Genomic DNA, 110,054 nt, shown 5'->3' on the forward strand with positions numbered 1-110,054 from the left:
GATTGCCGCGGCTGGCTCCGTCGAGGGTGAGCAGTCCGCCGTCGCCGGTGCGCTCGACGGCCCGGCGCTGCAGTTCGACGGCGGAGGCGGGCCGGTTGGAGACCATGACGTCGCCGCTCTCCTTCTCGTACCAGCGGAAGGCGGGCACGTCGAAGGTGGAGCCGTGCAGGATGCCGAGCTGGCTCGCACCGGTCTGGCTCGACCAGTCGGTGCGCCAGGGGGTGAGCCGGTGCGTGCCCTTCAGCCAGGTGGCGACGGTCGGCATCAGGCCCGCATCGACCGCGTCGCGCAGCACGTGTTCACCGACGCCGTCGAGCTGGAGGAAGACGATGCCGGGCGGCTGCGGCACCGGCCCTTCGCCGCGCCTGCGCCGGCGGCGGTCGGCGAGCCGGGAGAGCCGGCGCCGGTAGGCGTCGTCGTCGCGTACGGCGAGCGCGGTCGAGGTCGCCGACGCCACGGCGGACATCACGGCGGCGACGATCACCGCGGTCTCGGGCTCGGCGGCGCCCCGGCCGGCCGGGATGAGGCGCAGCGCGATCAGGAGCAGCGAGCCGTTCAGGAAGAACACGAGGAGACCGAGCACGAGCGCGGGCACCAGCAGGAACGCCCGCACCACCAGCGGCCACACCAGCGCGCTGAGCAGGCCGAACGCGCCGGCGCCCCAGGCCGCGGTGAGCGCGACCCGGGTGATGCTGTCGCCGTTGTCGGAGGTGAGCTTGAAGTCGGGCAGGATCCCCGCGAGCAGCATCATGGTGAGCGTCGAGACGACCCACACGACGATCACCCGCAGCAGGGCGCTGCCCGTCGTCCGCCATCGCCCCACGCCGCCCGCCTTTCGCCTTGCCCGTTCCTTCTCCACCCTGCCATAAGGGTGCAAAGGGGCCGTGACGTCGTGCGCGGGGGGGTGCCGTCAGCAGCCGTCGTATCCGGCGGTGGGCATCGACAGGCGGCGGTGGATGTGGGCCTTCTTGGTGGCGTCGTAGGCGGGCTCGTCGAGCCCGGCCGTCTCCAGGCGCACACCGCGCCGCTCGCACTCGGCGGAGAACTCCGGCACGGACGTCAACGCCCGTGCCAGAACACGCTCGTTGGGCGCGACGAACACGTCGACGAGGCCCGCGTCCACATCCGCCCAGAGGCCGACGTGGTCCGGACGCAGACCGTAGAAAAGCAACTGCCTGGTGACGACGTAGCCTCGGCCCGCGGCCCACTTCGCACACATCTCGTGCTGGCTGCGGGTGTCCACCAGGAAGGGATCGAGATCGAGTTCTTCGAGCGGGGTCAGGCTGGCGATCGCCGCCACACGTACGTCGTCCATACCGTCCCCCTGTACGAGCTGTCGGGGCCGACCCTACTCCCCCTTCACGGTGGCGAGGAGTAGCCGCAGGAGTGGCAGATCTTCCAGCCGTCCTGGCTCACCGCCAGGACCCCTCCGCAGCGCGGACACTGCTCGGAGTGCATGGTCACGGCGCGCCTCCCCTCTGTGCGGGATGCCTACCCCGACACCCGTGGTTTGCGCGCGCGGAGATTTAGGCTCGTCATCAACCATCGTCGAGCCGAGGAGAGGATTTCGTGCCGGTGGAGGTCACCTGGTGGGGTCATGCCACCTGCACGATCGAGGAGTCCGGGGTGCGGCTGCTGACCGATCCGCTGTTCGCGCGCCGCCTCGCGCATCTGCGCCGGCGTCGGGGCGCGGTGCCGCCGCCCGAGGCGGCCGTGGCGGACGCGGTGCTCGTCTCGCATCTGCACGCCGATCATCTGCACGTGCCCTCGCTCGCCCGGCTCGCGCCCGGCACCCGGCTGATCGCGCCGGCCGGGGCGGCTCGTGCGGTGCCGGGGCTCAGGAGGCTCGGCCTGCGCATCACCGAGGTGCGGGCCGGCGACACCGTCGAGGTCGGGGTCCTGCGGGTGCGGGCCGTGCCCGCCCGGCACGACGGGCGCAGGCTGCCGATGGGACCGCACCGCACCGCCGCGCTCGGCTACGTCGTCGAGGGCGGGGCCCGCACCTACTTCGCCGGGGACACCGGTCTGTTCGAGGGCATGGCGCAGGCCGTGGGGCCGGTGGATGTCGCGCTGCTCCCGGTCGGCGGCTGGGGCCCGCGCCTGGGCCTCGGCCATCTCGACGCGGGGCGCGCGGCCCAGGCGCTGGCCTCTTTGGGAGCGCTCTCGGCGGTGCCGGTGCACTACGGCACGTACTGGCCGATCGGCATGGACGGCGTGCGGCCGCACGAGTTCCACGCCCCGGGCGAGGAGTTCGTGCGCCAGGCGGCCCTGCTCGCCCCGAAGGCGGCGGTGCACCTGCTCGGGCACGGCGAGAGCGTACGTCTGGAGGCCGGGCGGTGATCGCGGGCCGGGTGCTTGAGCTGGCCTCGGCGGTGACGCCGGAGACGACCCAGCAGGCCGTCGGCTACCCGACGCTGTTCGTGCTCGTGATCCTCGGGGCGCTGGTGCCGGTGGTGCCCACGGGGGCGCTGGTGTCGACGGCCGCGGTGGTGGCCTTCCACCAGACCGCCTGGTTCTCACTGCTGCTCGTGTTCGGGGTGGGCGCGCTGGCCGCGTTCCTGGGCGATGTCGCGCTGTACTGGCTGGGGCAGCGCGGGGTGCGCTCGAAGAACGGCTCGCGCCGGCTGGCGGCGCTGCGGGGCCGGGCCGCGCCGGATCACCTGGAACAGGCCCGGCGCAAGCTGAACGATCACGGCGTGGTCGTCCTGGTCCTGTCCCGCCTGGTGCCGGCCGGGCGGATCCCGGTGATGCTGGCCTGCCTGCTCGGCGAGATGCCCCTGCGGACGTTCGTACGCGGCGACATCCCCGCGTGCCTGGCCTGGGCGGGTGCGTACGGCCTGATCGGCATCCTCGGCGGCTCGCTCTTCGACGAGCCGTGGAAGGGCGTCGTGGTGGCGGTCGCCCTGACGCTGTTGATCAGTGGCGCACCCGCGGGGTGGCGGCGGGTGCGACGGAGGCGGGTGGCGCCGGGCGGCGAGGGCGTGGAGGGCGGCGGCTGAGAGCGCTCTCGGTCGGCCACGGGCGCTTGGAGACGGGACACACACCGGGGCGTGAGAGCGCTCTCACGCCTTCCTGGTGCCGGGCGGCGCAACTCGCACCGAAGGGCCGAGAGCGCTCTCGGCCCTCCATGGCCTCGGACGGCGGGGGCCGGCCGGCTCGGCGGTCGCCCACGGGTCAGCGCAGTTCGGCGAGTACCGACGCGAAGCGGCTCAACGCCTCCCGCACGTGCGGGAGTTGGAGCGGGTCGGCCGCTTCGAGGGAGTCCAGACGCTGCTCCCCGGTCGAGCCGAGCAGCGGCCCGGTGGCGAGGCGGACGCGCAGGGCGCCGAGTTCGTCGCCGAAGCGGTGGCCGCCGGGGGCGGGGGCGGCGAGGCGGGCCGTCAGGTAGTCCTCCAGCTCCATGGAGTCGGTGACTCCGTGGGCGGCGAGGCGGGTGCGGAACGGGCCGAGGTCGGCGTACAGATGGCGGCCGGCCTGCGGGAGCCGGGCCATGGCGCCGGCGTCGAGCACGGCGTGGTGTGCGGCGGCCGCGACACGGGCGTGCAGGGCGGCGGCCCGGCGGGTGCGCTCGACGACGGGGGCCGGTTCTGTGAGAGCGAGGGCGGCGGCCGCGGCGATGGGCGCGGCGACGACGTCGCCGAGCGCGGCGAGGATGTCCAGGGTGCGTTCCCGGCGCGGGACGTCGGCCGCGGCGGCGGGGAAGCGGGCGACGGCGGCGGGCCAGCTGGGCGGGGTGAAAGCGCCACCGAGGTCGGCGAGGACGGTGACGTCGTCGGGGCACATCTCGGCGGGGCTGATCGGCACCGCCTCGTGCGGGCGGTGCACGGTGTCCCGCCAGGTCTCGTCGCTGATGATGTGCAGCCCCTCGCCGACGGCCGCCTCGCAGGCCTCCCGTACGGTCTCGGGCGGCGCCACGGTCGCGGTCGGATCGTCGGCGACGCAAAGCAGCAGCAGCCGGGGCCGACCGCCCTCGGCCCGCACCCGGCGAACGGTTTCGAGCAGGGCGTACGGGTCGGGTACGCCGCCGCACTCGGCCGGGGTGGGCACGTGGTAGGCGGGTCTGCCGAGCAGCCGGGCCTGCGGGGCCCACCACGCCGGGCAGGGCCTGGGCATGAGCACGTCACCGCCGTACGCGCCGAGCAGCGCGATCAGGAGCGCCTGCGCGCCGGGCGCCGCGACGACCCGGTCCGGCGCGGTGGGCAGCCCGCGCCGCAGCCAGTAGCCGCAGGCCGCCTCGCGCAGTGCGGGCCCGCCACCGGGCGGCTCGGGTTCGGTGCGCCCGGCGCCGGCCGCGAGCACCTCGGCGAGTTCCGGGAGCACGGGCAGCGCGGGCCCGGGCGCGGGCGGCCCGTACCGCACCGGCCCGCGCCCTTCGCCGACCGTCCCCTGCATCCCGTTCCCTCCTCGGGCCCTGTCCGGCACGAGCCATGCCTTTCAAGCCTTTATACGGAGGTTTGCGCCGGGGCGCCGCTTGTGCGGGCGGCCGAGAGGGACTGTGCAGGTCAGCTGTCCGAGCCCGCCAACGCCGAGAGTTCGGATTCCAGGCCGCGGCCCTTCGCTCGTACGACCGCCTCGGCGACGTCGGCGAGTTTGCGGTTGGTGCGTTGGGAGATGGTGCGCAGGATGTCGAAGGCCGCGTCGGGCTCGCAGGCCAGGACGTGCATCACGATGCCGCTCGCCTGGTCGATGACCGGGCGCGAGCGCAGGGCCGTCTCCAGTTGTTCCACCTCGGCGAGCGCCGCGCGGTAGCGGCGGTCGCGGACCAGACCGGTGGTGGTCTCCTTGGCCAGGATCCCCACCGGGCCGCGCACGACGTGCTCCAGGGAGCCGGGGCGGTAGCCGTACAGGCTGACCGTGACCTCGATCCCGGACCGGCGGAAGGGGAGGGTGACGCAGGAGCGTACGCCCGATTCGAGGGCCAGGGCGCGGTAGCCGGGCCAGCGTTCCTCCGTCAACAGGTCCTCGGTGTCCACGGGTTCGCCCGCGTCCAGCGCGCTCGGGATCGGCCCGTCGCCGCAGGCGAGCTGGACGGAGGCGAGTGGCGCGAGGTCGGGGTGGGTGGCGGTGACACGGCGTTCGGGCCCGCTGTCGGCGATCGTGGCGACCGCCCCGCAGCAGGCCGGTGCGCAGCGCGCGGACTGCTCGGCGAGCAGGGAGAGCCGCCGGGCGGTGCTGGTCGTCTCGGGTTCCTGTCGTTCCGGCTCGGGCAGCATCGGAAGAACCTCCTCATACCGCGCCTTCCCGGCCCGGGCCGCCCGAAACGGCAGGGCTCCCGGCACCGGCCCGACGGGCTAGCTTTTTCCCATGACGCAGACGGAGGACGAATTCGGCGAGGAACTGGCGGATTTCGTCAGACGGGTGGGCGAGCTGCGCGCCGCGCGCGCCCGCCCGGTCGGTGAGCAGTTGACGGTGCTGGACGCGGCACTCTTCGAACTCCAGCACGTGGCGGAGCAGTTGTGGCCGCGGTATGAGCAGATCCTGGCCGCCGCGGGGGCGCCCTCGCCCGTGGAACGGCAGGAACGGCAGCTCCTCAAGGCCCTGTTCCAGCGGCTTCCGCTGCCGGTGGCGCTGGTCGACCGGGAGACCGTCGTACGCAGGTTGAACTTCGCGGCGACCGGCCTCACCGGGGTTCGCGCCGGGTACGCCACCGGGCGGCCGCTCGCGGCGCTGCTCACGCCCGGCGACCGGGCGGCGTTCCGCTCGCAGGCTGCCGCGGTGGCCCGGGGCGAGGGCGACCGCGGGCTCACCGTCCACCTCCAACAGCGCCCCGAAGAGCCCTTGTTGGCGACTCTCACCGCGCTGCGACCGCCGGACGAGCCGCAGCCCGCGGTGCTCGTGGTGTTCCAGGCGGGCAGCGCCCGGGGCTCGGCCGCCGCTCCCCCGCCGCCGGAGATGCCCGATCTCGCCGAGTCGACCCGGCACGCCGAACTCATGGACACCGTCGACCTCATGGCGTCCACGCTGCTCCAACTGGCGCCCGGCGAGCGGGGGGCGGTGCTCGCCGGGGCCGCCCGGGTGCTCTGCGGGCGGTTCGCCGACTGGATCGTGGCCGACCTGGTCGACGGCGGGCTGCGGCGCGCGGTGGCCCTCGGCCCGCCGGACGCGGCCGCGGCCCCGCTCCTGCACGCCGTGGCCGGCCAGGACCCGGCGAGCTGCCCGTTGGTCCTGGAGGCGGCCCGGGCGGGGAACGGCGCGCTCCAGGTGCAGCCCGAGGACATCGAGGGTTTCGGCCACGACCCGTCGGGCGCCCCGGTGCTCGCCCGCGCCGAGGTGTCGTCGCTGATGTGCGTGCCGCTGGGCGCGCCGGGGCCGGTGACGGGGGTGCTCACGCTGTTCCGCACCGGCTCGGCGCGCCCGTTCTCGATGGCGGAGGGGCAGGCCATGGATGTGATGTCCCGTCACATCGCGCTCGCTATGCGGCGTCCGGCTCCTGGCCACGATTTTGACGATCCGACAGATTCCGCTCCGTGCAGGGCAGTTGATCCGCCCGAGGAGTCCTGCGCGTCCGCGGCGCCCTCGGTGCCGCCGCCCTCGGCTTCGGTTTCGTCCGCTCGTCCGGCTCCGCCGGAGAGCGCTCAGCGTTCATCGGATCCGCGTCCGCCACGGCCTCGTCCCGCACGGCCGCGGCTGCCGGCCTCGACGGCCGAGGGCGATCGTCGTGCGGATCCCGCAGGGCCTGGTCCCGCAGACGGCTGCAGCAGCGCGTGATCAGCCGGGACACGTGCATCTGCGAGATGCCGAGGTCCTCGGCGATCCGGCTCTGGGTCATGTCCCGGAAGAACCGCATGTAGAGGATCTTCCGTTCGCGCTCGGGCAGGCAGCTGAGGCCGGGCTTGACGGCCTCGCGGTCGACGACGGTGTCGAGGGCGGGATCCGCGCTGCCGAGCGAGTCGCTCAGGGTGTATCCGTCGTCGCCGCCCGGGAGTTCGGCGTCGAGGGAGAGCGCGCTGAAGCTGTCGATGGCTTCGAGCCCGGCCCTGACCTCTTCCTCGGTCATCCCGGTGTGCGCGGCGAGCTCCGCCACGGTGGGCCGGTGGGACCCGGCGCTCGCGGCGAGCTCCTGGGTCGCGGCCCGCACCCGGCTCCTCAAGTCCTGGACGCGGCGCGGCACATGGAGTGTCCACATGTGGTCGCGGAAGTGCCGCTTGATCTCGCCGGTGATGGTGGGCACGGCGTAGCTCTCGAACGCGGCGCCGCGGGCCGGGTCGTACCGGTCGACGGCCTTGACCAGGCCGAGGGCAGCGACCTGGCGGAGGTCCTCCAGGGCCTCGCCGCGGTTGCGGAAGCGGCCGGCGAGCCGCTCGGACATGGGCAGCCAGGCGCGGACGAGGTCCTGGCGCAGGGCGTCCCGTTCGGGCCCCTCGGGCAGTGCGGCGAGCCGCTCGAAGGCGGCGGCGGTCCTGGGTGCGTCGTCGTGCGGGTGCCTGTGCTTCGCCGTGGTGTTGGTTCGCATATGCGGTCCAGCTCCCTGAAACGGTGTCGGCGGATGGTGGTCACCGAGGGAGCCCGGCCGGGCAGCGTGGCACGCCCGGAGCGGACAGCCGCTCCCACGGACGTGCCTCCGGTCCGAAGCACGAGGTTCGCCTGCCCTGGCCCGCCGGGGCCAAACGTGCCCTCGCGCGAAACGGCGCGGAAAGCGTGTTTCCGCGCCCCGGACCCCGGTACCCGGTCCGGGGCGCGGAGGACGCGAAGGCCGACCGGCCCTACGGATCGACAGGAACGGGGCGCGCAGCCATGGCACGTTTCGTGCGGGAAGTGATGACGGCGGGCGTCACCGCCGTGCCGCCCGATGCCTCACTGGTGGAGGCGGCGCAGCTGATGCGGGCCCAGGACATCGAAGACGTGCTGGTCACCAGGGCCGGTCGGGTCATCGGGGTGCTCACCGACCGGGACATCACGCTGCGGGCGGTCGCCGAAGGGGCGGATCCGCTGACCGTCAGCGCCCAGGCGGTGTGCACGCGGCCGCCGGTGTGCGTGGGCCCGGACGACGAGGTGGCCACCGCGGTCACGCTGATGCGCCGGCACGCGGTACGGCGGCTGCCGGTGGTGGCGGAGGGCCGCCCGCTCGGCATGGTGAGCCTCGGCGATGTGACGGACCACGAGACGCGGGGCGGCGTCGCACCTCTTTAGAGGCACGCCATGATCCCCTTCCGGCGGGACGTGCCCCGAGCGGCCCCCGCCCGGGGCACGTCCCGAGGAGCGGCCGAGCCCCGGGCGGGGGCCGGTTGGGCAGGGAGCGGCCGGGTACTCGCGGGCCATGACGCACTCCACTTGGCACAAGCGAATCGGCGCCCGCGACCGGGCGCTGTTCCACTTCGCCGCCACCCGGCACTGGCCGGCGGCCGAGGCCGTACTGCCACGGCTGAGCCGGGCCGCCAACCACGGCGCGCTCTGGTTCGCGGCGGCCACCGCGATGGGCGCGACCCGTTCGCCCCGGGCCCGCCGGGCGGCGCTGCGCGGCGTCGCCTCGCTGGCGCTGGCCTCACTGACGGTGAACACGGTCGCCAAGCGCTCGGTGCGCAGGGCTCGCCCGCTGCTCGACGCGGTGCCGCTGGTGCGCCAGTTGAAGCGCCGCCCGATCACCACGTCGTTCCCTTCCGGCCACGCCGCGTCCGCCGCCGCCTTCGTGACCGGGGTCGCCCTGGAGTCGCGGTCGTGGGGCGCGGCCCTGGCCCCGGTGGGCTTCTCGGTGGCGGCGTCCCGCGTGTACACCGGGGTGCACTTTCCGGGCGACGTGGTGGCGGGCGCGGTGCTCGGGGTGGGCGCCGCCCTCGCCGTACGCGGGCTCGTGCCGACCCGCACCCAGCTCCCGCCGCCCGGCCGTCCGCACGCCGACGCGCCGGCGCTGCCCGCGGGCCAGGACCTGGTGGTCGTCGCCAATCGCGCTTCCGGCACCGCGCTCGCGAAGGCCGCGCTGGTGCGCGCCGCGCTCCCGCTCGCCGACGTCGTCGAGTGCGACCCCGACGATCTGGCGACCGCCTTGGAGAAGGCGGCGGGCCGCTGCCGGGCGCTCGGGGTGTGCGGCGGCGACGGCACCGTCAACCTGGCGGCGTCCGTCGCCGCCCGCCTCGGCGTACCGCTCGCCGTGTTCCCCGGCGGCACCCTCAACCACTTCGCCCTCGACCTCGGCATCGAGGAGGTCCAGGACACCTGCCGGGCGCTGGCCTCGGGCGACGCGGTGCGCGTGGACCTCGGCCGGTTCCGTCCCGGCCCGGACGGCGCGGACGCCGGACACTTCCTCAACACGTTCAGCCTGGGCGTCTATCCGGAGCTCGTGCGGGTGCGGGAACGCTGGTCGCCACGGATCGGCGGCTGGGCCGCGGGCATCCTCGGCTCGTACGAAGTGCTGTGCGGGGAACGGCCGTTGCGGGCGGACCCCGGGGGCAGTCGCCCCGCGCTGTGGCTGCTGTTCGCGGGCAACTGCGTCTACCAGCGCCTGGGCCCGGCCCCCGCCCGCCGCTTCGACCTCGCGGACGGCCTGCTCGACGTGCGCGCGGTACGCGGCGGCCGGCTGCCCGGCCTGCGCCTCCTCGCCGCCGCCCTGGCAGGGCCGCTGCACCACTCCCCCGTCCACACCTCACGCCGGATGGCCCGCCTCAGGATCCCGGGCCTGGCGCCGGGCACGTCGTTGGCGTACGACGGTGAAGTGGGCGCGGCACCAAGTGAGTTGACGCTCGACAAGCTTCCGGAGGCGCTGACGGTGTACCGGCCCCCGGTACACCCTTGAAGCCGTCCGCGGTTCGCATGGCAAAACAAAGGTGCGGTCCGCGAGGCTCAATTCCCGGCTTAGGAAGGGGATTCAGGGGAACTCGGAAGCAAGGAGGTACACATCATGGTCCCGATTCTGCTCGTCCTGCTCCTCGCACTTCTCCTGTTCGGTCTCGGATTCGCGGTCAAGATTCTCTGGTGGATCGCGATCATCGTGCTCGTCGTGTGGCTGCTCGGATTCCTGATGCGTTCCACGACGACGTCCGGCCGGTCACGCTGGTACAGGTGGTAGCGGAAATTCAGGAACTCTCCCTCGGAAGCAGGGGGCCGAGCGGGCCGAGGTCGATGTTGAGATCTTCCGGGCGCAGCCCGAATTTCGACCTCAGCTCGCTCATCCTGCTTTCCAGAAGCATCAGCGTGAGCCCGATCCGCTCCTCCTGGTCCTCGGTGAGTTCACCGGTCTCGACGCGGCGCAGGGCCTGACGCTCCATCAACTGCCGCAGAAGTTCCACGACCGTCAGGACCAGCCGCGCGAGATCGCGCTCCACGGTGTCGGGGTCGAGCTCCACCCGGCGCCGGGGCCCACCGCCCGCAGGCTCGTGCCCGCCACCATAGGCGCACCGGCCGTTCACCGCGTCCGCCACATCTGTCATGTCAACTCCTCAAAGGGCGACGGGACTTCGGACCCGACCGAGCTCACCAGCGCGTTCAGATCTATGCGCACGAGGTCCACGTCCGCGATCCGCAGCGTGAGGTCGCCCGTGATGACCACCCCGCCGGCGAGCAGCCGGTCGAGCAGGTCCACCAGAGCGACCTCGCGCTGCGCGAGGACATCGCCGTCGCCGCTCACTGGCCCTCCAAGTGCGCTCGGCCGGGCCCGTCGTCTCGTTCGTGTCCGCCTTGCGCGCGTCGGTCTTGTTGGCCGGGTCCGTCGTCCGGTCCGCCGGCGAAGGAGTACGGCGCCCAGGGCCCGGTCAGCTCCACGCGTACGCCCTCGATGTGCGGAATGAAGTCCCGTACCGCCGAGACGAACTCCTCGCTCCGCTCGTGCGGCACCAGGTAGGCGGCGTTGAGCACGTTCTCGCCGGGCTCGCCGGACAGGCGTGCGTTCTGTGGCGGATGCAGCCGACCGGCCTCGGCGCGCTCGCACAGTTCCGCGTACAGGGCGCGGGAGAGCGTGCCGGCGCGCCGCCAGGTCTCGTCGCGGGACTGTCGTTGGCCGAGCCGTTGGCGCAGGTAGTCCCGCCCAGTGGCCGCGTTCAACTCCCTTGCGGGTTGCGGTGGTTGAGGTTGGACGTACACCTTGACGCCCCATTCGACGCGCCCGTCGAGGCGTTCGACGGCCGACACGAAGCGGGCGCGGCCGGCGTCGAGCAGCCGCCGCACCCCGCTCTCGTCGCGGCACACGGTGGCGAGCCGGAGCGGCACGGGGCAGGTGACCGTGGCGAGCGCCGCGATCACCGCCTGGTGGGTGCGGGCGGTCCGGCCGAGCCAGTCCAGGTCCTCCAGGTGGGCCCGGAGCGGGATGGCGTCGAAGTCCTCGGCGGGGACACGGCTCACCGCGGCACACAGGCCGCGGTGCTCGATCAGGCCGGGCGGCTCACCGTCGAGCCCGGACACCCCGTCGGGGAGCGGGGCGGCAAAGGCACGCGTCACGGCATACACGTACAGCAGCTGCTCTTCATGAACGTGATTCATCGGTCACCGCACCTCGTTCCCTCTTCGTGCTCGCCGCCGTTTTCTCCCGCGTCGCGCCCTGTGTGGCCTCGGCGTTCCGTGCCGATTCGAGTGCGGCGATCCTTTCCTTCAACTCATCGTTTTCCGCGGCCAGTTCACGTCGGCGGGCGCCGGTGGAGAGTGCGGGGTCGTCCTCCCACCAGTCGATGCCCATTTCCTTCGCCTTGTCTATGGAGGCGACGATGAGCCGTAATTTGATGGTGAGGAGTTCGATGTCGAGGAGGTTGATGCGAATGTCCCCGGCTATGACGATTCCCTTGTCGAGGACGCGTTCGAGAATGTCGGCGAGGTTCGCGCCGCTGCCGTCGGGCGGGTAGGCGTCGGGAAATCGGGCCGGGGTCGCCATCAGTTCCTCCGGGGATCGGCGGCGGCGCGGGTGGGGTGTTCGAGGCGGTCGAGGAGCTCGTCCTCACGGCGGTCGAACTCGGCCTCGTCGATCTCGCCGTTCATCAACTGCCGCTCCAACAGCGCCAGTTGGCGTCGCACGGTCGCGGGGTCGTAGTACTGCCGCTCCGCCTCCGCGGCCACCTGGCCCAGCACCCAGAAGGTGCCGCGGACGGGCGCCGCGGGAAGCAGCAGCAGCTCCTTCAGGAGACCCACGCGCTCACCCCGTGAAGCTGTAGGGCGGCAGCGGGCCGTGGACCTGGAGGACCAGGTGCGGGGCGCGTTCGCGCAGGGTGTCCACGGCGGCGACGAACTCGGCCGCGTGCTCGCGCGGCACCAGGAAGGAGATGTTGGCCAGCCAGCCGGTGGACCGCGGTCCGGGGCTCCGCTCCTCGCAAGCACTCTCAAGGGTGCGCTCCACCAGGACGGCGTCGGTCGCCTCGCGCTGCTGGACGGCGACGGCGATGCGTTCGCCGAGCCGCAGCTTCTGTTCGTACGTGCCGCCGCCGGCCTTCCGGTTGGCGTCGCTCATGGCCCTCAACTCGGCGTTCTCCGCGAGGACTTGATGGAGCACGGCCTCTTCGTCGTGCGTCGCCTTCACGTTGTACTCGACTTTGCCGTCGAGCACTTCGAGCCGCTCCAGGTAGCGCTTCTCGTGTTCGGCGAGCACGGCCCGTACGGCGTCGTCGTCGGGCGAGACGCCGCCGAACCGCATGGGCAGCACGGGCCCGCCCGCGCCCGCCTCGGCGAGGACGTTCTGGTGGGCGAGCAGATCGCGGCGCTTGGGCCTGAGCTCCTGCGGGGCGTCGCTGACCAGCGCCACCAGATCACCCTGTTCGACGGTGCGGACCGGGCACGGCGGGTCGCCGATGCCGCCCATCCGCTCCGGCAGCCGACCGTGGTCACGGCGGGCGATGCCATAGACGTACGTGGTCATTCCTGCTCCTCCTTCCGGCGCGACGCGGTGCGCCGGGCTCGCGGCCTGGGCTCCTGCTCGCCCTCCTCACGGGCCTCCTTGAAGGCGTCGGAGATGGTCTGCGCGGCGCCCGAGAGCGCTCCCTTGGACTTGCCGCGGGCGCCGGACTCGGTGATCTCGCCGACCAGGTCGGGCAGTCCGGGGCTGCGGTGCGGGCCCGCCTCCAGGTCGAGGCGGTTGCACGCCTCGGCGAACCGCAGATAGGTGTCGACGCTGGCGACCACGACCCGTATGTCGATCTTCAGGATCTCGATGCCGACGAGGGAGACCCGCACGAACGCGTCGATCACGAGCCCTCGGTCGAGCACGAGCTCCAGCACGTCGTACAGGCCACTGGTGCCGCCGCTGCCGCCTTGCTGTGCCGGGACAACCGTCATGGTGTCCGGCCCTCCTTGTCTGTTGGCTTGTCGGTTCGTCGCCGTGTCGTCCCACGGCCTCTGCTTCTTCCGCTTCTGCCGCGCCCCGTGAGCGGGCGGATTCAGCCGTTCTTGTCGGCCCGGCCGCGTTCGTACCTGCGCAGTCGCCGGTAGCCGGTGAGTTCGCCCCGCGGGTCGAGTTCGACCTCGTACGAGGCGAGCAGGCTCATCGTGTCCGGGACCCGGGCGAGTTCGAGGACCTCGATCCTCAACTGCCAGCCGTGGTCGGCGCGTTCGAAGGACGAGACGGATTCGGCGGGCCTGCCGATGAGTTCGGACAGCTGGGCGCGGGCGCCCCGCAGGACGTCCACCGCGCTCGGGTTCTCGGGTTTGTCGGCCATGTCACCTCGCGTGGTAGGCCTTCCGGGTAGCCACGGCGGGGCGGATCAAACCCGTGCGGGCGGGCTCGGCGCGGCGGGTGCGAGGGGGTGGCACAGCGACGCCCGGCGGGCGGCACGGTCGATCCGAGTGCCACCCGCCGGGCGCGGGGGTGTTAGGGGTTCAGCGGTACGAACGCCTCCGGGTCAGAGCGTGAAGCGTCCGGCCGGCTTGAGCAGGTGCAGCCGCTCGGTGAGCCCGGCCGCCCCGAACGCCTCGACCAGGGTGTCCGGGCCCTGGCTGAAGTGGGCCCAGTGCTCGAAGTGCAGCGGTACGACGTGCCGGGCGCCCAGGATCTCGGCGGCCTCGGCGGCGTCCGCGCTGGACAGCGTGAGGTAGGCGTCGAGCAGCGGGGTGCGGGCGCCGCCCGCGAACAGCACGGCCACATCGACGGGCCCGAAGCGCTCGGCGATGCTCCGCACGTGGTCGAGGGAGGCATTGTCGCCGCTGACGTACACCGTGGGCAGGCCGTCCCCGTGCAGCACGAAGCCGGTGACCTCGCCGACCACGGGCTCGCAGCCTGCGGGGCCGTGGAGCGCCGGCACACCGGTGATGCTCAGCCGCCCGCTGCGGTACGTCTCCCAGTTGGGCAGCACCGTGACGCGGTCGCCGAGCCTGCTGTGCGCGGCGGCCGTGGAGAGCACGACGGGGGCCCGGTCGAGGTAGTCACGGCCGGTGCGGTCCAGGTTGTCGGGGTGCTGGTCGTGCGAGAGCAGCACCAGGTCGGCGGCGCCGACCTCCTCGGCACCGAGGCCGGGCCCCGCGCTCTTGACGAGTTTGCGGTCGCCCATCGGGTAGTCGCCCGGGGCGTCGAAGGTGGGGTCGGTCACCAGCCGCACCCCGCCGATCTCGATGACGGCGGTGGGGCCGCCCACGTACTGGATGGCGAGGTCGCTCATGATTCCCTCCCTGGTCGATCACAGCTTGGCGGGGAGACAACGAGCGCGGGCGGCGCCTTTGTTCCCTCCAGCCGGGCGGCCGTCCCGCCCGTCTCCCCGGGTTGCTAACGGCTCGTGTCGTGGGGTGCGCCGAGCGGGCCCCGGGGCGGTTCGGGGGCACCCGGCGGGACCATCGGCGGGATGACCGGGGCGCCGGGTGGCACGCCGGGTTCCAGCGGCTGGGACACCGGGTCGGCCGGTGTCGGCCGGCTGCTGCGGGCGCCCCGGCTCAGCAGTGCGGCGGCCCCGAGCAGCAGCACGGCGATGATCAGCGCGGCCGCCCAGTACGGCAACACCATCGCGAGGGCGAGCAGCAGGAACGCGGTGAGCGCGGCGCCTCCGTAGAGCCCGGCCGCACCGGCGCCCGCGTACATGCGCGCGGCGCGGCGCTGTTTGCTGGTCTGTTCGCGCAGCTCGTCCCTGATGGCGTCCCGGACGACCTGGGAGAGCTGCTCCGGCAGGTTCGTTTCCATGCGGGCCGAGTACCCGGACGGGCTGTCGCCAGTCCCTCCGAGCCCACTTCGCACGCATCCCACGGACGTCCATATCCCGAGACAGCAATCTCAGAATCTGACCGTTCGCTTTAAAGTGGGCTCACCACCAGGGCAGTTCACGGGTCGGTTCACCTCCGCCGTTCCGTGCGCCGTTCACCGTTCAGCTCTCGGAGAGGAAGCCGCTCATGTCGCAGGAGACGCCCCCGGCCACGCCGGGCGAGACCGCCGTCTACACCCACGGCCACCACGAGTCCGTGCTGCGCTCGCACACCTGGCGGACCGCCGCCAACTCGGCGGCGTACCTCATCGGTGAGCTGAAGCCGCACATGCGGATCCTGGACATCGGCTGCGGTCCCGGCACCATCTCCGCCGATCTGGCCGCGCTCGTACCGGACGGCGAGGTGACCGCGGTCGACCACGCGCCGGGCATCGTCGAGCAGGCCCGCGCGTACGCGGCCGAACGCGGCCTGGGCAACATGTCGTTCGCGGTCGCGGACGTCCACGCGCTGGACTTCCCGGACGACACGTTCTGCGTCGTGCACGCCCATCAGGTGCTGCAGCACGTGGGCGACCCGGTGCAGGCGCTGCGCGAGATGCGCCGGGTCACCAGGCCGGGCGGGATCGTCGCGGTGCGCGACAGCGACTACGGCGCGTTCACCTGGTTCCCCGAGGCGCCCGTACTGGACGGGTGGCTGGAGTTGTACCACCGGGTGGCTCGCGCCAACGGGGGCGAGCCGGATGCCGGGCGGCGGCTCAAGTCCTGGGCGCTGGAGGCCGGTTACACCGACATCAGGGCGTCCGCGAGCACGTGGTGCTTCGCCACCGAGGAGGAGCGCGCGTGGTGGAGCGGGCTGTGGGCCGACCGTACGGTCGCCTCCTCGTACGCCGGTCTGGCGGTCGAGGGCGGGCATGCCACGGCGGCCGAACTGACCGCGATCTCCGAGGCCTGGCGGGCATGGGGCGCCCACGACGACGCCTGGTTCATGGTGCCGCACGGCGAGATCCTCTGCCGCGTGTGAGCGGGACGGTGCCGCACGGCGAGATCTTCCGCCGTGCGTGACCGGGATGCGGCGATCACTCCGGCCCCTACGGCCGGCCGATCACTCGGGGCGGGATGACCGAGGGCCCGGTCGTGGGCGGTGGTTCGTTGATGCCCGGGGTGCGGGCGGGCGGGGCCGGGGCCGGGTCCAGCGGGTTGCCGGGCAGCACCAGCAGGCACACGGCCACCACGGCAGCGGCGACACCGAGCGCGGCGAAGGCGACCCTGCGCACCCGGCGGACTCCCCAGCTGCGGCCCTGCGGGGGCACGTCGCGGCGCAGGTCGGCGTGCGTGACGAGCGCGCCGCGGGCGAGCAGCGCGGCGCGGACCCGGTCGTCCGTCGCGAACCGGCGGTCTTCTGCGTTCGGCTTCATCGGGCCGCCCCCAGTCTCTTCTCCAGGACATCCAGCGCGCGGCTCGCGGTGGACTTCACCGTGCCTCGGGAAAGCCCGAGCGTCTGCGCGATCTGCGCCTCGGTCAGCTCCGACCAGTAGCGCAGTACGAGCACCTCGCGCTGACGCTGCGTCAATTGCCCCATGGCATCGAGCACTTGGCGGTGCTCCTCGGCGAGCAGCAGCCCCTCGTCCACCGGTGCGCCGGCACCCTGGTGGGGCGGGGTGTAGGCGCGCGAGGTGCGGCGTCTGCGCAGCACGGAGCGGGCCGCGTTGACCACGGCGGTGCGCAGATACGCCCCCGGGTCCTGGAGCCCGCGCAGCGAGGTGCCGTGGGTGCGGCACAGCGCGGCGAACGCGTCCTGGACGACGTCCTCGGCGGTGGGCAGATCGTCCACCAGGAAGAGCGCGAGACGCACCATGTCGAGCCGCCGGGCCCGGTACAGCTCGGTCAGCGTGGGCGGCGGCTCGTCGTCGTACGGCGTGGGGAGTGCCCGCAGATGACGGTCCCGTACGGGCGTGTCACCTGTCCGGGACGGACGACGGTCCCGTACCGACGCGTCCTCGGTCCGGGGCATGCGCGCGAGCAGCCGGGACCACCAGGTCGGCGCTGCGGTTATGGCGTACTGCATGGGCCTCGATCCGTGTCCGGGAGGGGCGGGCGGGCCGTGTTGAAGGGCCCGCCCGCCCCATGGTGCAACCGCTGCTGTTACTTGCCGGCTGCTCCGCTGCCCGGCTTGATCACCTTGGGCGCGGTGTCGGGGGCTGCGGCGGCCTTGTCCGCGGCGGCCTGCTTGCCCGCCCCGGCGACCTTCGCGGCGCCGTCGGAAGCCGCCGAGCCACCGGACTTGGACACGGCGGCCGCCGAACCACCGGACTTGGACACCGCCGCGGCCGAGTCGCCGCTCGTGGCGACCTTGGGGGCGGCGGGCTTCGGGCCGGAGTCGGCGACGGCCTGCGCGGCGAAGGCTCCGCCCAACAGCAGTGCGACCCCGGTGACGGCGGCGCCCAGGACCCGGGGGCGGCGGTGGATGCGCTTGGCGTGCGTAGACATGGACTCTCCGAGGAGTGAGGAAACACGGTCTGGAACAGCTGGTGAAGGGCGCCTTCAACCCACCAGACGTGCGGCGACCCCCGAGGTTGCGACCTCGTCCGAGAAACTTTTCGCCACCGGCCCGCGCTTCGAAGCATCGAGGGAGTGACCCGCTGTCCCGCGCACTCGGCCCGTCGTCCGGGCCGCCGGATCCCCTGCCGTGGGCGATCTCCCCCAACTAGGCTGCGGGGCATGGAGATTCTGGGCACCACGCTGCGCATCTGCGTCGACGACCTGGACAGCGCGATCGTCTTCTACGAGCGCGTCACCGGCAGTCAGGCGCTCCGCTTCGACCGCGGGGGCGTGTCCGTCGCCGCCGTCGGCGCCTTCCTGCTGATGAGCGGGCCCGAGGCGGAACTCGAAGTGCTGCGGAAGGTGGCGGCGACGGTGGCCGTCAAGGACGTCGACGACGCCCACACCACCCTCACCGAGGCCGGCGCCCGCATCATCGCGGGCCCGGTCGCGACGCCGGTGGGCCGCAATCTGATCGCGGTCCACCCCGACGGCTCGGTCTTCGAGTACGTCGACCGCAAACCGGCGTACTGAACCGCAGGCCCTGTGCGGACACCGCAGCCCGGGCGCGGTTCGGACGCGGGCTCTCAGCCCGCCAGGTCGCGGATGACCGCGCGGGCCACCGTCTCGCGGGCCGGGGCGAGTTCGGCGGCGATCGAGGCGGCCGCCCCCGGGTCGATGACGACGGCCGCCGCCGCGGGCTCCCCCGCCTCGATGAGGTGGCGGCGCAGATGGGTCGGCGGATGCGTGGCATCGACGCTGTGGCCGCGCAGGGCGGCGACGCGTCCCTTGGCGGCGTCCGGGTCGGCGAGCAGCTCGGCGTGCAGTTGCTCGCCGTAGCGGTGGGCGAGTCGGCGCTGCATCTCCTCGAACCGGCCCCGGGCCGGCTCCGCACCGCCCGGGTCGACGTTCCAGTCGCAGGCGGCGCACCACATGACGAAGCGCTCGTCGTACGGCGTGTCCGCCCCGCACTGCGGGCATGGCCGTGCCTTCGACTGCCTCGCGGCAGCCGTGAGTTGATCCCTCACTGAAGTGCGCCCCTCCCCTGCGGCCCCTCCCCAGGAGCCGTCCAAGCAAGGGCGCACCATATCGGGTTCTCCCTTACTCCCCCGGGCGCATCCGGTAGTCGTACTGGTCCGGGAGCGGGGCGTCGGTGAGGCGGGCCCACACCTCGTTCAGGGTTTCCGCACCCTCGCGCAGGTCGGCGACCTCGAAGCCCGCTTCGAAGAGCGCGCGGGCGACGTCCGGCTCGCCCTCCGCGAGGAGGAGCTGGGCCTCGACGAGCCGGAAGCGGCCGCGTTCGCGGACGGCGGGGCGCAGCCGGTCCCATATCGCCCGGGCCTGCGCCGGGCGGTCGGCGGTGAGCAGTGCCTCGATCGCCTCGCGGCCGAGCGCGGCGTCGGCCGCCGTCCACGGCTCTCCGTCCCTGCGCTCCTCGCAGAAGTCGTCGTAGGCCTCGGCGTAGCGGTCGGCGGCGCGGCTCGCGTGTCCGGACAGCTGGTCGGCGACGGCGAGGCAGCGCAGCAGCGGCCAGCGGGACGGGGCGAGCGGCAGGCCGCGCTCCCAACTGCGGACGGCCTGGGCATGGTCGCCCGCGTGCCACTGGGCGACGCCGAGGTGGTACTCGGTGAGCGGGTCGGCCGACGCCGTCTCCAGCATGTCCCGCCAGGGCGGGGCGACCAGCGTGGGGCCGGGCGGGGTCACCTTGCGCGGCTCCGGGAGCACCCCGTTGTGCAGCAACTCCAGCCAGGGGCGCTGTTCCTGAGTGAGCGTCAGCTCGGAGAACGGGGTGCCGGGCAGCTTCGCCCCCGTACGCAGGACTTCGAGGGCGCCCCAGCCCGACCCGGTGGCCAGGCGCTCGCCGGGCTCGGCGTCGGCGAACGGCCGCCAGGCGGCGTACGCCTCCTCCACGGTGGCGCGCGGCAGGGCCCGCTCCAGGCTGCCCTCGGTTTCAGCTCGGGCGGCCGCCCAGTCGGCGCCGTGCACCAGCGCCCGGTCGGCGGACAGCGGCCCGTACGCCTCCAGCCAGGCGAACTCGCCGCCCGGGTCGAGCGGCACGTGCTCCAACTGGGTGCGGGCGAGGCCCGCCTGTATCTCGGCGTACCCGACGGTCCCCGGCTCGGTCAGCCACTCCTGCCAGCGGCGGCCGCCGCGCCCCGAGCCCCACAGGAACAGCTTGCGGCCGCGCAGGGTGTCCGTGGACGTCTGCACGAGGCCGTGGCCGCTCTCGTCGAGGGAGGCGATCCAGCGGCGCGCGCCGTCGGGGACCTCGTAGAAGTAGTCGGCGGGGTACTCACTGCGCAGCGGGTACGTGCGGTCGGTGCCGTCCCACGCGGGCACGGGGACCCGGCGCAGGGTGTGTTCGTACCCGAAGTGCCAGGCCTCGTCGGCCGGGGCGAGCACACGGGTGCGCTCGCCCTCCTCCACGGCGATGTTGGACCACCAGTAGACGGGCGCCGGCTTCTCGTGCGGATTGCGGATGCGGACGCCCACGTACAGGAAGTCGGAGCCGTCGGGGAGCCAGAGGTCGACCTGGAAGGGGAGGTCGCGCAGCCGCTCCCACTCCCACAGGCGGACCATCTCGCCGCCGTCCGGGGCGGGGACGAGGGCCGCGTGGACGGGGGCGCAGGACAGGGTGGTGTGGCCGGTGGCCCCTATGTTCCACTCGATGCCGCCGGAGAACCAGGCGCCGTTGAGCGCGAAGTCGGCGGGCTGGAACACCGGGTTGGTGTAGAGCAGTTCGCGGCCGGTCGGCTTGTGGAACAGGGAGTGGACGCGGCCGCCGAGGCCCGGCAGCACGGTGGCGCGCAGCCGGTCGTTCTCGATCACGATCGTGTCCAGCTCGACCGGGCCCCGCTCCCGCCCGTAGCCGTCGAGGACCCGCACGGGCAGCAGGGTCTCCAGCGGTTCGTACCCGATCTGGCGGGCCATGTCCCGGGGCAGGCCTTCGCGGGCCCGCTCGTCGAGCCGGTGCGTCTCGTCGCGCGGCCGCAGCGCGGGCAGGGGGTTCGGCTCGCCCAACGGGGCGCCGGGCAGGGTCAGTACGGCACGTCGCACGGTCGTGGCCAAGGCAACCTCACTCCCTCGTACGGGGCTTCGGCAGCCCTTTCGGCCGATTCCCCCGATGACCATGGAACACCGCGCCACTGACAACGGCCAGGGGACCCCCGCTCAGGATTGCGCAAAGGCGCCCACGACGAGCTCGGCGAGCAGGGCGCCCGGTCCATCGTTGTGGACGGGGCTCGGGGCATCGAGGGCGCTTCAAGGGATGGCTGGGGCCACCCCGTATATCGGTCGACACGTTCCGGCCGGTGGGCGACCATCTACCCGCAGCGGGCACCCGATGCGACACGCAGTGCGGAAGGACAGCAGGACATGAGCGAGCAGCACACCTACCGGGTCATCGTGCGCGGTGTGTGGGACGGGCTGAGCGAGGATTCGCGCACGAAGCTGCTCGCGGAGGTCGACGGCCACGGCCTGACCGCGATGACCTTCACCGAGGAGGGCTCGCTCACCTACGACCGGGCCCTGAAGCACTTCTCGTGGCGCTACACCGTCGTCTCGGACGCCGCCGACGGCGAGGAGATGGCCGCGGCGATCGCCGAGGACAGGGCGGAGTCCGCGCTGGGGGCGTTGGGCCATGGGTACCGCGATCTGCGCTCGACGGTGACCGACCTCGACACGATGAAGATCAATTACAAGGGTGGGCGACGCTAGGCGGAGTCCGGCAGGCCCTGCCGGGGGTCAGGGGCGCGAAGAGGAGCGGTTAGGGTTCTCGGCCGTGCCCCACCTTGAGATATCCGACCTGATCACCGACACGGATCCGGCCGGCGGAGCGCGGCTGCCGGTCAGCCGGGCCGCCGTGGTGCGGCGGCTCGTCGAGAGTGGTGACCGGCGCGCGGCCCGTATCGTCGCCGCGCTGCCGGCCGGCCCGGACGGCGTTCTCGACCCGGTCGCCGTGGACCGGCTGATGGTCGGCGTGCACACCGAACTGCAACGGCTCAGCGAGGAGCTGCGCATCGGCGAGCGCCTGGCGCACGTGCTGAGCCCGCTGTTCACCGCGATCCGCGCGAGCGGTCACGCCGGGCCGTTGCGGCTGGTCGACGTCGGCTGCGGGCTCGGCTATCTGGTCCGCTGGCTCGCGGCCACCGTCGCGCTCGGCCCTGACGTCGAACTCGTCGGGGTCGACCTCGACGCCGCCCTGGTCAACGAAGCGGACCGGCTGGCCCGGGCCGAAGGGCTGGCCTGCCGCTTCGTCCACGGCAACGCCTTCGACCTGCCGGAAGCCGCCACCGTGTTCGTCTCCACCGGTGTGCTGCACCACTTCCGCGGCCCGGCCCTCGCGGAGTTCTTCCGGGCGCAGGCGGCCTCGCCGGCGCTCGCCTTCTGCCACTACGACATCGCCGCCACCCGGCTCGCGCCCATCGGCGCCTGGGTCTTCCACCGCGCCCGGATGCGTCACCCGCTGGGCCGCCACGACGGCGTCGCCTCGGCACTGCGCGCCCACGACGACGCGACGCTCCTGCGCGCCGCGTCCGTCCCCGGTATCCGCCCGTTGCTGTACGAACCGAGGGGCATGGCGAACCCCTTCTGCACGACGCTTCGCCCGGTTCTCGGTGTCCGCCCGCAGTTGGAAGCACCCCTGCGCCTCGCCCTCGGCCGCGCCTCGCGCAGGCTCGTGGGCCCCGAACAGCTCGCCGGGGCTGCGCGATGAACCCGGCTCCGCCGCTGGCCGCGCTCGGCCTGATCGACGCGGCGTTCAGCGGTTTCCGCGCCTTCGCCGGACGGGACGCCAGGATCCGCAAGGGCCGTGCCGTCGCCCGTGCGGCGGTGCGCGGCCTGGCCGTGGGCGCCGCCCTGCTGCTCGCGCCCGTGCTCACAGCCCTCGGCGTGCTGCTGAGCGCCGACGACCGGGCCCGCGCGTATGCCGCCCTCACCGACGGCGGCACCGGCTTCCTCGTCCCGCTCACGCTCTACGCCGCCATGGTCGCCCTCTCCCTCGCGGCGTACTTCGTCCTGCCGTTCCGAGCCAGCACGCTCGCCATGGTCATGGGCCTGGGACCACTGACTCTGGTACGCCCGCTCGTCGTGGGCCTCGCCTGCCTCAACGCCCTTGCCGACGGCGGCCGGCCCGCCCTCCTCGTGGGAACGCTCGCGGGCGCCGCCGTCCTGTGCGTGGAGCCGCTGGTACACCGCCGCTGGTACGCCGGGCTGCCGCTCTCCGAGCCCCTGGGCCAGGCCGCTCCAGCCGAGCCAATGGCTCAACTCGATTGATCGACCTGCTGGTTGATCGACTGATCGACCCGGGATGTGATCGATCCGCGTCGCCGTCACCGGTCTCGGGCCGGGCTCACCCGGGGCGCTGGTCGTCCTGCGCGTCGTGCAGGGAGGGGGCGTAGGAGATCCCGACGATCAAGCCGTCCGCCGTGAGGAGTCTGGCCACGGTCTGGCCCCACGGCTCGGTGCGGGCCTGGTGCAGCAGCTCGAAGCCCGCGCGCTGAAGCTCGGCACCGGCGGCTGTGACGGCTTCCGCGTTCGCCACCTCGAACTCGATCGATGCCTGCGGGACCACCCGGTCGGCGGGCCACTGGGCCGTGCCGAAGCATGCCTCGGCCGCCTGCGAGAGCGGCCACAGGCCGAAGTGCTTGCTGCCGGGGACGCTCCCGCTGGAGTAATAGCCGTTGCCCTCCCCCTCCAGAGGGAGGCCAAGAGCCTCGATGAACAGCTTGCGGCTGAGCGGCGGGTCGGCGACGACCGCCGCCACGCTCGTGATGAAGAGAACGTCCATACCGGTGGTGACACTCCCTGCTGCGACTGGATGGTGACGCGGTCGAACGAGTTCGCCGCGCGTCGGCGGCCGTTGGCCGTGGGCGACGGTGTTGCGTTGCCCCGGTCCGGGTCTCGGTTCGCGTGGGGGCAGGCTGCCGAGCCATTGGCAGCTCACCGCTTGGGGCATCGCTCCGTCTTCTTCACCACGCCGACGCTCACCCGGATGTGCTCGGCGAGGGGCGCGCCGGCCGCCGGGCTCTGGGTGCAGACCTTCCAGTTGAAGGGCCACAGCACCGTGCGGTGTCCGCCGCCGATGTCCCGCACGTCCAGCTTGGTTCTCATGTCCAGCTTGTTGACGACGTGGATCAGGCCTTTGCCCACGAACGCCGGCATCGGGGGCCGGGCCGCCGACCCTTCGGCCAGGGCGGTGCCCGTCGTGGCCGCCGTCGCCAGGAACAGGGCCGCCGTCACCGTCGCGGCGCGGGCCCGCACGCGCATCACCTGCCGCTCCGTCGCTTCATGAAGTAGCCACCGCAGCACAGCCCCACCACGAACACCGCGAGCAGTGCCAAGTACAGCGGCATCGAGACCTCGGGGATCAGCAGGCGGATCTTGACCTGGCGGGTGTTCTCGAAGATGAAGACGAGCGCCAGGACGGCGAGGGCGAGGATCGCGATCCTGGCCGGTGTGAAAGCGCCGCCCGCCCTGCCCTTCGCCCTGCTCGACGCGTCTTTGGGGCTCATCAGCCGGCCCTTTCCGCTGGTGCTGCCGTCGCTCCCTTCCGCCCAGGTTGACGGATGCGCGGCCACGGGGTGCGGTGGGGCGGGCCGTACGGGTGAGCCCATCCAGCCCTGGGCCTCCTTGTCAGACAAGTAACGGTCGGGTCATGCTGGGGTTCCGGCATACGGAGGGCAGGTCCATGGCCATGAGCGGGCAGCAGCGCAGGCCGGTCGTCGCGCTGTACGAGCGGATCGCGGACGCGATCCACGACGGCACCTATCCCCCGGGCTCCACCCTGCCCTCGGAGCCCAAGCTCGCGGGCGAGCTCGGGGTGAGCCGCCCCGCGCTGCGCGAGGCGCTGCTCCTGCTCCAGGAGGACGGGCTGCTCTCGGTACGGCGCGGGGTGGGCCGGACCGTGAACGACCGGCCGCCCCGGCGCGGCTTCGAACAGCTCCAGCCGCTCGACGAGCTCCTCGGCCCGGTCCGGGTGAAGGCCCTGCTGCGCAGCCGCGAGGAGCCCACCGACTTCACCACCCAGCACCTGCTCGCGCCCGCCGGGTCCGAGCTGCGGTTCTGGGAGTCCGTGCTGGTCGGGGAGTCGCTCTCAGTCGCCCTCAGCCATGAGTGGGCGGCGCCCGGTGACGTCCTGGAGAAGCTGCACCCCGCGTTCGGCGAAGCCCTGTCCGCCGAGCCCGCCGTCTCGATGCTCACCGTCCTCGCCGAGGCCTCGCGGGGCGTCCCGCTCACCGCGCACAGCGGGATCAGCGCGACGCTGCTCGGCCGCCGCAGGGGCGAGCAGCTGGACCGTCCGGCGGACACCCCGGCCGTGCTGATCACGCAGGTCGTACGGATCGACGGCACCCCGGTCATGGCCGCCAAGCACATGCTGCCGACGGGCGCGCCCGCGCTGGCGGTGCTCCAGTCCTGCTAGCACCCCGCAGGACACCGGCGCGACACGCTGTACACTCCCGCCTCATGCACTTGTCAGACAACCCTGCCGCCGCCGCTCCGGTCACCCCCGCGGAGTGGATCCGCCGGGCCCCCAAGGCCGTCCTCCACGACCACCTCGACGGTGGCCTGCGCCCCGCCACCATCGTCGAGCTGGCCCGCGCCTGCGGGTACGCCGGTCTGCCGACCGAGGATCCGGCCGAGCTCGCGGTGTGGTTCCGCGACGCCGCGGACTCCGGCTCCCTTGAGCGCTACCTGGAGACCTTCGCCCACACCTGCGCGGTGATGCAGACCCGCGAGGCGCTGCACCGCATCGCGGCCGAGTGCGCCGAGGACCTCGCGGCCGACGGGGTCGTCTACGCGGAGGTGCGCTACGCCCCCGAGCAGCACCTGGAAGCCGGCTTGACCCTCGACGAGGTCGTGGACGCCGTCAACGAGGGCCTGCGCGAGGGCGAGCGCCGCACCGGAGGGAAGATCACCGTCCGCGCGCTGCTCACCGGCATGCGGCACACCCGGCGCTCCCTGGAGATAGCCGAGCTCACCGTCGCCCACCGCGAGCGCGGGGTGGCGGGCTTCGACATCGCGGGCGGCGAGATCGGCAACCCGCCGGCCGAGCACCTGCCCGCCTTCCAGCACCTCAAGCACCACAACTGCCACATCACCATCCACGCCGGCGAGGCCGTGGGCGCCGAGTCCGTCCACGAGGCGGTCCAGGTGTGCGGCGCCGAGCGCATCGGACACGGCGTGCGCATCACCGACGACATCGCCGCGGACGGCACGCTCGGCCACCTGGCCGCGTACGTCCGTGACAACCGGATCGCCCTGGAGGTCTGCCCGACCTCCAACCTCCAGACCGGCGCCGCGATCTCATACGAGAAGCACCCGATCGACGAGCTGCGCCGGCTCGGCTTCACGGTCACGCTGAACACCGACAACCGTCTGGTGTCCGGCACGACCATGAGCGAGGAGTTCCAGCACATGGCGGACGCCTTCGGCTACGGCCCGGAGGTCTTCGAGGAGTTCACCGTCGCCGCGGTCGAGGCGGCGTTCCTGCCGCTGCCGGAACGCCGTCGCATCATCGACGAGCTCGTGCGCCCCGGCTACGCGGCGATCAGTTCAACTTCCCTCTGACGACGGGCAGTTGGAGCGTCCCCGGGTCGCCGGGGGCGCTCACGACCGTCACCGGCTTGATGCCCTTGTTGCCGAGGTAGGAGTCGTCGCTCGCGGCGACCACGAACTCGATGCGGTGCCCAGCCTCGTAGCGGTGCGCGATGCCGGGCAGGGCGACGGTGAACGGCTTCGTGACGTCCGGCACCCGCACCGGGGCGATCAGGCGGCGCACCAGGGTCTTGGTGCCGTCCGGGGCCACGTCGTACAGCTTGGCGAAGAGGACCAGCTTGTCGGCGGCGTTGCCCGAGTTCTGCACCCTCTCCGCCGCGGGCGAGGAGACCTTGAGGGTGGCCTTCGCCGAGCCGACCACGTCGACGGGCGCCTTCAGCCGGTCGGTGTCCCAGCCGAGGTAGGTGCCCGCGGTGTCGTACGGGGCCGGGTCGGGCAGGCCGATCGCGTCGGCCAGCGAGCTCTCCGAATGGCTCGTCGGGACCAGCCGGTTGGTGTACGTGCGGCTGCCGCGCACCACCTTCGCGCGGTCGTCGACGAGCCTGCCGTCGCCGGAGAGGTAGACCGTCCGGGTGAGCGGCGGGACCTTGGACGCCGCCCCGTAGCCGCTCTGCCAGTCGCGGTAGTAGGCGAGGGCGGGCCCGGTGTCGGTGTTCTTCTGCTTGCGAAGGTAGCGGTCGAACCAGGCCAGGATGCGCTTGCCGGTGTAGCTGGTCTCCAGGTTGCCCTGGGACATGTTGAGTTCACCGGGCACCTGGCCGCCGCTGTGGCCCCAGGACTGCCAGATCATCTTGGTCGTGGTGCCGCGGTCCTTCAGCGCGTCGTACGTCGCCGTCGCCTCGTTGAGGTTGAACAGGGTGTCGGTCTGCCCCTGGATGAGCAGGGTGGGCGCCTCGATGCGGTCGAGGTAGCCGACCGGCGAGACGCTGCGGGCGTAGCGCTGCATCGCGGCGGTGGCGGCGGCCGGGTAGCTGCCCGAGTTGAGCAGTCCGAAGGTGTCGCAGACACCGGGCACGAAGTGCGCACAGCCGAGCGAGCCCCAGCGGGACGGGTCGAGGTTGGGCAGCGTGATGGGCTGGCTCTCGCCGATGAGGTAGAACCCGTTGGTCCACTGCCATTTGAAGGCGCCGGGCACCTTGCGGTCGGCCGCGTTGTTGGGGTCGAGCGCGTACGTCAGGTCGTTCCAGGTGATCATCGGGACGAGGGCGTCGACGCGGTGGTCGACGGCGGCCGTGGCCATCTGGATGGCCCCGCCGTACGAGCCCCCGATCATGCCGACGCGCGGGTCGCCCGGGCGGTCCTTGGTGACGAAGTCGATGCGCGTGCCGTCGTCGGCGGCGCGGGTCCCGGCGAGGAAGTCGATGAGGCGGGACGCGGCGCGGCCGTCGATCCCCGGGTCGTCCAGCGAGATGAGGCAGCCCGACTTGCCGAAGCCGAGCCCCGAGTAGGCGAGGGCGACATAGCCACGGGTGGCGAACGCCTTGCCGGTGGCGTCGGTCGTGCCGTCCGACTTGCTGCCGCCGAAGCCGTTGGTGGTGAGCACGGCGGGCGCGGGGTGCGCCTTGTCGACTCCGGCCGGGCGGTAGAGGTCGGCGTCGACGGCGCAGGTCCGGCCGCCCACCGTGACCGTGAACCGCAGTGCGGTGACGGTGACTTGGCCCTGGGCGCCACCTTGCGCCGCGGCGGCCGGTGCGGCCGCGAGCAGCGGTACGGCGAGTGCCGTGCCGAGGGCGGTCGCCAGCGGTCTGCGGACTCTGGGCATGGTACGGCGACGGGTCACGGCGTCCTCCACGGCGAGCGAGCCTACCGATTGGCAGGGCGGGCTCATGCTGTGACACGTGCAAGTTCTGCGTCAACGGCTTCGACACGAGCCGTCCGGCGGTTCGGCAGATTGGTTGTCGTTCTGCTGCGGGCCGGCTGTGGCTGGTCGCGCAGTTCCCCGCGCCCCTTAAGGCCCGTCGCACTCAGGCCAGCGCGGGCCTCTCCAGCGTGATCGTCCCGCCGTCCGCGTCCAGCACCGCCGGCACCCCCAGCGGCATCGTCAGGGCCGCGTCGCAGTGTCCGAAACCCAGGTTTTCCACCGCCGGTACGCCCAGTCGGCCCAGGCGTTCACGCAGCACCGGGCGCACCCTCTCCTCGTACGGGCCGCACTCCAGCCAGGAGCCGAGGGCGACGCCGGTCACGCCTTCCAGCCAGCCCGCGCGCAGGAGTTGGGTCAGGATGCGGTCCAGGCGGTAGTCCTCCTCGCCGATGTCTTCGAGCAGGAGCAGTCCGCCCTCGGCGGACGGGCGGGCGTGCGGGGTGGCGAGGTCCGCGGCGAGCAGGGACGCGCAGCCGCCGACGGTGATGCCGCGGGCGCGGCCGGGGATCAGCGCGCGGGCGCCCGGCAGGCCGAGGGTCATCGCGGCCTCCGGCTCGAACAGGGTGGTGCGCAGGGATTCCTGAGTGGCGGCGTTCTTGAGGAAGGCGAGCGTGGAGGCCATCGGCCCGTACAGGGTGGCCAGGCCCAGGCGGACGGCGAACGCCTCGTGCAGGGCGGTCACGTCGCTGTAGCCGATGAGCACCTTGGGTCCGACCGCCCGCAGCGCGTTCCAGTCGAGGAGGTCGACCATGCGCTGGGCGCCGTAGCCGCCGCGGGCGCACATCACCGCGTCGACACTCGGGTCGCACCAGGCCCGCTCGAAGTCGCGCGCCCGCGTCTCGTCCTCGCCCGCCAGGTATCCGAACTCCCGGTGTCTGTCGGTGACTTGGGGCGTGGCGACCGGGTCGAGGTTCCAGCCGCGCAGGATGTCGAGCCCGGCCTGGAGCCGCTCCTCGCCGACGGGCCCGCTCGGGGCGACCACGGCGATTCTGGCGCCGGGCCGCAGCCGGGTCGGGCGGGTGAGTTCGACGGCGGTCACTTGGTGAGCTCCAGGAGGGGGATGTCGGTGCGGTCGATCGCGAACACCTGGGCGTACAGCGAGAATTCGGCCTCCAGGGCGCGGATCATCGTGTCGGCGCGGCGGAAGCCGTGGCCCTCGCCCTCGAAGGTGAGGTAGGCGTGCGGGATGCCGCGCCCGGCCATCTTCTCCAGGAAGTGTTCGCACTGCGCGGGCGGGCAGATCGCGTCGTCCAGGCCCTGGAGCAGCAGGAAGGGCGCGGTGATGCGGTCGGCGTGCTGGGCGGGCGAGCGTTCGCGGTAGCGGCCGGGCAGTTCGGCGTACGGGCCGACGAGGCTCTCCAGGTACTGCGATTCGAAGTCGTGGGTGACGTCGAGCCAGCCCGCGAGGTCGAGGACGGGGTAGCTGACGGTGCCGCAGGCGTACACGTCGGTGGCGGCGAGGGATGCGGCCGTGGTCCAGCCGCCCGCGCTGCCGCCCCGGATCGCGAGGCGGCGGGGGTCGGCGGTGCCCTCGTCGGCCAGGGCGCGGGCGACGGCGGCGCAGTCCTCGACGTCGACGACGCCCCACTGTTCGCGCAGCCGGTTGCGGTAGGCGCGGCCGTAGCCCGTGGAGCCCCCGTAGTCGACCTTGACGACGCCGATGCCGCGCGAGGTGAAGTAGGCGGTCTCCAGGTCGAGCACGAGGGAGACGTTGCTGGTGGGGCCGCCGTGCGCCCAGATCACATAGGGCGGCAGTTCGTCGGCGGGGGCGATCCGGTCGGGGCTGTGCGGCGGGTAGACGTGGGCGTGGATGTCCCGGCCGCCGGGGCCGGTGTAGGTGCGGATCAGCGGTTCGGGGTAGTACGCCGGGTCGACCGCGTCGGCATGGCCGCAGCCGATCACGCGGGCGCGGCCGGTGGCGGTGTCGAGTTCGACGAGTTCGTACGCGGTGCGCGGGCTCGCGGCCACGCCCACAATGCGGCTGCCGTGGGCGGCGAGCGTCGGGCTCCACTGGGTCCAGGGGCCCGCGGCGTCGACGAGTTCGCCGCTCTCGGGGTCGAGTATGCCGAGCGTGGTGGCGCCCCGGCCGTGCACGACGGCGACGAGGCCGCTCTCCAGGGGCTGGAACCAGCTCCGCCCGACCTGCCACAGCGGTCCCGCGAACTCCTCCTCGCGGGGGCACAGCGCGACCGGCTTCCCTCCCCCGGGGTCCGCGCGGTACAGGTTCCACCAGCCGCTGCGGTCGGAGGCGAACAGGAGCTGTCCGTCGGCGGCCCAGTCGGCCTGCGCGATGGATTCCTCAGGGCCGCCCGCGAAAGTCCGGGCCCGGTGCAAGGCGCCGTCCTCGCCGACGTCCGCGAGGATCAGCTCGGTGCCGTCCCACGGCATCCGGGGGTGGTCCCAGCCGATCCAGGCGGCCTGCCGCCCGTCGGGCGAGAGCCGCGGGCCGGTGACGAAGCGGTGCCGCCCGTCGCTCAACTCCCTTACCGCGCCCCGGTGTTCGGCCGCCGATCCGTCCAGCGGCACGGCCGCGATCACGCGGCGTACGTCGGTGGGGCCCTCGCCGGTGAACTCCTCCAGGACGCACCACACTTCGCCCCGGTCGAGGTCGATCCGGGGATCGACCCAGCGCAGGCCTTGGCCGACCGGCGACAGCGGGGTGAGTGGCCTGGGCGCGGCCGTCGCGTTCGGCTCGTACGCGTAGAGGCGCTGGTCGTCGAAGTGGACGAAGACGACGAGCGGGCCCTTTGCCGCGTGGTCGGCGCCGTGCCAGGGGTGGCCGCCGTACTCCATGACCCGGCTGCGCACGTTCCACGGTGCGGGCAGCACCGGCTGCGCCTCGCCGTCGGGGCGGCGGCGCACCAGGACCCGCCTGCCGCCCTCGGCGGGGCGCGCCTCCGTCCACCACAGGTCGTCGCCGACCACCCCGACGTGGTCGGGGTGACCGTCGTGCGCGGCGGCCAGGGCCGCGTCGATCGGCGACGGCCAGCTTCCGTAAGGCGCGGTGGGCACCATCGTGGCAACTCTCCCTCGGGGCTATGCGGACCGCAGGTAGTGGTCGAGGACCCGGACGCCGAAGTGCAGCGCATCCACGGGCACCCGTTCGTCGACGCCGTGGAACAGCGCCTGGTAGTCGAGCCCGGCCGGCATCCGCAGCGGCGCGAAGCCGTAGCCGGTGATGCCGAGCCGCGAGAACTGCTTGGCGTCGGTGCCGCCCGACATGCAGTACGGCACCACCTGGCCCTCGGGTGCGAACCGCTCGATGGCGGCCTGCAGCTTGAGGTACGTCGGTGAGTCGACCGGCGCCTGGAGCGCGACCTCGCCGTGGTGGAAGTCCCAGTCGACGTCGGGCCCGGTCAGCCGGTCCATCGTCGTACGGAACTCGGCCTCGCCGCCCGGCACGATCCGCCCGTCGACGTACGCGATCGCGTGCCCCGGGATCACGTTGACCTTGTAACCGGCTTCCAGCATCGTCGGGTTGGCGCTGTTGCGGATCACCGGCTCGACCAGGGCTGCGGCCGGGCCGAGCTTGCCGAGCAGTTCGGCGACGTCGAAGCCCTCGGCGTCCGGGTCGGCGTCGATGCCGTGCAGGTCGGCGAGTGCGACGAGGCTCGCGCGGACCGTCGGGGTGATCCTGACCGGCCACTCGTGCTCGCCGATGCGGGCGATGGCCGAGGCGAGCCGGCTGACCGCGTTGGCGTGGTTCACCTTGGAGCCGTGGCCCGCGCGGCCGTGTGCGGTGAGCCGCAGCCAGGCGGTGCCGCGCTCGCCCGCGCCGATCGGGTAGATCTCCATGCCCCGCCCGGCGTGGAAGGTGACACCGCCCGACTCGCTGATGCCCTCTGTGCACCCCTCGAAAAGTTCGGGGTGGTGGTCGGCGAGGAAGCCGGAGCCGTCGCCGGCGCTGGCCTCCTCGTCGGCGGTGTAGGCGATGACGATGTCCCGCCGGGGCCGCACCCCGTGCCGGGCCCAGGCCCGTACGACGGCGAGGACCATCGCGTCCATGTTCTTCATGTCGACGGCGCCCCGGCCCCAGACCACGCCGTCGGTGACCTCGCCCGAGAAGGGGTGCACGCTCCAGTCGGCGGCCTCGGCGGGCACCACGTCGAGGTGCCCGTGCACGAGGAGGGCGTCGGCGGACGGGTCGGTGCCCGCGATCCGGGCGACCACATTGGTACGCCCCTGGGTGCGCTCCAGCATGCGGGGTTCGAGGCCCGCTCCGGCGAGGCGCTCGGCGACGTACTCGGCGGCCGGGCGCTCCCGGCAGTCGCCGCCGCCCCGGTTGCTGGTGTCGATCCGGATCAGCTCGGAGGTGAAGGCCACCACCTCGTCGAGCGCCACCTGATCGGCTGTCTCCACCTCAGCCATATTGCTCCTCCACCGCGGACGAGACGATCGTCGTGACCGCCTTGAAGGTGCGAATGCCCTCATACATCGTCAAACTGGTGTAAGAGACGCGCCGTTCACCCGTACGCGCCACGCCGGGCACCACAGTGGCCGCGTCGGCGAGGTGCTCGGCGTCGAACTCGATCTCCACGGTGAACGGCCCGCCGTCCACGGGCGCGACCCTGCGGGCCAGCGCCGCGGCCTCCTTCGCGGCCGCCCTGATGTCGCCCGCGGTACGCGCGGGGGTGCGGCACACCGCCGCGTACCGCGAGACGTGGTCCTTGACGGCCACCTTGCGGGCGTCCGGCGCGTAGCCCTCGGCGTCGGCGCAGGTGAGGTCGTCGCCGGTGACCAGGACCACGGGCACCCCGTACTCGGCGACGACGTGCGCGTTGAGCAGACCCTCGCTGGCGCGCGCGCCGTTGAGCCACACCCCGGTGATGGAGTTGGCGAGGTAGGTGTGGGCGAGCACGCCCTGCGTGCCGGCGCCCGTGTGGTAGCCGACGAAGGCGATGCCGTCGACGTCGCCGTGCTGGATGCCCTCCACCATGGACAGCGACTTGTGCTTGCCGGTGAGCATCTGGGCCCGTTCGTCGAGCCGTTCCAACAGCAGGTTGCGCATGGACCAGTGCGCCTCATTGATGAGCACCTCGTCGGCGCCCCCGTCGAAGAAACCGAGCACGGCCGCGTTCACGTCGGAGGTGAACATCGCCCGGCAGCGCTCCCACTGCGGCGTTCCCGGCAGCACGTCGGCCGGCCAGGTGACTCCGGTGGCGCCTTCCATGTCCGCACTGATGAGGATCTTCATGGCGCCCCACGGTACCCGTCGCCCCATACCCGGGCCAGGGACCGGGCGGACACCAGAGGTCCATACCTGTGACGCCCCGCGCACGGCCGCCGCCGCCCTCGTGGCGGCTTCTCCCCGGGGCTGCGGACAGGGGCCAATGGATACTGGCCGCATGCGTATTGACTTCGATCCCGCCGCCATGTCCCGCGTCGAGTTCTACCGTTTGCTCACCGCGACCGTGGTGCCGCGGCCCATCGCCTGGGTGTCGACCGTGGACGGCGAAGGCACCCCCAACCTCGCGCCGCACTCGTTCTTCACCATCTCCTCCGTCGCGCCGCCCGTCGTCCAGTTCACCTCGGTGGGGCGCAAGGACTCGCTCCGCAATGTGGAGGCGACCGGCCAGTTCGTGGTCAACTTCGCGCCCGAGCCGCTCCACGCGCAGATCAACGACACGGCGACCAACTTCCCGCCCGGCGTCAGCGAGTTCGATCAGGCGGGCCTCGCCACCGAGCCGAGCCTGCGGGTGAAGCCTCCGCGGGTGGCCCTGTCGCCGGTGGCGCTGGAGTGCGAGCTGCACAGCACGCTCGGGATAGGTGACTCGACGGTCGTGTTCGGGCGCGTCGTGCACGCGGTGGTCTCGGACGAGGTGATGGTCGACGGCCACCCCGAGATCACCCGGCTGCGTCCGCTGTCCCGGCTCGGCAGGGACGAGTGGGGCACCCTCGCCGAGCCGCGCGAGCTCAGCCGCGTGCCGTACACCGGGCCCGGTCGCGAAGGCGCCTGAACCCCGGCCTCGGGGGCCGCACCGCGCGCTCGGCATGCGGCGGCCGGGCGGGCGGGTCACCCTGGGTTCATGGGCAGACCAGGGGCAGCGAGCACCCGCCCACCCGTGCGGCGCGGCGCGGCGCGCGCCCGGGCCCGGCAGGCGGGCTGGGCGGCCCGCCTGGCAGGCCGCATCTGGGCGGCCGGCCGGCTGGCGGGCCGCTGGGAGGAGCGGCTGCGCCGCTCGCGGCGTCGCCTCGGACGGCTCCGGGCCAACCGCCCGACCCGCCACTGATCCTGGGGTGTGCCGGCCCGACCCGCGCGGCCGTCTCCAGGTCTGCCTACCCACCGGCCAAGAGCGCTCGCAGGTCGGCCCGCTTAGGGTCGAAGGCATGACGACATCCCTTGCCGGCAGCGCCTTCGACTCGCTCCGCCTCGACGCCGTGCCCGACCAGGACACGCTGCGCCGGACCTACGAACTCCCCGGCGCCGCTGCCGTACGCAAGCAGATGACCGAACTCACCGACCAGACCCGGCAGTTGATCGGCTGCTCGTCGCTGGTCCTGATCGCCAGCGCGGACGCCGAGGGCAACTGCGACGTATCGCCGCGCGGCGGACCCGCCGGGTTCGTCGCCGTCCTGGACTCACGGACGGTGGCGATACCGGACGCGACCGGCAACAAGCGTCTGGACACCCTGCAGAACGTCGTCGCCACCGGACGGGCCGGGCTGCTGTTCGTCATCCCGGGGCGCACCACGACGCTCAGGGTGAACGGCCGGGCCTGTGTCTCCACCCGGCCGGAGCTGCTGTCGCAGCTGACCGCCGTGGGCAAGCCGCCGGCCAGTGCGTTGGTCCTGGGGATCGAGGAGGTCTACCCGCACTGCCCCAAGTCGCTGCTGCGCAGCGCGGCCTGGAAGCCGCAGGAGTGGCTGCCTGCGGACGCCCAGCCGGCCTCGGCCGAGGTGACGCTGGCCCAGCTGCGGATGCCGGAGCTGACGATCGCCGACATCGAGCAGGCGGAGGCGGACTCGCTGAAGTACCGGTACGAGTAAGAGCCTGTGGCTGCTGGGCCACCGGCCGGCGGCGGACTTCACCCGACCCCGCTCAGCGCCCGGCGGCCGGCACCGCGTGCAGCTGCTCCAGACGGCGCTGTACGGCCTCCAGCGCACCACGCTGGCGGCCCGGCACCTGTCGGCGCAGGGCGACCAGGGGCGGGGCCAGCGGCCGGGCGCGTTCCGGGTCGCGGAGCTGCTCCCACTGGTGGTGCGCGCGGTCGACCGCGCCTTGGACGTCGGCGTCGTCGGTGGTCTGCCCGCGAGCGAGCCGGGCCTGCGCGGAGGCCATCCACAACTCGCAGGACCGGGCCGGTTCCCCGGCGAGCCGGGCGAGGTCGGCACGGACCTCCAGCCAGTGGATCGCCTCCAGCGAGCCGGGCCCGTACGCACGCAGGGCCTCGCTCTCCCACATCGCCGCCATGGAGGCCGCCTCGCCGTGGCGCCCCGCGCCCGCGGCGGCGAGGATCGCCGGATGCGGGTCGGCCGCGGCCGGCGGTGCGGGCTGCTGCCCGACCGGGGCCCGGCCCGGGTCGGCGAGCACACCGTCGATGGCCAGGTGGAGGGCGTCGCCGGGGCCCGCCCGGTCCGCCGCGTACGCGTGGAGTTCGGCGAGCGACGGCTGGGCGCCGCCGCGCCACACCTCGGCGTACACCTTCAGATAGTCGGGGGTGGCGATCGTCCGGCGCGGTGCGGGCGCGGTGATCCGTCCGTACAGGCGGACACCGTGGCCGAGGGCGAGGCCCTCCTGCCGCAGCCGCTGCCAGGCCGCCGGGTCGGCGACCAGGTCGACGACCACCGTGGTGGTGCCTGGCCGGCGCACCTGGAACTCGTGCGCCAGCCAGGCCCAGGGAAGGCCGGTGTAGCGCACGGTCGCCTGGGTCGTGCGGGCGAGTGCGACATGGATCCGCTGTTGTTTGGCGTCCACGTGCAACTGGCCCGCCAGGTACACGAACAGCGGGCCGGGCGTGGCCGCCACGGCGCGGATCCGGGTCAGCACGGTCTGCGGGTCGACCGGATCGGCGAGCTCCACGACGGTGGCCGCGCCGGTACCGGTCAGCACGCCCGGGGCGACCGCGGCCAGGCCAGGCAGGACCGACGCCGCGTCGATGAGACGGCCCTTGTTCGCCGGAGCGGCCGCCAGTAGCAGCGCCGTCCCCGGGTCCTCCCCCTTGATCAGCACAGCAGCACCGTATCCGGTCGGCCCGTACGGCGCCCCGTCGATCGCCAGGATGGGGTTGCGCGAGTGCGGGCCGCTACGTGCGTCGCTGTCCGGGAGGACGCCGTCCCGCAGGCGGCGGCGACGAGTTCGAGCCATTCGCGAAGAGCGCCGCGCGGGCCCGTCGGGCGCCGGGCGCCCCGGACTGCGGGGCCTGCGGCTGTCTGGTGGATCACACTTTCCTGACGGATCATCACCCCTTGCTCCGTGTAGGCATCACATAGTTCGTGGAGACACCGCACACCACACCCCCCACACGCCTCAACACCCCGGAGAAGTCCGCATGTTCTTCCGCCTCGACGAGTTATCCGTTCCGATCGTCCAGTCGCCCATGGCGGGCGGCGCCTCCACCCCCGAGCTGGTCGCAGCCGTCAACAGTGCCGGGGGCCTCGGGTTCCTGGCCGCCGGATACCGCAGCGCACAGGGCATGCGGGAGCAGTTCGTCCGCACCCGTGGGCTGACCTCGGGGCCGTTCGGCGTCAATCTCTTCGTGCCGGGTTCCTCGGAGCCGAGCGCCGTCGGGGCCGTCGGCACGTACCGCGAGCAACTGCGCCCCGAGGCGGACCGGTTCGGGCTCACCCTGCCCGTGCCCGGCTCCGGGGCCGACGACGACGGATGGACGGAGAAGATCGAGGTGCTCCTGAGCGAGCCCGCGCCCCTCGTCTCCTTCACGTTCGGGCTGCCCTCGTCCGGGATCGTGGAGGCCCTGCAGCGGGCGGGCAGCCACCTCGTGGCCACCGTCACCACGCCCGCCGAGGCCGTGGCGGCGGAGGCCGTGGGCGTGGACTCGCTGTGTGTGCAGGGGCCGTTGGCGGGCGGCCACCGCGCCACGCACGACATCGCGGCGCGGCCGGAGGAGGTGCCACTGCTCGACCTGCTGGCCTCGGTACGCGCCCGTGTACGGCTCCCGCTCATTGCCGCCGGCGGGCTCGGCACGGGCGAGGACGTCGCCGCCGTGCTGCGGGCCGGGGCGTGCGCCGCCCAGCTCGGCACGCTCTATCTGTGCGCGGAGGAATCGGGCGCCTCGCGGACGCACAAGGACGCCCTTGTCGATGCGCGCTTCACGACGACGGCCGTCACCCGGGCCTTCTCCGGGCGCCCGGCCCGCGGCCTGCGCAACCACTTCATCGACACCTACGACGCCGCGGCCCCCAGCGCGTACCCACAGGTGCACCACCTGACCCACGCGCTGCGCTCGGCCGCCGCCGAGGCCGGGGACGCCGAGCGGCTGCACCTGTGGGCCGGGGCGCGCCACCGCCTCGCCCGCAGCGCGCCGGCCGCCGAGATCACCCGCACCCTCTGGGAGGAGACCCGCGCCGCGCGGCACTGAGGCCGTCGATGAGCGGGTTCCCGGCCCACCCCGGGAGCCCGCTCGCCCTGCGAACGGCGTTACGGTGAAGGTCGTTTCAGCACTGTTCACCCCAAGGACCTCCATGCCGATCAGCACAGTCCCGTACACCACGGTGGACGGATCAGCGCCCCGACTCCTCGACGTGTACCGCCCCGAGGGTGCCCCGGCGACCACCCCGGCCGTGCTGCTGTGGCACGGCATGGGCCCGGACTCCCGGTTCGAGGTCGGCACCCTCGCCGAGGAGACGGCCTCGCACGGGCTGACCGTGTTCGTGCCGGACTGGCGCTCGGACGCCCCCGACGGCGGCCGCGCCCACCTCGTGGCTTCGCTGCGGTACGTGCGCGAGAACGCGGCCGGCTTCGGCGCCGACCCGGAGCGGCTCGTGGTGGCGGGCTGGTCGGCGGGGGCGGGCGCCGCCATCGGCACGGCGCTGCGCCCGGACCTCACGGACGGCCGACTCCCGAAGGCGGTCGTCGGCATCGCCGGTCTGTACTGGCGCCCCGCCCGCAGCACGGGCACCGTCCCCCTGGAGGACCTGGCCGAGGCGACGACGTCCGAGGTGCCCGTCGTGCTGATCCACGGCACGGCGGACACGGCGGTCGAGAGCCACCACTCCCGCGACTTCCTCACCGCGCTGGAGAAGCGGCACTGGCCCGCGAGCCTGCACGAGGCGGAGACCGATCACGCGGGGATCATCATGACCGCGTACGACCCCGAGCTCGGCCACTGCGTGCCCGCCACCGGCGCCGGCGCCCTGCGGGCCGGGCGTGAGACGGCCCGGATCCTCGCGGAGGCGGCGCTCGGCTGACGCCCCGGGAACTCGCGCGGCTCGCGGTGGCGGCCCCTGGGATCCATCCGGCCCCCGGAGCCCCGCGTGGCTCGTACCGGCCGGTGCGGCCATGCTGGAAGCGTGATGACCGTCCTGCTGGTAGCCACCGACGAGGAAGCGGCCGTGCTGCGCGAGCGCATTCACCAGAACCGCCACTTCCGCGTCATCGCGCACACCCCGAGCCCCCGGCTCGCCCTGGCGCAGGCGCATGTCCTGCTGCCCGACGTCACCGTCCTCGACCCCAGCATGGACGGGGACAGCGATCCGGCGGCCCTGTTCACGGGGCTGCGCTCGCTGGCCCCGCCGAGCGGCGTGATCCTGCGGACGACGCCCGCCACCGCCGGGCTGCCGGAGCTGCACGCCGTCCTTGAGGAGGGCGCCGTCCACGAGGCGGCCCGGGACGATCACGACGCACTCATGGCGGCCCTGATCACGATCGGGCGGCGCAGGGAGAGCTGCGACCCCGACCAGTGACCTGGGGCGGACGGCTCCGACATGCGGGCGCGGGCCGGCGGCGAGACAATGGCGGGGTCTATGTGCCGGTATGCCGAATTCCTGAGAGCGAGGGTTTTCGTGACGCCGTCACCGAGCAGTGCCGATACCACCGCGGATCAGCGCCCGCCCGCCGATTCGAGCGCCGCCGCGTGCGGGGCTCCGTGCTGGGTGAGCCTGATGGCCCGCGACCTGGGTGCCGCGCTCGACTTCTACGGCGCGACGATGGGCTGGACGTTCCGGACCGGGTCGCTCGGTGAGGAGTTCCGGGTGGCGCTGGCGGACGGGGTGCCGGTGGCCGGGATCGGGGCGCTGGCGCCGTCCCTCCAGGTCGCGGTCGCCTGGACGCCGTACTTCGCGGTCGAGGACGCCGATGTCACCGCGGCCCGCATCCGCGAGCGGGGCGCCACCGTCGCGGTCGGCCCGGTCGCCCTGCACACCGGGCGCGGCGCACTGGCCGCCGACCGGGACGGGGCCGTCTTCGGGATCTGGCAGGGACGGCTCCTGTCGAACTGGGAGGCGTGGCGCGACACCGCGCCCGCCTGGACGCGGCTGCACACCCGCAACGCGTTCGACGCCGCGATCTTCTACGGGGAGGTCCTCGACTGGGCGTGCGACCGGCCCGGCTGCTGCGACGTCCAGTACGAACACGAGGAAGTCGTCCTGCGGCACGCCGGACACATCGTCGCCCGCCTCACCTCCGGCGCCGTCGAAGCCGCCCCCGACCCCAGCCTGCGCCCGCACTGGCACACCCACTTCGCCGTCGAGGACCCCCACGGCCACGCGGAGAAGGCCCGCGCCAACGGCGCCACCCTCCTCGCCGACGGCATCTCCGCCACCGGCACCTGGGTCCGCCTCAAAGACCCCGACGGCGCCACCTTCACCCTCAGCGACACCGCACGCTGAGGCATTGGGGACCGCGTACGGGACTATCCGCGCCGGTGGCGCAGGCGGTGGCGCAGGACGAGTGCGAGGAGCCCGGTCAGCGCCAGCGCGACGCCTCCCGCGATCAGCCAACTGCCATGCCGCGCAAGGGATTTGTCGCCCACCCTGAGGTGCGCGGTGCTCGTGTGGTGGCCCCCGTGGCTGACGACGGTGAGCGGGTACGTCCCCGCCGGGAGGTCGCCGCGCACGGCGGTGTGGCCCGAGTAGACCGTGGCGCCGTCGTCGCACTTGCAGCCGGGGTCGTCCTCTTCGTCCTCGGTGGTGATGGTCATCGGCGCCTCGAACGCCCTGGACCTGACGGTGAGGGTGTCCTCGTCGGGGTCCGGGCTGCGGTCGGCGAGCAGCACCACGATCTGGCTGCCGGGCCGCACGGTCACGCGGGGTGTGGAGTCGGCCCTGCCCAGGTTGCCGCTCCTGGGCCCGGCCACGAACCGGGTGATGGCCGCGGGGGCCCGCGGTGTGGCCGTCGGCCGGGCGCTCGCCAGGGTGTGGCCGTCGCGGGTCGGGTGCGGCCCGGCCGGGCTCGCGCCGGGCGTGGGCGGGCCCGGGTCCGCGCCGGCCGCGCCGGGCCCGGCCCCCAGGAGCGCGAGGGCCAGGCCGGCGACTGCCACGGCGCGGGCTGCGGTGCGGAACACGGTGCTCCTTCTGGCGGGAGCCGGCCGGTCTCCCGGGGGCTCTCGGAGGTTGCTCGTCCGAGAAGAGGGAGGCCGGGCGTGTTGCGTTGCTCCGCGTCCAGGTGAATTCGCGGGAGATCAGGGCGCCTTCGGGCCCTCGCTCCCCGCCCGGCCGACAACCAGCCATCTGGACGGCAGCTCGATGCGCCGGCCGTCGGCGGTGTACTCGGTGGTGGTGAGCGGCAGTTCGCCCTCGGCGAGCACGGTCAGGCCCGCCGCGGTGAGCAGGTCCACGAGCGCGGCGTCGGAGACCTCGCCGGGCGCGATGCCGTGGGCGAAGACCGGACGGAGCTTGGGCGGCGGTCCCGCCGGGCTCTGGGCGAGCCCCATCAGGACCGGTTTCGCGGCCTCGGCGAGCTCGACCACGAAGGCCCTGCCCTGTGCGCCGAGCAGGGTGGCGATGGCGTCGGCGACGGGCCGGCGGTCGGCCGGTTCGCACTGGTGCAGGACGCCGCGTACGTACACGTTGGCGTCGCCGAGGCGGCTGTGGAGCTCGTCGACGGCCTTGGTGTCGGCGGCGTCGAGTTGCTCGAACTCGGCCTCACTGTCCGGGTCTTGACTCCGGGCGTGCTCGACGGCGGCGTGCGAGAGGTCGACGCCGGTCACCTTCGGGTAGCGGGCCGCGAGGTAGCGGGTCTGGGTGCCGTTGCCGCAGCCGAGGTCCACCAGGGGCAGGTCGGGCCGGTCGATGCGGGCGGCGAAGTGGGCCAGGTGGCGGGCGGCGGTGAGGGCCGGTTCCGCGTCCCAGAAGACCGCGCCCTGCTCGTCCGGCGCCTCGCGCCAGAATCCTTCCCAGGCGTCCTTGTACCGACTCGTCACGCTCATGACCGACTCCCCAGGCTGCACGCACAGTGTCAAGATCGGTCTACCGCGCGGAGTATGGGCCGGACAAGAACCCGGCACATACCTTCACCTGTCGTTCGACGGGCGGGAGTCGGGGTGGCGCGGCCCGGTCAGCGCGCCCGGCGGCCCGTGCGCGGCAGCGCCACGTCGAACCAGACGGTCTTGCCGTTGCCGGTGCGGCTGGTGCCCCACTCGCGGGCGAGCGCGCTGACCACGCGCAGGCCCCGGCCCACCTCGTCGCGCGGGCCCGCGCTGAGCAGCGTCGGCAGGGTGTGGTCGTCGTCGACCACCTCGCACAGGAGCGCCTCGGCCCGCACCAGGCGCAGCTCGACCTGGTGGCCGTGCGCGTGCCGGACGCCGTTCGTGACGACCTCGCTGACCAGCAGCTCGACCGTGTCCGCGACGTCCGACAGGCCCCAGAGCGCGAGCTGTTCGCGGACCAGGCGGCGGGCCCGGCCGACCTCGCGCGGGTCGGCGTCGAGCCGCCACTCGGCGACGTGCTCGCGGGTGATGCCGTTGAGCCGCGCCATGAGCAGGGCCACGTCGTCCTTGCGGCCGCCGCGGGTGTTGAGGGCGCGGATGATCGTGTCGCAGGCGTCGTCCATGGAGGCCGCGGGGTGCGCCGCGAACTCGCAGAGCGTGGCGAGGCCCACGCCTATGTCCTCGCCGCGCACCTCGACGAGTCCGTCGGTGCACATGACGAGCCGGTCGCCGGGCTCGACCCGGATGCGGGCCGTCTCGAACGGCACTCCGCCAACGCCGATCGGGGCCCCGGTGGGCAGTTCGAGGAGCTCGCTGCGGCCGTCCGCCGACCGTACGATCACCGGCGGCACATGGCCCGCGTTGGCCATGAGGAGCTCGCCCCTGATGGGGTCGTACACGGCGTACAGGCAGGTCGCGAGGTAGTGCTCGCCCAGGCGCTGCGCCAGGTCGTCGAGACTGCGCAGAAGTTGGTCGGGCGGCAGGTCGAGCGCGGCCATGGTCTGCACCGCGGTGCGCAACTGGCCCATCATCGCGGCCGAGTTGAGGCCGTGGCCCATGACGTCGCCGACCACCAGGGCGGTCCGTGAGCCGGGCAGTTTGATCGAGTCGAACCAGTCGCCGCCGACCCGGCCGAGCAGCGTGCCGGGCAGATAGCGGGTGGCCGTGTCACAGCCCGCCATGCGCGGGGTGACCTGCGGCAGCATCGAGTCCTGGAGGGTGTCGGCGACGCTCTCCTGGTAGGTGTACATACGGGCGTTGTCGAGCACGAGCCCGGCGCGCGCCGCCAGTTCGGCGCCGGTGACGCGGTCCATGTCGTTGAACTCGGCCCGCTCGGCGTGCCGCAGCAGGATCATGAACCCGAGCACCACGTTGCGCGCCTTGAGCGGGACCACCAGCATCGAGCGGCCGTTGATGAGCGGCCGGATGTCGCGCTTCTCGAACTGCGAGGCGATGGCGGTGCCCATCTGCTCGCTGATCCTCGGCACCAGGACGGGGTCGCCGGACGTCATGCACTGGAAGAACGGGGTGTGCGCGGGGAACGGCATGGACTCGCCGACCGGCACCACGTCGTCCCAGCGGCCCGGTTCGTCCACGTGCTCCAGGGCGACCCGGTGCCACAGGGTCCGCTCGTCGGGCGGGCCGTCGGGGAAGCCCTCGCCCGCGATGACCTGCTCGCGCAGATAGGTGCCCGCGACATCGGTGAAGCGCGGCACGACGGCGGCGCTGACTTCCTGGATGGTGCGGGACAGGTCGAGCGAGGAGCCGATGCGGCCGCTGACGTCGTTGAGGAATTCGAGCCGCTCGCGCACCGCCGCGTATTCGAGGTCGGCCGCGAACTCGGGCGAGGGCGGCTGGGTGCGCGACACGGGCTCCATGGGGTGGCGGCGCCGGGCGGGCCGGTGTTCGGCGCGCCGGGGCACTCCCCAGTCGGGGGTGACGGGCACCCGGTCGTGCTGGCTGAACTCCAGGACGGGATAGCCGAGTTCGAGTACCTGGGCGACGATCCGGGTGCTCTCGCCGACGCTCATGCTGGGCAGGATCTCGGGCAGCCGGCGGGCCAGTTCGTCGGCTCCGGGGAAGTCGGTGTGCAGGGCGAAGCCGGGCGCTATCCGCTCGACGGAGCCGCTGTCGTCATCGGCTTCCCGGTGCAGCTGGGCCGCGTCCGCGGCGAGCACCAGGAGCCGCTCGGGCCCGGGGCCGACGAGCGGGTAGGCCCACCACAGCACGTCGGTACGGTCCCGGCCGGGCTCGCTGAGCGCGGCCCGGCCCGCCGTGGGGTAGGAGGTGCGTCCGGTCAGCGGGCCGTCGAGCCCGGGGCCGAACTCGTCGAACACGTCGTAGTCGTCGTACCTCTGCTCCAGCGCGCCGGAGACCGGGAGCAGATCGGCGGCGGGCCTGCCGACCGCGTCCTCCTTGCCGGGACCGAACAGCCTGCGCGCACCGGAGGACCAGTGCGACACGAGGCCGTCGCCGTCCACGACGATCACGGCAAGCGGGATCCGGCCGGCCACGGCGAACTGCTGCGGCAGCTTCGGCGGAGTACCACTGTCCATGGGTGGGAGGCTCCTTCCCCGCCGCGAGAATCGGCGGCTGTAGCACCACCGTACGGCCATCGCGGGGCCGCGCGGGAGGCAACCCGTGAATAGGCGCACGCCCGCGCGAAACCGGCCCCCTCATTGAAGAAAGGTCAGTCCTCGTGGCCGAGTTGGAGATCCCTTTCGGTCCGTCCGCCGCCCGCGACCTGCAGCACCGTGGCCACCGGCGGATAGCCCGCGGCGATCACCGTGTACTCCCCGGAGGACAGGTCGACGAACCGGAAGGTGCCGTCGGGGCCCGTGGTGAGGGTGTCCACGACGTTGCCCGCGGCGTCGAGCAGCGTCACCCGCGCGTCCTCCACGGGCCGCCCGCCGCCGGCCCGCACGGTGCCGCGCAGCACGGCCCCGCCGGCCAGCTCGATGTCCTGGCGGGTCTCGCGGGAGGCCTGCACGCTGACCGGCAGGGCGGCGGGCCGGAAGGCGGGTGCGCTGGCGGCCAGGGTGTACTCCCCCGCCACCAACTCCGTGATCACATAGCCGCCTTCGCGCCCGCTGCGGGTGGCGGCCACGACCTCGCCGCGTACGTCGGTGAGGGTGACGGCGGCGTCCCGCACGGGGCTGCCGTCGGCGGTGACGACGGTGCCCGCGAGGCGTCCGGCGCCGCCGAGCACCACGTCGAGGTCGACGGGGCGTTCGCCGACGGTCACGGCGACGGCCTGCGGCTGGTGCCCGCCGGCCGCCGCGATCAGGACGTACGATCCGGCGCCCGGCACGCTCAGCGCGTACCGCCCGTCGGCGCCGCTGGCCCCGCGGCCGACCTGCTGGCCCCGTACGTCGACGAGGGTGAGGGCGGCGCGCGGCACGGTGGTCCCGTCGTGGTGCTGGACGGTGCCGGTGACCGGAACGCCGCTCACGTAGCCGGAGTTGGCGGTGCGGGCGTGGGGCAGGGGCGCGGTCTCGGCTGCGGGGGCGTTCTGGGACACCAGCGGTTTCTCCTTGAGGAAGAAGGCGAGGACGAAGCCGAGCACGAGCACCGGCACGAGGTACAGGAAGATCCGCGGCATGGCGTCGGCGTACGCCCGGATGTAGCCGTCGCGCAGCGCGGGCGGCATGGCGTGCACCAGTTGCGGGGTGATCGACTCGGGGTCGGGCAGGTGGGCTCCGGCCGGGAGCCGCTCGGTGAGCGCGTGGGCGAGGCGGTTGGTGAACAGGGTGCCGAAGACGGCGGCGCCGACGCTGCCGCCGATCTGCCGGAAGTAGTTGTTGGCGCTGGTGGCGGTGCCGAGGTCGGCGGGGTCGACGGCGTTCTGCACGGCGAGGACGAGGACGGGCATGACCAGGCCGATGCCGGCGCCGAGCACGGCCATCCAGATGCTGTAGTCGAGCCGCGGGGTGTCGGTGCCGAGCTTGGAGAGCAGCCACATGCCGAGGGCGGAGACCGCGCCGCCGAGGATCGGGTAGATCTTGTAGTGCCCGGTGCGGCTGATGAGCTGGCCGGAGATGATCGAGGCGCCGACGATGCCGCCCATCATGGGCAGCACGAGGAGTCCGGACTCGGTGGCGCTGGCCCCGTCGACCATCTGCAGGAACGTCGGCAGATAGCTGGCGGCGCCGAAGAGGGCGACGCCGATGACCGCGCCGACGAGCCCGGAGACGTTGAAGATCGAGTCGCGGAACAGCCGCAGGGGGATGACGGGTTCGGCCGCGAAGTTCTCGACCACGAGGAACAGCAGAGTCGTTCCGGCCGCGCCGGCGGCGAGCCCGAGGATCTGCCGCGAATCCCAGGCGTACTGCGTTCCGCCCCAACTGGTCAGCAGGACCAGGCAGGTTGAGGCGGTGGCGAGCAGCAGCATGCCGAGAACGTCGAGCCGGGGCCGGACGCGGGGCCTGGGCAGTTTCAGTACGGCGGTGATGACGGCCAGGGTGACCAGGCCGAACGGCACGTTGATGTAGAAGCACCAGCGCCAGGAGGCGTGGTCGGTGAAGAAGCCGCCGAGCAGGGGCCCGGCCACCGAGGCGAGTCCGAAGACGGCGCCGATCAGGCCCATGAACCGGCCGCGCTGCCGGGGCGGCACGATGTCCGCGATGATCGCCTGCACGCCGATCATGAGCCCGCCGCCACCGATGCCCTGGACCGCGCGGAAGGCGATGAGCTCGTCCATCGTGCGCGACCAGCCGGCAAGGGCCGAGCCGACGACGAACACGACGATCGCGAACTGGAAGACGGGTTTGCGGCCGAACTGGTCGCCGAGCTTGCCGTAGATCGGCAGCCCGATGGTGGAGGCGAGGAGGTAGGCGGTGACGGCCCAGGAGACCTTGTCGAGGCCGTGCAGATCGCCGACGATCTTCGGCAGCGCGGTCGCGACGATCATCTGGTCGAGCGCCGCGAGCAGCAGGGTGAGCATCAGCCCGAGGAAGACCATCCGCACTCGGCGGGGGCTCAACGGCGCCTGCCGCACCGGGAGTTGGCCGGCCGACCGGGCCGCCGGGGCCGGAGCGGGCTCGGCGGCCCGCTCGTCCTTCACCAGAGTGATCCCGCCCACGAAACTGCTCCCCTCGTCGCGCTTGCGCCGACCATTTCTCGCATTACGCGACAACCGGGGCAACCGAGACGAGCGGAGCGGGAGGCGCACGCCGGGGGCTTAAGCGCTGGCGGGAGCCCCTACGGCGCACTACGGGCCGGAACGGAAATCCACCCGAACCGGTGACCGCAAGGGAGGGCCCGCGCGAGCTACTTCTCCACTTCTTCGGCCAGCTTGGCGAGCATCGCGTCGTAGATGCGGCCAAGTCCCTTGGGCGCAAAGGTCCTTTCGAAGAATCCGCCGATGCCTCCGGCGCCGTTCCACACGGTGCTGACGACGACCTTGGAGCGGCCCTCGCCCGCGGGCGTGACCGTCCAGGTGGTGACCATGGAGGAGTTGCGGTCCTTCTCGACCAGCTGTCCGTTGGTCGGCTCGGTGACCTCCAGGAGGCAGTCGCGGACGCGCTTGCTGGTGGCCTGGAGCTTCCAGTGGACGAGGGTGCCCTCGCCGTCGCCGCCCTCGCGGACCTGGTACTCGCTGAAGTGCTCCGGCAGGAGCTTGGGACGGCCGTCCTTGTAGTCGGCCAGCGTGTCGAACACGGTCTCCGGATCCGCCGCGACGATCCGCTCCGTCGTGGCCTCGACCTGCGCCATGGCACTTCCTCCAGCACTTGTGTTTCCGGGGTTTCGGGGGTGGGCCAAGCCAACCACCTCGGGGTCGGCCGTCACAATCCGGGTTGCGATCAAGAAGGGAACATGTGTTCTATTCAGGGGTGGGAGTGACCGAACAAGGCCCACGGGAGCAAAGGAGGCGTTCATGCGCTGGGAGAATCTCGCCGATGACGACGCCCCGTCCGGCCCGGTCCGCACGGCCGCGCTCTTCGCCGCGGACGCGGTGACGACCCGGACGTTCGACACCCCCGAGTTCCGCGGGATCACCTTCCACGAGATCCGGGCGCGCTCGATAGTCAATCGGGTGCCGGGCGCCTCCCGGATGCCGTTCGAGTGGACCGTCAACCCGTATCGCGGCTGCTCGCACGCATGCGTGTACTGCTTCGCCCGCAAGACGCACAGCTATCTGGATCTGGACACCGGACTGGGTTTCGACTCGCAGATCGTGGTGAAGGTCAACGCGCCGGAGCTGCTCCGGGTCCACCTCGCCTCGCGCCGCTGGCAGGGCGCGCACATCGCGATGGGCACCAACGTCGACTGCTATCAGCGCGCGGAAGGCCGCTACCGCCTGATGCCGGGCATCATCGAGGCCCTGCGCGACCACGCGAACCCGTTCTCCATCCTCACCAAGGGCACGCTCATCCTGCGTGACCTGGAGCTGCTCAAGGAGGCGGCCCAGGTGACCGAGGTGGGCATCTCGGTCTCGGTCGGCTTCCTGGACCAGGAGCTGTGGCGCACGGTCGAGCCGGGCACGCCCGCGCCGGACCGCCGCCTCGACGCCGTCCGCACGCTCACCGAGCACGGCATCGGCTGCGGGGTTCTGATGGCCCCGGTGATCCCGTTCCTCGGCGACCACCCCGACCAGCTGCGCGCCACCGTCCGCGCGATCGCCGCCTCGGGCGCCACCTCGGTGACCCCTCTCGTGCTGCACCTGCGGCCGGGTGCGCGCGAGTGGTTCATGGCGTGGCTGGGGCAGCACCATCCCCAGCTGGTGCGGCGGTACGAGCGGCTGTACGCGGAGGGTGCGTACGCGCCGAAGTGGTACCAGCGCCGGATCACCGGCCAGGTGCACGAGCTGGCCACCGAGTTCGGCATCGGCCCGGCGCACCGCGGCGCGGCCCGCCGCATCCCGGCCGCCCCGGAGCCGACCCGCCCGGAGCCGACCCAGCTGACCCTGCTCTGACCGGGTTCCGACGGCGTACGCGGCCCGACGCTCAGCGCCGGCCCGCCTGAATGCGGCGCAGCGCCCAGGCCGCCGAGCGGGCGAGGCGGGGGTGGGCCAGGGCCTCGTTCAGGACGTCGAGGGCCTGCTTGTCGCCGAGCTCGCCCAGGCCCTCGATGCAGGCCTGGGCCACCCTCCAGTACGGGCTGTGCGGGGACAGCAGCGGCCGCAGGGTCTTGATCAGGGCCGGTACGGATTCGGGGGCGCGCAGGGCGGTGAGCAGGCGGACCGGGTGCAGGGCGTAGGCGGTGCGCAGTTCGTTGGTGGCCAGGGCCGCCGCCGCGCGCGCGGTGCGCGGGTCGCCGAGCCTGGCGAGCGCGTAGGCGGCGCTCACGCAGCGTTCCGGGTCGCGGTGGTTGAGCAGCAGGATCAGCGCTTCGAAGGCCCGGCGGTCGCCCGCGACGCCGAGCCGGAACGCCGCGATCTCCCGTGCCCAGAGCGGGCGTTCGGGCTCGGTGAGCGCCGCCGCGAGCTCGTCGCGGTCGACGCAGGCGATCAGCCGCTCGTACGCCGCCGACCCCCCGGTCTCGGCCCGCACCCGGTCCGTGAGCGACCTGAACTCCTCGTCCATGCCCGAAAGGGTAGTGGCCGCAGGGCCGTTGGCACCCCAAGGATGATCGGATCCCGGCGGCCGCGGGGAGTTTGCCCCCGGCGCGGAGCAGCCCCTTGGCGCGGACCGGCACACCCGGTGACCACACCCCGCCCCGCGGAACCGGCGCGAGCCAGATCACACCGGTTCGACGCGACGGAGGTCTGGCGCGCTCGTTACTCGCCGGTTAACCTCAGGTGAGCGGGTAACCCCCGCCGACTCCGGTGGCCTGGTGACGCAGCCACCGCGAGTGCTTGTCGGTTCGGCAGTTCTGTACGACGCGCCCCGGGACAGGGCCGTCGGCCCTTGGCACCACGACACAACTCCCGCACGCCGTGCGCCCGTTGGCGTATTCGAGCGCCCCCTGATGCCGGTCGCGTGCGCCCTCTCTCAGTCGTCACTCATCCCTGGAGTCCCGTGATGGACATCCCCCTGAACACTGTCGCCGTGGTCGGCCTCGGCACGATGGGCACCGGCATCGCCGAGGTCCTGGCCCGCGCCGGCCGCGAGGTCATCGGCATCGACATCAGCGAGCGCGCCGGCCGCCAGGCCGTGGCCTCGCTCGAAGCGTCCACGGCCCGCGCGGTGTCCCGCGAGCGGATCACCCCGCAGGAGCGGAGCGACGTCCTCGCCCGGTTCCGCACCTTCACCGACCTCCAGGCCGCGGCCGAGGCCGAGCTCGTCATCGAGGTCGTGCCCGAGTCGTACGAGCTCAAGAACCAGGTCTTCCGCGCGCTCGACTCCATCGTCGCGCCCACCGCGATCCTGGCGACCGGCACCAACGCGCTCTCGGTGACCCGCCTCGCCGCCGACTCCGCGCACCCCGAGCGCGTGCTCGGCCTGCACTTCTTCAACCCGGCGCCCGCGATGAAGCTCGTCGAGATCGTCTCGTCCGTGCTCACCGCTCCCCCGGCCGTCGACGCGGTCACCGCGCTCGCCCTCGACCTCGGCAAGGAGCCCGTCGCGGTCGGCGACCGGCCCGGCTTCGTCGCCGACGGCCTGCTCTTCGGCTACCTCAACCAGGCCGCCGCGATGTACGAGTCGAAGTACGCCTCGCGCGAGGACATCGACGCCGCGATGAAGCTGGGCTGCGGCCTGCCGATGGGCCCGCTCGAACTGCTCGACCTGATCGGCATCGACACCGCCCGCACCGTCCTGGAGGCGATGTACGCCTCATCCCAGGACCGCCTCCACGCGCCCGCCCCCATCCTCGGCCAGCTCGCCGAGGCCGGCCTGACCGGCCGCAAGAAGGGCCGCGGCTTCTACACGTACGAGGGCGAGGGCAGCTCGGTCGTGGTGGCCGACGCCCAGACCCCGGACTCCATCGCGGGCTCCGGCGGCGGCCGCGAGATCCGCTCGGTCGGCGTGGCCGGCTCGGGCACCATGGCGTCCGGCATCGCGGAGGTCTTCGCCAAGGCCGGGTACCACGTCGTGCTCGCGGCCCGCAGCCTGGAGAAGGCGGAGACCGCCAAGTCCCGTATCGGCAAGTCGCTTTCGCGCTCCGTCGACAAGGGCCGGCTCACCGCCGAGGCCCGCGAGGAGACCCTGAACCGCATCACGGCCGCCGGGGCCCTGGAAGCCTTCGCCGAGGTCGACCTCGCGGTCGAGGCGGTCGCCGAGGACCTGGAGGTCAAGCAGCAGCTCTTCGCGACCCTGGACAAGATCTGCAAGCCGGGTGCGGTGCTCGCCACCACGACATCCTCGCTGCCCGTCGTGGCCTGCGCCCGCGCCACCTCGCGCCCGCAGGACGTCATCGGCATGCACTTCTTCAACCCGGCGCCCGCGATGAAGCTGGTCGAGGTGGTCCGCACGGTGCTCACCTCCGACGAGGTGCACGCCACCGTCCGCGAGGTCACCGCGAAGATCCGCAAGCACCCGGTCGACTGCGGCGACCGCGCCGGGTTCATCGTCAACGCGCTGCTCTTCCCGTACCTCAACAACGCGATCAAGATGGTCCAGGAGCACTACGCGACCCTGGACGACATCGACGCCGCGATGAAGCTCGGCGGCGGCTACCCGATGGGCCCGTTCGAACTGCTCGACGTGGTGGGCCTGGACGTCTCGCTCGCCATCGAGAAGGTGCTGCACGCCGAGTTCCGCGACCCGGGCCTGGCCCCGGCGCCGCTGCTCGAACACCTCGTCGCGGCCGGCTGCCTGGGCCGCAAGACGGGCCGCGGATTCCGCGAGTATGCCCGGCGCTGATCCACGGGCAGGGTGGGGCGGGCTGCTGCAACCTCCGGGCAGCCCGCCGCCGCGGGCGCGACTTCCTGCAAATATGCAGTACGTTCGGTCCATGCCCCAGCCAGCCAGGTCCTCCCGTACGAACGCCGTGCCCGACGCCCCGGAGAGCGCCGCGGGCAGCCGGGCGGCCGCCCAGCGGCTCAAGATGCGCCGGGAGCTGGCGGCCGCGGCGATGGACCTGTTCTCCGCGAAGGGGTACGAGGCCACCACCGTCGACGAGATCGCGGCCCGGGCCGGGGTGGCCCGGCGCACCTTCTTCCGCCACTTCCGCTCCAAGGAAGAGGCGATCTTCCCCGACCACGACGACACCCTGGTGCGGGCCGAGGCGGTCCTCAACGCCGCACCCCCGCACGAGCACCCGCTCGACACGGTGTGCCGGGGCATCAAAGAGGTCATGAAGATGTACGCGGGCTCCCCCACGGTGTCCGTGGCCCGCTACAAGCTGACCCGCGAGGTGCCGACGCTGCGCGAGGCCGAGATCGCCTCGGTCGCCCGCTACGAGCGCCTCTTCACCCGCTATCTGCTCGGCCACTTCGACGAGCACGACCACCAGCCGGGGAACGACGACCCGCTGCTCGCCGAGGTCGCGGCGTCGGCGGTCGTCACCGCGCACAACCACGTACTGCGCCGCTGGCTGCGGGCAGGCGGCCAGGGCGACGTGGAGACCCAGCTCGACCACGCCTTCGCGATCGTGCGGGAGACCTTCGGCTCCGGCATAGGAGCGGGCCGCACGGCCAAGCCGAAGCCGGCCGCGGCCTCCGTGTCGACCAGCGACGAGGTCCTGGTCGCGGTGGCCCGCACGGACGCGCCGCTCGACGAGATCATGCAGACCATCAAGCAGGCCCTCAAGAGCAAGTAGTCGTCACCCGTACCGCCCCGGTGGCCGCATCCCTCACTCAGGGATGCGGCCACCGGCGTATGCGCTGACCTGCAACGATCGATCATCGCTCATCTGCGCAGGTCAATCCGCAATTGAGAGAAACTCTTGGCACGCAGTGTCTTGTCACTTGGCACCGGGTGCCATACGTTGATGTTGTCCGGGCGGCCGGCGTGCAGAGCAACCTCGTACGCCGGCTGTCCCCACAAGCCGCCACTGGCGAGTGCGCCCGGACGCCTGCGTCACAGGCAACCCTCCCGCGCCCACCAGGCGCTGCCGCACTTGAACCACACCGCCGAACCGACGGCACACCTCCACAGCACCACCCCCGAAGACCCTCAACGCCCCCTGTCGGGCGCTTCGCCGGAGGCAACACCGTGAAGGAAATCCTGGACGCGATCCAGTCGTCGGAGTCCACCTCCGCCGACTTCGCCGCTCTGCCGCTCCCCGAGTCGTACCGCGCGATCACCGTGCACAAGGACGAGACGGAGATGTTCGCCGGGCTCAGCTCCCGCGACAAGGACCCCCGCAAGTCCCTGCACCTCGACGAGGTGCCGATCCCCGAACTCGGCCCGGGCGAGGCCCTGGTGGCCGTCATGGCCTCCTCGGTCAACTACAACTCCGTGTGGACCTCGATCTTCGAGCCGGTGTCCACCTTCGGGTTCCTGGAGCGCTACGGCCGTCTCAGCGAGCTCACCAAGCGCCATGACCTGCCGCACCACATCATCGGCTCCGACCTCGCGGGCGTCGTGCTGCGCACCGGGCCCGGCGTGAACGCCTGGCACCCCGGCGACGAGGTCGTGGCGCACTGTCTCTCCGTCGAGCTGGAGAGCTCCGACGGCCACAACGACACGATGCTCGACCCCGAGCAGCGCATCTGGGGCTTCGAGACGAACTTCGGCGGCCTCGCCGAGATCGCGCTCGTCAAGTCCAACCAACTCATGCCCAAGCCACGGCACTTGAGCTGGGAGGAGGCCGCCGCTCCCGGTCTGGTCAACTCGACCGCGTACCGCCAGCTGGTCTCCCGCAACGGCGCCGGCATGAAGCAGGGCGACAACGTCCTGATCTGGGGCGCCAGCGGCGGACTCGGCTCCTACGCCACGCAGTTCGCGCTCGCGGGCGGCGCCAACCCGATCTGCGTGGTGTCCTCGCCGCAGAAGGCGGACATCTGCCGCTCGATGGGCGCCGAGGCGATCATCGACCGCAACGCCGAGGGCTACAAGTTCTGGAAGGACGAGCGGACCCAGGACCCCAAGGAATGGAAGCGCTTCGGCAAGCGCATCCGCGAGTTCACCGGCGGCGAGGACATCGACATCGTCTTCGAGCACCCCGGCCGCGAGACCTTCGGCGCGAGCGTCTACGTCACCCGCAAGGGCGGCACCATCACCACCTGCGCCTCCACCTCGGGCTACATGCACGAGTACGACAACCGCTACCTGTGGATGTCCCTGAAGCGCATCATCGGCTCGCACTTCGCCAACTACCGCGAGGCGTGGGAGGCCAACCGCCTGGTGGCCAAGGGCAAGATCCACCCGACGCTCTCCAAGGTGTACTCCCTGGAGGACACCGGGCAGGCTGCCTACGACGTGCACCGCAATCTCCACCAGGGCAAGGTCGGCGTGCTCGCGCTCGCCCCCCGCGAGGGCCTCGGCGTCAGCGACCCCGAGCTGCGCGAGAAGCACATCGACGCCATCAACCGCTTCCGCAATATCTGAGGCCGGGAAGTTTCATGACAGAGCGTCAGAAGGATCGGCCGTGGCTCATGCGGACGTACGCCGGTCACTCGACCGCCGAGGCGTCCAACGAGCTCTACCGCAACAACCTGGCCAAGGGTCAGACGGGTCTGTCGGTCGCGTTCGACCTTCCGACGCAGACCGGATACGACCCCGACCACATCCTCGCCCGCGGCGAGGTCGGCCGGGTCGGGGTCCCGGTGTCCCATCTCGGTGACATGCGGCGGCTGTTCCAGGACATCCCGCTTGAGCAGATGAACACCTCGATGACGATCAACGCCACGGCGATGTGGCTGCTCGCCATGTACCAGGTGGTCGCCGAGGAGCAGGGCGCCGACATCACCAAGCTCCAGGGCACCACCCAGAACGACATCGTGAAGGAGTACCTCTCGCGCGGGACGCACGTCTTCCCGCCGGGCCCTTCGCTGCGGCTGACGACAGACATGATCTGTTACACCGTGAACAACATCCCCAAGTGGAACCCGATCAATATCTGCAGCTACCACCTGCAGGAGGCGGGAGCCACCCCGGTCCAGGAGATCGCGTACGCGATGTCCACCGCGATCGCCGTGCTCGACTCGGTGTTCGCGTCGGGGCAGATCCCCGAGGACCGCAGGGGCGATGTCGTGGCCCGCATCTCCTTCTTCGTGAACGCGGGCGTCCGCTTCGTCGAGGAGATGTGCAAGATGCGCGCCTTCGGCCGCATCTGGGACAAGATCACGCGGGAGCGGTACGGGATCGAGGACGCCAAGCAGCGCCGCTTCCGCTACGGCGTCCAGGTCAACTCGCTCGGCCTGACCGAGGCGCAGCCGGAGAACAACGTCCAGCGCATCGTGCTCGAAATGCTGGCCGTGACGCTGTCGAAGGACGCCCGCGCCCGCGCGGTCCAACTCCCGGCCTGGAACGAGGCGTTGGGGCTCCCGCGCCCCTGGGACCAGCAGTGGTCGCTGCGCATCCAGCAGGTCCTGGCGCACGAGAGCGACCTGTTGGAGTACGAGGACATCTTCGCCGGGTCGCACGTCATCGAGGCCAAGGTGGACGCCCTGGTCGAGGAGTGCCTCGCCGAGATCGACCGCATCCAGGAGATGGGCGGGGCGCTGGCCGCCGTCGAGTCGGGCTATCTCAAGTCGCAGCTCGTCTCCTCGCATGCCGAGCGCCGGGCCCGTATCGAGGCTGGCGACGAGAAGATCGTCGGCGTCAACTGCTACCAGTCGACCGAGCCGAGCCCGCTCACCGCGGACCTGGACGGCGCGATCATGACGGTCGACCCGGCCGTCGAGGCCCGCGTCGTCGCCTCGCTCAAGAACTGGCGCGACACCCGCTACCAGCCGCCCTTCAACCACCCGCGACCCTGCAAGGCCCTGGAGAAGCTGAAGGCGGCCGCCCAGGGCACCGGGAACCTCATGGAGGCGACCCTGGAGTGCGTGCGCTCCGGGGTCACCACCGGGGAGTGGTCCGAGGCGCTGCGCGAGGTGTTCGGCGAGTTCCGGGCGCCGACGGGCGTCTCCTCCGCCCCGGTCGCGGTCACCGCCGAGGAGGGCACGCCGCTCGCCCTGGTCCGCGAGAAGGTGGCGCGGACGGCCTCGGACCTGGGCTCCGGGCGACTGCGCCTGCTGGTCGGCAAGCCGGGCCTGGACGGGCACTCCAACGGCGCCGAGCAGATCGCGGTGCGGGCGCGCGACGCCGGGTTCGAGGTGGTCTACCAGGGCATCCGGCTGACCCCCGAGCAGATCGTGAGCGCGGCCCTCGCCGAGGACGTGCACTGCGTCGGCCTGTCCATCCTGTCCGGCTCGCACGCCGAACTCGTCCCGGACGTCCTGGTGCGTCTGCGCGAGGCCGGCGCGGCCGACATTCCGGTGATCGCCGGCGGGATCATTCCCCCGGCGGACGCCGAGGAGTTGCGCAAGGCGGGCGTCGCCGCCGTTTTCACCCCCAAGGACTTCGGTATCACGGAGATCATCGGCCGTATCGTCGACGAGATCCGGAAAGCGAACAAGCTCGACCCGTTGGAGGTCCCCGCATGAGCACCACCCCCGTCAACAGGCTCCGTCCCCGCCGCTCCTGCCTCGCGGTCCCCGGGTCGAACCCCCGCTTCCTGGAGAAGGCCCAGGGCCTCCCGGCCGACCAGGTCTTCCTCGACCTGGAGGACGCCTGCGCGCCGCTCGCCAAGCCCGAGGCGCGGCACACCGTCGTCAAGTTCCTCAACGAGGGCGACTGGACGGGCAAGACGCGGGTCGTGCGCGTGAACGACTGGACGACCGAGTGGACGTACCGCGACGTCGTGACCGTCGTCGAGGGCGCCGGCCAGAACCTCGACTGCATCATGCTGCCGAAGGTGCAGACCGCGGACCAGGTCGTGGCCCTGGACCTGCTGCTCACCCAGATCGAGAAGACGATGGGTTTCGAGGTCGGCAAGATCGGCATCGAGGCGCAGATCGAGAACGCGCGCGGCCTGAACAACGTCAACGCGATCGCGGAGGCCTCGCCCCGTACCGAGACGATCATCTTCGGCCCGGCCGACTTCATGGCCTCCATCAACATGAAGTCGCTGGTCGTGGGCGAGCAGCCGCCCGGCTACGGCGCGGACGCGTACCACTACATCCTCATGAAGATCCTGATGGCCGCGCGCGCCAACGACCTCCAGGCGATCGACGGCCCCTACCTCCAGATCCGCAACGTGGACGGCTACCGCGAGGTCGCGCAGCGTGCCGCCGCCCTCGGTTTCGACGGCAAGTGGGTGCTGCACCCGGGCCAGGTCGAGGCGTCGAACGAGATCTTCTCGCCGTCGCAGGAGGACTTCGACCACGCCGAGATGATCCTCGACGCCTATGAGTGGTGCACCTCGGAGGCGGGCGGCAAGAAGGGCTCGGCGATGCTCGGCGACGAGATGATCGACGAGGCCAGCCGCAAGATGGCGCTCGTCATCTCCGGCAAGGGCCGGGCCGCCGGCATGAAGCGCACGACGACGTTCGAAGCCCCGGAGGCGTAAGACATCATGCAGTTCGGCCGCACCTACGAAGAGTTCGAGATCGGCGCCGTCTACAAGCACTGGCCCGGAAAGACGGTCACCGAGTACGACGACCACCTCTTCTGTCTGCTCACCATGAACCACCACCCGCTCCACATGGACGCCAACTACGCTGAGAACACGACCGACTTCGGCAAGAACGTCGTCGTGGGCAACTACATCTACTCGCTGCTGCTCGGCATGAGCGTGCCGGACGTCTCGGGCAAGGCGATCGCCAACCTGGAGATCGAGTCGCTGCGGCACGTGGCGCCGACCTTCCACGGCGACACGATCTACGGCGAGACGACGGTCCTCGACAAGACCCCGTCGAAGTCGAAGAACGACCGCGGGATCGTCTACGTCGAGACCAGGGGCTACAAGCAGGACGGCACTCTGGTCTGCGTCTTCCGCCGCAAGGTGATGGTGCCGACCGAGACGTACATCAAGGAGCGCGGCGGGGAGCAGCCCGGCCGCCCGGAGCTCGTCGAGCCCGCCAAGAAGACGGAGAAGTAGCCATGGCCCGTCTCGCGCAGACCGCCGGTCTGACCGACGTCCAGCAGGAAATCCTGGCCACCGTGCGGGACTTCGTCGACAAGGAGATCATTCCGGTCGCGACCCAGCTGGAGCACAAGGACGAGTACCCGACGCAGATCGTCGAGGGGCTCAAGGAGTTGGGCCTGTTCGGCCTGATGATTCCCGAGGAGTACGGCGGTCTCGGGGAGTCGCTGCTCACCTACGCGCTGTGCGTGGAGGAGATAGCGCGTGGCTGGATGTCGGTGTCCGGCATCATCAACACGCACTTCATCGTCGCGTACATGCTCAAGCAGCACGGCACCCAGGAGCAGAAGGACACCTTCCTGCCGCGGATGGCGCTGGGCGAGGTGCGCGGCGCGTTCTCGATGTCGGAGCCGGCGCTCGGTTCGGATGTGTCGGCGATCACGTCGAAGGGCGTCAAGGACGGCGACGAGTACGTCCTGAACGGTCAGAAGATGTGGCTGACCAATGGCGGAACGTCATCACTGGTGGCCGTTCTGTGCCGGAGTGACGAAGGACACCCCGAGGGCACGGCCCCCCACAAGTCGATGACGACCTTCCTGGTGGAGAAGGAGCCGGGCTTCGGCGAGGTCCGCCCCGGCCTGACCATCCCCGGCAAGATCGACAAGATGGGCTACAAGGGCGTCGACACGACCGAACTGGTCATGGACGGACTGCGCATTCCGGCCAATCGCGTGCTCGGCGGGGTCACCGGCCGAGGGTTTTACCAAATGATGGACGGCGTGGAGGTCGGCCGCGTCAATGTCGCGGCCCGTGGCTGCGGGGTCGCGCAGCGTGCATTTGAGCTGGGTGTCTCGTATGCCCAGCAAAGGCACACTTTCGGCAAGCCGATCGCCCAGCACCAGGCGATTCAGTTCAAGCTCGCCGAGATGGCTACCAAGGTCGAAGCCGCCCATGCGATGATGGTGAACGCAGCACGCAAAAAGGACTCCGGGGAACGAAACGACCTCGAAGCAGGGATGGCGAAGTACCTCGCCTCCGAGTACTGCAAGGAGGTGGTGGAAGACGCCTTCCGCATCCACGGCGGCTACGGCTTCTCCAAGGAGTACGAGATCGAGCGCCTGTACCGCGAGGCGCCGATGCTGCTCATCGGTGAAGGTACCGCCGAGATCCAGAAAATGATCATCGGCCGCCGACTTCTTGAGGAGTACCGGTTCCAGGGTTGATTGTCGCTTTTGAGTCGGTTTGGCCGCGAAGAACATCACACCCTGTCATCGTCTTCCGGCCTCCGACTCGGCTTCTGGCTTGCCCAGTTGCGGCTCGCAACCGATACCATCGCCGGTAAACCTGCCGCCGTCCCCCGTTGCCAGCGCGGCATCATCCGCTACGAAGGTCATCCATGCCCCACAGCCAAACCTCTGCACCACGCGACGGCTTCCTCAAGGGACGCCTTGCTCGCGGAGCATCGCCGTGGCTTCTGCCGACCGTCGCCACCGCAGCTATCAGCCTGGCCCGCTCGCGCCGCTCCAAGGGCGCAGCGATCGTGGCCGTGCCCACCACCGCCCTCGCGGCGGGCATGCTGTGGTTCTTCCGCGACCCCGAGCGTGAGATCACGCAGGGGCGGGTCATCTCCCCCGCCGACGGTGTGGTGCAGAGCATCATGCCGTGGAAGGACGGACGTACTCGCGTCGCGATCTTCATGAGCCCGTTGAACGTCCACGTCAACCGCGCGCCCCTCGCGGGCACGGTGACTTCGGTGGAGCACATCCCCGGTGGCTTCGTCCCGGCGTTCAACAAGGAGAGCGAGAACAACGAGCGCGTCGTCTGGCACTTCGACACCGAGCTCGGCGACATCGAGATGGTGCAGATCGCCGGCGCGGTCGCGCGGCGCATCGTGCCGTACGTCCCCCAGGGCACCAAGGTGGAGCAGGGCGAGCGCATCGGCCTGATCCGCTTCGGCTCGCGGGTCGACATCTACCTCCCCGAGGGTGTCGAGGTCGCGGTCGAGGTCGGGCAGGCGACCACGGCGGGGGTGACTCGAATTGACCGTGATTGATCCCGAGACGCAGGCCGGCTGGGTCCCCGAGGCGGAGTCCGAGGACGACGTCGAGGAGATGCCGCTGTCGCTGCGACTGTCGATAGCGGACACCCTCACGCTCGGCAACGCAACGTGCGGGTTCATGGCGGTGTACTTCACCACCACGGGCATCCTCATCCCGCACCTCTCCGGCAGCCAGGAGACGGGCATGGCGCGGCACTCCGCCGCGACCGCCGTGATCCTGATGCTGCTCGCGGCGATCTTCGACCTCTGTGACGGTCTGGTCGCCCGCAAGCTGCGCAGCTCCCCGATGGGCGCCGAGCTGGACAACCTGTCGGACCTGATCAGCTTCGGGCTCGCCCCGGCCTACTTCGTGCTCGTGTACGGAATGGTCGCGGACGACGCCCACCAGCGGGTCGCCGCGGTGGCCGCGATCACGGTGCTGCTCGCCGTGGTGCTGAGACTCGCGCGCTTCTCGTGCGTGACGATGAAGGACGGCATGTTCCAGGGCATGCCGAGCCCCTTCGGCGCCCTCACGGTCGTCTCGATCGTCCTGCTTGAACTGCCGTTCATCCCGACGCTGCTCGCCGTCATCGGAGTCGCCTGGCTGATGGTGAGCCGGGTCGAGTACCCGAAGCCGCGGGGCATCCTCGCGGTGGCGATGCTCAGCTGGATCATCGGTGCGATGGGGCTGCTCGCGGCCTGGGCGTTCGACGCTCCGGGCGGTCAGCTGCTGCTCCAGACCGGCTGCGCGCTGCAGATCGTCCTGGCCGCCACGATCCCCCTCTTCGCGACGGCCCGCCGGGTGAACACCTTCCGCGACAACCGCCGCGAGGCGCGTGCGGCCCAGCTGCCGTAGTTCCTCACGGTGCCGTAGTTCCGCACGGTGCTGGAAAGGGGCCCCGGGTTCTTGAACCCGGGGCCCCTTTTCGTATGCCCGTTCCGCCCGGACCGCGAGGCGGGCACCCAGTGGTGGCTCGCACCCCCGACCCCCTCGGCTGCGGACCGTGGTCGCTTCTCGCGCAGTTCCCCGCGCCCCTGAACCCTCGGTCGTCCGCGGACCGTGCAGGGCTGGTCCGCAGTTCCCCACGCCCCTGACAGCACCGGGGCTCAACCGGCGTTCGAGGGGCGGAGCCCCTCGGGCGCGGGGGTCAGTGCGCGTTCTCCGTCGGGCGGAGGTCGCCCGGGATCTTCGCCCAGGCGAGCACCGCGGCGGCCAGCGGCAGGGCCGCGGCGAGGAGGAACGTCGGGGTCATGCCGGAGGTGAAGGCGGCGGACGCCTTCTCCAGGAGCAGCGCCCCGGCCGGGCCGCCGATCTCCGCGGCCACATGGGCCGCCTCGCCTACCGAGTCGCGCACGGACGCGGTGGCGGCCCCGTCCAGGGCGAGCTCCGGCAGATGCGTCCGGTACAGGGCCGCCGCGACGCTGCCGAGGATGGCGACGCCCATGGCCGCGCCCAGCTCGTAGCAGGTCTCCTCGACGGCGGCCGCCCCGCTGACGTGCTCCTTCGGGGTGGAGGCCATCAACGTCACCGACGCGGCCGTGGTGGCGATGCCGACGCCGCAGCCGAGCACGCCGAGCGCCACGGCGACCCCGGGGTAGGCCAGCGGCCCGGACTGCTGGAACAGCCACGGCAGCGCGAGGCCCGCGGTCATCAGGAGCAGCCCGCCGCCGATGACGTGCCGGATCGGCAGCCGGTGCATCAGGACCGGGGTCACCAGCGAGGTGACGACCAGGCCGAGCGGCGCCGGAAGCAGCCGGATGCCGGCCTCCAGCGGGCTGTAGCCCTGTCCGTACTGGAACCACTGGGTGACCAGGAACAGCGCCGAGCCGAGTGCGATCATCCCGAGGAAGATCGCGGCGGCGGCGATGCTGAACGAGCGGTTGGTGAACAGCCTCACGTGGAGCAGCGGGTGGGGCAGTCGCAGCTGGCGGCGGACGAAGACCGTCAGCGCGACGGCGGCGACCACGAGCAGCGTCCACGCGACCGGGTCGGTGGGACCGCCCTTGCCGAGCTGCTTGATGCCGCCGGCCAGGGCGAGCATGCCGACGATGGACTGGCCCACGCCCCACCAGTCCCAGCGACCCTCGCGCGGCTGCCGGGACTCGGGCAGCATCCAGGCGCCGAAGGCGATGATCACCAGGGCGACCGGGATGTTGATCAGGAACGCGGACTGCCAGCCGTTCTGCTCGACGAGCAGCCCGCCGACCACCGGGCCGAGCGCCATGCCGCCACCGAAGACGGCGGCCCACACGGCGTAGGCGAGGGCGCGTTCGCGGGCGTCGGTGAAGACGTCGCGCAGGATCGACAGGGTCGACGGCATGATCGCCGCGCCACCCACGCCGAGCAGCGCCCGGGCGGCGATGACCTGCCAGGCCTCGGTCGCGAAGACCGCCATCAGCGAGGCGAGCGCGAAGATCGCGAAGCCGGCGAGCAGCAGCCGCTTGCGCCCCCAGCGGTCGCCGAGCGCTCCGGCCGTCACGAGCAGTCCGGAGAGCGCGAGCGCGTAGACGTCGATGATCCACAGCTGCTGTACGGAGCTGGGCTGCAGGTCGCTGACCAGCGAGGGGAAGGCGACGTTGAGGATGGTGGTGTCCATCGCGATCAGCAGCAGGCTGCCGGAAAGGATCGCGAGGACGACCCAGCGCCGTGGGTCGAGGGGCGGCGTCATGAAACACTCCAGTATCGAATGAGACATCAGTGTCTCACATGGGATGGAGGCGTGCACGCGCATGGGCGTCTGGGTTCAGGGAACGACAGAGCGGCCCCCCTCGCGAGTCGCGAGGGGGGCCGCTCCGGTGACGGGCTCCTACAGCAGGAAGTCGCCCGCGATGTTCTGGGCGACGCGCTCCAGGAGCGGGCCCGCGTTGGCGATGCACTGGGCCGGGTCCGGCTCCAGCTCGGTCAGCGGGTAGGCGCGGCGAATGCCCGCCTCGCCGAGCTGTCCCGGCTGGAGCAGCAGGCGGCCGCACACCGCGACGACCTCGATGCCGGCCGCGCGGGCCGCCGCGGCGACGCCCGCCGGGGCCTTGCCGTGCAGGGTCTGCTCGTCGAGCGAGCCCTCGCCGGTGATCACCAGCGTGGCCCGGGCCAGGGCGGGCGCGAAGCCGAGCACGTCGAGCATGACCTCGATGCCTGGACGGAACGCGGCGTCAAGGGCGACCAGCGCGCCGTAGCCGATGCCGCCGGCCGCACCGGCGCCCGGGGCGCGCGCGGCCTCGGCGGCCTTCGCGCCGAGCACGCCTTCGAGGACCTTGGCGTAGTGGGCCAGGGCCGCATCCAGGGTCGCCACGTCCTCGGGCGAGGCGCCCTTCTGCGGGCCGTAGACCGCGGGGGCGCCCTTCGGGCCGGTCAGCGGGTTGTCGACATCGCTGGCGAGGACGAGTTCCACGTCCTTGAAGCGGGGGTCGAGGCCCGAGAAGTCGGCCGTCGCGAGGCCGGCGAGGGCGCCGCCGCCGGGGCCGACGGGCTCGCCTGCGGCGTCCAGCAAGCGGGCGCCGAGCGCGGCCAGCATGCCCGCGCCGCCGTCGGTCGTCGCGCTGCCGCCGACCCCGAACACGATGGTCCGCGCGCCCGCGTCGAGGGCCGCGAGCAGCAGCTCGCCGGAGCCGTACGTGGTGGCGGTGAGCGCCGCGAAGACGCCCTCGGGAAGGTGCTGGAGCCCGGAGGCCTCCGCCATCTCGACCACGGCCACCCCGTCGCGCACCGCGTACGCGGCGGTCACCGGGGCGCCGACGGGGCCGGTGACCCGTGCCTCGCGGCGCTCGAATCCGGCCGCCACCGCGGCGGCCACCGTGCCGTCGCCGCCGTCGGCGACCGGCAGGGTCTCCACCCGCAGATCCGGGACGACCCGCCGCAGCCCGGCCGTCACCCGCTCCGCGACCTGTACGGCCGTGAGCGAGCCCTTGAACTTGTCCGCCGCCACGAGTACGCGGGCGGTCTCCAAAACTGCGCCGTCCGTCACTTGCCATCCCTTGCTTTCGAACAGGCAGTCGCGCCGTTTCCGACCCTATCCGCCCGGCGCGCGCCTGCCCATAGCTGCCAGGGTCCACGGACGGCGCGCCACCCCACAAAATGCGTACATTCCCCACCATAGTGGGCCGACATGAGGATGGATTCGATCGATCATTCCGGCTCCGGCGCCCCGCCGGGCGGCTCTCCCGGGGCCCCCGACCCCTCGCCCGACCAATCCTTGATCACCATCGGCGTGCTCGCGGTGGTGGCCGTGGTCGGCTGGGCGGCGCTCGGCAAGAGCTCGTTCGACAGCGCCTCCTCGACGGCGCTCGCGTGGGTCCTGAACAACTTCGCGTGGCTCTTCGTGGTCGCCGCCGACGTCTTCCTGGTGCTGTGCGTGGTCCTCGCGATCAGCCGGTACGGGCGGATCAGACTGGGCGCCGACGACTCCGAGCCGGAGTTCACCAACCTTGCCTGGATCGCGATGATGTTCAGTGCCGGGATGGGCATCGGCCTCATGTTCTACGGGGTCGGCGAACCGCTCACCCATTTCCTGAGCCCGCCCCCGGCGACCGGCGCCCAGCCCGGCACGGGCGATGCCGCGCGCACCGCCCTGGAGTACTCCTTCTTCCACTGGACGCTCACCCCCTGGGCGATCTACGGCATCGCTGGGCTCGCGCTGGCCTACGCGGGGTTCCGCAAGGAGCGGGGCAACCGGCTGTCCTCCGCGTTCGTGCCGCTCATCGGCGAACGCCGGGCGGCCGGCCGGCCCGGCAGATGCATCGATCTGCTGGCCGTCTTCGCGACCGTCTTCGGCACCGCGACGAGCCTCGGCCTGGGCGCGCTCCAGGTCGCCGAAGGCCTCGACATCACGTCGGACGTGAACAACTCCCGAACCACCCAACTCGTCATCATCGCCTCCCTGTCGGCGGCCTTCGTGCTCTCCGCCTTCTCGGGCCTGCACAAGGGCGTGAAGTGGCTGTCCACCATCAACATCGTGCTCGCCGCGGTGCTGATGGTCTTCGTCTTCCTGCTCGGCCCGACCGTCTACATCCTGGACACCATCCCGGCCTCGATCGGCGGCTATCTGCACGACCTGCTCCCGATGGCCAGCCGCACCGGCGCCTTCACGGACCGGGCGTGGCTGGGTGCGTGGACGGTCTTCTACTGGGCCTGGTGGCTGTCCTGGGCGCCGTTCGTCGGCACCTTCATCGCCCGGATCTCGCGCGGCCGGACGATCCGCGAATTCCTCATCGGGGTGCTGCTCGTGCCCAGCGGGGCGACGGTCATCTGGTTCTGCGTCATGGGCGGCACGGCGATCCGGCTCGCGTCCACCGGCACGGCCGACCTCGCCGCGGCGGTGAAGGACGGCGCCGAGGCCTCGCTCTTCGCGATGCTGGACGCGCTGCCGATCGGCACGGTCACCTCGTACATCGCAATGGCCCTGGTGATGACCTACTTCATCACCAGCGCCGACTCGGCCTCGCTCGTGATGGGGTCGCTCACCAGCCGGGGCTCGCTGCACCCGCCGACGTGGCTCGTGGTGATGTGGGGCGTCCTGATGGCGGCGGTCGCGGCGGTCCTGCTCGTCGCGGGCGGCCTCAAGTCCCTCCAGACCGCGACGATCCTCGTCGCGCTCCCCTTCGTCCTGGTGATGCTGGGCCTGTGCTGGTCCCTGGTGAAGGAGCTGCGCGAGGACCCGGGCGCGGGGCCCTCCCGCCACGGCGCCCTGCACGGCCTGGGCGACGCGGTCCGGGCGATGGTCGGCGACGCGATCACCGAGCAGGGCGCCGCCCGTCACCACCGACTGCGCCGGGCCGCCAAGTCCCGTACGGGTGAAGACGGTTCGAGCCCGCCGCAGGCCTAACGGGGATGGGGCCCGATACGGCGAGGAACCCCCTGACCAGGCCCCCTACCCTTCTCACCATGACGACCGACAACGCCACAGCGCCCGACAACGACTACGCCGCCTACATCGCCGGCCTCCCCCGCGTACTCTCCGGCGCCGCCACGCTGTTCCTGGACGCCGGGAACCGGGTGCTGCTCGTCGAGCCCAACTACCGCGAGGGCTGGGCGCTGCCCGGCGGGACCGTGGAGTCCGACACCGACGAGACCCCGCGCGGGGCGGCCCGCCGCGAGACCCTCGAAGAGATCGGCCTCGACGTGGAGCTGGGCCGCCTGCTCGCGGTGGACTGGGTCCACGGCAAGGCGCGCCCGCCGATCGTCGCGTACGTCTACGACGGCGGAGTCCTCGACGAGGACCGCCTCAAGTCGATCCGGCTCCAGGAGGAGGAGCTCCTCTCCTGGCGCCTGGTCCCCCGCGAAGACCTCCCCACCCACCTGCCGGGCCCCCTGGGCCACCGCGTACTGGCCGCGCTGGACGTCCTGTTGGAGGGGCGGGGGACGGTGGAGCTGGAGAACGGACTTCGGGTGGGGTGAGCGGTGGGCGCACCCCGGGTGCGGAGCCCGGCTCCCCGCCGCGCCGGGAAGGGGCGGGCCGAAATCCGTTCGCCCGCCTCCCCCGCGCCCCCTACGCTCCCCGCATGAGCAAGCCACTCGTCGCGATTCTTTCCGGGGCCGGTATCTCCACCGATTCGGGGATCCCCGACTACCGCGGGCCGAACGGCCTGTGGCGGCGCGATCCCGAGGCCGAGAAGCTGGTGACGTACGACTTCTACATGGCCGATCCCGAGATCCGGCGCCGGTCCTGGCTGATGCGCCGCGACAGCCCCGCCCTGAAGGCCGAGCCGAACGCCGCGCACCGGGCGGTCGCCGAGTTCGAGAAGTCCGGTGTGCCGGTGCGCGTGATCACCCAGAACGTCGACGGGCTGCAGCAGCGCGCGGGCTTCCCGGAGCGCAAGATCCTCGAACTCCACGGCACCGCACGGGCGGTGACCTGCACCCGCTGCCACGCACGGTCCTCGATGGACGAGGCGCTGGCGCGGGTGACGGCGGGCGAGGCGGATCCGCCGTGCACGGCGTGCGGGGGCATCCTGAAGTCGGCGACGGTCATGTTCGGCGAACGGCTCGACCCCGAGGTGCTCGCCCAGGCGATGGCGATCGCCAAGGCCTGCCAGATCTTCATCGCGGTCGGTACGACGCTCCAGGTCCAGCCCGCGGCCTCGCTCGCGGGGATCGCGGCGGACGGGGGCGCCCGGCTGATCATCGTGAACGCCGATCCGACCCCGTACGACGCGCTCGCCGACGAGGTCGTACGGGAGCCCATCGGCACGGCCCTGCCGCGGCTCCTCGGCACGCTGGGGCGGCCGGGCCCGGACGGCCCGTAGTCGAAGGGCCGACCGGCGGAGCGCTCAGTCGGCGGAAGTGGCGTTCCGGTCGTAGGTGTCGAAGTCGGCGTTCTCGAAGTCGGTGCGTTGGCCGTCCTGGAACGCCCAGATGTTCGTCTGGGTCTCGATCACCCAGCGCAGGAAGGTGTTCAGTGCCCTCATGGAGACGAGCAGCTGGAAATAGAGGGCCGCGTAGTGCCCCTTGGTGGCGGTGAGCCAGGTGTTGAAGGCGGGCCGCTGCCCCGGTCCGAGGCGGTTCTGTTCAATCTTCCTCACCGCGTCCGGGTCGAACATCTTCGCTTCGAGAAGCGTGCCCCACTCCGGCGTGGCCACATTCAGTTCGCCACCTATGGCCCATCCTGCGGCCCCGCACTCCTGGGCCTTTCTGGTCAGTGCACGGGAGAAGTTGCCGAACGTTTCCGCGTTGGCGTCCGGGCCCGCCACCGAGTCTTCCGCCAACGTCGCGACGAACGGGCTGTGAGGTACGTCTCCGGACGGATGTCCAGCGTTCCCGGCGGTCACGGCACGCTCCTGCAGAAGGGCACAACTGCCGTTCAGATCAGCGAGATTACCGGTGAACTTCGCCCAGAGCTGCGGGGTCTTCCTGATTACCTTCTTGACGTCGTCGTCGATTTCCGCACCGCCCCAGAAGTCCTTCGCCCGCCGCTTGAGCGCAGTACCGATCGTCGCCGCAGTGTTGTCAAGGGCGTTGAACACATGGTCGCCCTGCGCGTGACCGCCGCCGCTCACGCGCTGAATGGCGGTGGCACCGCCATGGGCGCGCTTCGGGGTCTCGGCCCTCTGCACCTGGGGGGCGGCCCCGGACATGGCGCGCGTCGCGTTGACCTCGGCTTCCCTCTCGAAGCGGTCCGCGGGGTCGGAGACCTTCAGCCCACTGCCGTTGTCGGTGCCCGCGACGGGGCCTTGCCGTTGCTGGATCACATGAGTGAGCTCGTGGGCGAGGGTGTGTCTGTCCGCGCCGCCGTCACCGATGACGACATGGCTGCCGGACGTGTAGGCGCGGGCGCCGACCTCCGCCGCCGAGGCCTTGGCCGCGGCATCGGTGTGGATGCGTACATCGGAGAAGTCGGCGCCGAGCCGCGACTCCATGTCGCTGCGGGTCGCCTCGTCCAGGGCCCTGCCCGGCGTGCCGAGGATGTCCTGCACCGCGGAACGCTGCACTGCGGCCCCACTCGTGTGACCACAGCCCGCGCCGTGCCGATGCCGCTCCTCGGCACCGGCGTGCCCGGACCGGCGGAGCAACTGCACGACCGCCCCGTTCCCGACGGTGCCTTGCAGAGCGAGGAGAAGGCGGGACGGCGCCGGTTCACCCCGGCGGGGTGAGGCGCCGGGCGGCGTGCGGAGCTCCGCCGCGTTGCGTGCGGTGCCGCTGTCTTGGACGTGCATGAGGTCTCACTCTCGGGCGGAGACGGACGTTCCCCTGTGTAGCCCGTCCGAGGAGGCGGGGCAAGGTACGCAAGGGCAAGCTACGCGCGCCTATTGGAAGTTCGTCAGGTCCGTGAATCCCTTGGACAGGCCCAGTTTGCGGATGACCTCCGTGAGGAACTCGTGGCTCTTCGGGTACATGGACTTCATGCAACTCGCCAGGAGAGACGCATGGTTCAACTCTCCTACGGGCGTGCTCTTCGGCACCGTGACGGTGAATACACCGGCGCCGTCCCGCTCCCAGGTGATGCCGCTCTCGCCGGTCACGTCTATCGTCGCCGGCACGGCGAGGGAGCCCATGACGGGAGAGATGAATCCGGCGATTTTTCCGAGCTTCTTGACGCCTTCCCGGGCGTCCGCCTCTTCCTTCAGCCCAATATCCTTGCGAACTGCGTTGACGTAGCCAAGAGTTGGCACGGTGATTCCCTTGTAGCGGGCCGAATCCTGACCCTCCTTTCCACCTTGCTCCGCCTGCTCCAGCAATCGGTGGGCATCGGCCACCACTTGCAGAGCGATACCGAGGGACTGGCGGATCGCCCCCTGCTGCTCCTGCGTGAGCCCTTCGCCGAAGCGGTCCTGGATCTGATGCCCTGCGCCCGCCGTCGTCTGGCCCTCGACCACGCCCAGGGCGTACCACACATAACTGTCCGGGTTCTGCAGGGCGCCCTTCGTGGAGAGGCCGTCGATCAGGCGGGACGTCTTGTAGGCGATGTCGGGAGTTCCCAGTGAGGCGTGCACCGCCTCGTGGACCAGGGTGTCGCGGCGCGTCGTCTCGTCCACCTCGTGGAAGTGCGTCGTCGCGGTGATGGTCGGCCCCACGGCGTGCGCGATGATGCTCGTCTTCTCCCCGGCCACGTAGAGGTCCTTCACCGCCAACGGGTCGTTTTCATCGGCGGTGTTCGCCTCGTCGAGCCGGGCGAGGACCCGCTGGAAGTTCTCCTTCACCTGCCCGGCCTCGGCATCCGGGCCGAACACCGACTTCAGGAAGTCGCCGTCCGTGATCTTCGGCAGTGCCGCTGACACCAGGGCGCGGCCACCGTCCACGGCCTTCTGGATGGCCGCACGGCGCATCCGGCGCTCCTGGGCCGTGGCGCCCTCCGAGTCCTTCGCTTCCTTGCGCGCGCCTTCGGGCTCCGGGCTGCTGCTCCGTTCCCGCTTCTCCGCGGTGCGCTGGACGACCGGGCCGCCGAGCCCCTCGTTCCCCGCAGAACGCTGCACTTCCTCGCCACTGGTGTGACCACAGCCCGCGCCGCGCTGATGGCGCTCCTCGGCACCGGCGTGCCCGGTATGGTGGCGGAGCATCTGCACGACGGCGGCGTTGCCCGCGACGCTCTGGAGGGCTAGCAGGCCCGCCCCAACTCCTGTGCCCGGAGCCCGGTTTACGCCGGGAGCGCGCTCGGGCTCCTTGCCGTGGGGATGCTGGGCCTGCTGGTGGGAGCGCATGGGGGCCTTTCACGGGCGGTGGAATCCGGAACCCTGCGAACAGAGCCCGGCCCGTCGCCCGGGCAGCGGGCCCGGTCCGCGCAGGGACACCCGATGCTTCCGGGTCCCGCCAACGCTTCACTAACTTCCTTCCGGCCGGGCGTTAGTGGCGCCCCGAAGGGGCGCGGGGAACCTGCGCGACAGGTGACCACAAACCCTTGGCCGACGGACACCGATGTCCGCGGGGCGCTCAGAACAGCGCATCCTCCGCCTCCCCCCGCTCGAACGCCAGCAGCCGCTGCTTGCGGTCGAGGCCGCCGCCGTAGCCGGTCAGGCTGCCGTTCGCGCCGATCACTCGGTGGCACGGCACGATGATGCCGACCGGGTTCTTGCCGTTGGCGAGGCCCACCGCGCGGGATGCGTTCGGGTTGCCGAGGGCTTCGGCCAGCTCGCCGTAGGAGCGGGTCTCGCCGTACGGGATCTGCTGGAGCTGGTGCCACACGCGCTGCTGGAACGGTGTGCCCTGAAGGTTCAAGTCCAGCTTGAATTCGGTCAGTTCGGATGCGAAGTACGCGTCGAGTTGGCGGATGGCTTCCGGGAACGGGCCGTCTTCGTCCCGCTCGCCGAAGGTTTCCTGCGGGGGCCTGTGGCGCTGGCCCTCCATGTAGAGGTGGCTCAGGACTCCGTCGGTGGCCACCAGGGTGAGCGGGCCGTAGGGGCTGTCGATGACCGTGTGGGTGATGTGCACGACTGAACTCCCTTATGCGGGAAGGTGGTTGATGGCGTGGTCCTCCGTCGCCCAGAGGTACTGGACGGCGTAGGACCGCCAGGGTCGCCAGGCCGCGGCGCGCGCGGTGAGCGCGGCGGGGGTGGCGGGCAGGCCGAGGTTCTGGGCGGCGCGGCGCATGCCGAGGTCGGTGGGCAGGAAGGCGTCCGGGTCGCCAAGCGCCCGCATCGCGATCGCCTCGACGGTCCAGGGGCCGAAGCCGGGCAGCTCCATGAGCTGGGCCCTGGCCCGGTCCCAGTCGCTGTCGATGCCGAGTTCGAGGGTGCCGTCGGCGAGCGCGGCGACCAGCGTGGTGAGGGTCGTGCGGCGGCTGCGCGGCAGGGCCAGCGTCTCCGGGTCGAGCTCCGCGAGCTGGGCGGGGGTCGGGAAGAGGTGGGTCAGGCCGCCCGTCGGGTCGTCGACGGGCCGGCCGTGTGCGACGACGAGCCGAGCGGCATGGGTGCGGGCGGCGGCCGTCGAGACCTGCTGGCCGAGGACCGCCCGGACCGCGAATTCCGGCGCGTCGACCGTACGCGGCACCCGGCGCCCCGGCGCCTTGTCGACCAGCGGCGCGAGCAGCGGATCGGCGCGCAGGCGGTCGTCCACGGCGACCGGATCGGCGTCCAGGTCGAGCATCCAGCGGCAGCGGCTGATCGCGATGGTGAGGTCGCGCAGATCGGTGAGGTGCAGCACGCATCCGATGTGCTCGGGCTGCGGGGTGAGCTCCGCGATGCCGTGCCCGTACGGGAGGGACAGTGTGCGGCGGAACGAACCGTCGCGCCACTCCTCGACGCCGGGCACACCCGTCGCGGCGAGGTGGCCGAAGAGGTTGTCCGGGGTGAGCGGCGCGCGGAAGGGCAGCCGCAGGGTGATCGCGCCCGGCGTCTGGCGGGCGATGCCGCGCGCGGCGCGGGCCCGCAGCTCGGTCGGGGCCAGCGCGAACACCTCACGGACGGTGTCGTTGAAGGTGCGGATCGAGGAGAACCCGGCGGCGAAGGCGACCTCCGCCATGGGCAGCGGTGTCGTCTCGATGAGCAGGCGCGCGGTCTGGGCGCGCTGGGCGCGGGCCAGGGCGAGGGGGCCCGCGCCCAGCTCGGCGAGGAGTTGGCGCTCGATCTGCCGGGCGCTGTAGCCGAGCCGGGCCGCAAGGCCGGGGACTCCCTCGCGGTCGACGACTCCGTCCCTGATGAGGCGCATGGCGCGGGCCACGGTGTCGGCGCGGGCGTTCCACTGGGGCGAGCCGGGCGTGGTGTCGGGGCGGCACCGCTTGCAGGCCCGGAACCCGGCCTGCTGGCAGGCGGCCGCGCTCGGGTAGAAGGTCATGTTCTCGACCTTCGGCGGCACGACCGGGCAGCTGGGCCGGCAGTAGATGCGGGTGGTCAAGACGGCCGTGAAGAACCAGCCGTCGAAGCGCGCGTCCTTGGACTGGACGGCGCGTACGCAGCGCTCGGTGTCGGTGTGCATCGGGGCGGGGGCGACGGGAGGCATGCGTCAAGCATCGGGCACGACCCCCCGCCCCGGCTGGCGAAAATCCGACATCGGCCTTGCGGGGCCAGGGGCGGGTCAGATGCGGTCGGCGGCGATCAGCAGATAGTGGAAGCTGCCTTCGCGGTACGCGGTCAGGAACGGGTCCTCGACGCCGGTGGCCAGGGAGGACTGGGCCCGCAGCTCCCAGTACGGGATCGCGTCGGCCGTGAGGTCGACGACGTTGATCGGGACGAGACCGTTGGCGGCGAGCGCCTTGAAGTAGGCGCTGCGGGGGTGGATGTTGCAGGTGTAGTGCTCGTCGATACGGCTGACCGCCTTGGAACGGCCGCCGGTGACGTCGTTGTAGCAGCCGGTGACGACGACGTAGCGGCCGCCGAAGGCCAGCTGGCGGGCGTGCTCGGAGAACAGCTCGAAGAGGTCCACGTACATGGTGGACTCGTTGTTCCAGATCCCCTGGAAGGCACCGGTCGGGAAGCCCGTGTCGAGCATGTTGCCGAAGTGGTAGCGCACCTTGTCGTCCACGCCGCGCTTGCGGGCCTGGCCGTTGGCGAAGTCGACCTGGGACTGGGAGATGGACACGCCGTCGACCTGGCAGCCGAAGCGCGCGTTGGCCATGATGCTGGTGCCGCCCCGGCCGCATCCGGCGTCCAGGAGGCGCTGGCCGGGGGCTATCGGGCCGAGGTGGTCGAGGAGGACGTCGGCCTGGGCCGACTCCAGCCGGTGCAGCTCCTCGACGATGCGCGCGTCCCGGGTCTCCTGCGGGCCCTCCAGAACGGAGGGGTCGTAGTCGCCGAGCCCGTAGTGGTGGTGGTAGAGGCCGTCGACATCGCCCAGGCGCAGGTTGACCGGGTCCTGCTCGTTGTTCCAGTACTCCGCGACGGCCTTCTGGTAGGCGGTGCGCAGTACGCCGGCGGGGGCAGGGGTGGTGGTCATGGGGGCTCCTTACTTGGGTGCGGGCATACCGCAGGGGTGGTGACGAGGCGGGAGGGCGGGCTCAGGCGTCGTTGTAGCGGAGGCTGCCGCTGTGCCATGCGCGGTTGCCGCCGAGCCAGGCCCACACCCCCGCGAGGAAGTGGCGCAACTGGGGCGATCCGGTGACGGCGAGGGCCGCGGCCTCTCTTTCGTAGGTGCGCACCAGCTCGTCGTGGATCTCCACGCTCCGCTCCACCGCCTCACTCGGCGAGCACCGCTCCTCCTCGGCGATCACGGCGGGCAGGTTGAACTCCACGCCCGAGGACTGGTGTTCCTTGGTCATCGAATACAGGTCGTTGACGAGCGTGCCGGCCGTGCCGGCCATCGTCACGACGCGGCGGACCCGGGGATCGGCGTACTCGCGGGCCGCCAGCGGATGGCCGCTCAGCACGTCGACCAGGGCGATGCAGGGCAGGAAGCTGTTGATCTGACGGTGTGCCAGATATTCGCGGACGGTGGGCATGTGGCCCCGGGACCGCCAGGAGCCCTCCTGTCCGTAGCCGACGAAGAGGACGGCGACCTCGTGGCGGAGCCGGGCCAGTTGAGCGGGGTCCGCATACCTGGCCAGGCCCTGGAGCGCCGAGCGCAGGGCGACCCGTACGGGGTCGGCGCCCATGTCCGCTTCCCACGCGGACGCGTAACGGGCCGGGAGGTGGGCGGGGTCGAGGGCCGCATGGGCGAGACCGAGCTGCGAGCCGAGGAGTTCGGGCCGGGACCCCATGGTCTCGTCGTCGCAGTAGTAGTCGTCCGTGGCCCACTCCGCCAGTGCGCACCGGGCCGCGGCGAGGAGCCGGTCCGGGTCGTCGGTGTCGGGGTGGGCCAGCATCATGAGGCGCCCGAAGTCCGCCGCGCGTACGCGGTCGAGCCGTCCGGCATAGAGCCCGACCTCTTCGGCCCAGGCCACCAGGCGGTCGTTCACCTCCCGGCCGAGCGCCGGGTCGTCCCGGATCGCGGGCGGGCAGTACAGCTCCGGGACGCCGGCACCCTGCCCTTCCGCCCTGCTCGCGGCCGGCTTTGTCGGCGCGATGCGGGCGGCGGAGGTGCCGAGTCCCGTCGGCCCGGTGGGTATCGCGGTGCCCGCCGGGCGCGGGGCGGTTCCCGGCAGCGTCTTCGGAGCGGCGGGGAGGGTTCCCCGGCGGTGGGTGAGGAGCGTGGCCACGAGCCTCGCCGTGTGGTGGCGGGCCGTGGGTGCGGTCATCCGGGACAGCTGTGACACGGGTTCTGCTCTCCGTTCGCACTGGTCGACGTCTTCGTCAGGACGGCTGAGGCCCGTGTCGCGGCTGACGTCTGCGTCGGGACGGCCGACGCCTGCGTCATCGCTGATGTCCGCGTCAGGACGGGCTGTGGAAGACCTCGACGTTTTCGAGGACGCCGAGTGCGTCGGGCACGAGAACCGCGGCCGAGTAGTAGGTGCTGACCAGATAAGAGATCAGGGCCTGGTCGTTGATGCCCATGAACCGCACGTTGAGGCCCGGCTCGTACTCGTCGGGGATCCCGGTCTGCCGCAGCCCGACCACGCCTTCCTCGGCCTCACCGAGGCGCATCGCGAGGATGGCGGAGGTCCCCTCGTCCGAGACGGGGATCTTGCCGCAAGGCAGGATCGGCACGCCCCGCCAGGCGGGTACCGGGTGGCCGCCCAGGTCGGCGCTGTCGAACGCGAGGCCCCGCTTGTTGCATTCGCGGGCGAAGGCGGAGATGGCGCGGGGGTGCGCGAAGAAGGCCTTGGTGCCGCGGCGCATGCTCAGCAGCTCGTCCATGTCGTCCGGGGTGGGCGGGCCGGAGTGGGTGGAGATGCGCTGGCTGTGGTCGGCGTTGTGCAGCAGCCCGAACTCGGGGTTGTTGACGAGCTCCGACTCCTGGCGCTCGCGCAGCGCCTCGATGGTCAGCCGCAGTTGCTGCTCGACCTGGTCCATCGGGTCGTTGTAGAGGTCGGCGACCCGGCTGTGCACCCGCAGGATCGTCTGGGCCACGCTCAACTCGTATTCGCGGGGTGCCAGTTCGTAGTCGACGAAGGTTCCCGGAAGCACCGGCTCACCGGTGTGGCCGGAGGCGAGGGCTATGTTCGCCTCGCCCTTCTTGTTCTGCGGCCTCGCCTTCTCGTCCTGGCGCCGGCGGACGTGGGCCCGCAACCGCTCGTTGCGACCGGCCACTTCCTCGTACGCGGCGCGGGGCAGGGCCAGCACGGTGCACGCCGTCATGGCGCGTGCCGTGAACTCCCACTCCCCCGGCTCCTCGGCCACCGCCTGCCCGCCGAAGAACCCGCCGTCGGACAGCACGCCGCGCCGGGTCTCCTCGCCGTACCGTCCGGTGCCGGCCTTCTCCACCTTGCCGTGCGCGATCAGGTAGACGTGGTCGACGGGCCCGCCCTGGTGGGCGATCACCTGACCGGGGCCGTACTGCTCCTGTCGGCAGCGCTCGGCGAGCGCGCGCAGCGCCTCGTCGTCGTCGAACCCACGCAGCAGCGGCAGTTCGCCCAGTTCCGCGGGGACGACCCTGACCGCGGTCCCCTCCTGGACGAAGGTGACCCGCCCGTCGCCGACCTCGTACACCAGGCGCCGGTTGACCCGGTACGCGCCACCCTTCACCTCCACCCAGGGCAGCATGCGCAGCAGCCACCGGGAGCTGACGCCCTGCATCTGCGGGACGCTCTTGGTGGTGGTCGCCAGGTTCCGCGCGGCGGCGATCCCCAGGCTGAGCTGTGCCCGGCCCGTCGGCTGCTCGGGCTGTTGCCGGTACGCGGCGGTCGACATCCTGGTCCCTTCGGTCGGGGGCGCATGCGCCAAGAAGGAGCCATCAGAATCACCCGATCGGGTGGCGAGAGGCTCCTGCCGGGCAAGTGAACCAGCGGGTAATGATGTTGGTCGACACGGCTGCCGACATGTCGACGTATTTACGCCATGGATGCGACGCGGCCGCTTCGGCCCGTCTCGGCACTTCGCGACCGATCAGCGGCGATCAACTCGACCGGGATACCGCGACATACGGTGCTTTGATCAAGCCGATGCGTGGCGACACGACGGCAGCAGGCGCCACAAATCCGGTCGGCGAGGTGGCCGATAACGCACGGTCGAGATCCTTTCCCGGGGTGGCACCGCACCGCGGAAGCGGGCAGCGGTCCGGCCGCCCGGAGGCGGGTTCGACGGCTGCGCCCTCAGTCGCCCAGGACCTGGGCGAACGCCTGGTACGCGGGCTCGTCGAACAGCACGAAACGGATCTCCCGCAGCGGAGCGCCGCCGTGCTCGCGAGCCACTCGGATCGCGATCCCTGCCCCGCTGTCGATCGGCCAGCCGAAGATGCCGGTCGAGATCGCAGGGAACGCGATGGTCGCGGCGCCCAGCTCCCTCGCGAGCCTGAGGGACTGCTCGTAGCAGGAAGCGAGCAACTCCGTGCGGTCCTCGTCCTTCGACCAGACCGGGCCCACCGTGTGGATCACATGGCCGGCGTGCAGCCGCCCGGCCGTCGTGGCGACCGCCTGTCCCGTTGCCAGGCCCCTGCCGTACTTCGAAGCCCGCAGCTTGCGGCAGTCCTCCAGGATGGCGGGGCCGCCGCGCCGGTGGATCGCGCCGTCGACCCCGCCGCCTCCGAGCAGCGAGGAATTCGCGGCGTTGACGATGACGTCCACGGTCTGCTCCGTGATGTCGCCGCGTACGAGGACGATCTCCGCCCGGGTCGATGTCATCGCTGGTCGGCCTTTCGCAGGGCTCGCCATGCCGCCTTCGCCGCGTTGTGGCCCGACATCCCGTGCACCCCCGGGCCCGGCCACGCGGCCGACGAGCACAGGAACACCGACGGGTGGCGCGTCGCGTACGGGAACAGGGAGATCTTCGGGCGGAGCAGCAACTGGATGCCGCGGGCCGCGCCGCAGGCGATGTCGCCGCCCACGTAGTTGGCGTTGCGCTCGGCGAGTTGGGGCGGGCCCGCGGTCGCACGGGCGAGGATCCGGTCGCGGAAGCCGGGGGCGAAGCGCTCGATCTGCCGCTCGATGGCGTCCGTGAAGTCGCCCTCCCACCCGTTGGGGACGTGCCCGTACGCCCAGAACACGTGCTTGCCCTCGGGCGCGCGGGACGGGTCGACGAGGCTGGGCTGGGCGGTGATCAGGAACGGGGTGTCGGGGGCCGTGCCGCCGGAGGCCTGACTCAGGGCGGTGCCGATGTCGCGGCTTGAGGGGCCGATCTGGACGGTCCCGGCGAGCCGGGGCTCCTTCGCCGTCCAGGGCACGGGGCCGTCCAGGGCGTAATCGATCTTGAAGACGGCGGCGCCGTACTTGTAGCCGTCGTACGCGCGGCCCAGGCCCGCGATCCGGGCCAGCGCGGTGGGCGAGGTGTCGAAGAGGTAGGTGCGGGCCGGCGGCAGGTCGTCGAGCCGCTTGACCTCGAAGCCGGTGTGGACCGCGCCGCCCAGGTCGCGCAGGTACGCGGTGAGGGCGTCGGAGATCGACTGGGAGCCGCCGCGCGGCAGCGGCCAGCCGTTCTCGTGCGCGGCCAGCGCGAAGAGCATGCCGACGCCGCCCGTGGCCAGACCATTGAGCGGGGCGATGACATGGGCGACGAGCCCGGCCATCAGGGCCCGCGCCCGGTCGTCCCGGAAGCGCCGCATCAGCCAGCTGTACGGCGGCAGGCCCACGGCCCCGAACCGGGCCAGGCCGATCGGGTCGCGCGGCAGCGCGGTCAGCGGCAGCGACATGAAGTCCCGTGCGAGCACGTCCCACTTGCCGAGGAACGGGGCGAGCAGGCGGCGGTACGTTCCGGCGTCGCGCGGGCCGAAGGACGCGGCGGTCTCGGCGACCGAGCGGGACAGGACGGCGGCCGTGCCGTCGTCGAAGGGGTGCGCCATCGGCAGCTCGGGGTGCAGCCATTCAAGGCCGTACCGGTCAAGGGGCATGTTCCGGAAGGCGGGCGAGCCGATGCCCAGGGGGTGGACCGCGGAACACGGGTCGTGGCGGAAGCCGGGGAGGGTGAGCTCCTCGGTCCTGGCACCGCCGCCCACGGTGTCCTTGGCTTCGAAGACCTCAACGCGCAAGCCTCTCCTGGCCAGTTCGACCGCAGCGGTCAGCCCGTTGGGTCCCGCCCCCACGACGACTGCATCGAGCATCGACGGCACCTCGGACTCCTCACGCCACGGCCAGGACCCCCAGGATATTCCGGTGCACCGACAATCCCGCCCGGGGTAGCGTCCGGCCGGTGAACTCGCACGCGGACGCCGCCTTCAGCCACCGTATTTCCGCAGTCGCCGAGCGGCTCACCGAAGTGCCCGGGGTGCGGGCCGTCGCCCTCGGCGGCAGCCGCGCCCGCGGTACGCACCGGCCGGACTCCGACTGGGACCTGGGCCTCTATTACCGGGGCGACCTGAATGTTTCCGCCCTGGCCCGGCTGGCCGAAGAGATCACGGGCGCCCAGGTGGAGGTGGCCGGGCCCGGCGGCTGGGGCCCCTGGGTGAACGGCGGGGCCTGGCTGACCCTCGACGGCGTCGCGGTCGACTGGATCCTGCGCGACCTCGACCGGGTCGAGCGCGTCTGGGCGGACTGCGTGGAGGGCCGGTACGAGATCGGCGTACAGCCCGGCCACCCCCTCGGCTTCTGGTCGCCGACGTACCCCGGCGAAGTGGCCCTGGGTCGCGTACTGACGGACCCCCAGAGCGAGTTGACGGACCTTCAGGAGGCGGTACGGGACTATCCCGAGCCGTTGAGGGCGGCGCTGGTCGCGGCGTCCTGGGAGGCGGAGTTCTCGGTGGCGGTCGCCCGCAAGTCGGCCGGGGGCGGCGATGCGCTGCACGTGTCGCTCTGCCTGTCCCGGGCGTTGGGCATCCTCTCCCAGTCGCTGCACGCCCACCACCGGCGCTGGCTCCTCAACGAGAAGGGAGCGTTGGCCTCGGCGGCGGCCCTTCCCGCGACCCCGCCGAACTTCGCCGAGCGCGCGGCGGCGTCCCTGACCGGCCTCGACGCGGAGGCGGTGGAGCTGGCGGCGGAGCTGGTGAGCGAGGTACGAGCGGCGTTGTCCTGACCACCCCCGGGGCTCCGCCCCGGACCCCGGGCTGCCCTCCCCGCCCCTTCCCGAAACCCGCCGGGTGTGGGTGGCTCGGCTGCGGCCCGGTGGTCGTTTCCTGGGGCTCTGCCCCAGACCCCGTTCGCGCCTTAAGGGCGCTCGTCCTCAATCGCCGGACACGCTGGAAGTGGGCCAATGTCCGCCATAGGCATCGCCCGCAGGGCGGTGATGCCCGCATGGGACACCCTGCAAAGGATCAACCCCGCCAGGGGCGCGGGGAACTGCGCGACCAGCCACGCACGGCCGGCAGCAGAAAGGCACCAGGGGGCAGGGGCGAGCCCCTTCGGAGGCTCGGGCACCTCACTCCCCCGCCAGCAGCCCCCGTATCCGCTCCGCCGTCGCCGCGTCCCGCGCCGCGGTGAAGGGGAGCGCATTCCCCCCGGTGATCCGGAACGGTTCGCCCGCGATCGTGGTCTGGGCGCCGCCCGCCTCGGCGACCAGGAGCAGGCCCGCCGCGTGGTCCCACGCGTACTCCCAGGAGAAGGCCAGCGCGTCGAGTTCTCCGCGGGCTATCGCCAGGTATTCGAGACCGGCCGAGCCGCACGGCCGTGGCTGGACTCCCTCGGTGCGCAGGCCGAGGAGGGCACGCTTCTGCTCGGGTGTCGTGTAGTCCGGGTGGGACGTGGCCACCTCAAGGATCGCGCCGGGTGCGGGTGAACCGGCGTGCAGTGGCTCGCCGTTGAGGGTGGCGCCGCGGCCCCGGATCGCCACGGCCATCTCGTCGAGCGCCGGCGCGTACGTCCAGGACGCGAGGAGCTCGCCCCGGTGGGCGAGGGCGACCAGGGTGCAGAATCCGGCTTCGCCGCGGACGAACTGGCGGGTGCCGTCCACCGGGTCGACGATCCACACCGGCGCCTCGCCGCGCAGCGCCTCGTACACCGACGGGTCCGCGTGCACGGCCTCCTCGCCGACCACCACCGAGCCGGGAAGTATCGCGGTGAGGGACGCGGCCAGATGCTCCTCCGCGAGCCGGTCGGCGACCGTCACCAGGTCGTGCGGGCCGTTCTTCTCGACGACCTCGTGCGCGGCGAGCTGCCGGAAGCGCGGCATGATCTCGGCGGCGGCCGCCTTGCGGACCGCCTCTTCCACCGCTGCCAGGTCACCTGCGAGAAAACCTTCGTCGATCATGCGTCCCAGCAAAGCACGCGGCACTGACAATCAGCGAGCCGCCCGCGGACCGCCCGCCTCAGCGCGCGGCGTAGTCGACCCGCGCGAACGGCCAGTCCTTGGCGAGCCAGTCCCGCACCGCCGCGTACAAGGGCACGTCGAGCGCGGCCCGGTCGGCCCGCACCCACGAGGACACCGCGGTGACGGCGGCGTCGTCCCGGTCGGGGTAGATGTAGACGCACCCGATCACCTCGGAGGACGGCCGTCCTTCCAGCACGGTGTAGGTGAATCCGCGCCGCTGGGCGAAGTCCGCGGCGTGCTTTTCGAGGTCCCGCAGGTTCGCCTCCAGGGTCATGCCCGCCTCCGGCGGCCAGCTCCGTCCGACGAAGCCCGGGGTCGCCCGGATGTGCGCGATGCTCCCCGTCCATGCCGCGTGATCGCGCTCGTTGTGCTCCGGGCCCAGGGGCAGGAGCCGGAAGTCCCCGGCGTCGAGTCCGCCCGGGACCAGGAAGCCGACGGGTACGAAGGAGGGCGTCGCAGAGCCCTGGGGAGTCTCTTGATCCGTCATCCGGGCAGGCTAGCCCGGCGCGGGAATGGGGCCCAGCCATTTACGGTTGGACCGCGAGGAACACATGGAGGCAAATCGGTGCACGGCGAATACAAGGTCCCCGGCGGCAAGCTCGTCGTGGTCGACCTCGACACCCGCGACGGAGTCCTGCGGGACGTGACGGTCGCGGGCGACTTCTTCCTCGAACCCGACGAGGCGATCCTGGCGATCAACGGGGCCCTGGAAGGCGCCCCCGCCGACACCGGCGCAGCCGGGCTCGCGGCCCGGATCGACGCGGCGCTGCCGCCCGGCACCACCATGTACGGGCTGACCTCGGAGGGCGTGGCGGTCGCCGTGCGCCGGGCGCTCGCCCACGCCACCGACTGGAACGACTACGACTGGCAGCTGATCCACGAGGCCCCGCAGTCGCCCGCGCTGCACATGGCCCTCGACGAGGTCATCACCGCCGAGGTCGCCGCCGGGCGCCGCCCGCCGACTCTGCGCGTGTGGGAGTGGGGCGCGCCCGCCGTGGTCATCGGCAGCTTCCAGTCGCTGCGCAACGAGGTCGACCCGGAGGGCGCCGAGCGCCACGGCATCACCGTCGTGCGGCGGATCAGCGGCGGCGGCGCCATGTTCATCGAGCCCGGCAACACGATCACGTACTCGCTGTCCGTGCCGGACGCCCTCGTGCAGGGCCTGTCCTTCGCGGACAGCTACGCCTATCTCGACGACTGGGTGCTCGGCGCGCTCGGCGACATGGGCGTCAAGGCCTGGTACCAGCCGCTCAACGACATCGCGACCGAGGCCGGCAAGATCGCGGGCGCGGCGCAGAAGCGGATCGTCGCGGACGACGGCGCGGTGCTGCACCACGTGACGATGGCGTACGACATCGACGCGGACAAGATGCTGGACGTGCTGCGCATCGGCAAGGAGAAGCTGTCCGACAAGGGCACCAAGAGCGCGAAGAAGCGCGTCGACCCGCTGCGGCGGCAGACCGGCCTGCCGCGCGAGGCCGTGATCGAGCGGATGATCGCTTCCTTCCGTTCCCGGTACGGTCTGTCCGAGGGCAAGGTCACCGACGAGGAGATGGCCCGGGCCCACGAGCTCGCGGCGAGCAAGTTCAGCACCGCGCAGTGGACGGCTCGCGTGCCGTAGCCCGGGCGGGGAGAGGGAGCGGGGCATGGCGGAGCAGTCGCTGTACGTAGACGGGCCCGCCGTTCCCGCGCTGCGGGTCGAGACCGCGTCCGGCCGGCGGCTGCTCCTGCGCCAGGGTGCGGACCCGGTCCTCTTCGCGGTCCAGCGGGCCACCCACCGTGGCCTGTACTACGCGCGGACCGGCCGCTACGTCTCGCCGGTCGCGCCGCTGCGGGCCGCCCCGGCCCGCTCGTTCCGGGCCTCGTCCGACTGGTCGGCCCGCTGGGCGCACCACTTCACCTCCGAGCTCCGCGCGAGCCCCAACGGGCCCTTCCATCAAGGGAGTTGGCAGCTCCTGCGCTCGCTGCCGAACTGGTTCGCCGACGTCAACTGGCCGAAGCTCCTCTCCCACGACCCCGACCGGGGGCATCTCACCTGGTTCGGCTACGGCGACCCGGTCGAGGACGCCCGCGATCTGCTCCCGCTGCGGGGACTGTCAGCGCCGGACGCCCCGCGCGTGAAGGCCTACCGGCGCCAGTACCGCGAGGGCGTGCTGCCCCCGGTGCTCCTGTGGTGGGTCAGCGGCTTCAACTCCCCCGTCGTACTCGACGGTCACGACCGTCTGACGGCCGCGCTCGCGGAAGGCGGCCGCCCCGAACTCCTCGTCCTGACCAGGGCGATGCCCGACGGCTGGGCCGGGCAGGCGATGCGCCGACGTATCGAGGCGTACGAGGAGCACGTGCGGGCGCAGGAGGCGAGGGGCGGGCCGCTCGCCTCCACGCGGATCTCCCATGCGTCCCGCAGGTTCGCGGCCGATCTCACTACCCTGGACGACGCCGCCGGCCTGACCCGCGCCTGGCCCCTGCCGGGCGGCCCCGAGGCCTGGCAGCGGGAGGTCGACGGCTACGCGCCGGGCTGGGAGCCGGGCCCCGCGGACTGACGGGTTCCGGCCGACAGCACGACGTACAACAGCAGCGCCGAGCCGAGGCCCACCGCCCAGCCGTAGTCCGCGAGCGGTTTCAGGAACGGGATGAGGCCGCCCGTGGGGAAGGGGCCCGCCTTGGCGCCCTTGTCGTCGAGGGTGGAGTACGAGCCGCCGATCGCGAGCACCCCGCCGACCAGGAAGGCCGCCACCGCCCGCCAGTTCCAGCCGCCCGTGTACCAGTAGCGGCCGCCCGGCCGGTACAGGTCGGCCACGTCCAGGACCGTGCGGCGCACCACCCAGTAGTCGGCGATGAGGATCCCGGCGACCGTGCCGAGCAGCCCGCCCACCACGCCGAGCCAGGTGAAGATGTACAGCTCGGGCGTCGAGGTCAGCTTCCACGGGAACATCAGGACGCCGACGATGCCCGTAATGAGCGCTCCCCGGCGGAAGTTGATGAGTTTCGGGGCCAGGTTCGCCAGGTCGTACGCGGGAGACACCACGTTCGCCGCGATGTTCACGGAAATCGTCGCTACCAGGACGGTCAATAGCGCGAACAGCAGGCCGAAGACGTTGTCCGTCTTGGCGACCAGGTCGACCGGGCTCCAGATCGGCACCCCGTACACCGCCTGGGAGCCGGAGGTGACCAGGACCGACAGGAGCGCGAACGCGGTCATGGTCGTGGGCAGCCCGAGTGTCTGCCCCCAGACCTGGGCTCGCTGGCCCCTGCCGAAGCGGGTGAAGTCCGGGATGTTCAGCGACAGCGTCGCCCAGAAGCCGATCATGCCCATGAGGGACGGGAAGAAGACGGGCCAGAAGTCGGGGCCCCAGCCGTGTTTCGAGGGCTGGTCGAGAAGCGGGCCGAAGCCGCCCGCCTTGTGCGCGATCCAGGCCAGCAGGACCAGCGCGCCGACGATGACGAAGGGCGCCGCCCAGTTCTCGAAGCGGCGCAGGGTGTCCATCCCCCGGTGGATGATGGCGAGTTCGAGTGCCCAGAAGAACCCGAAGCAGAGCCAGAGGGTCCAGGGCTGGCCGCCGATCACCGACACGTCCGCCCAGCCGCCGAAGATCTTGCCGAGCAGGACGAAGATGCCCTGGCCGCCGATCCACGTCTGGATGCCGAACCAGCAGCAGGCGACGGCAGCGCGGATCATCGCCGGGAGGTTGGCGCCGCGCAGCCCGAAGGAGGCACGGGCCAGGACCGGGAACGGTATGCCGTACTTGGGGCCCGCGTGCCCGGTCAGGAGCATCGGCACCAGCACGATCAGGTTGGCGAGGGCGATGGTGAAGACCGCCTGCTTCCAGTCCATGCCGAGCGCGACCAGACCGGAAGCGAGCGTCCAGGAGGGGATGTTGTGGGCCATTCCGACCCACAGGGCGGCGAAGTTGTACGTCGTCCAGGTGCGCCCCTCGGGCGGCACCGGCCGCAGGTCCTCGTTGACGAACCGGCCGTCCCGGGGGCCGGCCGTGGTGGATATGGCGGTGGTGTCGGTCATGAGCAGGCCATTCGTTCGGGGAAGGCGGTGCGGGGCGAACGGGCCGTGCGGATATGGGAGTTGACAGTACGTCAGCGCAGGGCGGGGATGACCTGCTGTCCGTAGGCGTCGATGACTTCCTCGCGGGCGTCGTGCATGGCGTACAGGGCGAACTGGTCCACGCCGAGCCCGCGCAGCGCCTTCAGCTTCTCGATGTGGGCCTGGGGCGGGCCGAGGAGGCAGAAGCGGTCGACGATCTCGTCGGGTACGAAGGCGGTGTCGGGGTTGTCGGTGCGGCCGTGGTGGCTGTAGTCGTAGCCTTGACGCGCCTTGATGTATTCGGTGAGCGCCTCGGGGACGAGGCCGGAGTGTTCGCCGTAGCGGGAGACCAGGTCGGCGACGTGGTTGCCGACCATGCCGCCGAACCAGCGGCACTGCTCGCGGGCGTGCGCGAGGTCGTCGCCGACGTAGGCGGGTGCGGCGACGCAGATCGTGATCGAGGCGGGGTCGCGGCCCGCGTCGGCGGCGGCCTTGCGGACCGCCTTGACCATCCATTCCGTGAGGAACGGGTCGGCGAGCTGGAGGATGAAGCCGTCGGCCTTCTCCCCCGCGAGCGCGAGGGCCTTGGGGCCGTACGCCGCCATCCAGACGGGCAGCTTTCCGTCCTTCACCCAGGGCAGTCGCAGGCGCTGCCCGTCGATGTCGGCCTCGCGGCCCTCGGCGAGGTCGCGGATGACGCCCATCGCCTCGCCGAGCCGGGCCAGGGTGTTGGGCTTGCGGCCCGCCACCCGCATCGCCGAGTCGCCGCGCCCGATGCCGCAGACCGTCCGGTTGCCGTACATGTCGTTCAGGGTGGCGAAGGTGGAGGCGGTGACCTCCCAGGTCCGGGTGCCGGGGTTGGTGACCATCGGGCCGACGGTCATTCTGGTGGTGTGCTCCAGGATGCGGCTGTAGATCACGAAGGGCTCCTGCCAGAGCACCGCCGAGTCGAACGTCCAGCCGTAGCGGAAGCCGTTGCGTTCCGCGCGCCGCATCAGGCCGACGACGGCCGAGGCGGGCGGATCGGTCTGCAGGACGAGTCCGAAGTCCATGGTGCTCCTAGCCGAGGTACTGACAGGTGGCGCGCGGTACGTAGCAGCCGTGCCCGGCCCGTCCGGTGAACTGCCGGTCGTGGATGACGGGTTCGCCCCGCGACAGGACGGTCTCGACGCGGCCGGTGACCCGCCTGCCCTCGTACGCCGAGTAGTCCACGTTCATGTGGTGCGTCTCGGCGGAGATGACCTGCTCGGCGTGCGGATCGTAGATGACGACGTCGGCGTCGGCGCCCGGCGCGATGGTGCCCTTCTTCGGGTAGAGGCCGAACATCCGGGCCGGGGACGCGCAGGCGATCTCGATCCAGCGGCGGCGCGAGATGTGGCCGTCGAGGACGGCCTGGTGCAGCAGGTCCATCCGGTTCTCGACGCCCGGCAGCCCGTTGGGGATCTTGGAGAAGTCGCCCCGGCCCAGCTCCTTCTGCCCCGTGAAGCAGAACGGGCAGTGGTCGGTGGACACCACCTGGAGGTCGTTGGTGCGCAGCCCGCGCCACAGTGCGGCCTGATGTTCCTTGGGGCGCAAGGGAGTTGAGCAGACGTACTTGGCGCCCTCGAAGTCCGGCTCGGCGAGGTTGTCGGTGGACAGGAACAGGTACTGCGGGCAGGTCTCGCCGAAGACCGGGAGCCCCTTGTCGCGGGCGCCGGCCAGTTCGGCGAGCGCCTCCTCGGCCGAGACGTGCACGACGTAGAGCGGGGCGCCCGCGACCCGGGCGAGCTGGATCGCGCGGTGGGTGGCCTCGGCCTCAAGCAGCGCCTTGCGCACCTCGCCGTGGTAGCGGGGGTCGGTCTCGCCACGGGCGAGCGCCTGCTCGACCAGGACGTCGATGGCGATGCCGTTCTCGGCGTGCATCATGATCAGCCCGCCGTTGGCGGCCGAGCGCTGCATCGCGCGCAGGATCTGCCCGTCGTCGCTGTAGAAGACGCCCGGGTACGCCATGAACAGCTTGAAGGAGGTGATGCCTTCCGCGACGAGGAGGTCCATCTCCTTGAGCGATGACTCGTTGACGTCGGAGAGGATCATGTGGAAGCCGTAGTCGATGGCGCACTGGCCGTCCGCCTTGGCGTACCAGGCGTCGAGCCCGGCCCGCAGGGCCTGGCCCTGCGACTGCACGGCGAAGTCGACGATGGTGGTGGTGCCGCCCCAGGCGGCGGCGCGGGTGCCGGTCTCGAAGGTGTCGGAGGCGAAGGTGCCGCCGAAGGGCAGTTCCATGTGGGTGTGGGCGTCGACGCCGCCCGGGATCACGTACTTGCCGGTGGCGTCGATCGTGCGGTCCGCGGTCAAGGCCTGGGCCACGGTCGAGCCGTGGGCCGCCATGGCCGCGATCCGGCCGTCCTCGATCAGTACGTCGGCGTGCGTCTCGTCGGCGGCGGTGATGACCAGGCCGCCACGGATGAGGGTGCGGGTACTCATGGGTGGAGCTCCCTTTCGTACACGTACAAGTACACGTACACGTTCTTCAAATGGCTCAACTACACGGTGTGCAGCGCGCGTTCGAGGATCGCCGCGCCCTCCTCGGCCTCCGCGACGGTGAGCGTGAGGGGTGGTGCGATGCGCAGCACGCTGGTGTCGTGGCCGCCGCCCTTGCCGATGAGGAGGCCGCCTTCGCGGGCGGCTTCGAGGACCGCGGCGGCGGCTTCGGGGTTGGCCTCGTCGGTGCCGGGCTTGACCAGTTCGATGCCGGCCATCAGGCCCCGGCCGCGCACTTCGCGGACGACGGGGAGCTGGGCGCCGATGGCGCGCAGCCGCTCGATGAGCAGTCCGCCGACGCGCCGGGCGTTGCCCTGGAGGTCGTGTTCGAGGAGGTAGGACAGGTTGGCGAGGCCGGCCGCCATGGTGACCGGGGAGCCGCCGAAGGTCGAAATGGAGTTGCTGTCCAGGCAGTTCATGACCTCGGCACGAGCGACGACGCCGCCGATGGACATGCCGTTGCCGATGCCCTTGGCGAAGGTGAGGAGGTCGGGCGGGCCGCTCCGGTCGTGCGCCTGCCAGCCCCAGAAGTGGTCGCCGGTGCGGCCCCAGCCGGTCTGCACCTCGTCGGTGATCCACAGGATGCCGTGCCGGTCGAGGACCTCGCGGAACGCGGCGTACAGGCCGTCGGGCGGCGAGGTGAAGCCGCCGACGCCCTGGATGGGCTCGGCGATCAGCGCGGCCACGTTGCGGGTGTGGCCGAGCAGGTCTTCGAGGTCGGCGACGCAGGCCTCGATGAACTGGCTGTCGCTGAGGTGCGCGTACGGGCCGCGGGCGCGGACTCCGCCGTGCACGTACAGCGTCTGGAGCGGCGACAGGCCGGTCGGGGACCAGGCCTGGTTGCCGGTGATGCCCACGGCGCTGAAAGAGCGGCCGTGGTAGCTGTTGCGCATCGCGAGGATCTGGTTGGAATTGCGGTACGCGGTCGCGAGCAGCAGGGCGGTGTCGTTGGCCTCGGTGCCGGAGGTGGTGAAGAAGACCCGGGCGTCGGGGATGCCCGACAACTGGGCGATGCGCTCGGCGAGTTCGACCATCTGCCGGTTGAGGTAGAGGGTCGAGGTGTGGATGATCCGGCCGGCCTGCTCGGCGACGGCCTTGGTGACCTCGGGCAGCGCGTGGGCGGTCATCGTGGTGAGGATGCCGCCGAAGAAGTCGAGGTACTTGTTTCCGTCGGCGTCCCAGACGTGCCGGCCCTCGCCGTGGGTGATCTCGATGGGCTCCTTGTAGTAGAGCGCGAGCCAGTCCGGCAGGACGGCCCGGTGGCGGTCGTGGAGGCGGCGGTTCACGGCTTCACCAGCCCTTCGTAGGCGTCGGGGCGCCGGTCGCGATAGAACGCCCACTGCTGACGCACTTCCTCGATGAGGCCGAAGTCGAGGTCGCGCACGAGGAGTTCTTCCTCCTTGTCGCTGGCGACGTCGCCGACGAACTGGCCGCGCGGGTCGACGAAGTAGCTCGTCCCGTAGAAGTCGTTGTCGCCGTACTCCTCGCGGCCGACCCGGTTGATGGCGGCGATGAAGTACTCGTTGGCGACCGCGGACGCGGGCTGCTCCAGCTGCCACAGGTACGCGGAGAGGCCGCGCGAGGTGGCCGACGGGTTGTAGACCAACTGGGCGCCGTTCAGGCCGAGTTGGCGCCAGCCCTCGGGGAAGTGGCGGTCGTAGCAGATGTACACGCCGACCCTGCCGACGGCCGTGTCGAAGACCGGCCAGCCCAGGTTGCCCGGCTTGAAGTAGTACTTCTCCCAGAAGCCCTTGACCTGGGGGATGTGGTGCTTGCGGTACTTGCCGAGGTAGCTGCCGTCGGCGTCGATGACGGCGGCGGTGTTGTAGTAGAAGCCCTCGCCCTCGCTCTCGAAGACCGGGACGACGATGACCATCCCGGTCTCGCGGGCGAGTTCCTTCATCCGGGTGACGGTCGGGCCGTCCGGGACGGGTTCGGCCCAGCGGTAGTGCTCGGCCTCCTGCACCTGGCAGAAGTAGGGGGCGTTGAACACCTCCTGGAAACCGATGATCTTCGCACCCTGCCGGGCCGCCTCGCGGGCGTGTTCCTCATGCTTGGCGATCATGGAATCGGTGTCGCCGGTCCAGGTCGCCTGAACCAGTGCGGCGCGCACGACATTGGCCATGAGCTGCTCCTTCGACGGGTCGTCAGCCAGCCAAATCCACACGCGTAGATCCGTGTGTGGATGAGACCGTAAGGCGCGTCACGCACCGTGGCAAGACCATCGCGGTTTCGGCGAGGCTAATTGCGGCGCCACAGGTCAACCCCGGGTGGACGAATCCCCGGACCTGACGCCGTGTCACCTTCGGCGGGGCCCGATGCCCGGGAGGCGGCGCCAGCTGCCGCGCCGGGCGTGACGCAGCAGGACCGGGTCGTCGCCGACCACCACGGGGTGGCCGACCTCGGCGAGCAGCGGCAGGTCCGCCGCCTCGTCCGCGTACGCGTAGCAGCGGGCGGCCAGGATGGCGTGTTCGCGCAGCAGGGCGCGGGCCGCGTACCCCTTGCCCTGGCCGATCATGGGGGCGCCCGGGCGGGAGCAGAGCACGGCGTCGGGGCCGAGGTGCCAGACGACCGGTTCGAGTTCGGCGGCGCTCGCGGGCGAGACGAGCACGACGAGGTGGCCGAGCGCCGCGTGGCCGTGCAGCGCCGCGAGGACCGGCGGGTGCCACAGCCGGCCGAGCGGCCCGGTGGCACCGGCCAGGTCCGGCGCGGCGAGCAGGGTGCCCTCCACGTCGAAGAAGGCGGCGGCGGTGGGCCGCTGCGGGCGGTCGTCGGGCCGGAGGCGGCTGGTCGTGTCCATTGATACGGACCATGCCCAGCCCACCGTGCGGCTCAATCCCCAATCTTCAACGTTCTGTTGAATACGTCCGGAAATCCGCCCGCCCCGGATGCCGCCTGCCCCAGACGCCCGCCCTACACGGCCGTCCCCGGGTTCTCCGCGTGGGTCAGTGTCTCCCAGGCGACGAAGAGGTCGTCGGTGCCGCCGGGGCGCTGCCGCTCGGCGAGCTGCCGCGTCTCGGGCAGCGTCAGGTGCAGCCGGTTCTGGAGGTGGTTGAGCAGGACCTCGACGTCCGGGCCCATGGTCCGCTGGACCTGCCCGCCGCACAGCCAGGCCGGGGCCTCGGCGCCCAACTGGTAATGGGCGTGGAACTCCAGTGCCTCCTTCAGCCGCTGGGCCGTCGGCCCGTACAGGTCGACGCCCTGCTGCCAGGCCGTCTCGGCGATGTGGCCGGAGGCGGCGAGGGAGTACCCGACGTGCATGAAGTTGCGGCAGGTCTCCTGGCCGAGCCCGTCCTTGTACGTGCGCTGGCCGAACCAGTACGTGGCGAGCTTGTCCGGGGTGTTCATCGATCCGCCGGGCGGCGGCTTGGGCAGCTTGCCGTCCGAGGCGAGGTAGAAGTAGGCGGGGACCCGCGCCCGGTAGCGGTCCAGGGCCTCCTTGAAGATCTTGTGGTCCTCGACGAACACGGCGATGCCGATGGCCGCGTCCGTCATCGCGAGTTCCCAATTCCCGTTGTAATCAGGGACTTTGGCGGTCACGGCGGGCAGATACGCCTTGCGCAGCATCCACTTGAAGCGCTGCACGGCCGGGCCCTGCCACTGCGGATAGCCCGCGTGCACGATGTCGGCGGCGCGTGCCCAGGTCGAGCCCGCCCAGGCCGTCTGGAGGTCGGCGTTGCCCTCGGTGTGCCGCTTGATCACCTGTGCCCAGGCGTCCATGATCTCGACGGCTTTCCTGGCGTGGGCCTCGTTGCCGTTGACGGTCCACAGCAGCGCCTGGGTGTACGCGGCGATGGCGTCCTCGCGTTCGGCGAGACACGAGGGCGGCCCCGCGTTCGGCGGGCACGGGACGACCTCGGCGGGGTGCGGGGTGTAGCTGAGCGAGCCGTACCGGCTGGTCCGCATCTCCTCGTACGCCGAGCTCCACGGCTCCTGACCGGCCCGCACCTTCGCCCGCATGGTGTCGAGCTGGCTCTTGCCGACGACGACCCCGGGGTGGTGGAAGACCAGCGTCGCGGGGTTCGCGTGGCCCGCGGCGGAGGCGGAGGAGACATGCGGGCCGGGGGCGCAGGCGGCGAGCAGCGTCAGCACACCGAGGGCGGCCGCCAGCAGCGGACGGCGGCGGGAGGACCGAAACGGATTGAGCACGCTCCAACGGTCGCCCCGGGCACACATCCACGCAGGATCTGTTGCGCCGAACAGGCAGCGCCTTGGCCCCTCGCCGGGTACGGCATCCCGGCGTCCCCCCTCGGCGCGGGTCCGGCCGACGACCTCCGCACGGGTTCAGCCGACGATGTCCGACCCGCCCCGAACAGGTACGTATCCCAGGTCGGCGGGGCGATCACCGGGCGACCAGCCGTCGAGGAGGTCGTGCAGCCGGGGCGGCCAGATCTCCTCGTCGGTACGCCGCAGTTCCTCGGGGGTCCACCAGCGCCAGCCGAGGATGCCGTCCGCGAGGTGATCGGTCGCGGCGTCGGGGCCGAGCTCACGGCGGGGTCCGGGGGCGTCGGCGAGGTATACGTGTTCGTGCTGGCGGACGGGGACCGCGGCGCGGGTGAAGTCGTGGGTCCAGGTGCACAGGAGCGGACCCGGCTCCAGGTCGCTCCAGCCGGTCTCCTCGCGCAGCTCGCGGCGGGCCCCCTCGCGCGGGGACTCCCCCGGGTCGAGGCCGCCGCCGGGCAGTGCCCAGTGAGGCCCGACCTCTTCGTTGTCGTACCGCAGGAGGAACACCGCGCCCAGCGGATCACGCACGACGGTACGGGCCGCCTGCCTCGGCGTGCGGGGCTTCGGCGGTATCACGCGGCCACCGCGGGCGGCATCTCGCAGTCGGTCACGATCTCGTCCATGGACAGGCCGAGGACCGAGGCCAGCGCCGCCACCGTGAAGAACGCGGGGGTCGGGGCGCGGCCCGTCTCGATCTTGCGGAGGGTCTCGGCGGAGAGGCCCGCCGCGGCCGCGATCTCCGTCATGCTGCGCTCGCCCCGCGCCGAACGGAGCAACCGGCCGAGCCGCTCGCCGCGTTCGCGCTCTGCGGGGGTGAGGGGGGTGCGGACCATGCGGCGATTCTAGACCCGGCCGTCGTCACGGCGCCCTTGCTCCGACCAGCCCGGCACCGCGAACCGTACGGCCAGGTCCGCGCGGTGGACCTCCTCGCCGCAGTCGCGGCACGTCACCGCGGGGTCGAGGTCGGCGCCGCACTTGTGGCGCAACACCGTCGGCGGGACCTCGGCGAGGTGGCGGTCGCCCCAGTTCATCAGCATCAGCAGGACCGGGCGCAGCTCCTGTCCGGCCGGGGTCGCGCGGTACTCGAAGCGGGCGGGGCGATCGCTGTAGAGGGTGCGCTCCAGGACGCCGGCCTCGACGAGGGTGCGCAGCCGGGTGGTGAGGATGTCGCGGGGGGCGCCGATGTTCTTGGCGATCGCGTCGAAGCGGTGCACGCCGAAGAAGACCTCGCGCAGCACGAGCAGGGAGTACTTCTCGCCGACCACCGAGAGCGCGTCGGCGATCGAGCACGGCCGGGGGTTCTTGGCCCGCGCGGCGCGGGACGGCTGGGGCTTGTGCTGCGGCTGCTCGGACACGTTCATGGGGCCACCGTAATCGAGTCGGACCTAGTCCGTTGGATTTTCCTACCCACGGAGTTACAGTGAGTCCAGTTTTCCAACCTACTCGTGGGTAGAGCCGAGGGAGCGCATCATGCGTGACGCCGTGATCGTGGAAGCCGTACGCACACCGATCGGCAGGGGAAAGCCGGGCGGGGCCCTGTCGGGGACCCATCCGGTCGAGCTGCTCGCCCACACCCTGCGCGCCCTGGTGGAGCGCAGCGGTGTCGACCCGGCCCTCGTCGACGACGTCATCGGTGGCACGGTGGACCAGGTCGGCGAGCAGGCCATGAACACCACGCGGTACGCCTGGCTGTCGGCGGGCTTCCCGGACTCCGTGCCCGCGACGACGGTCGACCGGCAGTGCGGGTCCTCGCAGCAAGCCGTGCACTTCGCCGCGCAGGGCGTGATCTCCGGGGCGTACGACCTGGTCGTGGCGTGCGGCGTGGAGTCGATGAGCCGGGTGCCGATGTGGTCCAACGTGCCCGCGGGGAAGGACCCGTTCGGGCCGGGCGTCGCCGCGCGCTATCCCGACGGGCTCGTCCCGCAGGGGATCAGCGCCGAGCTCATCGCCGCCAAGTGGTCGATCGGGCGGGACGCGATGGACGAGTTCGCCACGGCCTCGCACCACAAGGCCGCACGCGCCTGGGAGAGCGGCCTGTTCGAGGCGGAGACCGCGCCGATCGCGGGCCTGGTGCGGGACGAGTCCGTACGCCCGGCCACCACCCCCGAGATCCTCGCCGGGCTCAAGCCGTCGTTCGTGGACCCGGCCTTCACCGAGCGCTTCCCTCAGATCGAGTGGTCGGTGACGGCGGGCAACAGCAGCCCGACCAACGACGGGGCATCGGCGGTCCTGATCACGTCCAGCGAGACGGCCGCCCGGCTCGGACTGCGCCCGATCGCCCGGCTGCACAGCTTCGCGGTGACCGGCTCCGACCCGGTCCTGATGCTGACCGGGGTCGTCCCGGCGACCGAGAAGGTGCTGCGCAAGGCCGGGCTCGACCTCGGCGACATCGACCTCTTCGAGGTCAACGAGGCGTTCGCCAGCGTGGTCCTGGCCTGGCAGCAGGAGACCGGCGCCGACCCGGCGAAGGTGAACGTGCACGGCGGCGCGATCGCGCTCGGCCACCCGCTCGGCGCGAGCGGCACCCGGTTGATGACCACGCTGGTGCACGCGATGCGCGAACGCGGAGCGCGCTACGCGCTGCAGACCATGTGCGAGGCAGGCGGCCTCGCCAACGCGACGATCCTGGAGGCCATTTGAGCCGACCCCGACGGAGGCCATTCGGGCCGACCTCGCCGGGGCCGGCACACTCGCCCATTCAAATACCGGTATAGTAATTGGAATGGTGGAGATCAAGAGCGATACCCAGATGGATGCGATGCGCGAGGCGGGCCGTGTGGTGGCCCATGCCCTGGCGGCGGCACGGGAGGCGGCCGACGTCGGCGTGAGCCTCGCCGAACTCGACGCCGCGGCGCGGGAGATCCTGTTCAAGGCGGGCGCCACGTCGCCGTTCCTCGACTATCACCCCGAGTTCGCGCCGGTCCCCTTCCCGGCCACCGCGTGCGTCTCCGTCAACGACGCGATCGTGCACGGCATCCCCGACGGCTACCGGCTGCGCGACGGCGACCTCGTCAGCGTCGACTTCGGGGCGGTCCTCGACGGCTGGGCCGGGGACTCGGCGATCAGCTTCATCGTCGGCCGGGCCAGGCCCGAGGACGCACGCCTCGTCGAGACGGCGTTCCGGGCGCTGGACGCCGGGATCGCGGCGGCGGTCGTCGGCAACCGCATCGGCGACATCGCGCACGCGATCGGGAAGGTCTGCCGGGGCGCGGGCTACGGCATCCCGGACGGGTTCGGCGGCCACGGCATCGGCCGCCACATGCACGAGGACCCGGCCGTCCCCAACGAGGGGCGGGCCGGGCGGGGCATGGTGCTGCGGCACGGGATGGTGCTGGCGATCGAGCCGATGCTGATCGCCGACGGGAGCGATGCGTACTATCCGGCGGCCGACGGGTGGACTCTGCGGGCCCTCAGCGGGGCTCGGGCGGCCCATGCTGAGCACACTGTTGCCATTACCGATGCGGGGCCTCGCGTGCTCACCCTGCCCTAGCGGGGCGGGCTTTTCGCTTCCGCGTGTAGTTGTTCAAGTGCGGGTGATCTGTGGCTTGTCGCGCGGTTCCCCGCGCCCCTAAAAGGCTCGCTGTCGGGTGCGGGTCCGTCGTGGCTGGTCGCGCCCACGCGGCGGAGCCGCATCATGTCGCAGCCCCGCGCCCCCAAAGGTCTGCCGTGGCTGGGCGCGCCCTTGCGGCGGAGCCGCACCATGTCACCGGCCCGCGCCCCTTTCAGGGAATTAATTACTGGCCAGGAATCGCTGGGTCAGATCGTGGCCCAGGGTCGTTGCCGCGCTGTGGCTTTCGATCGGCTTCGACTGGGAGTTCTTGAACAGGATGTACGTGACGCCGGATTCCGCGCCGCCCGTCTTCGGGTTGGGGTCCATGCCGAGCGCCTTGGCCGTCGCGTACGACGCCTCGCCGATCGTGTTGCTCGGGCCCGTGTCGCCCACGACGGCGTACTCGACCTTGTTGCCGTAGATGACGGCGACGACGCCGCCCCCCTTGATGCCGGCCGAGGCGTAGTTCCAGATCGAGCCGGCGCTCGGCACCACCACGTACGGCAGCTGCTCCGCGCTGAGCGGCTTGCCGTTCGACTGGTGGAAGCGGGTGTCGGGCTGGAACCACGGGTCCGTGCTCTCGTTGCAGGCCGCGGTGCTCTGGCCGTCGCAGTCGATGCCGAGGCCGGCCTTCCAGAACACGGCGCCGTCCATGCCGCAGACCGGCACGGCGGGCGCGGCCGAGGGGTCCGTCTTGTACTTGCCGTGGGAGATCTGGGAACAGGTCCCCACCTTGGCGAGGAGTTCGGCCGCCTTGACCGGGCCCTCGGCCGCCGAAGCGGGCGCGGTGGCGGGGAACGTCGCCGCAGCGAGCAGGGCGGCGCCGGATGCCGCGGCGAGGACGAGCCTTCTGGTACGCACCCGGGGACCCTTCTGTCAGAAACGTTTCCTTAGCTATTACGCGCGTGAGCTCCCGCCAACCATGATCGCCAGCCCCGCGCAACAAGAGGCCCATGGTTCCCGGCCGTTCAGGACGGGACCATGGGCCTCACCGGCAACGTCAGCCGGGGTTACTGCTTTCCACTCGGATGGACCACCAGCGCCGAGCCGCCGCCGCGTCGCACCTTCTCGGCCGCGGCGAGCCAGCGTCCGTCCGGCAGCCGCTGCACCCCGGTCGCCGCCCCGATCTCCGGATTCAGCGAGAACGAGTGGCCGAGCGCCTCCAGCCGGGCCCGCAACGGGCTGTTGTAGAGGGCGGGTTCGAGCTCGGTCTGCGCCGCGTTGCGCTGGCTGGCACGCGGTGCCGCGATCGCGTCGACCAGCGGCATCCCCCGGTCCAGATGGTTGATCAACGTCTGGAGGACGGTGGTGATGATGGTCGCGCCGCCCGGCGAGCCGAGCGCGAGCACCGGCTTGTCGTGCTGGTCGAGCACGATCGTCGGCGAGATCGAGGAGCGCGGCCGCTTGCCCGGGCCCGGCAGGTTCGGGTCGTGGACGGCCGGGTTCGCCGGGACGAAGGAGAAGTCGGTCAGCTCGTTGTTGAGCAGGAAGCCCCGGCCGGGCACGGTGATGGCGCTGCCGCCGGTCTGCTCGATGGTAAGCGTGTAGGCGACGACGTTGCCCCACTTGTCGGCGACCGTCAGATGCGTGGTGTTGTCGCCCTCGTACGTGGTCGGCGCGGCCGGCCCCGACGTCCCGCACGCGGTCGGGTGGCTCGGGTCGCCGGGTGCGAGGGGGCTCGTCAGGACCGCGTCGTTCTTGACGAGGCAGGCCCGCGAGTCGGCGAAGCGCTGCGAGAGCAGGCCCTTGGTCGGCACGTTCTCGAACTCCGGGTCACCGACCCAGCGGCCCCGGTCCGCGAACGCGATCCGGCTCGCCTCGATGTAGTGGTGCAGGAACTGCACGTCCGAGGCCTTCGACAGGTCGGTGTTCTCCAGAATGTTGAGTGCCTCGCCCACCGTCGTGCCGCCGGAGGTGGAAGGGGCCATGCCGTAGACGTCGAGCCCGCGGTAGTCGACCTTGGTGGGGGCCTGGAACTTCGCCTCGTACGCGCGCAGGTCCTTCTCGCTCAGGTCGCCGCTGCGCACCTTGCGGGTCGACTTGGGGTCGACGGGCGGCTTGCGGACGGTGCGGACGATGTCGTCGCCGAGGCCGCCCCGGTAGACGGCGTCGACGCCCTTGCGGCCCAACTCCTCGTAGGTGCGCGCCAGATCGGGGTTCTTGAAGGCCGAGCCGACGACCGGGAGCTGCCCGCCCGGCAGGAACAGCTTGGCGGTGTCGGGGAAGTCGGCGAACCGGGCCTGGTTGTCCTTGGTCTGCGAGCGGAAGGTGTCGTCGACGGTGAACCCGTCGCGCGCGAGGCGCTCCGCGGGCTTCAGGAGCGTACGCAGCGACTTGCTGCCCCAGGCGTCCAGGGCCCGGTCCCAGGTGGCCGCGGTGCCCGGGGTGCCGACGCTGAGCCCGCTGGTCACGGCGTCCGCGAAGGGCAGCGGCTTGCCGTTCTCCACGAAGAGCGAGGACGTGGCGGAGGCGGGCGCGGTCTCGCGGCCGTCGAGGGTGTGCACGGAGCGGGAGGCGGCGTCGTAGTAGACGAAGTAGCCACCTCCGCCGATGCCGGAGGAGTACGGCTCGGTGACGCCGAGGGCGGCCGCGGTGGCGACGGCCGCGTCCACGGCGTTGCCGCCGTTCTTGAGGACTTCGAGGCCGGCGGCGGACGCGTCCGCGTCCACGCTGGAGACCGCTCCGCCGTAGCCGACCGCCTCCGGCACCTTGGCCGGGGCCCGGCCGGACCCCGGCCGGACCCCGACCGCCTCCGGCACCTTGGCCGGGGTCCGGCCGGGCGGCGCGGCCGTCGTGGGCGGGGCGGCGGCGACCGAGGCCGCGACGGCGGCCGCCGCGGCGAGGAGGGACAGGGTGCGGGCGGCAGGACGACGCATGCATACCTCCGTAGGCGAACGTCCGCGCAGCGTAACGCCGTCCCGGGGGTCGCGTCATGAGCATGTCGAACAGGGGCGCGAACTCCGGCTAGCATGCCCGCCCATGAATGACGACGTACGCAACATCGTGCTCGGCGTGGTGGCCGCGGGCATAAGCGCCGCCCTGGGCTGGGTCACCCGGAACTACCTCTGGAAGCGCAAACTCCGCCGCAAACAGGCCTTCTTCGGGCTGCCCGACCACTCCGAATGCCTGCTGGTCGTCAACCGCGACGCGGGGCACGACGGTTCGGTGCACCGCTTCGACGTCTTCGCACTGCTCGAACTCTCCTCGCTCATCAAGGACTGCGGGGCGCACGCCCAGATCATCCAGCACGATCTCGCACAGCAGGGCTTCGGCGAGCGCACCGAGTTCTGCCTCGGCGGCCCGTACTCGAACCGGCGGATGGCGGCCCACCTCGCATCGCTCCTGCCCGGCGTGAAGATGAACGTGGACACCGAGCCCAGCCCCGACCGGGGCGCCTTCCAGATCGGCTCGGAGCGCTACCGCCTGGAGGGCGGTGTCGCCGAGTACGTGATCCTCGCCCGGGTGACCGCCGGGCAGAACTCGCGCCCCGTGTTCCTCTTCTGCGGCCAGCGCGCGATCACCAACCAGGCCGCCACCCGCTACCTGGCCCGCAACTCCGAGAAGCTCGCCCGAAAGCACGGCAACAATTCGTTCTGCCTGCTCCTGAAGGTCGTCAACTCGCATGCGTACGGGCCCGATGTGGTGGAGCTCGTCGCCGATGTGACCCGGGCGGCCCAGGAACCGGCCCCGGTGATCCGCACCTCGCACCGGGCGGGCGGTTAACTGACCTTCAGCGGCAGGGACTTGATGCCGTTGATGAAGTTGGAGACGAGCCGGCGCGGCGGGCCCGCGAGTTCGGTGCGGGGCAGCATGCGCAGCGCCTCCTGGTGCAGCACCCTCAGCTGGAGCCGGGCGAAGTGCGCACCCAGGCACACGTGCGGGCCGTCGCCGAACGAGACGTGCGGGTTCGGGGTGCGGGCGAGGTCCAGGCGGTGCGGGTCGGCGAAGACGCGCTCGTCGTGGTTGGCGGAGGCGTGGAAGACGACGACCTTGTCCCCGGCCGCGATGGGCTGCCCGGCGAGGACGGTGGCACGGCCGGCGGTGCGCCTGAACGTCAGCACCGGTGGGTGCCACCGCAGGAGTTCCTCGACGGCCGCCTCCACAACTACCTGACGATCCGTCAATTTTCGCCGCTCATCCGGGTGTTCGGCAAGCACGAGGAAGCCTCCGGGTGCCGCGCCGCGCACGGTGTCGTTGCCCGCCACGGTCAGCAGGAAGAAGAACATCTCCAGCTCGGCGTCGGCGAGTTCGGAGTGGGCGAGCGAGGTCATGATGTCGTCGGCGGGACGCTCGCGCTTGTACGCGGCGAGCTCCTGGGCGTACGCGAACATCTCCGCCAGCATCGCGGGCGAGCGCGGGTTGACCGGCTGCCCGTCGGGGCCGAGGACCGGCGGCTCGTCCGGGTCCTGGTAGGCGATGACGCGCTCGGTCCACTCCAGGAGGAGCCCCCGGTCGCCCGGCGGCACCCCGAGCAAGTCGGTGAGGTTGAGCAGCGCGTAGTCGTCGGTGACGGCGGCGACCAGGTCGAACGCGCCGTCCTCGGCGCCGTCGCGGGCCCCGGCGAGCAGGGCCCGGGCCCGCTCGCGCGCCAAAGCCTCGAAGCGGTCGATCCGGCCCGGCGTGAAGGCGCGGCTGACCAGGCGGCGCAGCTTTCCGTGTGACGGAGGATCCTGGTTGAGCATCATGCGGCGGATGAACGGCAGGTCCGCCGGGTCGGGGTCGCGGATCTGGGTGGCGCCGAGCGCCGAGGAGAAGGTGCCCGCGTCCTTGAGGACCCGTACGACGTCCGCGTGGCGGGTGACCGCCCAGAAGCCGGGGCCGGCCGGCCAGCCGAGCACCTCGGGCTCCGCCTGCCACGCGACCGGGTGGTGGTCGCGCAGCTCGCGGTAGGCGGCGTGCGGCGGCCCGGCCGCGTACAGGCGGGGGTCGAAGACGTCGGGGGTGTCAGCCATGGTGGGCATGGTCAGGCAGGCTCAAGACGTCAGGCGTGTCAGACATGGTCGGCCCGCAGGAAGTCCTCGACCGTGCGGATCAGGTCGAGCGGCGCCTCGTCCATGGCGTGGTGCCCGGCGTGGGGCAGTTCGACGAGCTGGCCCGCCGGGTACCAGCGCAGCCAAGTGGCCCGCAGGAACTGGGCGTTGAGAGCCGGGTCGAGCGCACCCGTCACCGCGAGCGCGGGCACCGGCGAGCCCTCGGTCTCCTCGTGGAAGTCCTCGCCGGACCAGGAGTCGAGCCAGGCGCGGAACGCCTTCGGGTCGCTGCGGTCCACCGAGCGCCGGGTCATCCGGTCCAGCCAGGCGTCGGGGCGGTCGCCGCCGGTGGTGAGGTCGATGATGGCGCGCCGTTTGGCGGGGTGCTCGGCGGCCCCGGTGAACAGTTCGCGGGTCGCCTCGTCCATCGGCATGCCGCTCGCCGGGACGGGCGATATGCCGACCATGCGGCGCACCCGGTCGGGGGCGGCGGCGAGGACCCGCTGGACGACGGCGCCGCCCATCGAGTGCCCGATCAGCGAGAACCGGTGCCAGCCGAGCCGGTCGGCGAGCGCCAGGACGTCCGCGGCGCCCTCGCTCGTGGTGAACGCGCCGGTGGCGTCCCTGGCCTCGCCGTAGCCGCGCAGGTCGACGAAGGCGTAGGTGAAGGCGGCGGCGTCGAGGTCGGGCAGGACGGCCGCGTAGTCGCCGCGGTCGGCGAGCCAGCCGTGCACGGCGACGACCCGGTGGGCGCCGTCGCCGTGGAGGGTGTGGGGCAGCGTGAATGGGGCCATGGGGACTCCGGTTCCGGGCGGCGGTCGTCGGCGTACGCTCGCGGGTGGTGCTGTCGGCGCGCGAGACGTACGCGTACACGGTGGCGCTCGCCCTGCCACCTGGCAAGAAGCCGGTCAGAACTCCCAGGGACTCTCGGCCGGTTCCACCGTGCGGTTCTCGACGGCGACCTCGGCGGGCGCGGACTCCCGCACCACGTCGAGCAGTCCGGCCGCGTCGAAGTCGAAGACCTGCTCCTCGAAGCAGAGCCCGTGCGCGCCCTCGGCCCGGCCGAGCACGGGCGCCAGGCGCCGGTACATGGAGCGCGGGCGGCTGATGTAGGGCAGCGCGGGTGAGCGCAGGTCCACGACGAGGAAGCGGCGCACCTTGTGGCCGGTGCGCACCGCGACCGCGGTCACGGCGGTGACGTCGTCCCAGTCGATGCGGCCGGCCAGCCAGGTCGGCAGCCGCACGGTGAGCGCGTCGACGTCCACGTCGAGCCGCAGCGGGCGCAGCAGGTAGCCCGCGAAGGTGGCCGCGGCGACCAGGACGGCCGCGCCCGACACGGCCATCACGGGGCCCGCGAAGCCGCTGTTCGGGCCGTCGAAGACGGAGGCGGCGGCGATGCACCAGATCACGGCCACCGCGATGGCGGCGAGCGGGACCCAGATCAGGGTGCGCCGCAGCCGCAGGACGATCGGGGCGGCCCCGGGCTGCGTTGCGCTGGCTGAATTCTCCACACGCAGAGCTTGGTCCGTCGGCGGCCCGGACGCCAGAGTGTTACCCATGGGTTTACTGAATTGAAGTCAACAGCCCGGGATCATTCCGGCGAGCCTGCCGAGGTCCGCGCCCTCAGGTCCGCGCCTTCCCGGGCCGGGCACCTTCTCACACCGGGCAGGCGAGCGGGCTGAGCGAGCTCTTCGCTCCGCCGCCGAGGATCATGACCCGCACCGTGCCGCCCCGCGCCACCGCCTGCAGCACGGTGCAGGCGATCTGCCGCTGGGCGACCGGGGTGAGCCCCGAGACGTCCTGGCCGAGCTCGACCGTCACCCGGCCCTCCTCCACGCTCATCTTGAACGCGCCCTGGACCGGGGGCAGTTCGGTGCTTATCCCGGCGGCCCTCTCGTCCTTGTCCGGGCCCGCGAACAACAGCGGGAGCGGCGCTTGGGAGGTGCCTTCGCGCACCACGGGCATCAGCCCGTCGGGGCCCGTGAAGTAGAGGACAGTGCCGTCGCCGGGCGGCACCGCCTGCGCGCTCGCGGGCCCGCCCACCGCGATGACATCGGTGGACTGGATGCCGCAGCCGGCCGCGAAGAGCCCGGCCGGGAGCAGGGCGAGCGCGGCCAGCGCGCGGGGCCCGCGCCTCATCGCGCCGCCTTCGCGGGTTCGGCCGCGAGCAGCCCGGTCGGCAGCTCGACGGTGAAGACCGCCCCGCCGTCCGGACCGTTCGCCGCGCGCACCGTGCCGCCGTGCAGCCGCACGTTCTCCAGGGTGATCGCGAGGCCGAGGCCACTGCCCGCCGAGCGGGTACGGGCCGCGTCCGCCTTGAAGAAGCGGTCGAAGATGTGCGGCAGCACAGCCGCGTCGATGCCGGGCCCGCGGTCGGCGACCTCGACGACCAGCGGCCCCTCGCCCGCCCCGGGACGCAGCCGTACGGTCACCGGCTCCGAGCCGTGCCGCAGGGCGTTGCCGACGAGGTTGGCCACCACGATGTCGAAGCGCCGGGGATCGATCATCGCCCGTACACCGTCCGGGAGTCGGGTGTCGACCCGGTCCTCCCAGTGCCGTCGCTGGAGGGTCTTGCGGATGGTCTCGGCGACGTCGACCTCGTCGGGGTTGAGCTCGGCGGCCTTGGCGTCGAAGCGGGAGATCTCCATCAGGTCCTCGACGAGGGTGGCGAGCTTGCCGGTCTCGGCCGAGATGAGCCGCACCGCGCGCGCCGTGTCGGGGTCGAGCCCGTCGGCGTCCTCGTCGAGCACCTCGGTCACGGCCAGCATGCCGGCCAGCGGGGTGCGCAGCTCGTGCGAGACGTCGGAGGCGAACCGCCTGGCCCGCGCCTCGGCCTTCTGCAGCTCCTCGACCGAGCGCTCCAGCTCCTCCGCCGACTCGTTGAACGTCCAGGCCAGATCGGCCAGTTCGTCCGATCCCTTGACCTCGATACGGGTGTCGAGCCGGCCCTTGCCCATGCTGCTCGCGGCCCGCCGCAGATCGCGCACCGGCCGCAGCACGCTGCGGGCGGCGAGCAGGGCGGGCACCACGGCGACGGCGAGGGCGGGCAGCGCGCCGTTGTTGGCCGCCGAGACCATGGCCTGGATGGTGACGCCCTCCGGCCTGAGGTCCATCACGGCGTACAGGTAGACGCCGCTGCGCTGCTGATCGCCGCTCCGGTCGAACATCACCGGCATGCCGATGGTCAGATACGGGGTGCCGTCCTGGACCACCCGCTGGAACGAGGCGTGCGCGTTGGCGTGGGTCTGGCTGCGCAGCTCGTCGGTGATCACGGTGGAGACGGGCCGCGAGGTGGAGGACGCGCGCAGGCTGCCGTACTCGGCGAACACGATCCAGGGGCGCGGCTTGCCCGCCCTGGCCAGCGTCTGGCAGACGTTCTTCATCGCCGCGGTGGAGGTGGGCAGCGCGAAGTACTGGTTGGCTATCTGCTCGCGGAACTGCTCGACGGCCTGGTCCTGGGCCTGCTGGAGGATGGCCGAGCGGGCCGACTGGTAGGTCAGCGCCGCGGTGGTGACCGCGCTGATCGCGGCCACCAGGAGGAACGCCGCGATCAGTCGGGTGCGCAGGCCGAGGCGCAGGGCCCGGCGGACCGGGAATCTCACAGGGGCCCGAAGCGGTAGCCGAAGCCGCGCACGGTCTGGATGTAGCGGGGCGCGCCGTCGGGGCCGCCGGTGTCGCCGAGCTTCTGCCGCAGCCGCCGTACGCAGGCGTCGACCAGGCGGGCGTCGCCGTGGTAGCTGTGCTCCCACACCGATTCGAGGAGCTGCTGGCGGCTGAAGACCTGCTCGGGCGAGGCCGCGAGGTGGAGCAGGAGCTTCAGTTCGGAAGGGGCGAGGGCGAGGCGCTCGCCGTTCTTGGCGGCGGTCAGGCCCGCCCGGTCGAGGGCGAGCTCGCCGTGGAACTCGGGGCCGGGGCGGGCGGTCGCGGGGTCGGCGAGGCGGCGCAGTACGGCCCGGATGCGGGCCTCGATGACCTCGGTGCGGGCGGGCTTGACGATGTAGTCGTCGGCGCCCGCTTCGAGGCCGACCACCACGTCGAAGTCGTCGCCGCGCGCGGTGAGCATGATGATCGGCAGCTGGCTGGTCTCGCGTATCCGGCGGCAGACCTGTACACCGTTCATGCCGGGCAGCATCAGGTCGAGCAGCACAAGCTCGGGCAGGAAGGTCTTGAGCGAGCCGAGTCCGGCCTCGCCGGTCCCGGCCGCCAGCACCTCGTGGCCGCGCCTGCGCAGCCCGAGCTCGACCCCTTCGCGCACGGAGGGGTCGTCTTCTATGAGGAGCACGCGTGGCATGAGCGTCAGTATCCCAACCGTCTCTTTTGTACCGTCACCGGGTTCGGTGCCGGCCGCCGCGGACCTTCGCGATCACGGCATTGATGTCGGTGAGGCCGAGCGGCCGGGCCAGCAGAGCGAGGGCGAGGGCGAGCGTCACGACTCCGGCGCCGGCCGCCGTGACGCTGCCGAGCGGGTCGGCCGCACGGGCCGCCGCGTAGCCGAGCGCCGCCGCGGGCACGCAGCCCAGGAGCAGCCGCAGATGCGCGAGCAGCGCCGGGGAGCGCAACAGCGGCCCGCCGCCGAGCCTGCGGTTGAGGGTGTACGCGGTGACCGCGAGCCCCGCGAAGAGCGCCACCGTGTAGGCCCCGGCGATCCCGGTCACCGCCCAGCGGGCGGGCAGCACCAGGTAGGCGACGACGGTGAGGCCCGCGTTCACCCCGGCGATGACGAGATTGAGCAGGAACGGGGTGCGGGTGTCGCCGAGCGCGTAGAAGCCGCGGGACAGGACGTACTGGCCGGACAGCGCGATCAGGCCGGGCGCGAACGCCATGAGCATGCCCGCCATCACCGTGATGTCGCCGGCGCCCGTCCTGCCGTACTCGTAGACCGAGCCGAGGATCCAGGGCGCGAGCGCGAACAGCGCGCAGGCCGCGGGGACGATCATCGCGGCGCAGGTCCGCAGCCCGTACGAGAGGTCGGCGCGCACGCCCGCGAGGTCGCCGTCCGCCGAGGCCCGGCTCATGCGCGGCATCAGCGCGGTGATCAGGGACACGGTGACGATGCCGTGCGGCACCATCCAGAGCACGTACGCGTTGGTGTACGCGGTGTATCCCGCCCTGACGCCCTCCGCCTCAGCTTCGACGCCCGCGGTGGTGGCGAGCCGGGTCACCACCCAGTACGCGAGCTGGTTGGAGACGACGAGCAGCACCGCCCAGCCCGCCGACCGCAGCGGCCGGCCGAGCCCGCTGCCGCGCCAGTCGAACCGGGGCCGCCAGCGGAATCCGGCCGAGCGCAGGGAGGGGACCAGGGCGAGGGCCTGAACGGCGATGCCCGCGGTGGTGCCATAGCCGAGCAGCCGGGCGTCGCCCGCGCTCAGCGTGCCCCCGCCGGTCGCGGCCAGTGCGAGGTAGAGCCCGAACACCCCTATGACGACAAGGTTGTTGAGCACCGGCGTCCACATCATGGCGCCGAACCGGCCGCGCGCGTTGAGGACCTGGCCGAACAGGGTGAACAGGCCGTAGAAGAGGATCTGCGGCAGGCAGTAGCGGGCGAGCGCGATGGTGAGGTCGGCCTGGGCACCGCCGTAGTCGGTGTACGCGCCGACGATCCAGGGGGCGGCGAACACCGCGAGCGCGGTGACGACCACCAGCGCGGTGGTGCAGGCGGTCATCAGCCGGTCGGTGTAGGCCGCGCCCCCGTCGGCGTGCTCCTTGGCGGCGCGCACCAGCTCGGGCACGAAGACCGCGTTGAGGGTGCCCCCGATCAGCAGCATGTAGAGGATGTTGGGAACGTTGTTGGCGACCGCGTAGCCGTCGCCGAGCAGCCCGACGCCGAGCGCGGCCGCGATCACCGCGGAGCGTACGAAGCCGGTCGCGCGGGAGACGATCGAGCCCGCCGCCATCAGCGCGCTGCTGCGCAGCAGGCCCGAGCTCTTGGCGCCCTTGGCGCCCCTGTCTACGGGGGGCGTGGCGGTCTCGGTCACCGGCGGGCCAGGTACGCCTGGAACGCGCGGTACAGCGCGTTGTTGGTGGTCCCGCCCATGGATGTCTCCCACTCCCCCAGCGTCTCGACGACCTGTCCTCCGGTGCCGAGTTTCCAGCGCAGGAGGCCGAAGGGCCGGTCCCGCGGATCAAGAGTGGAGGGTACCCCGCGCATGTCGTACACCTCGGCGCCCAGCGCTCGGGCGTCCTGGATCATCTGCCACTGGAGCGCGTTGCTGGGGCGGACCTCGCGGCGGTGGTCGGCGGAGGCGCCGGTCTGGTACCAGACCCGTCGGCCGACCGTGATCATGGTGTGCGCGGCGAGCACCTCGCCCTGGTGGACGGCGAGGCAGAGCCGCATCCGGCCGGGCTGTTCGGCGTTCAGCGCCGCGTACTGCTGCTCGTAGTAGGCCAGCGAGCGGCCGAGCCGGAATCCGTCGCGCTCCTCGGTGATCCTCAGCAGCCGGTAGAACTCCGGGAGGTCCCGGGCTCCCCCGGCGACGATCTGCACCCCGGCCCGGTCGGCGGCGCGCACGTTGCGCCGCCACTCCTGGTTGAACCCGGCCCACAGCTCGTCGGTGCCGCGGCCGGCCAGGGGCAGCCGGAAGACGTGGCGGGGCTGGGCGTCCGCGTCGCCGTCGTCCCCGCCGCACCGCTTCCAGCCGCGGGTCCGCAGGCGTTCGGCGACGGCGGAGCCGAGCGGGTCGACCTCGGTGGCCAGGACGTCACCGACCCTGCGGCCGGCTCCGGTGGATGCCTTCAGGCGGGCGGCGTCCCAGCGGCGGTAGGCGGGCGTGGGTCCGATCCGTACGGCGAAGGCACCGGCCCGGCGCAGGTGGCGCAGCAACGGGCCGAGCCAGCGGTCCATTTCGGGGTCGGCCCAGTCGGCCACCGGGCCTTCCGGAAGGTAGGCGAAGTATTTCCGGGTGCCGGGGAATTGCCGGTAGAGGATCTGGGCGGCCCCGGCCAATTCACCGTTGTCAAGGGACCATCCGACCCTTTCCGAGAACCATTGGTCCTTCACCTCGGCCCACGAGGGACATTGCAGAAAGCTGACGTCGGCGCGGCCCGCGAGAAAGGAGCGGTACTCCGCGACGGTGAGGGCGCGGACCCCGGCGTCCTGGTCGCGATCCCCGGTCACCAGCAGTGCGGACACGTCTGTGGCCTCCCAAGTGCGCCCCGCCGTCGGCCCGTCGGGGATCCACAGGATGCTCACAGCGGCCCGTGACCGGTCCACGCGCCATATGTGACGGGACCATGACCATGATGCTGCGGTCCTCGTCACACAACGAATTAATAGTTTCCCGGCGCGCCCTGCAACCTAAAGTCCAGCTGGTGACTCTCACCTACGGAAAAGCATTTGCAACGGAGGTTTTCCAGTTGAGCCGCATACGCCGTCACACTCTGCCCCGCCGACCGGTCCGCCTGGCCGCCATAGCCGGAACGGCGGTTCTCGCCGCGGCGCTGACCGCCTGCGGGGGCGGCGGTTCGTCGTCCGGTGGCGCGAAATCCGATCTCAAGTCCGACAAGAAGACCGAGATTTCGGTGAACCTGACGGGCAAGCAGGCCAAGCCCGGCGAGCCGGTGAAGGTCACGCTCGCCGACGGCAGGCTCCAGAGCGTCTCGGTCACCGACGCCAAGGGCGGCAAGCTCGACGGAAAGATATCCGCCGACGGGAAGACCTGGACCTCGGACCGCAAGGCCGCGCCCGGCACGTCGTACGCGATCGAGGCGAAGGACGACAAGGGCGGCAGCGCGAAGGCCGACTTCGCGACCGCGGCTCCCGAGAAGGAGAACAAGCTGAGCCTGGCGCCCGGCAAGGACTCCACGGTCGGCGTCGGCCAGCCGCTCTCGATCGTGTTCGACCACCCGGTGAAGAACAAGGCCGAGGTGGAGAAGCAGCTGAAGGTGACCACCTCCGACAACACCGAGGGTTCCTGGGGGTGGATGGAGGACTACTCCGGCAAGTCCCGCATCGACTGGCGCCCCAAGGACTACTGGAAGCCCGGCACGAAGGTGACGCTGGAGGCCGACCTCAACGGCGTGGACTCGGGCCCCTCGGGCGGCTGGTTCACGAAGGACTACAAGACCGGCTTCACGGTCGGCAAGAACCAACTCGTGAAGGTCGACCTCGACGGCCACCGTCTCAAGCTGTACCGCGACGGCCAGTTGGTGAAGGACATCGCGATGTCGGCGGGCACCCCCGGCGGCGACAAGGCGTCCTGGCGCGGCAAGACCGTCCTGATGGCGAAGGAGGGGACGATCAACATGAACTCGGAGACCGTCGGCCTCGGCAGCGCGTACAACAAGATGGTCGACTACTCGATGCGGCTCACCTGGTCGGGCATGTACGCGCACGCCGCGCCGTGGAACGCCGACTACTTCGGCTCCGCCAACAAGAGCTCGGGCTGCATCGGCATGAGCGACACCGACGCCAAGTTCGTATACGACTCGGTGCAGATCGGCGACCCCTTCGAGATCACCGGCGACGACGCCAAGGGCACCCAGGCCCTCAACAACGGCTACGGCGAGTGGAATCTGTCGTACGACGCCTGGAAGGCCAAGAGCGCTCTCACCGGCAACACGGGCACCACCGGTAACTGACACCCCGTCCAATAATCGTTACCCTCGCGTAACTTACCGACCGGTTACCTCAGGTAAGCCCTCGCGGTTACCGTCGGGTCACTTTGCACCGGCGCGAGCGAGGAGCGATTCATGGCCCCCCACCACCTGTCCGGCCGGCCGTCCAGGACCACGGCCGCGGCGGTCACCGTCGCCGCCCTGTTCGCGGGCGCCGCCTTCGGCCTCGCCCCCGCGGCCGAGGCGGCCCCGGCGAGAGCCGCGGCCGCCGCCTCCACGAGCAGCAGTCTGAAGTTCTACGACATCCCCGGCTCCGGCGGGATCACGCTCAAGGGCAATGTGTTCACGCCGGCCGGGGCCAGGGCCGGCGACAGGTACCCGCTGATCGTCTTCCCCACCAGCTGGGGCATGCCGCAGATCGAGTACCTCGCGCAGGCCCAGAAGCTCGCCGACGCGGGCTACACCGTGGTCAGTTACACCTCGCGGGGCTTCTGGCTCTCGGGCGGCAACATCGAGGTCGCGGGCCCGCCGGACGTCGCCGACGTCTCCTCGGTCATCGACTGGGCGCTCGCCCACACCCCCTCGGACCCCGCGCGGATCGGCATGGGCGGCGTCTCGTACGGCGCGGGCATCAGCCTGCTCGCCGCCGGGCACGACAAGCGGATCAAGGCAGTCGTGGCGATGAGCGGCTGGGCCGACCTCATCCAGTCCATCTACAGCGGCCGCACCCAGCACCTCCAGGCCGCCGCCATGCTGGGCGCCGCGGGCGAGATCACCGGCCGCCCGAGCGCCGAACTGAACCAGATCCTCAAGGAGTTCCTCGGCTCCGACCTGTCCAAGGAACAGGACATGATCGACTGGGGCAGGAAGCGCTCCCCCGCGACCTATCTGGACCAGATCAACAAGAACGGCGCCGCCCTCATGCTGGGCAACGCCTGGGGCGACAGCCTCTTCCCGCCCAACCAGTACGCCGACTTCTTCACCAAGCTGACCGGCCCCAAGCGCCTGGAACTGCGTCCCGGCGACCATGCCACCGCCGAGGCGACCGGCCTGCTCGGGCTGCCCAACGACGTGTGGACGGACGCCCACCGCTGGTTCGACCACTACCTCAAGGGCGCCGACAACGGCATCGACAAGGAGCAGCCGGTCCAGCTCAAGTCACGTACCGACGGCTCCTACGAGGCCTATCCCAGCTGGCAGGCGGTCGGCGCGGCCAAGGAGAACCTGGCACTCTCCGGCACACAGAAGATCTGGGCGAACGTCGACTCTGGCGCCGACGGCGGGATCATCTTCCTGTCCAGCATCCTGGACCAGTTCGCGAAGCTGCCGCCGATGGCGTCGATCCCCCTGCTTCCGCGGTCGTTCGCCGCGGTGTGGCAGTCCCAGACGTACGGCGAGGACCGCAGGATCCGGGGAACGGCCAAGCTGCACACCACGCTCACCTCCACCAAGGAGAGCGGCACCCTCGTCGCATACCTCTACGACGTGGGGCCGCTCGGCCTCGGCAAGCTGGTCAGCAACGCCCCCTTCACCTTCCACGGACAGACGCCCGGCAAGCCGTTCCCCGTCGACCTGGAGCTGTTCTCCACGTCGTACGACGTTCCGGCCGGCCATCATCTGGCACTGGTGGTGGACACCGTCGACCCGCTCTACATCGAGCACAACCCGCTCGGCGCGCAGCTGACCTTCTCCTCGCCCGCGTCAGATCCGTCGTATCTGACGGTCCCTCTCCGCGAGAAGTGATCACCGGCTGCTGCCGGGTGGGTTCCTGCCCCTCAGCCACTGCTCCCCAAGGACTCAAGGTCCAGGGGGTACCCCCCTCGGCAGCAGCGTCCCTGGTTCGGCCGGTGCGACTTCCACGGCCTCCGTCTTGGGATTGCGCTTCTGTCTCCTGGCCATCCAGGTCGCGAACCAGGAGAGCAGCATGCACATCCCGATGTAGATCGGCGAAATCACCATCACCACGGGGATGAACGGCAAATCGTAGTCGAGATTCGACGCGATGAGCTTCCCCGCGTGCAGGAACTCCTCATAGGTGATCAGGTAGCCGAGCGAGGTGTCCTTCAGGGCGACCACCAGCTGGCTGATGATGGTCGGCAGCATCGCCCGGATCCCCTGCGGGACCAGCACGTACGTCATGACCTGCGTCTTGCGCATGCCGAGTGAGAATGCCGCCTCCTTCTGGCCGCGTTCCACGGAGTTGACGCCGGTTCTGAAGACCTCGGCGAGCACCGAGCCGTTGTAGAGCGTGAGCCCGGCCACCAGGGCGGGCAGCGGCTGCACCTTCAGGGCCACGAAGATGAAGAAGATCATCACGAGGACGGGCATGGCGCGGAAGAACTCGACGAGCAGGGTCGCGATCCAGCGCAGCGGCCGGTGGTCGGAGAGCCGGCCGGTG

General features: G+C 71.8%; 111 protein-coding genes and 1 pseudogene (2 of these 112 cut by a window edge). 42 read left to right on the forward strand and 70 right to left on the reverse strand.

What is annotated here, in order from left to right:
• The 3 genes from OHA17_RS07325 to OHA17_RS07335 form a co-directional block, all read right to left on the reverse strand.
• A protein-coding gene (locus OHA17_RS07325) for an alkaline phosphatase family protein (RefSeq protein WP_406510657.1) crosses the window boundary here: on the reverse strand, positions 1-751 show its 5' portion. Its footprint begins 1,301 nt before the window's first position; 751 of the gene's 2,052 nt are visible here — the first part of the coding sequence; it begins with the start codon at positions 749-751; its stop codon lies off the left edge, out of view.
• Positions 752-910: 159 nt separating this feature from the next.
• Complete coding sequence (locus OHA17_RS07330; RefSeq protein WP_053728724.1) at positions 911-1,315, reverse strand: hypothetical protein; 405 nt, start codon at positions 1,313-1,315, stop codon at positions 911-913.
• A gap of 44 nt (positions 1,316-1,359) precedes the next feature.
• Entirely contained in the window at positions 1,360-1,464 is a 105-nt protein-coding gene (locus OHA17_RS07335; RefSeq protein WP_323177933.1) for an NADH pyrophosphatase zinc ribbon domain-containing protein, read from the reverse strand.
• A 105-nt stretch (positions 1,465-1,569) separates the two neighbouring features.
• Between OHA17_RS07335 and OHA17_RS07340 the strand changes: the two genes are divergently transcribed.
• The gene (locus tag OHA17_RS07340; RefSeq protein WP_406505108.1) at positions 1,570-2,340 is read left to right on the forward strand and encodes an MBL fold metallo-hydrolase; all 771 of its coding nucleotides are present in this window, start codon (positions 1,570-1,572) and stop codon (positions 2,338-2,340) included.
• A complete protein-coding gene (locus OHA17_RS07345; RefSeq protein ID WP_406505110.1) occupies positions 2,337-2,999 on the forward strand; it encodes a DedA family protein in 663 nt (220 codons plus the stop codon). The genes OHA17_RS07340 and OHA17_RS07345 overlap by 4 nt, the downstream gene beginning before the upstream one ends.
• Before the next feature lie 175 nt (positions 3,000-3,174).
• On the opposite strand, the gene OHA17_RS07350 is transcribed toward OHA17_RS07345, so the two are convergent.
• Positions 3,175-4,392 carry an aminotransferase class I/II-fold pyridoxal phosphate-dependent enzyme gene (locus tag OHA17_RS07350; RefSeq protein ID WP_406505112.1) on the reverse strand — a complete coding sequence of 406 codons (1,218 nt, stop codon included), beginning with the start codon at positions 4,390-4,392 and terminating at the stop codon, positions 3,175-3,177.
• A gap of 110 nt (positions 4,393-4,502) precedes the next feature.
• Positions 4,503-5,213, reverse strand: coding sequence for an ANTAR domain-containing response regulator (locus OHA17_RS07355; RefSeq protein ID WP_406505114.1), 711 nt, complete (start codon positions 5,211-5,213; stop codon positions 4,503-4,505).
• 91 nt (positions 5,214-5,304) lie between these two features.
• Between OHA17_RS07355 and OHA17_RS07360 the strand changes: the two genes are divergently transcribed.
• Entirely contained in the window at positions 5,305-6,708 is a 1,404-nt protein-coding gene (locus OHA17_RS07360) for a PAS domain-containing protein (protein ID WP_406505116.1), read from the forward strand.
• Here the strand turns inward: OHA17_RS07360 and OHA17_RS07365 are convergent.
• A pseudogene (locus OHA17_RS07365) lies at positions 6,659-7,453 on the reverse strand (RNA polymerase sigma factor SigF); the annotation flags it as partial. The gene OHA17_RS07360 and the pseudogene OHA17_RS07365 overlap by 50 nt on opposite strands.
• Positions 7,454-7,734: 281 nt before the next feature.
• Between OHA17_RS07365 and OHA17_RS07370 the strand changes: the two are divergent.
• The 3 genes from OHA17_RS07370 (at position 7,735) to OHA17_RS07380 (ending at position 10,000) form a co-directional block, all read left to right on the forward strand.
• Positions 7,735-8,130, forward strand: coding sequence for a CBS domain-containing protein (locus tag OHA17_RS07370; RefSeq protein ID WP_406505118.1), 396 nt, complete (start codon positions 7,735-7,737; stop codon positions 8,128-8,130).
• 127 nt (positions 8,131-8,257) lie between these two features.
• On the forward strand, positions 8,258-9,727 hold the full coding sequence (locus OHA17_RS07375; protein ID WP_406505120.1) for a bifunctional phosphatase PAP2/diacylglycerol kinase family protein: 1,470 nt from the start codon (positions 8,258-8,260) through the stop codon (positions 9,725-9,727).
• A 105-nt stretch (positions 9,728-9,832) separates the two neighbouring features.
• Complete coding sequence (locus OHA17_RS07380; protein WP_053728731.1) at positions 9,833-10,000, forward strand: hypothetical protein; 168 nt, start codon at positions 9,833-9,835, stop codon at positions 9,998-10,000.
• A 7-nt stretch (positions 10,001-10,007) separates the two neighbouring features.
• Here the strand turns inward: OHA17_RS07380 and OHA17_RS07385 are convergent, their stop codons facing one another.
• The 10 genes from OHA17_RS07385 to OHA17_RS07430 form a co-directional block, all read right to left on the reverse strand.
• Positions 10,008-10,361 (reverse strand): gas vesicle protein K, encoded by a 354-nt coding sequence (locus OHA17_RS07385; protein ID WP_406505122.1) that lies wholly within the window; start codon positions 10,359-10,361, stop codon positions 10,008-10,010.
• On the reverse strand, positions 10,358-10,558 hold the full coding sequence (locus tag OHA17_RS07390) for a gas vesicle protein (RefSeq protein WP_406505124.1): 201 nt from the start codon (positions 10,556-10,558) through the stop codon (positions 10,358-10,360). The genes OHA17_RS07385 and OHA17_RS07390 overlap by 4 nt, the downstream gene beginning before the upstream one ends.
• Entirely contained in the window at positions 10,555-11,406 is an 852-nt protein-coding gene (locus tag OHA17_RS07395) for a GvpL/GvpF family gas vesicle protein (RefSeq protein WP_406505126.1), read from the reverse strand. Before OHA17_RS07395 ends, OHA17_RS07390 begins: the two co-directional genes overlap by 4 nt.
• Entirely contained in the window at positions 11,390-11,791 is a 402-nt protein-coding gene (locus OHA17_RS07400; protein ID WP_406505128.1) for a gas vesicle protein, read from the reverse strand. Before OHA17_RS07400 ends, OHA17_RS07395 begins: the two co-directional genes overlap by 17 nt.
• The gene (locus tag OHA17_RS07405; protein WP_406505129.1) at positions 11,791-12,045 is read right to left on the reverse strand and encodes a gas vesicle protein GvpG; all 255 of its coding nucleotides are present in this window, start codon (positions 12,043-12,045) and stop codon (positions 11,791-11,793) included. The genes OHA17_RS07400 and OHA17_RS07405 overlap by 1 nt, the downstream gene beginning before the upstream one ends.
• Before the next feature lie 4 nt (positions 12,046-12,049).
• The gene (locus tag OHA17_RS07410; protein ID WP_406505131.1) at positions 12,050-12,766 is read right to left on the reverse strand and encodes a GvpL/GvpF family gas vesicle protein; all 717 of its coding nucleotides are present in this window, start codon (positions 12,764-12,766) and stop codon (positions 12,050-12,052) included.
• A complete protein-coding gene (locus OHA17_RS07415; RefSeq protein WP_406505133.1) occupies positions 12,763-13,182 on the reverse strand; it encodes a gas vesicle structural protein GvpA in 420 nt (139 codons plus the stop codon). Before OHA17_RS07415 ends, OHA17_RS07410 begins: the two co-directional genes overlap by 4 nt.
• A gap of 101 nt (positions 13,183-13,283) precedes the next feature.
• Positions 13,284-13,562 carry a gas vesicle protein gene (locus tag OHA17_RS07420; RefSeq protein ID WP_406505134.1) on the reverse strand — a complete coding sequence of 93 codons (279 nt, stop codon included), beginning with the start codon at positions 13,560-13,562 and terminating at the stop codon, positions 13,284-13,286.
• Positions 13,563-13,745: 183 nt separating this feature from the next.
• Positions 13,746-14,498: an MBL fold metallo-hydrolase gene (locus OHA17_RS07425; protein WP_406505136.1), complete on the reverse strand. Its 753-nt coding sequence runs from the start codon at positions 14,496-14,498 to the stop codon at positions 13,746-13,748.
• Between the two features lie 104 nt (positions 14,499-14,602).
• Positions 14,603-15,010, reverse strand: coding sequence for a phage holin family protein (locus OHA17_RS07430; RefSeq protein ID WP_406505138.1), 408 nt, complete (start codon positions 15,008-15,010; stop codon positions 14,603-14,605).
• Between the two features lie 206 nt (positions 15,011-15,216).
• Here OHA17_RS07430 and OHA17_RS07435 point away from each other — a divergent pair, with 206 nt between their 5' ends.
• Entirely contained in the window at positions 15,217-16,050 is an 834-nt protein-coding gene (locus OHA17_RS07435) for a class I SAM-dependent methyltransferase (protein ID WP_406505140.1), read from the forward strand.
• A gap of 67 nt (positions 16,051-16,117) precedes the next feature.
• Here the strand turns inward: OHA17_RS07435 and OHA17_RS07440 are convergent, their stop codons facing one another.
• The 3 genes from OHA17_RS07440 to OHA17_RS07450 all read right to left on the reverse strand — a co-directional run bounded on the left by OHA17_RS07440 (position 16,118) and on the right by OHA17_RS07450 (position 17,516).
• A complete protein-coding gene (locus OHA17_RS07440) occupies positions 16,118-16,444 on the reverse strand; it encodes a hypothetical protein (RefSeq protein WP_406505142.1) in 327 nt (108 codons plus the stop codon).
• Complete coding sequence (locus tag OHA17_RS07445; protein WP_406505144.1) at positions 16,441-17,094, reverse strand: RNA polymerase sigma factor; 654 nt, start codon at positions 17,092-17,094, stop codon at positions 16,441-16,443. The genes OHA17_RS07440 and OHA17_RS07445 overlap by 4 nt, the downstream gene beginning before the upstream one ends.
• Positions 17,095-17,171: 77 nt before the next feature.
• Positions 17,172-17,516, reverse strand: coding sequence for a hypothetical protein (locus OHA17_RS07450; protein WP_406505146.1), 345 nt, complete (start codon positions 17,514-17,516; stop codon positions 17,172-17,174).
• A gap of 231 nt (positions 17,517-17,747) precedes the next feature.
• Here OHA17_RS07450 and OHA17_RS07455 point away from each other — a divergent pair, with 231 nt between their 5' ends.
• Positions 17,748-18,101, forward strand: coding sequence for a VOC family protein (locus tag OHA17_RS07455; RefSeq protein WP_398879097.1), 354 nt, complete (start codon positions 17,748-17,750; stop codon positions 18,099-18,101).
• Positions 18,102-18,154: 53 nt separating this feature from the next.
• Here OHA17_RS07455 and OHA17_RS07460 read toward each other — a convergent pair whose 3' ends face one another.
• Both OHA17_RS07460 and OHA17_RS07465 read right to left on the reverse strand, forming a co-directional pair.
• On the reverse strand, positions 18,155-18,595 hold the full coding sequence (locus OHA17_RS07460; RefSeq protein WP_406505148.1) for a hypothetical protein: 441 nt from the start codon (positions 18,593-18,595) through the stop codon (positions 18,155-18,157).
• 73 nt (positions 18,596-18,668) lie between these two features.
• Complete coding sequence (locus OHA17_RS07465; protein WP_406505150.1) at positions 18,669-20,636, reverse strand: DUF5107 domain-containing protein; 1,968 nt, start codon at positions 20,634-20,636, stop codon at positions 18,669-18,671.
• A 306-nt stretch (positions 20,637-20,942) separates the two neighbouring features.
• Here OHA17_RS07465 and OHA17_RS07470 point away from each other — a divergent pair, with 306 nt between their 5' ends.
• From OHA17_RS07470 to OHA17_RS07480, 3 genes are all read left to right on the forward strand, one after another.
• Positions 20,943-21,284, forward strand: coding sequence for a DUF6204 family protein (locus tag OHA17_RS07470; RefSeq protein ID WP_406505152.1), 342 nt, complete (start codon positions 20,943-20,945; stop codon positions 21,282-21,284).
• Positions 21,285-21,348: 64 nt separating this feature from the next.
• Positions 21,349-22,281 carry a class I SAM-dependent methyltransferase gene (locus OHA17_RS07475; protein WP_406505154.1) on the forward strand — a complete coding sequence of 311 codons (933 nt, stop codon included), beginning with the start codon at positions 21,349-21,351 and terminating at the stop codon, positions 22,279-22,281.
• The gene (locus OHA17_RS07480; RefSeq protein ID WP_406505156.1) at positions 22,278-22,841 is read left to right on the forward strand and encodes a hypothetical protein; all 564 of its coding nucleotides are present in this window, start codon (positions 22,278-22,280) and stop codon (positions 22,839-22,841) included. Before OHA17_RS07475 ends, OHA17_RS07480 begins: the two co-directional genes overlap by 4 nt.
• 76 nt (positions 22,842-22,917) lie before the next feature.
• On the opposite strand, the gene OHA17_RS07485 is transcribed toward OHA17_RS07480, so the two are convergent.
• From OHA17_RS07485 to OHA17_RS07495, 3 genes are all read right to left on the reverse strand, one after another.
• Positions 22,918-23,355 (reverse strand): VOC family protein, encoded by a 438-nt coding sequence (locus OHA17_RS07485; RefSeq protein WP_406505158.1) that lies wholly within the window; start codon positions 23,353-23,355, stop codon positions 22,918-22,920.
• A gap of 152 nt (positions 23,356-23,507) precedes the next feature.
• A complete protein-coding gene (locus tag OHA17_RS07490) occupies positions 23,508-23,837 on the reverse strand; it encodes a hypothetical protein (protein WP_406505160.1) in 330 nt (109 codons plus the stop codon).
• Complete coding sequence (locus OHA17_RS07495) at positions 23,834-24,079, reverse strand: LapA family protein (RefSeq protein WP_406505162.1); 246 nt, start codon at positions 24,077-24,079, stop codon at positions 23,834-23,836. The genes OHA17_RS07490 and OHA17_RS07495 overlap by 4 nt, the downstream gene beginning before the upstream one ends.
• A 176-nt stretch (positions 24,080-24,255) precedes the next feature.
• Between OHA17_RS07495 and OHA17_RS07500 the strand changes: the two genes are divergently transcribed.
• Positions 24,256-24,987 (forward strand): GntR family transcriptional regulator, encoded by a 732-nt coding sequence (locus tag OHA17_RS07500; protein ID WP_406505164.1) that lies wholly within the window; start codon positions 24,256-24,258, stop codon positions 24,985-24,987.
• Positions 24,988-25,031: 44 nt separating this feature from the next.
• Complete coding sequence (locus tag OHA17_RS07505; RefSeq protein WP_406505166.1) at positions 25,032-26,135, forward strand: adenosine deaminase; 1,104 nt, start codon at positions 25,032-25,034, stop codon at positions 26,133-26,135.
• Here the strand turns inward: OHA17_RS07505 and OHA17_RS07510 are convergent.
• From OHA17_RS07510 to OHA17_RS07530, 5 genes are all read right to left on the reverse strand, one after another.
• Entirely contained in the window at positions 26,116-27,885 is a 1,770-nt protein-coding gene (locus tag OHA17_RS07510; protein WP_406510658.1) for a CocE/NonD family hydrolase, read from the reverse strand. The two genes, OHA17_RS07505 and OHA17_RS07510, sit on opposite strands and share 20 nt — an antisense overlap.
• Positions 27,886-28,087: 202 nt before the next feature.
• Positions 28,088-29,023 (reverse strand): LD-carboxypeptidase, encoded by a 936-nt coding sequence (locus OHA17_RS07515; protein ID WP_406505168.1) that lies wholly within the window; start codon positions 29,021-29,023, stop codon positions 28,088-28,090.
• Positions 29,020-30,999, reverse strand: a complete 1,980-nt coding sequence (locus OHA17_RS07520; RefSeq protein ID WP_406505170.1) for a prolyl oligopeptidase family serine peptidase — start codon at positions 30,997-30,999, stop codon at positions 29,020-29,022. The genes OHA17_RS07515 and OHA17_RS07520 overlap by 4 nt, the downstream gene beginning before the upstream one ends.
• Before the next feature lie 21 nt (positions 31,000-31,020).
• Positions 31,021-32,352 carry a M20/M25/M40 family metallo-hydrolase gene (locus tag OHA17_RS07525; protein ID WP_406505172.1) on the reverse strand — a complete coding sequence of 444 codons (1,332 nt, stop codon included), beginning with the start codon at positions 32,350-32,352 and terminating at the stop codon, positions 31,021-31,023.
• Positions 32,345-33,178: a M55 family metallopeptidase gene (locus OHA17_RS07530; RefSeq protein WP_053728758.1), complete on the reverse strand. Its 834-nt coding sequence runs from the start codon at positions 33,176-33,178 to the stop codon at positions 32,345-32,347. Before OHA17_RS07530 ends, OHA17_RS07525 begins: the two co-directional genes overlap by 8 nt.
• Before the next feature lie 151 nt (positions 33,179-33,329).
• Here OHA17_RS07530 and OHA17_RS07535 point away from each other — a divergent pair, with 151 nt between their 5' ends.
• The 3 genes from OHA17_RS07535 to OHA17_RS07545 all read left to right on the forward strand — a co-directional run bounded on the left by OHA17_RS07535 (position 33,330) and on the right by OHA17_RS07545 (position 34,971).
• The gene (locus tag OHA17_RS07535) at positions 33,330-33,941 is read left to right on the forward strand and encodes a flavin reductase family protein (protein WP_406505174.1); all 612 of its coding nucleotides are present in this window, start codon (positions 33,330-33,332) and stop codon (positions 33,939-33,941) included.
• 69 nt (positions 33,942-34,010) lie between these two features.
• Positions 34,011-34,214, forward strand: a complete 204-nt coding sequence (locus tag OHA17_RS07540; protein WP_406505176.1) for a hypothetical protein — start codon at positions 34,011-34,013, stop codon at positions 34,212-34,214.
• A 97-nt stretch (positions 34,215-34,311) separates the two neighbouring features.
• On the forward strand, positions 34,312-34,971 hold the full coding sequence (locus OHA17_RS07545; RefSeq protein WP_406505178.1) for an MSMEG_1061 family FMN-dependent PPOX-type flavoprotein: 660 nt from the start codon (positions 34,312-34,314) through the stop codon (positions 34,969-34,971).
• A gap of 52 nt (positions 34,972-35,023) precedes the next feature.
• On the opposite strand, the gene OHA17_RS07550 is transcribed toward OHA17_RS07545, so the two are convergent.
• A complete protein-coding gene (locus OHA17_RS07550) occupies positions 35,024-36,289 on the reverse strand; it encodes a hypothetical protein (RefSeq protein WP_406505180.1) in 1,266 nt (421 codons plus the stop codon).
• A gap of 184 nt (positions 36,290-36,473) precedes the next feature.
• On the opposite strand from OHA17_RS07550, the gene OHA17_RS07555 reads away from it, so the two are divergent.
• The 4 genes from OHA17_RS07555 to OHA17_RS07570 all read left to right on the forward strand — a co-directional run bounded on the left by OHA17_RS07555 (position 36,474) and on the right by OHA17_RS07570 (position 39,768).
• On the forward strand, positions 36,474-37,520 hold the full coding sequence (locus OHA17_RS07555) for an NAD(P)H-dependent flavin oxidoreductase (protein WP_406505181.1): 1,047 nt from the start codon (positions 36,474-36,476) through the stop codon (positions 37,518-37,520).
• Between the two features lie 103 nt (positions 37,521-37,623).
• On the forward strand, positions 37,624-38,349 hold the full coding sequence (locus OHA17_RS07560; protein WP_406505183.1) for an alpha/beta hydrolase: 726 nt from the start codon (positions 37,624-37,626) through the stop codon (positions 38,347-38,349).
• 102 nt (positions 38,350-38,451) lie between these two features.
• The gene (locus OHA17_RS07565; RefSeq protein ID WP_406505185.1) at positions 38,452-38,844 is read left to right on the forward strand and encodes a hypothetical protein; all 393 of its coding nucleotides are present in this window, start codon (positions 38,452-38,454) and stop codon (positions 38,842-38,844) included.
• Positions 38,845-39,042: 198 nt separating this feature from the next.
• Positions 39,043-39,768, forward strand: a complete 726-nt coding sequence (locus OHA17_RS07570) for a VOC family protein (protein WP_406505187.1) — start codon at positions 39,043-39,045, stop codon at positions 39,766-39,768.
• A gap of 23 nt (positions 39,769-39,791) precedes the next feature.
• On the opposite strand, the gene OHA17_RS07575 is transcribed toward OHA17_RS07570, so the two are convergent.
• From OHA17_RS07575 to OHA17_RS07595, 5 genes are all read right to left on the reverse strand, one after another.
• Positions 39,792-40,442 (reverse strand): hypothetical protein, encoded by a 651-nt coding sequence (locus OHA17_RS07575; RefSeq protein WP_406505189.1) that lies wholly within the window; start codon positions 40,440-40,442, stop codon positions 39,792-39,794.
• Positions 40,443-40,559: 117 nt separating this feature from the next.
• The gene (locus OHA17_RS07580) at positions 40,560-41,306 is read right to left on the reverse strand and encodes a class I SAM-dependent methyltransferase (protein WP_406505191.1); all 747 of its coding nucleotides are present in this window, start codon (positions 41,304-41,306) and stop codon (positions 40,560-40,562) included.
• Between the two features lie 128 nt (positions 41,307-41,434).
• Positions 41,435-43,861 carry a SpoIIE family protein phosphatase gene (locus OHA17_RS07585; RefSeq protein ID WP_406505193.1) on the reverse strand — a complete coding sequence of 809 codons (2,427 nt, stop codon included), beginning with the start codon at positions 43,859-43,861 and terminating at the stop codon, positions 41,435-41,437.
• Between the two features lie 134 nt (positions 43,862-43,995).
• Positions 43,996-46,386 (reverse strand): MFS transporter, encoded by a 2,391-nt coding sequence (locus OHA17_RS07590; RefSeq protein ID WP_406505195.1) that lies wholly within the window; start codon positions 46,384-46,386, stop codon positions 43,996-43,998.
• 188 nt (positions 46,387-46,574) lie between these two features.
• Positions 46,575-47,018 (reverse strand): SRPBCC family protein, encoded by a 444-nt coding sequence (locus OHA17_RS07595; RefSeq protein WP_406505197.1) that lies wholly within the window; start codon positions 47,016-47,018, stop codon positions 46,575-46,577.
• A 163-nt stretch (positions 47,019-47,181) separates the two neighbouring features.
• On the opposite strand from OHA17_RS07595, the gene OHA17_RS07600 reads away from it, so the two are divergent.
• Entirely contained in the window at positions 47,182-48,219 is a 1,038-nt protein-coding gene (locus OHA17_RS07600) for an Rv2578c family radical SAM protein (RefSeq protein ID WP_406505199.1), read from the forward strand.
• 31 nt (positions 48,220-48,250) lie between these two features.
• On the opposite strand, the gene OHA17_RS07605 is transcribed toward OHA17_RS07600, so the two are convergent.
• On the reverse strand, positions 48,251-48,829 hold the full coding sequence (locus OHA17_RS07605; protein WP_406505201.1) for an adenylosuccinate lyase: 579 nt from the start codon (positions 48,827-48,829) through the stop codon (positions 48,251-48,253).
• Positions 48,830-49,267: 438 nt separating this feature from the next.
• On the opposite strand from OHA17_RS07605, the gene OHA17_RS07610 reads away from it, so the two are divergent.
• From OHA17_RS07610 to pssA, 9 genes are all read left to right on the forward strand, one after another.
• The gene (locus OHA17_RS07610; protein ID WP_406505203.1) at positions 49,268-51,049 is read left to right on the forward strand and encodes a 3-hydroxyacyl-CoA dehydrogenase family protein; all 1,782 of its coding nucleotides are present in this window, start codon (positions 49,268-49,270) and stop codon (positions 51,047-51,049) included.
• A 91-nt stretch (positions 51,050-51,140) separates the two neighbouring features.
• Complete coding sequence (locus OHA17_RS07615) at positions 51,141-51,947, forward strand: TetR family transcriptional regulator (RefSeq protein ID WP_398879155.1); 807 nt, start codon at positions 51,141-51,143, stop codon at positions 51,945-51,947.
• A 395-nt stretch (positions 51,948-52,342) separates the two neighbouring features.
• Positions 52,343-53,680, forward strand: a complete 1,338-nt coding sequence (ccrA, locus tag OHA17_RS07620; protein ID WP_053730136.1) for a crotonyl-CoA carboxylase/reductase — start codon at positions 52,343-52,345, stop codon at positions 53,678-53,680.
• A gap of 14 nt (positions 53,681-53,694) precedes the next feature.
• A complete protein-coding gene (locus OHA17_RS07625; RefSeq protein WP_406505206.1) occupies positions 53,695-55,722 on the forward strand; it encodes a protein meaA in 2,028 nt (675 codons plus the stop codon).
• Positions 55,719-56,687, forward strand: coding sequence for an HpcH/HpaI aldolase/citrate lyase family protein (locus OHA17_RS07630; protein WP_406505208.1), 969 nt, complete (start codon positions 55,719-55,721; stop codon positions 56,685-56,687). The genes OHA17_RS07625 and OHA17_RS07630 overlap by 4 nt, the downstream gene beginning before the upstream one ends.
• Positions 56,688-56,693: 6 nt before the next feature.
• On the forward strand, positions 56,694-57,218 hold the full coding sequence (locus OHA17_RS07635; RefSeq protein WP_406505210.1) for a MaoC family dehydratase: 525 nt from the start codon (positions 56,694-56,696) through the stop codon (positions 57,216-57,218).
• 2 nt (positions 57,219-57,220) lie between these two features.
• Positions 57,221-58,426, forward strand: a complete 1,206-nt coding sequence (locus OHA17_RS07640; RefSeq protein WP_053730140.1) for an acyl-CoA dehydrogenase family protein — start codon at positions 57,221-57,223, stop codon at positions 58,424-58,426.
• A gap of 173 nt (positions 58,427-58,599) precedes the next feature.
• Positions 58,600-59,256, forward strand: coding sequence for a phosphatidylserine decarboxylase (locus OHA17_RS07645; RefSeq protein ID WP_053730141.1), 657 nt, complete (start codon positions 58,600-58,602; stop codon positions 59,254-59,256).
• Positions 59,243-60,097: a CDP-diacylglycerol--serine O-phosphatidyltransferase gene (pssA, locus tag OHA17_RS07650; RefSeq protein WP_199827113.1), complete on the forward strand. Its 855-nt coding sequence runs from the start codon at positions 59,243-59,245 to the stop codon at positions 60,095-60,097. Before OHA17_RS07645 ends, pssA begins: the two co-directional genes overlap by 14 nt.
• A 292-nt stretch (positions 60,098-60,389) precedes the next feature.
• Here pssA and OHA17_RS07655 read toward each other — a convergent pair whose 3' ends face one another.
• Both OHA17_RS07655 and OHA17_RS07660 read right to left on the reverse strand, forming a co-directional pair.
• Complete coding sequence (locus OHA17_RS07655) at positions 60,390-61,910, reverse strand: MFS transporter (protein WP_406505213.1); 1,521 nt, start codon at positions 61,908-61,910, stop codon at positions 60,390-60,392.
• Between the two features lie 138 nt (positions 61,911-62,048).
• Entirely contained in the window at positions 62,049-63,203 is a 1,155-nt protein-coding gene (locus OHA17_RS07660) for a glycerate kinase (RefSeq protein ID WP_406505215.1), read from the reverse strand.
• A 141-nt stretch (positions 63,204-63,344) separates the two neighbouring features.
• Here OHA17_RS07660 and OHA17_RS07665 point away from each other — a divergent pair, with 141 nt between their 5' ends.
• The 3 genes from OHA17_RS07665 (at position 63,345) to OHA17_RS07675 (ending at position 66,480) form a co-directional block, all read left to right on the forward strand.
• The gene (locus tag OHA17_RS07665) at positions 63,345-65,060 is read left to right on the forward strand and encodes a BCCT family transporter (RefSeq protein WP_406505217.1); all 1,716 of its coding nucleotides are present in this window, start codon (positions 63,345-63,347) and stop codon (positions 65,058-65,060) included.
• Positions 65,061-65,119: 59 nt separating this feature from the next.
• On the forward strand, positions 65,120-65,632 hold the full coding sequence (locus tag OHA17_RS07670; protein WP_406505219.1) for an NUDIX domain-containing protein: 513 nt from the start codon (positions 65,120-65,122) through the stop codon (positions 65,630-65,632).
• Positions 65,633-65,736: 104 nt separating this feature from the next.
• Positions 65,737-66,480: an SIR2 family NAD-dependent protein deacylase gene (locus tag OHA17_RS07675; protein WP_406505221.1), complete on the forward strand. Its 744-nt coding sequence runs from the start codon at positions 65,737-65,739 to the stop codon at positions 66,478-66,480.
• A gap of 24 nt (positions 66,481-66,504) precedes the next feature.
• Here OHA17_RS07675 and OHA17_RS07680 read toward each other — a convergent pair whose 3' ends face one another.
• Positions 66,505-67,662 carry a DUF4157 domain-containing protein gene (locus OHA17_RS07680; protein WP_406505223.1) on the reverse strand — a complete coding sequence of 386 codons (1,158 nt, stop codon included), beginning with the start codon at positions 67,660-67,662 and terminating at the stop codon, positions 66,505-66,507.
• Positions 67,663-67,677: 15 nt separating this feature from the next.
• Between OHA17_RS07680 and OHA17_RS07685 the strand changes: the two genes are divergently transcribed.
• Positions 67,678-67,824 (forward strand): hypothetical protein, encoded by a 147-nt coding sequence (locus OHA17_RS07685; RefSeq protein ID WP_406505225.1) that lies wholly within the window; start codon positions 67,678-67,680, stop codon positions 67,822-67,824.
• 153 nt (positions 67,825-67,977) lie between these two features.
• Here OHA17_RS07685 and OHA17_RS07690 read toward each other — a convergent pair whose 3' ends face one another.
• The 8 genes from OHA17_RS07690 to OHA17_RS07725 all read right to left on the reverse strand — a co-directional run bounded on the left by OHA17_RS07690 (position 67,978) and on the right by OHA17_RS07725 (position 77,674).
• On the reverse strand, positions 67,978-69,369 hold the full coding sequence (locus tag OHA17_RS07690) for a hypothetical protein (RefSeq protein WP_406505226.1): 1,392 nt from the start codon (positions 69,367-69,369) through the stop codon (positions 67,978-67,980).
• 229 nt (positions 69,370-69,598) lie between these two features.
• On the reverse strand, positions 69,599-70,096 hold the full coding sequence (locus tag OHA17_RS07695; protein WP_406505228.1) for a methylated-DNA--[protein]-cysteine S-methyltransferase: 498 nt from the start codon (positions 70,094-70,096) through the stop codon (positions 69,599-69,601).
• 12 nt (positions 70,097-70,108) lie between these two features.
• Entirely contained in the window at positions 70,109-71,578 is a 1,470-nt protein-coding gene (locus tag OHA17_RS07700) for an AlkA N-terminal domain-containing protein (protein WP_406510659.1), read from the reverse strand.
• 99 nt (positions 71,579-71,677) lie between these two features.
• Positions 71,678-72,535, reverse strand: a complete 858-nt coding sequence (locus tag OHA17_RS07705) for a geranyl diphosphate 2-C-methyltransferase (RefSeq protein ID WP_406505230.1) — start codon at positions 72,533-72,535, stop codon at positions 71,678-71,680.
• 61 nt (positions 72,536-72,596) lie between these two features.
• Positions 72,597-73,790 (reverse strand): family 2 encapsulin nanocompartment cargo protein terpene cyclase, encoded by a 1,194-nt coding sequence (locus tag OHA17_RS07710; protein ID WP_406505232.1) that lies wholly within the window; start codon positions 73,788-73,790, stop codon positions 72,597-72,599.
• 115 nt (positions 73,791-73,905) lie between these two features.
• The gene (locus OHA17_RS07715) at positions 73,906-75,324 is read right to left on the reverse strand and encodes a family 2B encapsulin nanocompartment shell protein (protein ID WP_406505234.1); all 1,419 of its coding nucleotides are present in this window, start codon (positions 75,322-75,324) and stop codon (positions 73,906-73,908) included.
• Between the two features lie 401 nt (positions 75,325-75,725).
• Positions 75,726-76,253, reverse strand: a complete 528-nt coding sequence (locus tag OHA17_RS07720; RefSeq protein ID WP_406505236.1) for an O-acetyl-ADP-ribose deacetylase — start codon at positions 76,251-76,253, stop codon at positions 75,726-75,728.
• Positions 76,250-77,674 carry a phytoene desaturase family protein gene (locus OHA17_RS07725; protein WP_406505238.1) on the reverse strand — a complete coding sequence of 475 codons (1,425 nt, stop codon included), beginning with the start codon at positions 77,672-77,674 and terminating at the stop codon, positions 76,250-76,252. Before OHA17_RS07725 ends, OHA17_RS07720 begins: the two co-directional genes overlap by 4 nt.
• Positions 77,675-77,754: 80 nt before the next feature.
• Here OHA17_RS07725 and OHA17_RS07730 point away from each other — a divergent pair, with 80 nt between their 5' ends.
• Positions 77,755-78,573, forward strand: coding sequence for a nucleotidyltransferase family protein (locus OHA17_RS07730; protein WP_406505239.1), 819 nt, complete (start codon positions 77,755-77,757; stop codon positions 78,571-78,573).
• Between the two features lie 342 nt (positions 78,574-78,915).
• On the opposite strand, the gene OHA17_RS07735 is transcribed toward OHA17_RS07730, so the two are convergent.
• On the reverse strand, positions 78,916-79,743 hold the full coding sequence (locus tag OHA17_RS07735) for an inositol monophosphatase family protein (protein ID WP_406505241.1): 828 nt from the start codon (positions 79,741-79,743) through the stop codon (positions 78,916-78,918).
• Between the two features lie 58 nt (positions 79,744-79,801).
• Positions 79,802-80,290 carry an N-acetyltransferase gene (locus tag OHA17_RS07740; protein ID WP_406505243.1) on the reverse strand — a complete coding sequence of 163 codons (489 nt, stop codon included), beginning with the start codon at positions 80,288-80,290 and terminating at the stop codon, positions 79,802-79,804.
• A gap of 78 nt (positions 80,291-80,368) precedes the next feature.
• Between OHA17_RS07740 and OHA17_RS07745 the strand changes: the two genes are divergently transcribed.
• On the forward strand, positions 80,369-81,424 hold the full coding sequence (locus OHA17_RS07745) for a biotin/lipoate A/B protein ligase family protein (protein ID WP_406505245.1): 1,056 nt from the start codon (positions 80,369-80,371) through the stop codon (positions 81,422-81,424).
• 25 nt (positions 81,425-81,449) lie between these two features.
• A complete protein-coding gene (locus tag OHA17_RS07750) occupies positions 81,450-82,343 on the forward strand; it encodes a hypothetical protein (protein ID WP_406505247.1) in 894 nt (297 codons plus the stop codon).
• On the opposite strand, the gene OHA17_RS07755 is transcribed toward OHA17_RS07750, so the two are convergent.
• The 10 genes from OHA17_RS07755 to OHA17_RS07800 form a co-directional block, all read right to left on the reverse strand.
• Positions 82,307-83,821 carry an NCS1 family nucleobase:cation symporter-1 gene (locus OHA17_RS07755; protein WP_406505249.1) on the reverse strand — a complete coding sequence of 505 codons (1,515 nt, stop codon included), beginning with the start codon at positions 83,819-83,821 and terminating at the stop codon, positions 82,307-82,309. The genes OHA17_RS07750 and OHA17_RS07755 overlap by 37 nt on opposite strands.
• A gap of 71 nt (positions 83,822-83,892) precedes the next feature.
• Positions 83,893-84,891, reverse strand: coding sequence for a TIGR03842 family LLM class F420-dependent oxidoreductase (locus tag OHA17_RS07760; protein WP_406505251.1), 999 nt, complete (start codon positions 84,889-84,891; stop codon positions 83,893-83,895).
• A gap of 7 nt (positions 84,892-84,898) precedes the next feature.
• Positions 84,899-86,302, reverse strand: coding sequence for a dihydropyrimidinase (gene hydA / locus OHA17_RS07765; RefSeq protein WP_406505253.1), 1,404 nt, complete (start codon positions 86,300-86,302; stop codon positions 84,899-84,901).
• A gap of 59 nt (positions 86,303-86,361) precedes the next feature.
• Positions 86,362-87,645, reverse strand: a complete 1,284-nt coding sequence (locus tag OHA17_RS07770) for an aspartate aminotransferase family protein (RefSeq protein ID WP_406505255.1) — start codon at positions 87,643-87,645, stop codon at positions 86,362-86,364.
• On the reverse strand, positions 87,642-88,484 hold the full coding sequence (locus tag OHA17_RS07775; protein WP_053730763.1) for a nitrilase-related carbon-nitrogen hydrolase: 843 nt from the start codon (positions 88,482-88,484) through the stop codon (positions 87,642-87,644). Before OHA17_RS07775 ends, OHA17_RS07770 begins: the two co-directional genes overlap by 4 nt.
• Before the next feature lie 174 nt (positions 88,485-88,658).
• On the reverse strand, positions 88,659-89,159 hold the full coding sequence (locus tag OHA17_RS07780; protein ID WP_406505257.1) for an HAD family hydrolase: 501 nt from the start codon (positions 89,157-89,159) through the stop codon (positions 88,659-88,661).
• A gap of 113 nt (positions 89,160-89,272) precedes the next feature.
• Positions 89,273-90,535 (reverse strand): alginate lyase family protein, encoded by a 1,263-nt coding sequence (locus OHA17_RS07785; protein ID WP_406505259.1) that lies wholly within the window; start codon positions 90,533-90,535, stop codon positions 89,273-89,275.
• A gap of 108 nt (positions 90,536-90,643) precedes the next feature.
• On the reverse strand, positions 90,644-91,159 hold the full coding sequence (locus OHA17_RS07790) for an NUDIX hydrolase (RefSeq protein WP_406505261.1): 516 nt from the start codon (positions 91,157-91,159) through the stop codon (positions 90,644-90,646).
• Positions 91,156-91,416, reverse strand: a complete 261-nt coding sequence (locus tag OHA17_RS07795) for a helix-turn-helix domain-containing protein (protein ID WP_053730766.1) — start codon at positions 91,414-91,416, stop codon at positions 91,156-91,158. Before OHA17_RS07795 ends, OHA17_RS07790 begins: the two co-directional genes overlap by 4 nt.
• Positions 91,417-91,425: 9 nt before the next feature.
• Positions 91,426-91,944 (reverse strand): winged helix-turn-helix transcriptional regulator, encoded by a 519-nt coding sequence (locus OHA17_RS07800; RefSeq protein ID WP_406505263.1) that lies wholly within the window; start codon positions 91,942-91,944, stop codon positions 91,426-91,428.
• A 109-nt stretch (positions 91,945-92,053) separates the two neighbouring features.
• Between OHA17_RS07800 and OHA17_RS07805 the strand changes: the two genes are divergently transcribed.
• Positions 92,054-93,223, forward strand: a complete 1,170-nt coding sequence (locus OHA17_RS07805) for a thiolase family protein (RefSeq protein ID WP_406505265.1) — start codon at positions 92,054-92,056, stop codon at positions 93,221-93,223.
• Between the two features lie 82 nt (positions 93,224-93,305).
• Complete coding sequence (gene map, locus OHA17_RS07810) at positions 93,306-94,073, forward strand: type I methionyl aminopeptidase (protein WP_406505267.1); 768 nt, start codon at positions 93,306-93,308, stop codon at positions 94,071-94,073.
• 240 nt (positions 94,074-94,313) lie between these two features.
• Here map and OHA17_RS07815 read toward each other — a convergent pair whose 3' ends face one another.
• Together OHA17_RS07815 and ggt are read right to left on the reverse strand one after the other, a co-directional pair.
• Complete coding sequence (locus OHA17_RS07815; RefSeq protein WP_406505269.1) at positions 94,314-94,994, reverse strand: glycoside hydrolase family 75 protein; 681 nt, start codon at positions 94,992-94,994, stop codon at positions 94,314-94,316.
• A 149-nt stretch (positions 94,995-95,143) separates the two neighbouring features.
• The gene (gene ggt / locus OHA17_RS07820; protein ID WP_406505270.1) at positions 95,144-97,009 is read right to left on the reverse strand and encodes a gamma-glutamyltransferase; all 1,866 of its coding nucleotides are present in this window, start codon (positions 97,007-97,009) and stop codon (positions 95,144-95,146) included.
• A gap of 103 nt (positions 97,010-97,112) precedes the next feature.
• Here ggt and OHA17_RS07825 point away from each other — a divergent pair, with 103 nt between their 5' ends.
• Positions 97,113-97,856 carry a hypothetical protein gene (locus tag OHA17_RS07825; RefSeq protein ID WP_406505272.1) on the forward strand — a complete coding sequence of 248 codons (744 nt, stop codon included), beginning with the start codon at positions 97,113-97,115 and terminating at the stop codon, positions 97,854-97,856.
• Here OHA17_RS07825 and OHA17_RS07830 read toward each other — a convergent pair.
• The 8 genes from OHA17_RS07830 to OHA17_RS07865 form a co-directional block, all read right to left on the reverse strand.
• On the reverse strand, positions 97,853-99,085 hold the full coding sequence (locus tag OHA17_RS07830) for a cytochrome P450 (protein WP_406505274.1): 1,233 nt from the start codon (positions 99,083-99,085) through the stop codon (positions 97,853-97,855). The two genes, OHA17_RS07825 and OHA17_RS07830, sit on opposite strands and share 4 nt — an antisense overlap.
• Positions 99,086-99,123: 38 nt before the next feature.
• Complete coding sequence (locus tag OHA17_RS07835) at positions 99,124-99,897, reverse strand: alpha/beta fold hydrolase (protein WP_406505276.1); 774 nt, start codon at positions 99,895-99,897, stop codon at positions 99,124-99,126.
• A gap of 114 nt (positions 99,898-100,011) precedes the next feature.
• Positions 100,012-100,614: a hypothetical protein gene (locus OHA17_RS07840; protein ID WP_406505278.1), complete on the reverse strand. Its 603-nt coding sequence runs from the start codon at positions 100,612-100,614 to the stop codon at positions 100,012-100,014.
• Positions 100,615-100,759: 145 nt separating this feature from the next.
• Positions 100,760-101,242 carry a hypothetical protein gene (locus OHA17_RS07845; RefSeq protein WP_406505280.1) on the reverse strand — a complete coding sequence of 161 codons (483 nt, stop codon included), beginning with the start codon at positions 101,240-101,242 and terminating at the stop codon, positions 100,760-100,762.
• Entirely contained in the window at positions 101,239-102,705 is a 1,467-nt protein-coding gene (locus OHA17_RS07850) for an ATP-binding protein (RefSeq protein WP_398877169.1), read from the reverse strand. Before OHA17_RS07850 ends, OHA17_RS07845 begins: the two co-directional genes overlap by 4 nt.
• Entirely contained in the window at positions 102,702-103,394 is a 693-nt protein-coding gene (locus OHA17_RS07855) for a response regulator transcription factor (protein WP_053730778.1), read from the reverse strand. The genes OHA17_RS07850 and OHA17_RS07855 overlap by 4 nt, the downstream gene beginning before the upstream one ends.
• A 34-nt stretch (positions 103,395-103,428) precedes the next feature.
• On the reverse strand, positions 103,429-105,078 hold the full coding sequence (gene murJ / locus OHA17_RS07860; RefSeq protein ID WP_406505283.1) for a murein biosynthesis integral membrane protein MurJ: 1,650 nt from the start codon (positions 105,076-105,078) through the stop codon (positions 103,429-103,431).
• A complete protein-coding gene (locus tag OHA17_RS07865) occupies positions 105,075-106,232 on the reverse strand; it encodes a lipid II:glycine glycyltransferase FemX (RefSeq protein ID WP_406505285.1) in 1,158 nt (385 codons plus the stop codon). Before OHA17_RS07865 ends, murJ begins: the two co-directional genes overlap by 4 nt.
• A gap of 224 nt (positions 106,233-106,456) precedes the next feature.
• Between OHA17_RS07865 and OHA17_RS07870 the strand changes: the two genes are divergently transcribed.
• Positions 106,457-107,680, forward strand: a complete 1,224-nt coding sequence (locus tag OHA17_RS07870) for an Ig-like domain-containing protein (protein WP_406510660.1) — start codon at positions 106,457-106,459, stop codon at positions 107,678-107,680.
• Between the two features lie 111 nt (positions 107,681-107,791).
• Positions 107,792-109,399 (forward strand): CocE/NonD family hydrolase, encoded by a 1,608-nt coding sequence (locus OHA17_RS07875; protein WP_406505287.1) that lies wholly within the window; start codon positions 107,792-107,794, stop codon positions 109,397-109,399.
• 54 nt (positions 109,400-109,453) lie between these two features.
• Here the strand turns inward: OHA17_RS07875 and OHA17_RS07880 are convergent, their stop codons facing one another.
• Positions 109,454-110,054 carry the 3' portion of an amino acid ABC transporter permease gene (locus OHA17_RS07880; protein WP_398877175.1) on the reverse strand. 284 nt of this gene lie beyond the right edge of the window, so 601 of the gene's 885 nt are visible here — the last part of the coding sequence; its start codon lies off the right edge, out of view; it ends in the stop codon at positions 109,454-109,456.

It is taken from the genome of Streptomyces sp. NBC_00212 (assembly GCF_045206365.1).
Lineage (GTDB): Bacteria > Actinomycetota > Actinomycetes > Streptomycetales > Streptomycetaceae > Streptomyces.

Coding starts and splice junctions, on each gene's coding strand:
- OHA17_RS07350 (WP_406505112.1), bottom strand. CDS start 4,392: ATGCAGGGGACGGTCGGCGAAGGGCGCGGGCCGGTGCGGTACGGGCCG.
- OHA17_RS07760 (WP_406505251.1), bottom strand. CDS start 84,891: ATGGACTTCGGACTCGTCCTGCAGACCGATCCGCCCGCCTCGGCCGTC.
- OHA17_RS07585 (WP_406505193.1), bottom strand. CDS start 43,861: ATGGACAGTGGTACTCCGCCGAAGCTGCCGCAGCAGTTCGCCGTGGCC.
- OHA17_RS07380 (WP_053728731.1), top strand. CDS start 9,833: ATGGTCCCGATTCTGCTCGTCCTGCTCCTCGCACTTCTCCTGTTCGGT.
- OHA17_RS07625 (WP_406505206.1), top strand. CDS start 53,695: ATGACAGAGCGTCAGAAGGATCGGCCGTGGCTCATGCGGACGTACGCC.
- OHA17_RS07630 (WP_406505208.1), top strand. CDS start 55,719: ATGAGCACCACCCCCGTCAACAGGCTCCGTCCCCGCCGCTCCTGCCTC.
- OHA17_RS07845 (WP_406505280.1), bottom strand. CDS start 101,242: ATGAGGCGCGGGCCCCGCGCGCTGGCCGCGCTCGCCCTGCTCCCGGCC.
- OHA17_RS07440 (WP_406505142.1), bottom strand. CDS start 16,444: ATGAAGCCGAACGCAGAAGACCGCCGGTTCGCGACGGACGACCGGGTC.
- OHA17_RS07570 (WP_406505187.1), top strand. CDS start 39,043: ATGGCCCGCGACCTGGGTGCCGCGCTCGACTTCTACGGCGCGACGATG.
- OHA17_RS07610 (WP_406505203.1), top strand. CDS start 49,268: ATGGACATCCCCCTGAACACTGTCGCCGTGGTCGGCCTCGGCACGATG.
- OHA17_RS07800 (WP_406505263.1), bottom strand. CDS start 91,944: ATGAACGTGTCCGAGCAGCCGCAGCACAAGCCCCAGCCGTCCCGCGCC.
- OHA17_RS07415 (WP_406505133.1), bottom strand. CDS start 13,182: ATGACGGTTGTCCCGGCACAGCAAGGCGGCAGCGGCGGCACCAGTGGC.
- OHA17_RS07595 (WP_406505197.1), bottom strand. CDS start 47,018: ATGGCGCAGGTCGAGGCCACGACGGAGCGGATCGTCGCGGCGGATCCG.
- OHA17_RS07520 (WP_406505170.1), bottom strand. CDS start 30,999: ATGGTGCCCACCGCGCCTTACGGAAGCTGGCCGTCGCCGATCGACGCG.
- hydA (WP_406505253.1), bottom strand. CDS start 86,302: ATGAGTACCCGCACCCTCATCCGTGGCGGCCTGGTCATCACCGCCGCC.
- OHA17_RS07735 (WP_406505241.1), bottom strand. CDS start 79,743: ATGATCGACGAAGGTTTTCTCGCAGGTGACCTGGCAGCGGTGGAAGAG.
- OHA17_RS07655 (WP_406505213.1), bottom strand. CDS start 61,910: ATGACGCCGCCCCTCGACCCACGGCGCTGGGTCGTCCTCGCGATCCTT.
- ggt (WP_406505270.1), bottom strand. CDS start 97,009: ATGCGTCGTCCTGCCGCCCGCACCCTGTCCCTCCTCGCCGCGGCGGCC.
- OHA17_RS07580 (WP_406505191.1), bottom strand. CDS start 41,306: ATGAGCGTGACGAGTCGGTACAAGGACGCCTGGGAAGGATTCTGGCGC.
- OHA17_RS07705 (WP_406505230.1), bottom strand. CDS start 72,535: ATGACCACCACCCCTGCCCCCGCCGGCGTACTGCGCACCGCCTACCAG.
- OHA17_RS07785 (WP_406505259.1), bottom strand. CDS start 90,535: ATGTGTGCCCGGGGCGACCGTTGGAGCGTGCTCAATCCGTTTCGGTCC.
- OHA17_RS07540 (WP_406505176.1), top strand. CDS start 34,011: ATGGGCAGACCAGGGGCAGCGAGCACCCGCCCACCCGTGCGGCGCGGC.
- OHA17_RS07420 (WP_406505134.1), bottom strand. CDS start 13,562: ATGGCCGACAAACCCGAGAACCCGAGCGCGGTGGACGTCCTGCGGGGC.
- OHA17_RS07750 (WP_406505247.1), top strand. CDS start 81,450: ATGGCGGAGCAGTCGCTGTACGTAGACGGGCCCGCCGTTCCCGCGCTG.
- OHA17_RS07855 (WP_053730778.1), bottom strand. CDS start 103,394: ATGCCACGCGTGCTCCTCATAGAAGACGACCCCTCCGTGCGCGAAGGG.
- OHA17_RS07485 (WP_406505158.1), bottom strand. CDS start 23,355: ATGGACGTTCTCTTCATCACGAGCGTGGCGGCGGTCGTCGCCGACCCG.
- OHA17_RS07715 (WP_406505234.1), bottom strand. CDS start 75,324: ATGTCGACCGCCGCGTACCGGCAACAGCCCGAGCAGCCGACGGGCCGG.
- OHA17_RS07410 (WP_406505131.1), bottom strand. CDS start 12,766: ATGACCACGTACGTCTATGGCATCGCCCGCCGTGACCACGGTCGGCTG.
- OHA17_RS07545 (WP_406505178.1), top strand. CDS start 34,312: ATGACGACATCCCTTGCCGGCAGCGCCTTCGACTCGCTCCGCCTCGAC.
- OHA17_RS07525 (WP_406505172.1), bottom strand. CDS start 32,352: ATGGCTGAGGTGGAGACAGCCGATCAGGTGGCGCTCGACGAGGTGGTG.
- OHA17_RS07330 (WP_053728724.1), bottom strand. CDS start 1,315: ATGGACGACGTACGTGTGGCGGCGATCGCCAGCCTGACCCCGCTCGAA.
- OHA17_RS07635 (WP_406505210.1), top strand. CDS start 56,694: ATGCAGTTCGGCCGCACCTACGAAGAGTTCGAGATCGGCGCCGTCTAC.
- OHA17_RS07470 (WP_406505152.1), top strand. CDS start 20,943: ATGAGCGAGCAGCACACCTACCGGGTCATCGTGCGCGGTGTGTGGGAC.
- OHA17_RS07530 (WP_053728758.1), bottom strand. CDS start 33,178: ATGAAGATCCTCATCAGTGCGGACATGGAAGGCGCCACCGGAGTCACC.
- OHA17_RS07360 (WP_406505116.1), top strand. CDS start 5,305: ATGACGCAGACGGAGGACGAATTCGGCGAGGAACTGGCGGATTTCGTC.
- OHA17_RS07605 (WP_406505201.1), bottom strand. CDS start 48,829: ATGGACGAGGAGTTCAGGTCGCTCACGGACCGGGTGCGGGCCGAGACC.
- OHA17_RS07835 (WP_406505276.1), bottom strand. CDS start 99,897: ATGGCCCCATTCACGCTGCCCCACACCCTCCACGGCGACGGCGCCCAC.
- OHA17_RS07355 (WP_406505114.1), bottom strand. CDS start 5,213: ATGCTGCCCGAGCCGGAACGACAGGAACCCGAGACGACCAGCACCGCC.
- OHA17_RS07400 (WP_406505128.1), bottom strand. CDS start 11,791: ATGGCGACCCCGGCCCGATTTCCCGACGCCTACCCGCCCGACGGCAGC.
- OHA17_RS07780 (WP_406505257.1), bottom strand. CDS start 89,159: ATGGACACGACCAGCCGCCTCCGGCCCGACGACCGCCCGCAGCGGCCC.
- OHA17_RS07395 (WP_406505126.1), bottom strand. CDS start 11,406: ATGAATCACGTTCATGAAGAGCAGCTGCTGTACGTGTATGCCGTGACG.
- OHA17_RS07720 (WP_406505236.1), bottom strand. CDS start 76,253: ATGACATCGACCCGGGCGGAGATCGTCCTCGTACGCGGCGACATCACG.
- OHA17_RS07805 (WP_406505265.1), top strand. CDS start 92,054: ATGCGTGACGCCGTGATCGTGGAAGCCGTACGCACACCGATCGGCAGG.
- OHA17_RS07510 (WP_406510658.1), bottom strand. CDS start 27,885: ATGCCCAGAGTCCGCAGACCGCTGGCGACCGCCCTCGGCACGGCACTC.
- OHA17_RS07375 (WP_406505120.1), top strand. CDS start 8,258: ATGACGCACTCCACTTGGCACAAGCGAATCGGCGCCCGCGACCGGGCG.
- OHA17_RS07615 (WP_398879155.1), top strand. CDS start 51,141: ATGCCCCAGCCAGCCAGGTCCTCCCGTACGAACGCCGTGCCCGACGCC.
- OHA17_RS07535 (WP_406505174.1), top strand. CDS start 33,330: ATGCGTATTGACTTCGATCCCGCCGCCATGTCCCGCGTCGAGTTCTAC.
- map (WP_406505267.1), top strand. CDS start 93,306: ATGGTGGAGATCAAGAGCGATACCCAGATGGATGCGATGCGCGAGGCG.
- OHA17_RS07640 (WP_053730140.1), top strand. CDS start 57,221: ATGGCCCGTCTCGCGCAGACCGCCGGTCTGACCGACGTCCAGCAGGAA.
- OHA17_RS07670 (WP_406505219.1), top strand. CDS start 65,120: ATGACGACCGACAACGCCACAGCGCCCGACAACGACTACGCCGCCTAC.
- OHA17_RS07600 (WP_406505199.1), top strand. CDS start 47,182: ATGCGCTGGGAGAATCTCGCCGATGACGACGCCCCGTCCGGCCCGGTC.
- OHA17_RS07665 (WP_406505217.1), top strand. CDS start 63,345: ATGAGGATGGATTCGATCGATCATTCCGGCTCCGGCGCCCCGCCGGGC.
- OHA17_RS07825 (WP_406505272.1), top strand. CDS start 97,113: ATGAATGACGACGTACGCAACATCGTGCTCGGCGTGGTGGCCGCGGGC.
- OHA17_RS07560 (WP_406505183.1), top strand. CDS start 37,624: ATGCCGATCAGCACAGTCCCGTACACCACGGTGGACGGATCAGCGCCC.
- OHA17_RS07505 (WP_406505166.1), top strand. CDS start 25,032: ATGCACTTGTCAGACAACCCTGCCGCCGCCGCTCCGGTCACCCCCGCG.
- OHA17_RS07385 (WP_406505122.1), bottom strand. CDS start 10,361: ATGACAGATGTGGCGGACGCGGTGAACGGCCGGTGCGCCTATGGTGGC.
- OHA17_RS07830 (WP_406505274.1), bottom strand. CDS start 99,085: ATGGCTGACACCCCCGACGTCTTCGACCCCCGCCTGTACGCGGCCGGG.
- OHA17_RS07700 (WP_406510659.1), bottom strand. CDS start 71,578: ATGCACACCGACACCGAGCGCTGCGTACGCGCCGTCCAGTCCAAGGAC.
- OHA17_RS07555 (WP_406505181.1), top strand. CDS start 36,474: ATGTTCTTCCGCCTCGACGAGTTATCCGTTCCGATCGTCCAGTCGCCC.
- OHA17_RS07425 (WP_406505136.1), bottom strand. CDS start 14,498: ATGAGCGACCTCGCCATCCAGTACGTGGGCGGCCCCACCGCCGTCATC.
- OHA17_RS07370 (WP_406505118.1), top strand. CDS start 7,735: ATGGCACGTTTCGTGCGGGAAGTGATGACGGCGGGCGTCACCGCCGTG.
- OHA17_RS07795 (WP_053730766.1), bottom strand. CDS start 91,416: ATGGTCCGCACCCCCCTCACCCCCGCAGAGCGCGAACGCGGCGAGCGG.
- OHA17_RS07450 (WP_406505146.1), bottom strand. CDS start 17,516: ATGTCTACGCACGCCAAGCGCATCCACCGCCGCCCCCGGGTCCTGGGC.
- OHA17_RS07645 (WP_053730141.1), top strand. CDS start 58,600: ATGCCCCACAGCCAAACCTCTGCACCACGCGACGGCTTCCTCAAGGGA.
- OHA17_RS07500 (WP_406505164.1), top strand. CDS start 24,256: ATGGCCATGAGCGGGCAGCAGCGCAGGCCGGTCGTCGCGCTGTACGAG.
- OHA17_RS07755 (WP_406505249.1), bottom strand. CDS start 83,821: ATGACCGACACCACCGCCATATCCACCACGGCCGGCCCCCGGGACGGC.
- OHA17_RS07480 (WP_406505156.1), top strand. CDS start 22,278: ATGAACCCGGCTCCGCCGCTGGCCGCGCTCGGCCTGATCGACGCGGCG.
- OHA17_RS07495 (WP_406505162.1), bottom strand. CDS start 24,079: ATGAGCCCCAAAGACGCGTCGAGCAGGGCGAAGGGCAGGGCGGGCGGC.
- OHA17_RS07690 (WP_406505226.1), bottom strand. CDS start 69,369: ATGCGCTCCCACCAGCAGGCCCAGCATCCCCACGGCAAGGAGCCCGAG.
- OHA17_RS07875 (WP_406505287.1), top strand. CDS start 107,792: ATGGCCCCCCACCACCTGTCCGGCCGGCCGTCCAGGACCACGGCCGCG.
- OHA17_RS07550 (WP_406505180.1), bottom strand. CDS start 36,289: ATGGCTCGAACTCGTCGCCGCCGCCTGCGGGACGGCGTCCTCCCGGAC.
- OHA17_RS07675 (WP_406505221.1), top strand. CDS start 65,737: ATGAGCAAGCCACTCGTCGCGATTCTTTCCGGGGCCGGTATCTCCACC.
- OHA17_RS07435 (WP_406505140.1), top strand. CDS start 15,217: ATGTCGCAGGAGACGCCCCCGGCCACGCCGGGCGAGACCGCCGTCTAC.
- OHA17_RS07445 (WP_406505144.1), bottom strand. CDS start 17,094: ATGCAGTACGCCATAACCGCAGCGCCGACCTGGTGGTCCCGGCTGCTC.
- OHA17_RS07775 (WP_053730763.1), bottom strand. CDS start 88,484: ATGGCCAATGTCGTGCGCGCCGCACTGGTTCAGGCGACCTGGACCGGC.
- OHA17_RS07455 (WP_398879097.1), top strand. CDS start 17,748: ATGGAGATTCTGGGCACCACGCTGCGCATCTGCGTCGACGACCTGGAC.
- OHA17_RS07430 (WP_406505138.1), bottom strand. CDS start 15,010: ATGGAAACGAACCTGCCGGAGCAGCTCTCCCAGGTCGTCCGGGACGCC.
- OHA17_RS07740 (WP_406505243.1), bottom strand. CDS start 80,290: ATGACGGATCAAGAGACTCCCCAGGGCTCTGCGACGCCCTCCTTCGTA.